The organism is Pseudoalteromonas sp. SG45-1, assembly GCF_014164135.1.
GTDB lineage: Bacteria > Pseudomonadota > Gammaproteobacteria > Enterobacterales > Alteromonadaceae > Pseudoalteromonas > Pseudoalteromonas distincta.
Map to the genome: position 1 here is coordinate 1 of NZ_JACJEP010000012.1, position 115343 is coordinate 115343.

General features: G+C 40.0%; 95 protein-coding genes and 1 pseudogene. 55 read left to right on the forward strand and 41 right to left on the reverse strand.

The features are described from left to right. Window positions 1-342: 342 nt before the first annotated feature. Together gppA and rhlB are read right to left on the reverse strand one after the other, a co-directional pair. On the reverse strand, window positions 343-1836 hold the full coding sequence (gppA, locus tag H5117_RS11555) for a guanosine-5'-triphosphate,3'-diphosphate diphosphatase (protein WP_182737939.1): 1494 nt from the start codon (window positions 1834-1836) through the stop codon (window positions 343-345). A 43-nt stretch (window positions 1837-1879) separates the two neighbouring features. Next, a complete protein-coding gene (rhlB, locus tag H5117_RS11560; RefSeq protein ID WP_002960940.1) occupies window positions 1880-3157 on the reverse strand; it encodes an ATP-dependent RNA helicase RhlB in 1278 nt (425 codons plus the stop codon). Window positions 3158-3248: 91 nt separating this feature from the next. Between rhlB and trxA the strand changes: the two genes are divergently transcribed. Together trxA and rho are read left to right on the forward strand one after the other, a co-directional pair. Continuing rightward, on the forward strand, window positions 3249-3575 hold the full coding sequence (gene trxA, locus H5117_RS11565; RefSeq protein ID WP_002960942.1) for a thioredoxin TrxA: 327 nt from the start codon (window positions 3249-3251) through the stop codon (window positions 3573-3575). A 185-nt stretch (window positions 3576-3760) separates the two neighbouring features. Beyond that, the gene (gene rho / locus H5117_RS11570) at window positions 3761-5020 is read left to right on the forward strand and encodes a transcription termination factor Rho (RefSeq protein WP_002960945.1); all 1260 of its coding nucleotides are present in this window, start codon (window positions 3761-3763) and stop codon (window positions 5018-5020) included. Window positions 5021-5083: 63 nt separating this feature from the next. Here the strand turns inward: rho and H5117_RS11575 are convergent, their stop codons facing one another. Further along, a complete protein-coding gene (locus H5117_RS11575; RefSeq protein ID WP_182737941.1) occupies window positions 5084-7903 on the reverse strand; it encodes an ATP-binding protein in 2820 nt (939 codons plus the stop codon). 76 nt (window positions 7904-7979) lie between these two features. Here H5117_RS11575 and H5117_RS11580 point away from each other — a divergent pair, with 76 nt between their 5' ends. After that, window positions 7980-8552: a DNA-J related domain-containing protein gene (locus H5117_RS11580; protein WP_002960947.1), complete on the forward strand. Its 573-nt coding sequence runs from the start codon at window positions 7980-7982 to the stop codon at window positions 8550-8552. Window positions 8553-8574: 22 nt separating this feature from the next. Here the strand turns inward: H5117_RS11580 and dbpA are convergent, their stop codons facing one another. Continuing rightward, window positions 8575-9963 (reverse strand): ATP-dependent RNA helicase DbpA, encoded by a 1389-nt coding sequence (gene dbpA, locus H5117_RS11585; RefSeq protein WP_002960948.1) that lies wholly within the window; start codon window positions 9961-9963, stop codon window positions 8575-8577. Between the two features lie 190 nt (window positions 9964-10153). On the opposite strand from dbpA, the gene H5117_RS11590 reads away from it, so the two are divergent. The 3 genes from H5117_RS11590 to H5117_RS11600 all read left to right on the forward strand — a co-directional run bounded on the left by H5117_RS11590 (window position 10154) and on the right by H5117_RS11600 (window position 14841). Next, entirely contained in the window at window positions 10154-12232 is a 2079-nt protein-coding gene (locus H5117_RS11590) for a TonB-dependent siderophore receptor (protein WP_182737943.1), read from the forward strand. Between the two features lie 180 nt (window positions 12233-12412). After that, the gene (locus H5117_RS11595; RefSeq protein ID WP_182737945.1) at window positions 12413-13813 is read left to right on the forward strand and encodes a M20/M25/M40 family metallo-hydrolase; all 1401 of its coding nucleotides are present in this window, start codon (window positions 12413-12415) and stop codon (window positions 13811-13813) included. 86 nt (window positions 13814-13899) lie between these two features. Next, a complete protein-coding gene (locus tag H5117_RS11600) occupies window positions 13900-14841 on the forward strand; it encodes a tetratricopeptide repeat protein (RefSeq protein ID WP_182737947.1) in 942 nt (313 codons plus the stop codon). A 44-nt stretch (window positions 14842-14885) separates the two neighbouring features. Here H5117_RS11600 and H5117_RS11605 read toward each other — a convergent pair whose 3' ends face one another. Further along, window positions 14886-15791: a DUF808 domain-containing protein gene (locus H5117_RS11605; RefSeq protein ID WP_182693858.1), complete on the reverse strand. Its 906-nt coding sequence runs from the start codon at window positions 15789-15791 to the stop codon at window positions 14886-14888. A 145-nt stretch (window positions 15792-15936) separates the two neighbouring features. Between H5117_RS11605 and H5117_RS11610 the strand changes: the two genes are divergently transcribed. The 5 genes from H5117_RS11610 to H5117_RS11630 all read left to right on the forward strand — a co-directional run bounded on the left by H5117_RS11610 (window position 15937) and on the right by H5117_RS11630 (window position 21254). Then, window positions 15937-16218 carry an MliC family protein gene (locus tag H5117_RS11610; protein ID WP_182737949.1) on the forward strand — a complete coding sequence of 94 codons (282 nt, stop codon included), beginning with the start codon at window positions 15937-15939 and terminating at the stop codon, window positions 16216-16218. 66 nt (window positions 16219-16284) lie between these two features. Next, a complete protein-coding gene (locus tag H5117_RS11615) occupies window positions 16285-18315 on the forward strand; it encodes a methyl-accepting chemotaxis protein (RefSeq protein WP_182737961.1) in 2031 nt (676 codons plus the stop codon). A gap of 71 nt (window positions 18316-18386) precedes the next feature. Further along, window positions 18387-19853: a 4-hydroxy-3-polyprenylbenzoate decarboxylase gene (ubiD, locus tag H5117_RS11620; RefSeq protein WP_002960958.1), complete on the forward strand. Its 1467-nt coding sequence runs from the start codon at window positions 18387-18389 to the stop codon at window positions 19851-19853. A gap of 109 nt (window positions 19854-19962) precedes the next feature. Then, window positions 19963-20676, forward strand: coding sequence for an NAD(P)H-flavin reductase (fre, locus tag H5117_RS11625; RefSeq protein WP_182694198.1), 714 nt, complete (start codon window positions 19963-19965; stop codon window positions 20674-20676). 167 nt (window positions 20677-20843) lie between these two features. After that, the gene (locus tag H5117_RS11630) at window positions 20844-21254 is read left to right on the forward strand and encodes a CBS domain-containing protein (protein WP_138489806.1); all 411 of its coding nucleotides are present in this window, start codon (window positions 20844-20846) and stop codon (window positions 21252-21254) included. A gap of 54 nt (window positions 21255-21308) precedes the next feature. Here H5117_RS11630 and add read toward each other — a convergent pair whose 3' ends face one another. The 8 genes from add to cyaY form a co-directional block, all read right to left on the reverse strand. Further along, window positions 21309-22310: an adenosine deaminase gene (gene add, locus H5117_RS11635; protein WP_024605929.1), complete on the reverse strand. Its 1002-nt coding sequence runs from the start codon at window positions 22308-22310 to the stop codon at window positions 21309-21311. A 127-nt stretch (window positions 22311-22437) separates the two neighbouring features. Next, window positions 22438-25125 (reverse strand): CHASE domain-containing protein, encoded by a 2688-nt coding sequence (locus H5117_RS11640; protein ID WP_182712539.1) that lies wholly within the window; start codon window positions 25123-25125, stop codon window positions 22438-22440. A gap of 51 nt (window positions 25126-25176) precedes the next feature. After that, window positions 25177-26286, reverse strand: a complete 1110-nt coding sequence (locus H5117_RS11645; RefSeq protein WP_182737965.1) for a heme biosynthesis HemY N-terminal domain-containing protein — start codon at window positions 26284-26286, stop codon at window positions 25177-25179. Further along, the gene (locus H5117_RS11650; protein WP_182737968.1) at window positions 26283-28124 is read right to left on the reverse strand and encodes a uroporphyrinogen-III synthase; all 1842 of its coding nucleotides are present in this window, start codon (window positions 28122-28124) and stop codon (window positions 26283-26285) included. Before H5117_RS11650 ends, H5117_RS11645 begins: the two co-directional genes overlap by 4 nt. Next, entirely contained in the window at window positions 28125-29063 is a 939-nt protein-coding gene (hemC, locus tag H5117_RS11655; protein ID WP_138489810.1) for a hydroxymethylbilane synthase, read from the reverse strand. Window positions 29064-29098: 35 nt separating this feature from the next. After that, a complete protein-coding gene (locus tag H5117_RS11660; protein WP_182737971.1) occupies window positions 29099-30076 on the reverse strand; it encodes a DUF2914 domain-containing protein in 978 nt (325 codons plus the stop codon). 22 nt (window positions 30077-30098) lie between these two features. Further along, entirely contained in the window at window positions 30099-30755 is a 657-nt protein-coding gene (locus H5117_RS11665; RefSeq protein WP_002960978.1) for an alpha/beta hydrolase, read from the reverse strand. Next, entirely contained in the window at window positions 30752-31075 is a 324-nt protein-coding gene (gene cyaY / locus H5117_RS11670) for an iron donor protein CyaY (RefSeq protein ID WP_002960979.1), read from the reverse strand. Before cyaY ends, H5117_RS11665 begins: the two co-directional genes overlap by 4 nt. Before the next feature lie 168 nt (window positions 31076-31243). Between cyaY and H5117_RS11675 the strand changes: the two genes are divergently transcribed. The 8 genes from H5117_RS11675 (at window position 31244) to H5117_RS11710 (ending at window position 37364) form a co-directional block, all read left to right on the forward strand. Next, window positions 31244-31438, forward strand: a complete 195-nt coding sequence (locus H5117_RS11675) for an LPS translocon maturation chaperone LptM (protein ID WP_024594615.1) — start codon at window positions 31244-31246, stop codon at window positions 31436-31438. Next, entirely contained in the window at window positions 31439-32692 is a 1254-nt protein-coding gene (lysA, locus tag H5117_RS11680; protein WP_002960983.1) for a diaminopimelate decarboxylase, read from the forward strand. 64 nt (window positions 32693-32756) lie between these two features. After that, on the forward strand, window positions 32757-33587 hold the full coding sequence (gene dapF / locus H5117_RS11685) for a diaminopimelate epimerase (RefSeq protein WP_002960987.1): 831 nt from the start codon (window positions 32757-32759) through the stop codon (window positions 33585-33587). Next, a complete protein-coding gene (locus H5117_RS11690) occupies window positions 33584-34195 on the forward strand; it encodes a DUF484 family protein (protein ID WP_182696170.1) in 612 nt (203 codons plus the stop codon). The genes dapF and H5117_RS11690 overlap by 4 nt, the downstream gene beginning before the upstream one ends. Next, window positions 34192-35136, forward strand: a complete 945-nt coding sequence (locus H5117_RS11695) for a tyrosine recombinase XerC (protein WP_182737973.1) — start codon at window positions 34192-34194, stop codon at window positions 35134-35136. The genes H5117_RS11690 and H5117_RS11695 overlap by 4 nt, the downstream gene beginning before the upstream one ends. A gap of 10 nt (window positions 35137-35146) precedes the next feature. Then, window positions 35147-35854 (forward strand): HAD-IA family hydrolase, encoded by a 708-nt coding sequence (locus tag H5117_RS11700; RefSeq protein ID WP_182737975.1) that lies wholly within the window; start codon window positions 35147-35149, stop codon window positions 35852-35854. Window positions 35855-35882: 28 nt separating this feature from the next. Further along, window positions 35883-36986, forward strand: a complete 1104-nt coding sequence (locus tag H5117_RS11705; protein ID WP_182737978.1) for a retroviral-like aspartic protease family protein — start codon at window positions 35883-35885, stop codon at window positions 36984-36986. 21 nt (window positions 36987-37007) lie between these two features. Then, entirely contained in the window at window positions 37008-37364 is a 357-nt protein-coding gene (locus H5117_RS11710; protein ID WP_002960998.1) for a HopJ type III effector protein, read from the forward strand. 10 nt (window positions 37365-37374) lie between these two features. Here the strand turns inward: H5117_RS11710 and H5117_RS11715 are convergent, their stop codons facing one another. Then, on the reverse strand, window positions 37375-37782 hold the full coding sequence (locus H5117_RS11715; protein WP_182696175.1) for a GNAT family N-acetyltransferase: 408 nt from the start codon (window positions 37780-37782) through the stop codon (window positions 37375-37377). A gap of 40 nt (window positions 37783-37822) precedes the next feature. Beyond that, window positions 37823-38128: a DUF6482 family protein gene (locus H5117_RS11720; protein ID WP_002961002.1), complete on the reverse strand. Its 306-nt coding sequence runs from the start codon at window positions 38126-38128 to the stop codon at window positions 37823-37825. A gap of 89 nt (window positions 38129-38217) precedes the next feature. On the opposite strand from H5117_RS11720, the gene H5117_RS11725 reads away from it, so the two are divergent. The 3 genes from H5117_RS11725 to H5117_RS11735 all read left to right on the forward strand — a co-directional run bounded on the left by H5117_RS11725 (window position 38218) and on the right by H5117_RS11735 (window position 40604). Continuing rightward, window positions 38218-38910 carry a pseudouridine synthase gene (locus tag H5117_RS11725; RefSeq protein ID WP_182737982.1) on the forward strand — a complete coding sequence of 231 codons (693 nt, stop codon included), beginning with the start codon at window positions 38218-38220 and terminating at the stop codon, window positions 38908-38910. A 101-nt stretch (window positions 38911-39011) separates the two neighbouring features. Continuing rightward, on the forward strand, window positions 39012-39386 hold the full coding sequence (locus tag H5117_RS11730; RefSeq protein ID WP_007377323.1) for a BlaI/MecI/CopY family transcriptional regulator: 375 nt from the start codon (window positions 39012-39014) through the stop codon (window positions 39384-39386). Window positions 39387-39395: 9 nt separating this feature from the next. Then, entirely contained in the window at window positions 39396-40604 is a 1209-nt protein-coding gene (locus tag H5117_RS11735) for a TonB family protein (RefSeq protein ID WP_182737985.1), read from the forward strand. A gap of 73 nt (window positions 40605-40677) precedes the next feature. Here the strand turns inward: H5117_RS11735 and H5117_RS11740 are convergent, their stop codons facing one another. Then, entirely contained in the window at window positions 40678-41061 is a 384-nt protein-coding gene (locus H5117_RS11740) for an MAPEG family protein (RefSeq protein ID WP_182692774.1), read from the reverse strand. A gap of 239 nt (window positions 41062-41300) precedes the next feature. Here H5117_RS11740 and H5117_RS11745 point away from each other — a divergent pair, with 239 nt between their 5' ends. Next, on the forward strand, window positions 41301-42179 hold the full coding sequence (locus tag H5117_RS11745) for a DMT family transporter (protein WP_182696179.1): 879 nt from the start codon (window positions 41301-41303) through the stop codon (window positions 42177-42179). Between the two features lie 66 nt (window positions 42180-42245). Here the strand turns inward: H5117_RS11745 and H5117_RS11750 are convergent, their stop codons facing one another. The 4 genes from H5117_RS11750 to H5117_RS11765 form a co-directional block, all read right to left on the reverse strand. Beyond that, entirely contained in the window at window positions 42246-42563 is a 318-nt protein-coding gene (locus H5117_RS11750) for a multidrug efflux SMR transporter (protein WP_002962354.1), read from the reverse strand. Further along, window positions 42563-44095 carry a bifunctional GNAT family N-acetyltransferase/carbon-nitrogen hydrolase family protein gene (locus H5117_RS11755; protein WP_024595458.1) on the reverse strand — a complete coding sequence of 511 codons (1533 nt, stop codon included), beginning with the start codon at window positions 44093-44095 and terminating at the stop codon, window positions 42563-42565. Before H5117_RS11755 ends, H5117_RS11750 begins: the two co-directional genes overlap by 1 nt. Before the next feature lie 88 nt (window positions 44096-44183). Beyond that, window positions 44184-45032: an MBL fold metallo-hydrolase gene (locus tag H5117_RS11760; protein WP_182737987.1), complete on the reverse strand. Its 849-nt coding sequence runs from the start codon at window positions 45030-45032 to the stop codon at window positions 44184-44186. Between the two features lie 58 nt (window positions 45033-45090). After that, window positions 45091-47376 carry a penicillin acylase family protein gene (locus tag H5117_RS11765; RefSeq protein ID WP_182737990.1) on the reverse strand — a complete coding sequence of 762 codons (2286 nt, stop codon included), beginning with the start codon at window positions 47374-47376 and terminating at the stop codon, window positions 45091-45093. 156 nt (window positions 47377-47532) lie between these two features. Here H5117_RS11765 and ycaO point away from each other — a divergent pair, with 156 nt between their 5' ends. The 7 genes from ycaO to folX all read left to right on the forward strand — a co-directional run bounded on the left by ycaO (window position 47533) and on the right by folX (window position 56224). Next, window positions 47533-49293, forward strand: a complete 1761-nt coding sequence (ycaO, locus tag H5117_RS11770) for a 30S ribosomal protein S12 methylthiotransferase accessory factor YcaO (RefSeq protein ID WP_024595461.1) — start codon at window positions 47533-47535, stop codon at window positions 49291-49293. 115 nt (window positions 49294-49408) lie between these two features. Beyond that, window positions 49409-52771, forward strand: coding sequence for an ATP-binding protein (locus H5117_RS11775; protein ID WP_182737992.1), 3363 nt, complete (start codon window positions 49409-49411; stop codon window positions 52769-52771). Between the two features lie 43 nt (window positions 52772-52814). Next, window positions 52815-53444, forward strand: coding sequence for a YceH family protein (locus H5117_RS11780; protein ID WP_182694489.1), 630 nt, complete (start codon window positions 52815-52817; stop codon window positions 53442-53444). A gap of 68 nt (window positions 53445-53512) precedes the next feature. Next, window positions 53513-54343, forward strand: a complete 831-nt coding sequence (gene nadE, locus H5117_RS11785) for an ammonia-dependent NAD(+) synthetase (protein ID WP_024589633.1) — start codon at window positions 53513-53515, stop codon at window positions 54341-54343. 223 nt (window positions 54344-54566) lie between these two features. Next, window positions 54567-55286, forward strand: a complete 720-nt coding sequence (folM, locus tag H5117_RS11790) for a dihydromonapterin reductase (protein ID WP_182737994.1) — start codon at window positions 54567-54569, stop codon at window positions 55284-55286. 22 nt (window positions 55287-55308) lie between these two features. After that, the gene (folE, locus tag H5117_RS11795; protein WP_182737996.1) at window positions 55309-55863 is read left to right on the forward strand and encodes a GTP cyclohydrolase I FolE; all 555 of its coding nucleotides are present in this window, start codon (window positions 55309-55311) and stop codon (window positions 55861-55863) included. Between the two features lie 4 nt (window positions 55864-55867). Beyond that, window positions 55868-56224, forward strand: a complete 357-nt coding sequence (gene folX / locus H5117_RS11800) for a dihydroneopterin triphosphate 2'-epimerase (protein WP_182737998.1) — start codon at window positions 55868-55870, stop codon at window positions 56222-56224. Window positions 56225-56240: 16 nt separating this feature from the next. Here folX and H5117_RS11805 read toward each other — a convergent pair whose 3' ends face one another. After that, window positions 56241-56675: a YqaA family protein gene (locus tag H5117_RS11805; protein ID WP_182195417.1), complete on the reverse strand. Its 435-nt coding sequence runs from the start codon at window positions 56673-56675 to the stop codon at window positions 56241-56243. A 228-nt stretch (window positions 56676-56903) separates the two neighbouring features. After that, window positions 56904-57269 (reverse strand): DUF4870 domain-containing protein, encoded by a 366-nt coding sequence (locus H5117_RS11810; protein ID WP_182696051.1) that lies wholly within the window; start codon window positions 57267-57269, stop codon window positions 56904-56906. A gap of 185 nt (window positions 57270-57454) precedes the next feature. On the opposite strand from H5117_RS11810, the gene H5117_RS11815 reads away from it, so the two are divergent. The 4 genes from H5117_RS11815 to H5117_RS11830 all read left to right on the forward strand — a co-directional run bounded on the left by H5117_RS11815 (window position 57455) and on the right by H5117_RS11830 (window position 61187). Continuing rightward, entirely contained in the window at window positions 57455-58156 is a 702-nt protein-coding gene (locus tag H5117_RS11815) for a spondin domain-containing protein (RefSeq protein ID WP_154903805.1), read from the forward strand. Between the two features lie 10 nt (window positions 58157-58166). Beyond that, a complete protein-coding gene (locus tag H5117_RS11820; RefSeq protein WP_182738000.1) occupies window positions 58167-58901 on the forward strand; it encodes a spondin domain-containing protein in 735 nt (244 codons plus the stop codon). A 62-nt stretch (window positions 58902-58963) separates the two neighbouring features. Continuing rightward, window positions 58964-59689: a response regulator transcription factor gene (locus H5117_RS11825; protein ID WP_166377902.1), complete on the forward strand. Its 726-nt coding sequence runs from the start codon at window positions 58964-58966 to the stop codon at window positions 59687-59689. 10 nt (window positions 59690-59699) lie between these two features. Next, complete coding sequence (locus H5117_RS11830) at window positions 59700-61187, forward strand: cell wall metabolism sensor histidine kinase WalK (protein WP_182738002.1); 1488 nt, start codon at window positions 59700-59702, stop codon at window positions 61185-61187. Between the two features lie 43 nt (window positions 61188-61230). On the opposite strand, the gene H5117_RS11835 is transcribed toward H5117_RS11830, so the two are convergent. Beyond that, window positions 61231-63405 (reverse strand): S9 family peptidase, encoded by a 2175-nt coding sequence (locus H5117_RS11835; RefSeq protein ID WP_182738004.1) that lies wholly within the window; start codon window positions 63403-63405, stop codon window positions 61231-61233. 191 nt (window positions 63406-63596) lie between these two features. On the opposite strand from H5117_RS11835, the gene H5117_RS11840 reads away from it, so the two are divergent. Then, the gene (locus H5117_RS11840) at window positions 63597-64067 is read left to right on the forward strand and encodes a DUF2721 domain-containing protein (RefSeq protein WP_007377300.1); all 471 of its coding nucleotides are present in this window, start codon (window positions 63597-63599) and stop codon (window positions 64065-64067) included. Window positions 64068-64159: 92 nt separating this feature from the next. Further along, window positions 64160-64612 (forward strand): cytochrome c, encoded by a 453-nt coding sequence (locus tag H5117_RS11845; protein ID WP_024595584.1) that lies wholly within the window; start codon window positions 64160-64162, stop codon window positions 64610-64612. Between the two features lie 89 nt (window positions 64613-64701). Here the strand turns inward: H5117_RS11845 and H5117_RS11850 are convergent. Further along, a pseudogene (locus H5117_RS11850) lies at window positions 64702-67823 on the reverse strand (efflux RND transporter permease subunit). Window positions 67824-67835: 12 nt separating this feature from the next. Continuing rightward, a complete protein-coding gene (locus H5117_RS11855; protein WP_182738007.1) occupies window positions 67836-69014 on the reverse strand; it encodes an efflux RND transporter periplasmic adaptor subunit in 1179 nt (392 codons plus the stop codon). Window positions 69015-69302: 288 nt separating this feature from the next. Here H5117_RS11855 and H5117_RS11860 point away from each other — a divergent pair, with 288 nt between their 5' ends. Next, window positions 69303-71810 carry a zinc-dependent metalloprotease gene (locus H5117_RS11860; RefSeq protein ID WP_182733892.1) on the forward strand — a complete coding sequence of 836 codons (2508 nt, stop codon included), beginning with the start codon at window positions 69303-69305 and terminating at the stop codon, window positions 71808-71810. Between the two features lie 67 nt (window positions 71811-71877). On the opposite strand, the gene H5117_RS11865 is transcribed toward H5117_RS11860, so the two are convergent. From H5117_RS11865 to H5117_RS11880, 4 genes are all read right to left on the reverse strand, one after another. Then, window positions 71878-72666 carry a PhzF family phenazine biosynthesis protein gene (locus tag H5117_RS11865; protein WP_182738009.1) on the reverse strand — a complete coding sequence of 263 codons (789 nt, stop codon included), beginning with the start codon at window positions 72664-72666 and terminating at the stop codon, window positions 71878-71880. Between the two features lie 19 nt (window positions 72667-72685). Then, complete coding sequence (locus H5117_RS11870; protein ID WP_182738011.1) at window positions 72686-73159, reverse strand: pilin; 474 nt, start codon at window positions 73157-73159, stop codon at window positions 72686-72688. After that, window positions 73156-73980 (reverse strand): hypothetical protein, encoded by an 825-nt coding sequence (locus tag H5117_RS11875; RefSeq protein WP_182738013.1) that lies wholly within the window; start codon window positions 73978-73980, stop codon window positions 73156-73158. The genes H5117_RS11870 and H5117_RS11875 overlap by 4 nt, the downstream gene beginning before the upstream one ends. Window positions 73981-74050: 70 nt before the next feature. Further along, on the reverse strand, window positions 74051-74665 hold the full coding sequence (locus H5117_RS11880) for a PQ-loop repeat-containing protein (protein ID WP_182738064.1): 615 nt from the start codon (window positions 74663-74665) through the stop codon (window positions 74051-74053). A 290-nt stretch (window positions 74666-74955) separates the two neighbouring features. On the opposite strand from H5117_RS11880, the gene H5117_RS11885 reads away from it, so the two are divergent. Further along, window positions 74956-76089, forward strand: coding sequence for a PepSY domain-containing protein (locus H5117_RS11885; protein ID WP_182738015.1), 1134 nt, complete (start codon window positions 74956-74958; stop codon window positions 76087-76089). 49 nt (window positions 76090-76138) lie between these two features. Further along, the gene (locus H5117_RS11890; protein WP_024596092.1) at window positions 76139-77299 is read left to right on the forward strand and encodes a lipopolysaccharide assembly protein LapB; all 1161 of its coding nucleotides are present in this window, start codon (window positions 76139-76141) and stop codon (window positions 77297-77299) included. A 16-nt stretch (window positions 77300-77315) separates the two neighbouring features. Here H5117_RS11890 and H5117_RS11895 read toward each other — a convergent pair whose 3' ends face one another. The 4 genes from H5117_RS11895 to H5117_RS11910 form a co-directional block, all read right to left on the reverse strand. Then, entirely contained in the window at window positions 77316-80132 is a 2817-nt protein-coding gene (locus H5117_RS11895; protein WP_182738017.1) for a PD40 domain-containing protein, read from the reverse strand. A 122-nt stretch (window positions 80133-80254) separates the two neighbouring features. Beyond that, the gene (locus H5117_RS11900) at window positions 80255-81802 is read right to left on the reverse strand and encodes a PH domain-containing protein (protein ID WP_182738025.1); all 1548 of its coding nucleotides are present in this window, start codon (window positions 81800-81802) and stop codon (window positions 80255-80257) included. Then, complete coding sequence (locus tag H5117_RS11905; RefSeq protein WP_182197757.1) at window positions 81795-82328, reverse strand: PH domain-containing protein; 534 nt, start codon at window positions 82326-82328, stop codon at window positions 81795-81797. The genes H5117_RS11900 and H5117_RS11905 overlap by 8 nt, the downstream gene beginning before the upstream one ends. Before the next feature lie 28 nt (window positions 82329-82356). Continuing rightward, window positions 82357-83205 carry a D-hexose-6-phosphate mutarotase gene (locus H5117_RS11910; protein WP_182738026.1) on the reverse strand — a complete coding sequence of 283 codons (849 nt, stop codon included), beginning with the start codon at window positions 83203-83205 and terminating at the stop codon, window positions 82357-82359. A 427-nt stretch (window positions 83206-83632) separates the two neighbouring features. On the opposite strand from H5117_RS11910, the gene H5117_RS11915 reads away from it, so the two are divergent. The 10 genes from H5117_RS11915 (at window position 83633) to H5117_RS11960 (ending at window position 97060) form a co-directional block, all read left to right on the forward strand. Then, window positions 83633-84115, forward strand: coding sequence for a MarR family winged helix-turn-helix transcriptional regulator (locus tag H5117_RS11915; protein ID WP_002960189.1), 483 nt, complete (start codon window positions 83633-83635; stop codon window positions 84113-84115). 100 nt (window positions 84116-84215) lie between these two features. Beyond that, window positions 84216-85538: a hypothetical protein gene (locus H5117_RS11920; protein WP_002960190.1), complete on the forward strand. Its 1323-nt coding sequence runs from the start codon at window positions 84216-84218 to the stop codon at window positions 85536-85538. Between the two features lie 129 nt (window positions 85539-85667). After that, window positions 85668-86063: a YbaN family protein gene (locus tag H5117_RS11925; RefSeq protein WP_024596096.1), complete on the forward strand. Its 396-nt coding sequence runs from the start codon at window positions 85668-85670 to the stop codon at window positions 86061-86063. A gap of 124 nt (window positions 86064-86187) precedes the next feature. Next, window positions 86188-86820 carry a PepSY-associated TM helix domain-containing protein gene (locus H5117_RS11930; protein ID WP_024596097.1) on the forward strand — a complete coding sequence of 211 codons (633 nt, stop codon included), beginning with the start codon at window positions 86188-86190 and terminating at the stop codon, window positions 86818-86820. Further along, on the forward strand, window positions 86820-87329 hold the full coding sequence (locus tag H5117_RS11935; RefSeq protein ID WP_024589611.1) for a DUF2271 domain-containing protein: 510 nt from the start codon (window positions 86820-86822) through the stop codon (window positions 87327-87329). The genes H5117_RS11930 and H5117_RS11935 overlap by 1 nt, the downstream gene beginning before the upstream one ends. Window positions 87330-87363: 34 nt before the next feature. Then, the gene (locus H5117_RS11940; RefSeq protein ID WP_024596099.1) at window positions 87364-88209 is read left to right on the forward strand and encodes a DUF4198 domain-containing protein; all 846 of its coding nucleotides are present in this window, start codon (window positions 87364-87366) and stop codon (window positions 88207-88209) included. Window positions 88210-88497: 288 nt separating this feature from the next. Beyond that, a complete protein-coding gene (locus tag H5117_RS11945) occupies window positions 88498-91026 on the forward strand; it encodes a TonB-dependent siderophore receptor (RefSeq protein WP_029753253.1) in 2529 nt (842 codons plus the stop codon). A gap of 470 nt (window positions 91027-91496) precedes the next feature. Continuing rightward, entirely contained in the window at window positions 91497-92390 is an 894-nt protein-coding gene (locus tag H5117_RS11950) for a hypothetical protein (protein WP_182738027.1), read from the forward strand. 220 nt (window positions 92391-92610) lie between these two features. Next, window positions 92611-95007 carry a PKD domain-containing protein gene (locus H5117_RS11955; protein WP_182738028.1) on the forward strand — a complete coding sequence of 799 codons (2397 nt, stop codon included), beginning with the start codon at window positions 92611-92613 and terminating at the stop codon, window positions 95005-95007. 163 nt (window positions 95008-95170) lie between these two features. Then, window positions 95171-97060 (forward strand): monovalent cation:proton antiporter-2 (CPA2) family protein, encoded by a 1890-nt coding sequence (locus tag H5117_RS11960; protein ID WP_182738030.1) that lies wholly within the window; start codon window positions 95171-95173, stop codon window positions 97058-97060. A gap of 126 nt (window positions 97061-97186) precedes the next feature. Here H5117_RS11960 and H5117_RS11965 read toward each other — a convergent pair whose 3' ends face one another. The 8 genes from H5117_RS11965 to H5117_RS12000 form a co-directional block, all read right to left on the reverse strand. Beyond that, window positions 97187-97774: a hypothetical protein gene (locus tag H5117_RS11965; protein WP_182738033.1), complete on the reverse strand. Its 588-nt coding sequence runs from the start codon at window positions 97772-97774 to the stop codon at window positions 97187-97189. A 478-nt stretch (window positions 97775-98252) separates the two neighbouring features. Beyond that, window positions 98253-98966 carry a hypothetical protein gene (locus H5117_RS11970; RefSeq protein WP_182738035.1) on the reverse strand — a complete coding sequence of 238 codons (714 nt, stop codon included), beginning with the start codon at window positions 98964-98966 and terminating at the stop codon, window positions 98253-98255. Window positions 98967-99104: 138 nt separating this feature from the next. After that, window positions 99105-100895 (reverse strand): alkaline phosphatase, encoded by a 1791-nt coding sequence (locus tag H5117_RS11975; protein ID WP_182738038.1) that lies wholly within the window; start codon window positions 100893-100895, stop codon window positions 99105-99107. Between the two features lie 11 nt (window positions 100896-100906). After that, window positions 100907-102496, reverse strand: a complete 1590-nt coding sequence (locus H5117_RS11980; RefSeq protein WP_182738040.1) for an alkaline phosphatase — start codon at window positions 102494-102496, stop codon at window positions 100907-100909. 209 nt (window positions 102497-102705) lie between these two features. Next, on the reverse strand, window positions 102706-105141 hold the full coding sequence (locus tag H5117_RS11985; RefSeq protein ID WP_182738042.1) for a TonB-dependent receptor: 2436 nt from the start codon (window positions 105139-105141) through the stop codon (window positions 102706-102708). Window positions 105142-105349: 208 nt separating this feature from the next. Continuing rightward, window positions 105350-107089 carry a solute:sodium symporter family transporter gene (locus tag H5117_RS11990; protein ID WP_182738043.1) on the reverse strand — a complete coding sequence of 580 codons (1740 nt, stop codon included), beginning with the start codon at window positions 107087-107089 and terminating at the stop codon, window positions 105350-105352. A gap of 101 nt (window positions 107090-107190) precedes the next feature. Then, window positions 107191-109251, reverse strand: a complete 2061-nt coding sequence (locus H5117_RS11995; protein WP_182738044.1) for an alpha-xylosidase — start codon at window positions 109249-109251, stop codon at window positions 107191-107193. A gap of 107 nt (window positions 109252-109358) precedes the next feature. After that, on the reverse strand, window positions 109359-110126 hold the full coding sequence (locus H5117_RS12000; RefSeq protein WP_024595864.1) for a sulfite exporter TauE/SafE family protein: 768 nt from the start codon (window positions 110124-110126) through the stop codon (window positions 109359-109361). A gap of 180 nt (window positions 110127-110306) precedes the next feature. Between H5117_RS12000 and H5117_RS12005 the strand changes: the two genes are divergently transcribed. The 6 genes from H5117_RS12005 (at window position 110307) to H5117_RS12030 (ending at window position 115274) form a co-directional block, all read left to right on the forward strand. Beyond that, window positions 110307-111056, forward strand: coding sequence for a GntR family transcriptional regulator (locus H5117_RS12005; protein WP_024595865.1), 750 nt, complete (start codon window positions 110307-110309; stop codon window positions 111054-111056). A gap of 215 nt (window positions 111057-111271) precedes the next feature. Beyond that, complete coding sequence (locus tag H5117_RS12010; RefSeq protein ID WP_182738045.1) at window positions 111272-112234, forward strand: aldo/keto reductase; 963 nt, start codon at window positions 111272-111274, stop codon at window positions 112232-112234. 9 nt (window positions 112235-112243) lie between these two features. Next, on the forward strand, window positions 112244-113239 hold the full coding sequence (locus tag H5117_RS12015; RefSeq protein ID WP_024595867.1) for a TauD/TfdA family dioxygenase: 996 nt from the start codon (window positions 112244-112246) through the stop codon (window positions 113237-113239). After that, window positions 113239-114243 carry a YeiH family protein gene (locus H5117_RS12020; RefSeq protein ID WP_182738046.1) on the forward strand — a complete coding sequence of 335 codons (1005 nt, stop codon included), beginning with the start codon at window positions 113239-113241 and terminating at the stop codon, window positions 114241-114243. Before H5117_RS12015 ends, H5117_RS12020 begins: the two co-directional genes overlap by 1 nt. 426 nt (window positions 114244-114669) lie before the next feature. Next, on the forward strand, window positions 114670-114879 hold the full coding sequence (locus tag H5117_RS12025) for a cold-shock protein (RefSeq protein ID WP_024595869.1): 210 nt from the start codon (window positions 114670-114672) through the stop codon (window positions 114877-114879). Between the two features lie 185 nt (window positions 114880-115064). Further along, window positions 115065-115274 carry a cold-shock protein gene (locus tag H5117_RS12030; protein ID WP_007580429.1) on the forward strand — a complete coding sequence of 70 codons (210 nt, stop codon included), beginning with the start codon at window positions 115065-115067 and terminating at the stop codon, window positions 115272-115274. Window positions 115275-115343: the final 69 nt, after the last annotated feature.

Consider the following 115343-nt stretch of genomic DNA (forward strand, 5'->3'; position numbering starts at 1 on the left):
CCCACACAGATGATTGCTTTATATTGTTAAAGAACGTTGCGATTATAAAGTTGAACTTTATCTCGCTAGGGCTGCGCATATTACGCTTTCCTATTTTTTTGTCAACACTTAAATTTAAACTTTCTTTTGGAAGATTTAAAACCGAAGTTTTATTTAACTCTGTGAGTAGTTCGTGCCTTGCTATGCTTCAGCGTTTCCCGTCTCAGTGGGGTCGCATTATAGGGAGATCCGAAAACAGATCAACCCTTTTTTGAAGAAAACTTGAAATAATATGCGGTTCGCACATATTTACATCGAAATGGTTACTTTAAACACTAAAAAGGCCCTGATGGGCCTTTTTAATTAGTTTACTATGAGCTTCCAGCCAAGTTTTCCTTGCTGTTTAGACTCTTGTTGCAGCTCGCTGGCCATTAATGGATGATTTTTTAACCAGTTACTTTCAAACTTAAGGTCTAACACTTCATTTTTAGCAGTTAACTTAAACTTAGGCAGTACATCATCTTGTCTGCGCATTGATAAAATGACTGCTATTCGTAGTAATCTCACTATATATTGTGCTAATAGACTATTTACGCCGAGTGAATTAAAACAACCTTTTGGAAAATCAGATCGATGTGCATCTGCTACCGCTACTATTAATTTATGCTCTGACTGTGAAAAACCAGGCATATCGGTATTTTCCAAAATATAAGCGGTATGTTTATGGTACTGCTTATACTCTATTAGTAATCCAATCTCATGAAGCTGCGCTACCGCTTTTAATAGTGGTAACCCATTTAAGCTTTCAATTGGCCAATCTTTATCAATACTCAGCGCTAACTGCATTGCCAAGCTTGAAACTCGACACGCTTGTTTTTGATCAACATGATAACGGCTCATAAACCCATCAACAGTGCGTTTGCGAATGTCGTTATTATGAAACTCCGGAACCATGCTATATAAAACACCTTCACGCAGTGCTCCACCCGCCAATCCCATTTTTTCTATTTCAAGAGATTCAAATAGTGCGATTAAGATTGCAAGTCCTGATACAAATACCAGTCGACGGTCTTCACTTAACCCAGGAAGGTCTAGCGCTGCAATAGTGCTAAATGCAATTGCTTGATCTTTTATGGTGTTGAGCTTTTCAAGTGTAAGTAAGTCGTCAAGATTTTGCGCGACCATAATTTCTTGAATTGCTTGTACTGTACCAGAAGCTCCAGATGCAATTTGCCATCCAGCTGCTTTATACTCTGGAGAAATTTCATCAATGACTGTACGAGCCGCTTTTATTGCTGCGTTAAAGTTACTCTTACTTAGTTGGCAATCTTTAAAATAGCGTTCAAGATAGGTAACACACCCCATATTGAGGCTTTTGTAATGTAGGGCATCAAATGCTTTACCAATTACAACTTCTGTGCTTGCACCACCAATATCAATAACAAGCTGTTTGCCAGTACAAGATGAAGTATGGGCAACACCTTTATAAATTGTGCGCGCTTCTAATTCTCCGCTAATAACATTAATGTTATGACCTAGAATTTTTTCGGCATGATTTTTAAATACTTCGGCGTTAGTTGCTAAGCGTAAGGTAGCTGTTGCTACTATGGTGATGTTTTTGTCTGGGATATCTTGTAGACGCTCAGCAAAAAGGGCAAGGCATTCCCAGCCTCGCTGCATTGCTTCAGTGCTTAATACGTTTCCTTTATCAAGCCCTGCGGCTAATCGGACTTTGCGTTTAACACGTCCAATTGTTTGTAGACCGCCAGCAATTGATTTGGCAATAAGCATATGAAAGCTATTTGAGCCCAAATCAATAACTGCGTACACATTTTTTTGCGGTTTAAGTTGCCCCACCGTTCAAAAACCTCTAGTTACTACTACTTATACAAACGGTCGCTTACGACCGTCCTTTTTGGTAACTATTATTTGGGCGACGTCCGCTATTATTACTACGGTTACGTGGACCTGTTGAATAGTTGCGCTTTCTTTGAATAATAGGCTGAGTTAAATCATCTAGCAATGCTGTTTTATCATAATGTGATAAAGGAATGCTGTGCTCTATATATTCTTCAATTTCATGCAGGTTGTATGCATATTGCTCACATGCAAAACTAATTGCGTGGCCTGATGCACCAGCGCGGCCAGTACGGCCAATACGGTGAACATAATCTTCACAATCGTCAGGTAAATCAAAGTTAAACACATGACTTACTTCTGGAATATGAAGACCACGCGCTGCAACATCGGTCGCAACTAAAAAGTCTAAATCACCTTTGCTAAATTGCGCTAATATAGTTTGGCGTTTTTTCTGGTTAACATCACCAGTAAGCATACCTACACGATGACCGTCTGATTTAAGCCAAGCATAAACCGTCTCACAACTATGCTTGGTATTTGCAAACACGATTGCCTTCTCTGGCCATTCTTCTTCAATTAAGGTTAACAACAGCTTAATTTTATCTTCTTGCGAAGGATGAAATAGCTCTTCTTGAATACGTTTACCCGTTTTAACGTCAGGTTCAATTTGAACATGCTCTGGGTTTGTCATGTGCTCAAAAGCTAATTCTTGTACGCGATACGACAATGTGGCAGAGAATAATAAGTTTAAACGCTTTGATGTATCTGGCATACGATCGAACATATAGCGAATATCTTTGATAAAACCTAAATCGAACATACGATCGGCTTCGTCCAGCACGACTACCTCAATTTCATTAAGGGTGTAACAGCCTTGCTTATACAGATCAATTAGGCGACCTGTAGTACCAATTAAAATATCAACGCCTTTTTCTAGTTGTGCACGTTGTTTTTCGTAATCTTCGCCACCATATACTAAACCTAAGTTAAGATTACAGTGCGGCGCTAAAATTTTAGCATCTTTGTGTATCTGAATCGCAAGCTCCCGAGTAGGGGCCATGATCAGGGCTCTTGGATGTTTACTAGGTGCTTTGCTAGATTGTAATAACCGATGGCACGTGGCGGTTAAAAACGCCAACGTTTTGCCTGTACCCGTTTGAGCTTGGCCCGCGATATCGCGTCCATCACAAATAAAAGGTAGGCATTTTGCTTGAATAGGTGTGCAATATTCAAACCCATTCTCGGTTAAACCGGCAACCACTTCCGGTGCGATAGCAAAGTCTGAAAACTTTTTATCGGTTAAATGTGTCTTAGTCATAGCGTTTAAGCATAACGTTTAAACTTGCAATAAGAAACAAGAGTGTTTAAATACGCACTAAATATTTCGCCTAACTAAATCGGAGAGCGCAATGAGCGAGAAAATAATCCAAATTACTGACGATAGCTTTGAAGCTGACGTATTACAATCAGACAAACCAGTACTAGTAGATTTCTGGGCTGAATGGTGTGGACCTTGTAAAATGATCGCCCCTATTCTTCACGAAGTTGCTGATGAATACGACAGCCGTGTGACTGTTGCTAAATTAAATATTGACCAAAATGCTGGCACACCGCCAAAGTTTGGTATTCGTGGTATCCCTACTTTACTTCTTTTTAAAGATGGCCAAGTAGCTGCAACGAAAGTAGGTGCTCTTTCAAAAACTCAACTTATCGAGTTTTTAGAAAACAACATCTAACGGTAAGCTAGAACAATAAAAGGGCTTTTTTGCCCTTTTTTAAATTTATTTTGTATAAAGACTGGACGCTTTGCCAGTGAACTGCTAGTTTATAAAGCCAACTAATCCTTAGTTATATTCAACAAACCTCACTCAACGATCAAAGCGATTTTGAGTATGACAACTGTAATAAAGAACCCACCAATATGCATTTACGCGAATTAAAAGACAAGTCGATTAAAGAGCTTGTAGACTTAGCTGAGTCCATGGGGCTCGAAAACGTAGCCCGCTTAAGAAAGCAAGATATCATTTTTGCCATTCTTAAATCCCATGCCAAAGGCGGAGAGAATATCTTCGGCGGCGGTGTATTAGAGATTTTACAAGATGGTTTCGGCTTCTTAAGATCATCAGAAGCCTCTTACTTAGCTGGGCCAGATGACATTTATGTTTCACCTAGCCAAATTCGCCGTTTCAGCATGCGTACTGGCGATTCAATTTCAGGCCTTATTCGTCCACCTAAAGACGGTGAACGTTACTTTGCTTTACTCAAAGTAAATGAAGTTAACTTTGATAAACCTGAAAACTCTCGAACTAAAATTCTTTTTGAAAACCTTACTCCACTACATGCAAACGAACGTTTTCGCATGGAACGTGGTAACGGCAGTAAAGAAGATATTACAGCCCGTGTACTTGATTTAGCATCTCCTATTGGCCGCGGCCAACGTGGCTTGTTAGTAGCTCCGCCAAAAGCGGGTAAAACAATGCTACTTCAAAACATTGCACAATCAATTACGCATAATCACCCTGATGTAACATTAATGGTTTTACTTATTGATGAACGTCCGGAAGAAGTAACTGAGATGCAACGCCTAGTTAAAGGTGAAGTTATTGCATCAACGTTCGATGAGCCAGCTTCTCGTCACGTACAAGTTGCCGAAATGGTTATCGAAAAAGCAAAACGCCTAGTTGAACATAAAAAAGATGTTGTTATCTTATTGGATTCAATCACTCGTTTAGCACGTGCTTATAACACCGTTATTCCTTCATCAGGTAAAGTACTTACTGGTGGTGTTGACGCTAACGCATTACATAAACCTAAGCGCTTCTTTGGTGCTGCACGTAACGTTGAGGAAGGTGGTAGCTTAACAATTATAGCTACAGCGCTTATCGATACCGGCTCTAAAATGGATGAAGTTATCTACGAAGAGTTTAAAGGTACTGGTAACATGGAACTTCACCTTAACCGTAAAATTGCGGAAAGACGTGTATTCCCTGCTATCGACTTTAATCGTTCAGGCACTCGTCGTGAAGAATTACTAACAAAACCAGATGAGCTTCAAAAGCTTTGGATTTTACGTAAAATTGTTCATGACATGTCAGAAATTGATGCAATGGAATTCTTAATCGATAAACTATCGATGAGCAAAACCAATGATGAATTTTTTGATTCGATGAGACGCCAATAAAGCGTTTTAGCTGAATAAAAAAAGCGCCTAAGGCGCTTTTTTTATGTCTGGATTAAACACAGTTTAACTTTCGTTATACTTTTTAAGTACACTTTGCAGCGTATCAACGAGCGCTTTAAAGTCATTCGCACTACTTTTTTGGGCCCTGCGTAAAAGGGCTCTATCTAAACTTTGAGCCGATTGCGCAATTTCATCTAAACCAAACATTTGCGCCGCTCCTAAAATGCGATGACTATCTTTTTGTAGCGCGGCTAAATCTTCACTTATAAAATGCTGAGTAATCGTTTCACTCTCCAAAGCAAAGCTTTGCTTAAAACTTATCACAAGATCGCTCATATCAACTTCATTTTGCTTTGTAGTTGGCTGATCTTCTGCACTATATAGGTGGCTGGAAAGCGCTTTATAAAATGACTCTTTATCTATCGGTTTACCTAAGTAACCACTAAACCCTAACTCTAAATAGCCATCCACTTCATGACTCATAGCATTTGCAGTTAAAGCAAAAATAGGCCGCTCAAAACCACACTGTTTTAATAGCTGAAAAGCAGAACGCCCATCCATCACAGGCATTTGAATATCGAGTAGCACTAAATCAGGATACTCTTTTAAGCATTGCTCTACCGCTTGCTCACCGTTTTCAACGGCAATAACCTCGAGCCCCATTGAACGTAAATAGCGGCTTATTAACCTTCGATTATCAGGGTGATCTTCTGCAAGTACAACACGCCCTGCCAATTGCTTATTTACCTTTGGAGCGCTTTGAGTTTCAATCAGGCTTTGCGATTTATTTACTTCTGCGCACGGTAAAAAGAACGAAAACTGACTGCCCTTTTTGTATTCGCTTTGTACACTGATATAACCGCCCATCATCGCGGCTAATTGTTGCGATAAGCTAAGGCCTAACCCTGTCCCCCCAAAGCGACGGCTAATACTGTTATCAGCTTGGCTAAAGCATTCAAAAATAAGCTTTAACTGTTTAGAGCTCATACCAATACCGGTATCTTTTACAATAATCACTAGCCCTTGTTCACTCTTATTTAAAGCAATAATGATTTGGCCAGCGTGAGTAAACTTAATAGCATTAGCACATAAATTTATAAGAATCTGTTTTACGCGTATTAAATCCAGCTTAGTGTAAAACTCATTACCCACTTGATTGTCTAAAATGAGGCGTAAATTTTTTGCTTTTGCTTGAGTGATAAACATTGCATGTACGTCATTTACAAGCTCTACAATATCAAAGCACGAAATATTTAACTCTAACCTATTAGCTTCAATTTTACTTAAATCGAGCACGTCGTTTATTAAGCTTTTTAAATGGTCGCTATGGCGCTGAATTACTCTTAATTCATCTTTAAGTGACTCAGGCTCATATAATTCATTAATTAAAGCATCTGTTTGCCCTAAAATAGCCGTTAGTGGAGTGCGGATTTCGTGGCTAATATTGGCCAAAAACTGGCTTTTAACATCGTTAGCTTGTCTTAGCTCCTGTGCTATTGCTTGTAACTCGGCAGTGCGCTGCGTAACTTGCTCTGTTAACTGCTGCTTAGCGCGTTTTTCTGCGCCACGGCGGTAAAGCGCAATACCAGTTACAACAACCAAAAGTAATAGTAAAAAAGAGAATAAAGTAAGCTGAGAACGCTGCGACATTTTTAGCTCTTGCACACGTCGATCTTGTTTAAGTTTTTCTATCTCTTGGTTTAATTGGGTTGCTTTAAATTGATGCTGAAGTACCGCTAATGCATTTATAATTGCTGTACTTCTGAGTTTTCGTAGCTCACTAATATATTCTTGTTGCAAGGCCATTGCGCTTGAATAATCGCCTTTACTGGCTTCAAGTAGTGCTTTAGTCCCTAAACCCTCCCTAATTATTCGCTCACTGCCATATTCGTGGGCAAGTGAAATAGCTCTATCTAAACTTATTTTCGCCTCTTCTAAGTTGCCTTTAACAAACTGAATTTTACCAAGCGCATGTAGCGCATTAAGCTCTAAATTATGGTTACCTATTTTAAGCGCATAGTACTCACCTAATTTAGCTTGCTCGTACGCTTCATCTACTTTTTTTAACACTAAATTAGTATTTGCCAAGTTGGTATATTGCGTAGATAACTTATTGTAATCATTGGCTGAAATATAATAACGCAGCGCTAGCTGGTAATAATGAAGTGCTAAGTCAAATTGATTACTCTCCATATGAGCAACACCCATATTGTTGTATACCTGCGCAATACCGCTTTTATCATCTAACCGCTGATAAACTTTAAGTACATCTTGATAAAGACTAAATGCACTATCGTAGCGTGATAAGCGTATATAAACGCCTGCTATATTAAGTAATATGTCGGTTTGATCTTGCTCACTACCGTGCGCTTCGTAAATAGCTTTTGCCTTTAAGTAAAACTCTAGGGTATCGCCTAGCTTATTCATATTAAAATAAGCCAAACCAATATTATTTAGTAAATTTGCTTGTTCAAGTAGTTGTTCATTTTTTTCAGCTAATACTAGGGTACGGGTATATTCACTTATGGCCTTTTGAAATAGGCCTTGATAAAAAAGTGCTACACCTTGCATTTTTATTGCACGAAAGTGCTCGTCAGGAAAGAAAGTATCTGAAGTGTTTTTTTCTAATAATTTAAAATAGTGTAAAGATTCTTTAAAATTATCAGCCGATAACGCACTATTACCTAATGCCGAATAAACAGCGACACGCTCTTTTTTAGAAACGTTTTGATTAGCAAGTAACGTATTTGCTAATTGTAATTTAGGCTCCCACTGCACTTCGTTTTTGAATTGCTCAAATAACGAATCACTATTTTGGGCATAGCTAGGAGCTATTAGTACACAGCATATAGTAAATAAGAGGCATTTAAACTTGCCCAGCATAATTTTAATCCTTCAAACCGTTACTTATATCAGTGTAATCTTTATTGAAGATACACTAACTACTAGGGCCTAAACAATGCTTAACCCACTGATTGATGAGATTTTTGAGCTGATATTAACAAGGCAGGTTTGGCAAGTTCATACTTTAGCAGCAGAACTGACAAACCGCAGCGCAATAACAACACTCGATAAAAGCCCTGAACGTGATTTATTTAAACGTAACTTTTTAATTATGAATGCATTGTACCAACTGCAGGCACAATTACGCCCTCAAAGTTTACTCATTTCAACTCTGCATATCGAGCTTTTAGAAAAAGAAGATAATAGTTTAGTAACAACGAACGAAAATTTGCGAGATTATTATTTAGATTGGCGTAATTACGATACCGGTGAAGAGAAAATTGATGAGCTTTTGAATAGTTTTTGGCGTCAGTTTAAAACGACATCACCACAACAAGTATTAAATGACAATGAATTTAAAGCGTTGGCTTTAGAGTGGAAGTTACCCGAAAATTTCACTCTTAAAAACGTTCAAAAGCGCTGGAGACAACTTGCATTACAGATGCACCCAGATAAACCAAATGGTTGTGAAGTTAAGTTTAAAAAAATAAAATTACAATACGAGCAGCTAAAGGTAGCTGCTCGCTAATTTGTTAATTTAGCGGTTTAAATTAACGAGTAAGGCGACGAGCGCGTATTTTACGCCCTTTAATGTTGCCTTCGGTTAGTTTGCGAAGTGCTGGTTTTGATGAGTTACGTTCAACAGCAACAAATGCTACGTTATCAAGTACGTTAATTTTACCTACTTGACGACCTGCAACCCCATCCTTACCTGTTAGAGCACCAAGAATATCGCCTGCACGTACTTTTTGCTTTTTACCTGAATCAATCATCAAAGTAACCATTTCAGGGCGGTACGGCGGTTTATCTAATAAATTAAACGGCGGCATTTGCTCTGGAGTAATATCACGCTCGTAATGATCGCCAATTTGTGCAATTTTAAACGCTTCAGCTTCACCATAAATAGAACAAGCAATGCCCTTTTTACCAGCACGACCAGTTCGGCCAACACGGTGAACATGTGTTTGCGTGTCATGTGCTAAATGGTAGTTAATAACCATATCCATGTCATCAATATCTAAACCTCGTGCAGCAACATCGGTTGCAACAAGTATTGAAGCACTTTTATTTGAAAAGTGAATTAGCGTACGTTCACGATCGCGTTGCTCTAAATCACCGTGCAATGCAACAGCGCTGAAGCCTTCGTCAGCTAAATCATCACACACTTGTTGAGTTTCTACTTTGGTATTACAAAATACAACACAGCTTTGTGGTGTAAATTTAAGAAGTAATAACTTAAGCGTTGGATAGCGCTGCTTATTGTTATCCATTTTGTAGAAGTACTGCTTAATTGTGCTTTTGGCTTGCTCTTCTTCTACTTTAACCATTTCTGGATTTTTAAGTACACGCTTAGCAATTGCTTCAATAGCTCTTGGGAAAGTAGCACTAAATAACAATGTTTGACGATTTTGTGGAATACGCTCAATAATTGCATCTAATGTGTCTTGAAAACCCATATCAAGCATTTGATCGGCTTCATCAAGCACCAATGTTTCCACATCATCTAAACGTAGAGTACCTTTACGAATATGGTCATCAACACGCCCTGGCGTGCCAACAATAATATGCGCACCATGTTCAAGTGAACCTATTTGCGGGCCAATTGAAACACCACCACATAACGTCAATATTTTAATGTTATGAATGCCGCGCGCTAATTTACGCATTTCAACTGCAACCTGCTCGGCAAGTTCACGAGTCGGACACAAGACTAAAGATTGAATACGAAAGCGTTTTACATTTAATTTAGCTAACACACCCAAGCTAAACGCAGCAGTTTTACCTGAACCGGTTTTTGCCTGAGCAATGATGTCTTTACCAGCAAGTACAGGCGGCAAACTTTGCGCTTGTACAGGTGTCATGTGGGCATAGCCAAGGGTTGATAAGTTATCAACGAGTCCAGCCGGTAAAGCCAAAGATGAAAAAGCAGTTGAAGTCACAGTAAGTTCCATAGCAATAAAATAACATGGGAGAAAGCCCCACTAATATGCAGCTTATAATAGCAGAATTCGTAATTGGCAACCATTAACAAACACATTATAAAACATGTTAATGAAAGGTGTTGAAAATGATAGTAGTTTGCATTAAGATCGCGATTGTTTTTTTACATACCTGCGCTGGAAGCAATTAATGAAACTGAATTCTATTTACATAGCTCTATTAGCAAGCATTACGACAAGCACATATGCAAACACTACCGACCTTGAACGCATAGAAGTAAAGGGTAGCTACTTTAACGATTACAAAGTAGATAACGCTAATGGCGCAATGAGAACATCAGCTTCATTACTTGAAACTGCACAATCTGTCACTGTAATAACCGACACTATTATTAGCGAACAGCTTGCCACTACACTTGGCGAAGTACTCACAAATGACGCAAGCTTAACTGCAGGCTCACAACAACGAAATCGTGAGGTATTTAACTTACGCGGCTTTGAGCTGAGCTCATCGACAGGTTATTTACGCGACGGTCATCAGCATTGGTCGCACTATCAGCAACCAATCGAAATTTTGCAGCAAGTTGAAGTAATTAAAGGCCCATCAAGTATTTTATATGGTCAGTCAGGCCCGGGTGGCTTGGTTAACATGGTAACTAAAAAACCTACAGCACAAACACTATTTAATGCCAGTGCCGATGTAGATCAGCATGGCTCAACCCGCTTTATGGTTGATGCTGCAGGTGCCTTGACTGAATCGGAAGATTTACGTGCTCGCGGGATTTTAGTAAAGCAAGACGTTGACTACTGGCGTGAGTACCAAAACGGTGAAAATCGTGAACGCGACCGCTTTTTAGGTGCTTTAATTGTAGATTACGATATTAGCGATAACGCATTAGTACGTGTGCATTACGACCGCACAGATGACGAAGCAGGTTTAGATACTGGCGCATGGATAGACGATAATGCTAATGTAATTGGTAGCGATAAAACAATCCGTGATATGTCTTGGGCGTTTACCGATATTACCGTAGAAAACCTAGGTGTAGACCTAGAAGTATTTTTAACCGATAACTGGCAAGTAAAACTTGGCTATAACGAACAAACGTTTGAACGTCAACGCTTTGAGTCAGCACCTCGCATGCCTAGTAGCTTTGCTGAAGGTGACAGCTATGAATCTCGTCCTTACGACCGTTTTGACGATTGGCAATTTAAAACTGCATTTATTGATTTTATTGGTGAATTTAAAACAGGTAGCTTACAGCACCAGTTTTTAATTGGCGCAAACTCGCTAGATTACTACTACGGGCAACGCCGTACTTCTGCTGACTACTTTGATTTTTCTGCAGGACAAGCAGAACCATCACGCCCATCTGTAAGTTATAAAACAGATGATACAGTAAGCGAAACTGAATACGACTATTACGGTATTTACGTTCAGGACTTAATTTCGTTCTCACCACAATGGCAATTATCGCTAGGTGGCCGTTACGACAAACAAACACGAGAAGGTGCAGATAACGAGTCATTTGTACCAAAGGTAGGTGTGCTTTATCATCCAAATACTTCGGCAACTATATATGCTAGTTACTCAGAAGGTTTTGAGCCTCAAGGTAGTGAAACTCTGATTGATGAAACCGATGTAAATAATGGCATGAAGCTAGATGCCATTACCTCAGAGCAAAGAGAGATTGGTATTAAATGGCAATTATTTGATGACCGTTTACTGCTTACAGGTGCAATTTTTGATATTAGTAAAGAAGGCACACTTGTTAGCGAACAGCTTGAGACGCCTATTGGCTCATTCACAAGTGAAACAAACCAAGTGGGTGAACAACGCCATAAAGGTGTTGAAGTAAGCGCACAAGGTGCTGCTACTGACCGCTTATTTGTTATGGCATCAACTATGTATCTAGATGCTAACTTTGAACGCGATGAAGTATTGGAAGGTAAACGCCCGACCGACGCACCAAAATGGTCGGCATCACTTTGGACTCGTTATGAATTAAACGACGCCATTGCCATTAACGCTGGTGCTTTTTATGAAGGCGAGCGCTTTGCAGATAGCGATAATACAATTACTAAAGATGCATATACACGTGTTGATGTAGGCGCCACTTATAAGTTTAACTTAAGTAATACCGATATTAACTTACGCCTTAACATCGAAAACTTATTTGATAAGAGCTATTTAGGTGGTGGCGGCACGAGTAATGTAACTGTTGGCGAGGGTACAAATCTTCGTTTAGCAGCGCAATTTAGCTTTTAAATAAATGCCTTAAATAACAGTGTTAAAATATAGCCCGCGTACATTTACGCGGGCTTTTTTATATCTAAACGTTTATACCTAACAGCATTAAACCTATTACAAAGCCTATTCATCTCATCTATTTTTTATCATGTTTGTTACATGTTCTAATAGCGCTAATTATTAAAAAGGCTTACCCAAATGAAAAAATTAATTACCGCACTGCTGCTTACTAGCAGTATGGCTGCAAACGCTAACAACGCCGAATTTACCCAAAAGCAATTACAACAAGTCAATGAAGTGCGCACCTCTGCACTAAATAGTGATCTAAGCTATAAATTACTAGAGTCATTAACAACTGAAGTAGGCCCTCGCTTACCTGGTACTGAAAATGATAAAAAAGCAGTGGCATGGGCTAAAGCTAAATTTAATGAGCTTGGTTTTGATAAAGTATGGCTTGAAGAAGCGACTTTTCCTGAATGGCGCCGTTATAGCGAAAGCGGAAAAATACTAACACCAAGCGAGCAACCTCTACATTTAACTGCATTAGGTAACAGTATAAGCACGCCTAAAGATGGGATCACAGCACCAGTAGTCTTGTTCGAAACACTTGATGAGTTAATTGCAGCACCAGAAAATAGCCTAAAAGGTAAAATTGCGTATATTAATTACCGCATGAACCGCGATATAGACGGGAATGGTTACGGACCTGCTGTAAAAGCACGTGGCACAGGCGCTATAGAGGCGTCTAAAAAAGGCGCTGTTGCCTACATGATGCGCTCGGTAAGTACTGGTCATCATCGTTTTGCACACACTGGCGGTAGTTACTACAAAGAAGGTGTTACAAAAATACCTAATGTAACCATTGCTAACCCAGATGCCGATCAGATTGCACGACTCATTGCTTTAGATAAAGACGTATCGGTAAATATTAATGTGCAAACCGAAAGCCTTGGTGAAGGCACTGGTTATAACGTTATTGGCCAATTTAATGGTACCGAAAACCCTGAGCAATATGTACTAATTGGCGGGCATTTAGATTCTTGGGACTTAGGGACTGGCGCACTAGATGACGGCGCAGGCGTTGCACTAACAATGGCAGCCGCTAAACATATTAGCGATGTAAAACGTCCTAAGCGAAGTATTCGTGTGGTACTTTTTGCAGCTGAAGAGCTAGGTCTTTGGGGTGCAAAAGCTTATTTTACAGAGCATAAAAACGAGCTAAGCAATATTGTTGCAGCAGCTGAGTCTGATTTTGGCGCCGATGTTGTATATGCTTTTGAATCGAACGTAAGCGCAGAGTCACTTCCTGTAGTGCGTGCTATTGCAAAAGAACTTGCGCCGTTAAATATTGAGCATATTGGTAAAAACCAAGCGAATGGTGGCCCTGATCTAATTCCACTTAAAGCAGCAACCTCAGCACCTATTTTTGAACTTGCTCAAGATGGAACAGATTACTTTGATTACCACCATACAGCTGACGATACGCTTGATAAAGTAACACCTGCTAAGCTTCGTCAAAATACCGCTGCATACGCTGTATTTGCTCTAATGGCTGCTGATGCAAAAACAACAATTAAGCCTAAAGCTCAAAATAAGTAATAACAGACATACTTACTTACAGTTTGTGGCTTTAACTAACACGCTTCTTGTTTTACCTTTAGGTAATTAAACAAGGAGCGTGCTTTATGTTACTTTTCAACACGAGTGAATCATTTCCACATTTTGCACAAACAACACGCTGCCCTCATTGTCAAAGCGACGCCTACCATTTAGTAAATAAAAGCCGCTATTTACGGTTTAGTATTTTACCTATGCTTGCCTTAAAATTAAGCTATAAACGTGAGTGCTATCACTGCGGAAAAAGCGAACCGGTTAAAATATCGCAACTACCGTTAATAGAAAAACTAAGCCTACCTAAATACTTTATTGGTGTATTTTTATTACTTTGGATTGTTTTATTTGTTTATCAACAGCACCTTAATAGCGAGACTCAAAAGACAAACTATTTAAATACGCCTAAAATATATGATACCTACTTAGTACACGCCGACAAATTTACACACGAGCCTTGGACCCTAACCAATTTAAGAATTGCTCAAGTTTTAAATTTTGACGAACAATTTATTACCTTTCAGATAAGCAACTACAGCTATAAACGTAATAATAGTATTACTTTGGCAATGCGTACTAGCCAGCTAATTCAAGACAATTACTTTTCCACTAAAACAATCACCCTCCCTCGTGATGAAGTAGCACGCCTTTACAACGACGAAGCTATTTACGACGTACTGCGCCCTTATGCCAACATCCTTTATGGTGGGTTTGTGATGCATCCTCCTAAACCTAAGCCACTATATAAAGGCTTAAAGCTCGATAAAAACAATCAACAAGGCATTATTTATTTTAAAGATGGTTTGTTTGTTGAAGCATTTAATAGCTTTAAACAAGCTGCTGAAGCGGGCTCTCAATGGGGGCAATTAAATTTAGCGCAAATGTATCGTGATGGTCAGGGAATAGATCAGGATCAACAGCAAGCTATTTATTGGTATAAAAAGGCCATTGAGCAAAAAAATACTAAAGCACAATTTGAATTGGAATCTCTTTGTAAAATAGCTAGCTGTGAATGAGTGAATTTCAATATAGCTGGCGCAACAAGTACGCCAGCTTGGAATTATTTTTTAAATAACTTTGTATAACCTACATGTATAAGCACGACAACTAAGCCAGCAATCACGCCTAGCAAACCATCAAACAATAGAGGAGCTAATACTTCTCCTGTACCGCCAGCAACAGATTGGGCATAGTTTGTTACATCGACTTGAGTATGATGCAGTAACTCAACACCATGTACTAAAATCCCGCCACCTACTAAAAACATCGCGATGGTGCCCGCAAATGCTAAAAACTGCATCAACCTAGGCGCTGCTGCGAGTAAGCCTTTCCCAAGTAATTCTTTAAATTTATTAGCTGTTACCTTTGATTGGTTGAGTAAATAAAGCCCGGCATCATCCAGCTTTACAATACCGGCCACTAAGCCATAAACGCCAATCGTCATTATAATTGCGATAACACAAAGCACTAAAGCTTGGTTAAGTAATGTAGCGCCTGCCACAGTGCCTAAAGTAATAACAATAATTTCGGCAGAAAGAATAAAGTCGGTTCTTATTGCCCCTTTTATTTTTTGTTTTTCATACTCAACTAAATCTAATTTTTCATCTTCATCTACCACTTCATTGTGATGAGGCAAAAACTTAGCAAATACTTTTTCAGCTCCCTCAAAACATAAAAACAAACCACCCATCATTAAAAGCGGTGTTATTAACCAAGGCAGCCATACGCTTATTAATAAAGCAGCGGGTACGAGTATCGCTTTATTTAAAAATGAGCCCTTTGCCACAGCCCAAACAACCGGTAATTCACGCTCTGCAGCTACACCTGTAACCTGCTGTGCATTGAGCGCTAAGTCATCGCCTAATACACCTGCTGTTTTTTTTGTTGCTACCTTACTCATTGTCGCAATGTCATCAAGTAAAGTGGTTATATCATCTAATAACGTTAAAAGGTTAGTGCCTGCCATAAAGCTTCCGAGCTCAAAAAATATTGCTATAAACATAACTTAAAGCGCTACTTTCACCAACGGTTAATTTTGCTTTGTTATTCTTACATTAGATTAAAATTTTGCCCTGTGTTTTAACTAACGTTTAAAGAAGATGGGAGGAAAAATGAAAGTATATTTAGCATTAATCGCTATTTTACTAAGCTTAACCGCATGTAGTGATTTAAAAACCAGTACTGCTTACCAATGCGATGATAAGAGCGTAAAACTCAATATTATTAATAATTCTGAAGCCGAACTTATCTTTAACAATAAAGTGCATGTACTTAATCACGAAAAAAGTGCATCAGGGAATAAATATATAAGTGAAGAGGTACTGTTTTGGGGTAAGGGTAATGAAGCCATGTTAATCATTGCTGGTAAAAAAAGACAGTGCACCAAGGCTTAACATAAAAACAACCAATAAATTACAATAATGCTACAATAATTAAAGACCCATTATTGTGATGAAGTTATGCGTTCAATTGCGATCAAACATAAAATAATTTTAGCCTTTACAGCCATTGGCATATTGGTGCTAACAAGTAGTGTATTTTTTTATTGGTCATTAAACAAAATTAGCGTTAACAATACCCGAACCGAAAAATTAGCGGTTCCGGTACAACAGTTCAGCAAAGATTTAAGGCTATCATTACTGTCTATTACCAAATTTAACGCCTTAGCTTACAGCCAAGCAAACCTTGATTTACTTCAACAAAATAAAAAACAGGCGCAAGTTGAGCAACAACAATTTAGCGATATGCTCAATTTGTTAAGCACTCAACTAAATCAACAAATAACAATGCAAAATTTACTCACCAGTACCAACACAGGTTTCGAGCAACTGACTGAAGTAAGTGTCGCAATGTTTAGCGCTAAAGAGCGTAAGTTTGTAGCGCAAAATTCCACCATAGAATTATCAGCAACGTTTAACGAGCAACTTTACAATTTAAGTTCTAACTTACTTGATATAGAACTTTTAGAAGTGCCTGTAAAACAGCAGGCGTTACTTAATGCTATGTTTGGAACAGCGACCCGTATAGACGATTTATTGTTTAACTTAAGCAATAATATAAAAAGCATTACTCAAACTACAAGTATCAATGATTTAAATAGCCATCAGCAAGATACTCTATTTCTACTAGATAACATCCAACCTAATTTCACCTATTTAGAGCAACAAGCGCTACCTTTTAATAATGCGTTTAATGCTAAAAATCTAACGACTAAGTTTAATCAATTAAGAGAGTTACTTAACAACGATACAGGAATTTATGCCCAACAAAATAAAGTACTCAAAAGTGCTATTGCTGCGGCTCAAAATTTTGAACACTTTCAACAGCAATTTATAACAACAGAAGGTCAGCTTATTGAACTTAATAAATTGGCTGATGAGCGCTTTAATGCCTTACAAACTAATGCAAAGGCCGCCATAAATACAGGGATTAGTTCTGTAGTAATTATTACGATTGTTTTAATTATATTGATTATCGCTATCTCTATTTTTACAACTCGCGCAATGCTAAAACCGCTTAAAAAAGTAAACCGCGATTTAGCCCGAATCGCCTCAGGTGATTTATCAAAGCGAAGCCACCCACGTAGTAAGGATGAATTTGGTACTTTGCTAAATAACATAAATAAACTCAGTGAAGACCTTACTAACCTAATTGGTGCGATTAGTAGTGACGCCCACGAGCTAGACCGCAGCGCTATTAAAACCAGTGAAAAAGGTCAGCAAATGACGGTTGTTGCACAACAGCAGTTAGAGCGAAGCGCGCAGGCAACATCGCTTGCACACAATATGCTAACCAACTCACAAGCGGTTTATGAGCAAGCAGATAAAACATCAAGTGAAATAACAAACGCATCGCAATTTGCAAATGATGTAAACGAGATTGCTAATCAAAATAGTCTAAGTATAGAAACTTTATTGCAGCGTCTTGATAAAGCAGTAGGCAGCACAGAAGAGCTCGCACAGTACACTCAGCTTATTGAAGCCATTGTTGAAACAATTAGTAGCATTGCCGAGCAGACTAACTTACTTGCACTTAATGCTGCAATTGAAGCAGCGCGAGCGGGTGAAAACGGACGCGGGTTTGCTGTAGTTGCTGATGAGGTTCGATCATTAGCTGCACGTACACAAACCTCGACTAGCGAAATAAACACCATGATCCAAACATTGCAACAACACACTAAAACAACTCAAGAACACATTACTGATGGCCAACACCAAGCCAAGCAATGTGTTAAAAACAGCACTGAACTAAATAAAGCCGTAGAGCGTATTAAAAGCACATTGTTGTCTGTTAATCAGATGAGTGAGCAAATTGCTCATGCATCACATGAGCAATTGACTAACAGTGGCGACATTCAACAAATAATGGCAAAGGTGACAGAGCAAGCAACCTTGAATGCCCAAAACGCGACAACCCTAGCAAGCGAAAGTGAAGACGTAAACCAACTTGCACACTCTTTAACGAGTGCCGTAGAGCGCTTTAAGTTTTAAGTGCAAGTAATGACTTGCCTTGCATGAAATGGGTATAATACTTTAACTCTTTTGCTTAATAGCGGCCCACAATGAAATATAAAGATCTACGTGATTTTATCGATTTGCTTGAAAAAAAAGGCGAACTTAAACGTATCACCCAAGAAATCGACCCGTATCTTGAAATGACCGAAATATCTGATCGCACATTGCGTGCAAAAGGCCCTGCGTTATTATTTGAAAACCCAAAAGGCTACGATATGCCGGTGCTTACCAACTTATTTGGTACACCAAAACGCGTAGCAATGGGCATGGGCCAAACAGATGTTAGCGAGCTTCGCGAAGTGGGCAAGCTACTCGCTTTTTTAAAAGAACCTGATCCACCAAAGGGTATTAAAGAAGCTCTAGGCGCTATACCTATTTTTAAGCAAGTGCTTAATATGCCTGCAAAAGAAGTTAAAAAAGCGCCTTGTCAACAAGTAGTTTTAGAAGGTGATGATGTAGATTTAACTAAATTACCTATTCAACATTGCTGGCCAGGTGATGCAGCACCATTAATTACTTGGGGCCTTACAGTTACCAAAGGGCCTTATAAAAAGCGCCAAAATTTAGGTATTTATCGCCAGCAATTATTAGGCAAAAATAAAATAATTATGCGCTGGTTGTCACATCGTGGTGGCGCGCTTGATTTTCAAGAATGGTGTAAAGAAAACCCAGGGCAACCCTACCCTGTATCGGTAGCATTAGGTGCCGATCCTGCCACTATATTAGGTGCCGTAACGCCTGTACCTGACACTCTAAGCGAATATGCATTCGCTGGCTTATTACGTGGCAGCAGAACCGAAGTTGTAAAATCTATTTCAAATGACCTACAAGTCCCTGCCAGTGCAGAAATAGTACTTGAAGGTTACATAATGCCTGGTGAAATGGCGCCAGAAGGCCCTTATGGTGACCATACCGGTTACTATAATGAAGTCGATGACTTTCCAGTAATGACGGTCACTCATTTAACGCATCGCAAAGATCCTATTTATCACAGCACATTTACCGGCCGTCCGCCTGATGAGCCTGCTATTTTAGGTGTGGCACTTAATGAAGTGTTTGTGCCGATACTACAAAAGCAATTCCCTGAAATTGTCGACTTTTACCTTCCGCCTGAAGGGTGCTCATATCGTATGGCGATTGTAACAATGAAAAAACAATATCCAGGCCATGCTAAGCGCGTGATGATGGGAGTTTGGTCGTTCTTACGTCAGTTTATGTACACCAAATTTGTAATCGTCTGCGATGACGATGTTAACGCCCGCGATTGGGAAGATGTTATTTGGGCTATAACAACCCGAATGGATCCAGCGCGTGATACAACATTAATAGAGAACACACCTATTGATTATCTCGATTTTGCATCACCAGTCTCAGGTCTTGGTTCAAAAATGGGAATGGATGCTACCAATAAATGGCCTGGCGAAACCACCCGCGAATGGGGCGAGCCTATTGTTATGGATAAAGACACCAAAGACCGTGTAGATGATATTTGGGAAAGCCTTAATATTGTTTAAGTGTTTATATGTAAGTACATATCAGGCTATAAAATAACCCTGCAGATATGCTAGAATCGAGCTATTCGATTGCGTATCTGCTGTTACAAGCGCTGCTAAAAGGTAAAAAATGCAAACATTAAAAGCTGAAGTTGTAGCTATCAGCCCACTTACAGAATTTGTTCATAAAGTAATTTTAAAGCCACAACAACCTGTGACCTTTGAAGCTGGCCAATACATGCAACTCGTATTAGGCGAAAAAGACAAACGTGCTTTTTCTATAGCTAGTCGCCCTTCACAGTGCGATGCAATAGAACTGCATATTGGCGCCTCAGGTGCCGATTCGTATGCAATGCAATCGTTAGAGCATTTACGAAACGCCCATACCACAGGGCAGTTAGTAGACATTGAAGCTGGCTTGGGTATTTCACAGTTGCGCCTGCAATGTGAGCGCCCTATTATTTTACTCGCCGGTGGTACTGGTTTTTCATACGCAAAATCAATGGCTGATCATTTAGCTGAAATAAAATGCGAGCGCCCTGTATTGTTTTACTGGGGCGTAAAAGAAGAATCTGCTTTATATGCACATACAGAAATGCAAACATGGGCAGATAGCCATGAGAACTTTAAGTTTATTCCTGTAGTAGAAAATCCATCTGCTAATTGGCAAGGACACACTGGCTACGTACACAAAGCAGTAATGCAAGATATTGTGTCACTAGAACCATACGATATTTATATGGCAGGTCGTTTTGACATGATAGGTATTGTCCGTGATGACTTTATTACTCATGGTGCAATTCGTGAAAACATGTACGCAGATGCATTCGCATTTATCAAATAATTGAAATTTACTTTCAGTTATAAATAAAGGCACCTAATCGGTGCCTTTATTTTTATAACAATAAATATTTAATAGTTAAAACCTATCAACTCCATCAATATAAACAATTTCCTAAATCCCTATCTATAAACCATACTTTGTATAGAACATCAGCGGGAGAGACCCAAATGCTAAATACAAAAGTAAAAGATTTTATGCAACGCAAGTTGCCAAATATCACACCAGATACAGAAATGACGACAGCCATAGCAGAACTACAAAAATTTAAACTACTTGGCGCACCAGTATTTGATAAAGATAAATGCTTAGTTGGATTTATATCAGAGCAAGAGCTGTTACAACCACTTACGCAAAGCAGTTATTTTTGTGATGGGATGGTTAAAGTATCGCAGCTTATGCAAACAGAGGTAGTGACCGTCAGCGGCGATACCAACATTATTGAGCTTGCACAGCAGATGCAGCCTGGTAAACCAAAAAACTACCCTGTTGTAGAGGGCATTAAAGTAATCGGTATGATCAGCCGAGCAGATGTACTTAAAGCACTTTACGATAATTACATAAGCTGCCAAACACACTAAATTGCAGATACAAAAATGCCGCTTATATAAAGCGGCATTTTTAATGCTCTTACATTAACGTGCGCTAACGAGTGATAAAAGTTCTTTTTTATCGCCATCGCTTAAAAATGCTATTTCTAACGCATTTTTTTGGGCTTTTTCCATATCAGCTTGAGATAAGCCTGCTTTAGGTGCAGCAACGGTATATTCATACTCAATTTCAATACCTTCAACCGCAGGATCATCAGTATTAATACACGCTAAAATACCATGATCTAAAAACTGTTTAAGTGGGTGCTTAGTTAAATCGTTTACTGTACTGGTTTGAATATTACTTGTTAAGCATGACTCAATACCAATACGGTTATCGCGTAAATAATCCATTAGTTTTGGATCTTCAATTGCTTTAACGCCATGCCCTATTCTGCTCGCACCCAACTCATTAATTGCTTGCCAAATACTTGGAGCGCCAAGTGCTTCTCCAGCATGGACAGTCGAAGCTAAATACGCATTTCGTACTTGTTTAAAGTGCTCTACAAACAACTCACCCGGGAAGCCAATTTCGTCACCGGCTAAATCAACAGCGACTAAATCATTTTTAAATGCGAGTAATGCATCAAGCTCTTTTTGACACGTTTTTACGCCATAAGTACGCGATAAAATACCAATCAAGTTAGCTTTTATATTTGCGCCCTTTGTTGCTGATTTAATACCATCAACAACTGCCTCTACAACGCCTTCTGGATGTAAACCTTGGCTTTGTGCCATGTAGTAAGGGCTAAATCGAAGCTCCACATAATCAAGACCTTGTGCTTGTGCATCTTCAATGTTTTCAATTGCGATACGTCTACACGCATCGTAGTCGCCAAGCACAGTAACTCCCCAATCTAACTTTTGTAAAAAAGCCATGAGGTTTGGTTCAGGATCAATAACTTGAACATGAGGGATTAATGCTTCAACGTTATCTGCAGGTAGCTCTATATTAAACTGTCGACCAAGTTCTAATATGGTTTGCGCACGTACATTACCGTCTAAATGGCGGTGAATATCTAGCAAAGGTAATTTTCTATTGATCATAATAGCAACCCAGTTTAGTTAAATTTGCGCGCATGATACGCAGATATAGTTATTTTTCAAGTCTATATGATTTGCGGTAAGTTTTAGCGGTCATATGTCTGCTTTTTGTGCAAAAAAATGATACAGCTTATTTTCCTGATAAGTGATGCCAAAGAGTTTTAAAAAGCGTATTTGCATCAATAGGTTTGGTAATATAACCATTCATTCCACAGGCTAGTGCCTTTTTAACGTCCTCGTCATGGGCGTTCGCCGATAGCCCTATTATGGGTAAATCAATTAACTCTAAATCACGGCGAATTACTTTTGTTGCTTTGAGTCCATCCATTTTTGGCATTTGAATATCCATAAGAACAATGTCGTAGCTATTTTCGGCTAGCTTTTCTATGGCCTCAAAACCATCGTTAGCAATGTCGGCAATACAGCCTTTCGTTTTTAAAATAGCATTAGCAACATGCTGATTAAGTGGATTATCTTCTACTAAAAGTAATTTATAGCCTGTAAATGATAATGTACTTACGTCTATTTCGTTGTATTGCTGCTGAATTTGCTCTGCCTTTGGTAAAGGCGATATTAGCGGCAAACTAAATGTAAATGTAGAGCCTTTACCTTCATAACTAACTAAATCAATTGCACCACCCATTAACTCAACCAGTTTTTTGCAAATACTTAATCCTAAGCCTGTACCACCATATTGGCGTGAGGTTGAGCTATCAGCTTGTGCAAACGGTTTAAACAATTGTTTTTGTGCTTCGCTACTAATACCAATACCCGTATCGTTAATACTAAAATAAGTCATTTTTTTCGATTGCCAAATTTTCAGAGTGATTTCACCTTCCCCTGTAAATTTAACCGCATTATTGAGCAGGTTCAGCAGCACTTGTTTTAAGCGGATTGGATCGGTATTAATGACCAAATTTGATGTTTTATCAAAATCGAGACTTAACTTTATTGATTTAATATCAGCCTCAAATTGAAGTAAATTAAGCATTTCATCAGCTAAACTCGCTACATTAATAGGCTCTTGCATTAAGTCTAGCTTGCCTGCTTCCATTTTTGAAAAGTCGAGCACATCGTTTAATACCCTCAGTAAAACACCAAGTGCCCCATCTGCTTGCTCTATGTAACTTCTAGCTTGTTGCCAATCGTTTTGCTGGAGCGCTAAATAATGCAGCCCTTTTATACCGTTAATAGGGGTGCGGACTTCGTGGCTCATGTTTGCTAAAAACTGCCCCTTTATATGACTCGCTTCATCTGCTTTTTGTTTTTCTTTGCGTAGTGTATGTGTTTGCTTGGCCACTTGTTCGCGAATTTGTATGTTTGTACCAGTAACTGAAATCAAAAATGTAATCAGTAACCACACAAACAACATACCTACTATTTGTGCAAGCCAATATACTAACCAAGACGTTCTAACTATTGGCTCATATAACTCAACCTGCCACATGCGTTTGCCAATTAACAATTGATATTCTTTAAATAGCGCTTGCGAATTAGCGGTATCTGCAATATAAATTGCCTGCTTTTTCCCTGATACCGTTGTATCAAAAAAACTAGCTGAAATTGAGTTGTTGTGATCAAATAATAGTGTTTGCGATAAGCGTTTCAGACTGACTATCGCTGCCACAAAGCCTTGAAAATCATCTTCGGTAGAGGACTCTCTAAAAACAGGATATAAAAAAAGCACACCGTGTTCGGCTGTATTTTGGACCAAGTTAATTGGCTCACTTAGTGCAAGTTCATTAAGCTCTTTCGCTTTGCTAAGCGCTGCACCTCTTACTTTACTAGAAGCTAAATCAAACCCTAAAACATCTTCATTACCTTTTAAGGGATATACGTACTTTACTGGAAAGTAATTACTACGCGTACCTGCTGGTTGCCAAGCTCCATCTAGTGACTTTTCTTTTATATATAGAGGTTTGCCTGTGGCTGGATTTTCATGTGTTTCAAAATCTGCGAGTTTATTTGCTGGTATATAAGGTATCCATTCAAAAGCCAGAATTTCTTGGCTGTAGCCCAACTGCTTTGAAGTAAATTGTTTAAACTCTTTAAAATCCACGTCACTACTACTAGCAAAATATGTAGCTAATAAGCCTAAATGAGCAGTAATACCATCGAGCTTTTGGCTTATAGCATTTTGCACAGAAAGTATTTTGGCTTCTTGCTTTTGAATATCTTTTTCTTTTTTAACACTAGCAGCGCCATAAAAACTAACGCTGATCAGTATGTAAATTAATAGCGAGGGTAAAATTACCAGCATACGGTGGCGTACTTGTGTGTAATTAAAAGCGGCGAGTACTAAAGGTGTAAATATAAGTACGCCAATACTGTCGCCAATCCACCATGCTATAAAGTTATCAAAAATAGCATTGGTCGGAATCACATTATTCAATGCTAATAAACTTGTTCCTACACCTGCAGCAATAACACAACATATTGGCCCCGCTACTATTAAGCTTTGAACACTGTGTTTTAAAGAAGATAAATCCAACGGCGCTTTTATAACATTCACTATAATTTGTCGGCCAATCCAAGCCTGTAAAACAGAGGCTAAAGTAATGCCTATAGCTTGTAAAAGCACAATAAAATGAAAAATATCTACGGTGCGTTCAAGATGAATTAAGTTAGTACAAAAAGCCCCAATAATAAGGCCAATAAATGACTTACGTCCCCAAATTAAAAAGCTCGCTAAAGCAATTCCTGAGGGCGGCCAGGAGGCGACCGCATAGCCATCTACAGAAAGAAGTGAGTTGCTAAAGTATCCTGTAAAGAAGTAAGCACAAGCCAAGCTAAGGGTTAATATTAAAAACTTTCTCAAAGCTTGTGCTCCTGAACTACAAAAAATGCTAAGTAGTTATAGTGTAGTCATTTATTGATATAAAACGAGCGCCTTTTCTGCCTGTGCACTATTTTTATAACTCAACACAGCTTGTTCAGAGAACTGTTTTTTATTTTCACTATTCAGTGCTTTATCAAATATTCTAGCTGCTAAGTCATAATCACCCTTAGCATTAGCAAGGCAAGCTAGCGCAAGTAATAGTGAATTATTTGAATCATCCTTCTTAAGCCGTTCTTGAATGCTTATTTGCAACTTAGCTGCATCGGCTGCTGTTGCTTTACTTAATATATTGGCAAGCTCTAAGTGTTGCTCATTGTGCTTAACCATTTTAATTAAGTCACTTTCAATAACAGCCAATTGACCTGCTTGCGCCATTTGCATTAAATATGCGGTGTGGGCATGAGCTTGCAGCTTTTTAGGCAGCTGTTTATATTTTTCACTCAGCTTGTCTGCATCTAACGCACTAAAATAAGCACTAAATAACTGCGTCCACTGTGCATCAGTAAGTGCTTTTTTGCGCAGTAAACGCGGCAAAAAGTCTTCCAGCGCACTAAAGTGTTGTTGCTGTACTAATATTTCTGCATAAAGTTTTAACTCAAGTGCGGTGGCTTTTTTAGCTTCTGCGCTAATACGCATTTGTGATTCAATTGCGCCACTATCGCCACTTGCCAACCATAGCTTTGCTACTTTTAATTGATGCTCTGGGCTTATTTCAAATAAACGCTCAAGTGCTTTATCTGTTTGATTATTAGCAAGCGCTGCTTTTGCAAGTAATGCTAAGCGAATATCTTCAAACTTATCTGGTACGCTATTACCCGATAAAGCCTGTTCTACGTGCTCGTAATCATCATTAATAGCACTCCAAAGAGCCTGCTCAATAGCTGCTTGTTTGCGCTCTTGGCTACGTGCAAAAAAGCCATGCTTAGTATTATGATAAATCGATAATAAATAACGAATTAACTTATATGTTAAATATAAAACAACAGCGGTAATGACTGCCATTATACAAAACGATACTATCGTGCCTTCTATCGTCGTATTGTTAAATGAAATAAGTACATAACCTTTTTCATCTAGAACGAATGGAGTAACCGCTAGTACAACAACAATAGCTACAATTAAAATAATTAGCCCTATCATTGCGCCCACTCCTTAACCTTTTGTGTACTGTTTAAGGTTACTTTTGGATTAAAGTTAAGCTGCTCTTTTTCAAGTTTAGACAACGCTTTAAGTACCGTTTTAGTTGTATCATCGTCTTGCTTAAAGTACTCACCAACTAAACGTTTTGCTTCACTTAAGGCGCTAAAGAAAATACTCGCCTGCTTACTCATAAGTGCATCTTGTGCCTGAGTTATATTAAGCTTGATTCGTTGATTTATTAAATGGCGCTCTCGATCCGTAAGTAATGGCTCAATGGAAACACCCTCGTGCTGACGAATAGTAATAAAGCTATCCACAATTTTATTCCAGCTATTACTCAAGTTTTGCTGCCAATCACTCACATCACCACTTAAAGCATTTTCATCTATTGTAGCTGCTTCTTCTGGTAAATTAACTGCATTAAAAACTAAGTCGTCAATACTGCTTAGTACACTGTTTAGCTGTAAATAAATAGCCTCTGTTGCAACAGGTTTAAGGCTATCAAGTGTTTGTATATCTTGCATAATCGCTTGGCGAACTTCAACTGTTCCTGGATGCTCACTAAGTAATCCATCTAAGCGCTTTAAAACAGCACTAGTGCCTTGGTAGTCTTTTTCAGCCCATAGTTTAAACTCAGCCATACGCTGTAAGCTGGTTACTTCTTGCGGGTTTAACGATGAGCCTTGTTGCTGCGCCTTTTGCAAAGCCGCTTTTAGTTCTTGCTGATTTTGAACTGCACTTTCATTTAGGGCTGCGGCAACTTTTTCTTCACTATTAAACAGCGCTTGTTGCAAATTAGATTGCGCCGATTTAAGTGCTTGCAGCTCCTGGGTGAGTAACTTATTTTGCTCGCTTAACTCATTAACGGCTAAGTTTTGCGCCTTACCAGCATTTAATTTTTGATAAAACTCGTATCCAACACCAGAGGCCACAATTAACGAAATAAGAAGCGCAAGTACTGCAACCTTACTTATTTTTTGTTTACTTTTGTCTGCCGTATTTTTTGTAGCTGTAGGCTCTTGCTTAGTTGATTTAGCAGAGGTCGTGTTAGCTATTGTTGGTGTGGCTTTTTCTACCGTTACTGGCTTTGACTGTTCGCTCATGTTGCTACCTTGCTGATTTATGCAGGTAAACATAGCATTATCGCTAGCCCCTGCTGCAATGTGTATATTAGCCGAACTTACCTGTTGCAGCTTTAAATAAGCGGCTATACGCTCGCTGGCAACATAAAATCGGCACTGTTGTAACCATTGTAGTTGGTGTGCAGTAAGGCTTTTAAATATAGCATCAACTGCTGCATTACTTGTTATGACTATACCGTGTACATTCTGGCTTTTCCAGTGGTCTGTCCAGTTAGAGGTGATACTCTCTGTCGGTTCACGTTTGTACACAACACAATTATTTAAAAAAGCACCGCGCTCTTTGAGCGTTTTAGCTAACTCAGGGCGGCCACCTTGGCCCTTAACTAATACTATATTACAGCCACCCACCTCGGCGAGTGATTTAAGCGCAAGTAACCCTTCTGAATCATACTGCTTTGGTACTGCTGCGCGCACACCAAATTGCTCATATATAACATCGGCTGTTTGTTGTCCAACCGCATAAAACTGCGCTTTGGTATTTATATCTGGTTTTAATTGCGAAAGTGCACTGACTGCATCTTGCGAGATAAATATTATTTTATCTGCATTTAATAGCGGACTAAGCTCAGTGCTGGAGGGTGTTAAATGCGTTATTTTTAATACCGGAAATAAAGACGCCTGATAACCCGCTTGCTCAAGTTGCTGTGCAAGGGCTGCGCCTTTTCCTTCGGGCCGAGTTATCAGAATATGTGTCATTTATGCGTCTCTATAAACTTCAGCTAATATTTTGTCTGCACCTTGAGCTAGTAATTTTTTAGCAAGCTCAATACCTAGTTTTTCTGCGTCATTTACATGGCCTGTTACTTCGTCACGTAAAATTTCGCTGCCATCAACAGCACCAACTAAACCACGTAAATGCACTTGTTCGCCATCAACCAATGCATAAGCACCAATAGGAACTTGGCAACCACCTTCTAAATAGCGATTCATCGAACGCTCTGCGTTTACGCGAATACGTGTTTGTGTATGCTCAAGTGGTGCAAGTAATGCTTTGGTTACTTCATCATCAATACGACATTCAATACCTACAGCGCCTTGACCATTTGCTGGTAATGACACTTCTGGCTCAATGTAGTCAGCAATACGCGACTCCATTTCTAAACGAATAAGCCCTGCAGCCGCTAAAATAATAGCATCATATTGGCCGTCATCTAATTTACCTAAACGCGTATTTACATTGCCGCGTAAATCACGAATATCTAAATCAGGGCGAAGTGCCTTAATTTGGCACTGGCGGCGCAGGCTCGAAGTACCAACAATAGCGCCTTGTGGTAGGGCACTTAAATTTGCAAAATTGTTTGATACAAACGCATCGCGTGGATCCTCACGCTCACAAATAGTATGCAGTGCTAGCCCTTGAGGAAACTCTACTGGCACATCTTTCATAGAATGTACGGCAATGTCAGCTCGGCCATCTAGCATGGCTTGCTCTAGCTCTTTAACAAATAAGCCTTTACCGCCAATTTTAGCCAATGGCGTATCTAAAATTATATCCCCTTGCGTCGACATTGGGACTAATTCTACGCGCACATCTGCATGAAAACGCTCAAGCTCTGCTTTTACAAATTCGGCCTGCCAAAGTGCTAGAGCGCTTTTGCGCGTTGCGATGCGTACTAATTTTGTTTTTTCTGTCATAGGGGTATCCAATTAATTACTGCGTTTAGCCAGTTTTAGTCAGCTAAAATTCTAAATTCTTTTTGGGCAATTAAATTACCTTGCTCATCAACTACATCAACACGCCAATGACCTGTTTGTGTGTTCATTATATTTTTTGTTGAGTACGTTCTGTAACGAGGCGAAGTAACATTAAGTGTAATTTCAGCCATCGTTTCACCTTCAAACGACCAAACATGCTTAACTTGCTGGCCTTGAAGGTTTTTAATCTCGCTAAAAAACGATAACCCTTCCTCAAACTGGCTTAACCTAATATCAGCAGCAAACACATTAGTAGGCTCACGCTTACTTACTTTACGAGTAAGTACCGCGCGACTAATTTTACCCGTGTCTATTTGCGCCCCCAATGCCACACTTGCCACATGTGCTGTAGAGGAAAAACCTTCAGTGCCACTCAATGCGCCATCATCACTTTCTAACTCTAAAAGTAAGTCACTTTGACTTGCAGGCTCAGTTACGTTTTGGGCTTCTGCGGTTTCTTCTTGCACATCATTATCAAGGTTTGAGTTTAACTCTGTATTAATACTTTCGCTTTGATCAGTAACAATATCGTTGTTAGCCAACAAAGCCGGGGGATTATTTACAAGGTCTACTTCGGCAGGTGTATTACTTGAAATGCTTAGTTGAGTCTCATTTTGCTCAGCTAACAAAGGTTCAATACTCGCTTGAGTTACCTCTGCAGACTCAGCTGGGGTATTGTTTACTGATGATTGAGGCTCAACATCCATTACCTCATCGCTTGTTTGGTTTTCAGCGTTACTGCTGAAACTTAAGAATTGTTCCTGCTCATTTGGGTGCTCACCTTGCTCTGCATTAACAGAGGTGGTTAAGCCATAAACAACTGCTGCAGAGGTCATTAATACCAACATAGCAATACTCACAATACGACGCCAATTCCACTCGTAGCTTACCGTTGGTACGCTCTGTTGTAATTCGCGTTTAACATTTGCTTTTATAACTATTTTTTGACTCATATTGACCTCAGCGGTTCCAAAATTAGCTTAAACGAGCAATTAACCATTGGCGAATAGCTTGCAATTCTTCTGCGCAAACTTGATGAGCCATTGGATATTCTTGCCAGCTTACATCCATGTTATGTGCTGTTAATACTTCAAACGCATTTCTACCCGCACTGTGCGGTACAACGTTATCTTGGCTACCATGAGCCATAAATACGTTTAAATCAGTATGTTTTGCTTCATCAGCAAATTTGTGTGGCACACACATATAAGTAGAAAGCGCCATAACACCCCCAAGCTTTTGCTCAAAGCGCGGCGCTAAATGCAAAGACACAACACCACCTTGAGAAAAACCAGCTAAAATTATTTTATTAGCAGGAATGCCATTAGCAATTTCTTTATTAATTAACTCTTCTACCTTTGCAGCAGAATCTCTTACGCCTTGTTCATCGGCACGCTTATCTAATTCTATAGACTTAATATCGTACCAAGAGCGCATTTCCATGCCACCATTTATGGTGACCGGTTGCACTGGCGCATGCGGAAAAATAAACCGTATACCAAGCTCGCTTGGTAAATTTAGCTGTGGGGCTACTGGCGCAAAACCATCCCCAGAGTCACCTAAACCATGTAACCAAATAACCGTTGCTTTGTGTTCACTTTGGGCTGCATATTCTACAAATTCTAAACTCATAGTGATGATTGCCACTTAACTTCTTGGCCTGCTTGGCGAGTTGAGGCTTCATTTATAAACGCCCAAAATTCAGCGCCAGAGCGGTTATCAATCCATAACCCATCACGCATTTCAAAATGATGTCCGTTAAACTTAGTCGCAACCCATACTTGATGAAGAGGTGCTTGCTTATTGATCACTATTTTACTTTTATCAGGAAAAATAATTTCTAAAATACCTTGTGCCGATTCATAATCTAAATCAGCTTCGCAATCATCAACCTGCTCTTCAATAGTGAACATAAGAGCTTCGGCTAATTGGTGATATTCGTGTTCAGTCATTGTTATTTCCTTTGCAGGCGAGCCGCCTAATATTGGGTACGTTTTAGCTTTAAATTAGCTTTAAAAATGTGCAGCTAGTGTAACAGGAATAAAATCATCCGCGAATAGCTGCATTTTTTAGATATTCTGTTACTCTGCGATTATAAAGCCAGCAACCGTATTAATCTAATGAAAGCGACACATACCTTACAATTAAAAAGACTATTAATAAGCACTGTACTGTTAAGCGCCTTAGCTGGCTGCGGACAAAGCGGTCCGTTATATTTACCAGAGCAACAAACAGAGCAAAACCAACCTCAAAATACAGCTAAACCAGCCACTACCGCTGAGCAAGCTAAAGCATCGCAAAGTCAGGAGCAATAAATGGATTATTTTAACTACAAAAACAACCAATTATTTGCCGAAGACGTCAGCGTAGCAAGCATAGCGCAGCAATACGGCACGCCGTGTTATGTATACTCGCGTGCTACATTTGAGCGCCATTACTTAGCATTTGCTAACGCCACTAAAAATCATAAAAGCTTGGTATGTTACGCTGTAAAAGCAAACTCAAATATTGCCGTACTTAATATATTAGCGCGCTTAGGATCGGGTTTCGATATTGTATCTAAAGGTGAACTAGCGCGTGTAATTAAAGCGGGAGGCGATGCTTCTAAAGTGGTTTTTTCAGGCGTGGCTAAAACGTCTGACGAAATAGCTTACGCATTAAAACTGGGCATTAAATGTTTTAATGTAGAGTCGGCGTCTGAGCTTGAGCGTATTTCTGAAGTGGCTTGCGAGCTTAACCTAGAAGCGCCTATTTCTATTCGCGTAAACCCAGACATAGATGCAAAAACACATCCGTATATTTCTACCGGTTTAAAAGAAAATAAATTTGGTATTGATATTCAAACAGCAGTGAGTGTTTATCAACAAGCAGCGGCTTTACCTGGTTTAAAAGTAATTGGTGTCGATTGCCATATTGGCTCTCAATTAACGCAAGTTAGACCTTTTTTAGAAGCCCTTGATAAATTAATGGCGCTTATTGATGAGCTAAAAACTAACGGTATTGAGCTAACTCATTTAGATATTGGCGGCGGTTTAGGTGTGCCATACGACAACGAGCAACCACCACACCCAAGTGAATATGCAGCGCAAGTTACCGAACGCTTAGCTAACTACAAACATCTTGAACTTATTTTTGAACCAGGGCGCGCTATTGCAGCTAACGCAGGTATTTTGGTCACTCAAGTTGAATTTATCAAACAAAACCAAGACAAGTTTTTTGCAATTGTAGATGCTGGTATGAACGATATGCTTCGCCCTGCGCTTTATCAAGCGTGGCAAAAAATTATTCCGGTATCCGTTCGCGACGACGAAACACCTACTCACAACTTTGATATTGTGGGTCCGGTGTGCGAAACCGGCGACTTTTTAGGAAAAGACCGCGAACTTGCACTCAAACAAGGCGATTTACTTGCACAACGAAGTGCGGGTGCATATGGCTTTACAATGAGCTCAAACTACAACTCGCGCCCGCGTGTTGCAGAAATTATGGTAGATGGTCAGCAGCATCACCTTATTCGTGAACGCGAAACTATTGAAAGCCTTTATCAAGGTGAGAAAGTTTTACCATAAACGTTTTTGTCTACTAGCTGCTCTGTGGCATGATTAGCACAGAGCAAAACCGAATTAGAGCGCTATGTTAGTTAATTTTTCCAAAATGCACGGCTTAGGTAACGACTTTGTTGTGATTGATAACATTACACAAAATGTTTTTTTGTCGCGAGACCAAATCAAAAAACTGGCAGATCGCCACTTTGGCATTGGCTTTGACCAATTGCTGATGGTTGAAGCACCATATTCACCTGATCTCGACTTTCATTATCGAATTTTTAATGCCGATGGTACCGAAGTAGAACAATGCGGTAACGGCGCACGCTGTTTTGCCCGCTTTGTACGCATGAAAGGCCTTACTAACAAGCACAAAATTAGTGTATCGACTAAGTCGGGCAACTTAACGCTCTACATAGAAAAAGACGGTCAAGTAACTGTTAACATGGGCCATCCTAATTTTGAGCCAAGTAAAATTCCGTTAAAAGCCAGCAAACGCGAGCTTACTTATATTATTAGAACGCAAGAACACACTGTATTTAGTGGCGCGGTATCTATGGGTAACCCGCATTGCGTGCTAGAGGTTGACGACGTAACCACCGCGCAAGTTGATATATTGGGTCCATTACTTGAAAACCATGAACGCTTTCCCCAAAAAGCGAACATTGGCTTTATGCAGGTTGTATCGCAAGAACACATTAAGCTAAGAGTGTGGGAGCGCGGCGTTAACGAAACCCTAGCCTGTGGCACAGGTGCATGTGCAGCGATGGTGATTGGTCATATGCAAAATAAATTATCAACAACCGTTCAAGTAGATTTGCCGGGCGGTACTTTGCAAGTGCGCTGGAGTGGTGAAGGTCACCCGGTACGCATGACTGGTCCCGCAGAGCATGTTTTCGACGGACAAGTAGCACTATGAGCGAGCTAAGTACAGAGCAGATTATTAATTACTTACAGCAACATCCTGACTTTTTAGTTCATCACCCCGAGCTACTCGCACAACTTGAGCTGCAACAGCAAGCTCAAGGTGCAACGTCACTAGTACATATTCAGCAACGTCAATTACGCGAGCACAACACGCTTTTAAAAAGCCAAATAGATGCTATGAGCAAGCATGCAACGCAAAACGAGCTCGTATATCGTTTGTTTAGCCAATGTCATCGCCAGCTTTGGAATCATGACGACTTTGACACTCTTGCAAATAATCTACGCAATATAATCTGCTCAAGTGAAGATGTTAACGACTGCAAATTAGTAAAATATAATCCCGAGTACGACGAGCTTATTGCGCATCGCCTTACCCATTCTGGGCATTATTTAGGGCGAATTAATAAACAAGAGCGCGAACAATTATTTAGTGAAGATACACAATCCGTCGCTATTTATTTAATTGGCGACACCAAGCACCCTATCGCTATTTTGGCGTTTGGTAGCAATAACGTAAACCATTTTGAGCCCGCGCAAGATAACCTGTTTGTGCTCGACTTTATAAACGCATTACACCTGCGGTTACAAAAACTAGCATGAGTGACGATGCGCCTAATATTACCGCGCTAAGCGACCACTGGCGTACACCAATAACGCTATTTAGCGATTATTTAAAGTTTGAAAAACAATATTCAGCGCACACAGTTAATCAATACGTAAGCCAACTTGGCTTTGCAGCCCTTTATTTTAGCAAACTATGTGATGACTGGTTTGGCGTACAAGGCGAACATATTCGCCGCTACAGCATGGCACTGCGATCAAAGCAATTAAGTGGCCGTACAATTAGCTTAAAGCTCAGTTGTATTCGCAGCTTATATAAGTTTTTAAAAGCAAAAAATATTGCCGAGCAATCGCATTACCATAATCCGGCAATAGGTATAAAAGGCCCTAAGTTTGCAAAGCCCCTACCTAAGAATCTCGATGTAGATCAAATGGCACGCTTGCTCGAAATACCCGACGACGAACCTCTCGCAATTAGAGATAAAGCAATGATGGAGTTAATGTATTCATCAGGGCTGCGTATAAGCGAGTTAGTTGGCGCTAACATGCAAGATATTAGCGCTGCCAATGGTGAAATTTTAGTGCGTGGTAAAGGTAATAAAGAGCGATTAATTCCGGTGGGCAAAAAAGCGTTAGACGCATTAAAAAAATGGCTCACAATACGCCCTCAGTTTGCAAAGCCCGATCAAATAGCAGTATTTTTAAGTAGCCAAAAAAACCGTATTTCGATTCGCCAAGTGCGCCTACGCATGCAAGAGTGGGGAATAAAACAAGGTATTAGCTCGCAGGTTCATCCGCATAAGCTGCGCCACTCGTTTGCGTCACATATTTTAGAATCATCTGGTGATTTACGCGCTGTGCAAGAATTACTAGGGCACAGCAGTTTGTCGGCTACACAAGTGTATACGCATTTAGATTTTCAACATTTAGCCAAGGTGTACGACAACACTCACCCTCGTGCAAAAAAACGAACTGATTAGGTAAATAAATATGATCCGATTTAATCGTGCTATTAAGCCATTTTCTGTCATGAGCTTTGATTTAGACGACACTCTTTACAACAATCACCCCATTATAAAAGCAGCGGTTAAAGCGCAGCAAGATTATTTAAACGCGCTCCCTAGCTACTTAGCCCAAGGCCAAAAATACTGGCAACAATGCCGCAATGAAGCCGTATTACAGTTACCTGAACTTGCTGATAACGTCACTAAATGGCGCCAACATACATTGCGCTTAGCCCTTGCTAAACTAGATTTGAACGAGCAAGAGGTAGAGTACCATGCCGATGCTGCCTACAACGCCTTTGCCGATGCGCGCAGTAAAATAGTGGTAACCGACGACGTACTAAAGCTGCTAGATAACTTAGCCCAGCACTTTACGCTGGTTGCTATAACTAATGGTAATGTTGAAATTGAACGCTTTAACTTACACAATAAATTTGAACTCGTGTTACAAGCCGGTATGCACGGTAAAGCAAAACCTCACAGCACCTTATTTGATAAAGCCGCCGAGCACTTAAACGTTGCTAAAAGTGAAATTTTACATATTGGCGATAGCCTAGATACCGACGTACAAGGCGCAAATAATGCCGGTTGCCAATCGGTATGGTTAAACGATCAAGGCGCCAATTATGCTTATAAAGGGCTGGCTGATATTGAAATAACCAATATTCATGCCTTAACGCACTTTATTAAATAATACCAATTGCATTAAATAAGAGGTCACAATGAGCCACTATACCAAGCTAATTACCTTGCTATTAATTGGCTCACTTAGCCTTAACGCTTATTTATTGTGGCCGCAGCCCGCGCCTACCAAAGTACAAAAAACGCAAGGTGCTGAAAAAAGCATATCGCCTAAACAACAAAATACGCTATTAAATACGGCAAAGCAGCAGTTTAAAAAACACCAATTTGAAGCCGCACTTAGTAGCTATCAACAACTCAAAAACAGCAATCCAGAAATCGCAAAAAACCTTTATTCATCGTGGCTAGTGCAGCTTAAAACATGGCTAAATAGTAATTTATTACTCAGCGAGTCATTTCTCAATGCGCTATTAAATAACAGCCCTTATAACGTAGAGTTACTTAATTTACAGGTTGAGTATTTAATAAATAGCGAGCAAACACAAAATGCCATTATTGCTTTATTTGAGCTTAATTCATTACTGCCTGCTGATCAGCAAAGTAATGTAAATACACGTTTAAATACGCTCACTCAAAACGAATTACACACATTAACTGAGCAACAAAATTGGCAAGCTATTATTGAGCAAACACAAATTTGGCTTGATTATAAAAGCGATAACGCGCAGTTTTTATATCCGCTTGCGTATGCCTACTATCAGCAAGGCGATTTAATTAGCGCACAAGCAACCCTTGATCGAATGCCAAACCAGCACAATCTAAAAAGCCAAGTGCAAACACTGCAAGCGATGATCAATAAAGCACAATCGCAAGACGACTTTGTTGCTTTAACGCCTTACGGCGCGCATTACTTAATAAACACCGAAATAAATAACAATCTATCGACCGAACTAATGATTGATACAGGCGCAAGCGTAACCTCACTACCTACAAATATTATTAAGCAAATTTCGCCAAGACCTTTGTATTTAGGCGATGTAACGGTAAATACAGCGAATGGTCAAATTGTTGTAAAGCGTTATCAAATTGAATCGTTTAAAGTGGGCTCGCAAATTATTTATGGTTTTGAAGTGCTAAGCATTGAAAACACCCGTGGGCAAGGTTTGCTAGGAATGAACTTTTTATCGCGATTTAAATTCAATATAAATCAGCAAACAGATGAGCTAGAGTTGAGCGCTAAATAATTAAAAACCCAAAGGTAACACATGACACTAAATAACTATTTAAAAGCACTTGCTGAAAACCCAAAAAGCATTCAATTTACCGATACAATGGCCGTGATAGAAGCAAATTACGACTTTACTGCATGTGGCTTTAATAACCATGGATTACTTAGCGCTGCGAGTGAGAACAACGGCTCGTGTAAAATTTTTGCATTTGCTAAATTAAACGATTTAAGTAAACAAAATACGTTGGATTGTTTTGGTAAGTTTTACCGAGAAGACGTGCTGCAAAACCCTAAAGGGGATGATCATATGAACATTCGCACGTTTATGTTAGCACCAGAGGCAACACCTTTTTTAGGTATTACCTTTGAAGGCGAGCCACTAAAAGCAAAATAGCCAGCAAAAATTAAAGTGGTTTTTCCATAAAGTAACGCGTACCTGAGCGTGGGTAATTATTAAGTTGATACTTAACACTATAACCGCGCTTTTCATAAAAGGGTTTTGCTTGAAAATCAAGTGTATCAAGCTGAGCAGTTGTAGCACCTAGCTCAATAGCTGCTTGTTCAAGTGCCGTTAGCAGTTTATCTGCAAGCCCTTTACCTCGCGCACTATCGCTACACCAAAGCCAACTAATCATCAGCCAGTTTCCAAACACACACCCACTAGTACCGGCAACAAGCTCGCCCTGCTCATCAGTAAATTTATAGCCTAATGGCACTCTTTGCGCATCAAAATGCTCGGCGTTAAATTCAACCATTTGTGCGCGAAGCGCTGAGTTTAACGCATCGGTATTATCTACTTTTAATTGATACATTTATCGCCCTTAAAAAGCAGATACTAGCAAATTAGCTCAATCAATAAAGATTATTTTTACCATAAGGTACTTCAAGCATATTGCTGCTGGTTTTATCCGGCTGGCCGCACATTTCGTCGTAAGCGCTTGTTTGCCTTAACATCATCTGTGCGTACGCTATTTTTTCAAAACGCTTTTGTACATGCAGTGGGCTGAGTGCTCTTAAAAACTCACCGCTGTCTTCTGTTACATAATATTCAACGTTATTAATCATCACTGATACTTGATAAAGCGCCATATCTAACGAGTGAACAATAACTTTTTGTAGCGGTTCGTGCTTTTTTAACTGTGAAAATTTAATACCCATCATGTTTACCTTTTTATATTTAGCATTATCGATACGCAGCTTTGCTATAATCGCGATCAAATTTTTATTAGCCGCTGGCGTCACACGTTATGATCACAAAAATTCGACTCGCTAAATATATTGCCCATGCAGGTATTTGCTCTCGTAAACAGGCATCGCGTTTAATTGATGAAGGTGTGGTGACTGTAAATAATCGCCCAGCAAATCATATAGATCACGTTGATGAGCAAGACACAATAATAGTGAACGAAAAAGAAATTAAAGGTGCTGCCGATTTAGTTTATTTTGCGTACCACAAACCAGTAGGTATTGACTGTAAATTAAATATTGATGACCCTGCCAGCCTTATTCACCATTTGCCCACACTCACCCGTGTTTACCCTATTGGTCGATTAGATAAAGACTCTCGCGGTTTGCTTATTTTGACCAACGATGGGGATTTTTGTAATCAACTAATACATCCTGACTTCCACCAGCCTAAACATTATTTAGTCACCGTAAATAAGCCTTTAGACGATGATTTTTGTAAAAAAATGGCAGCAGGCGTACCCGTTGATAAACACATAACCCTGCCTTGTGAGGTAAATAAAATAGCCAGTAATCAGTTTAGTATTGTTTTAAAACAAGGGCTAAACAGACAAATACGTAAAATGGCGCATTACTGCGGATACAAAGTAATTGACTTATTTAGAGTGCAATTTAGTGACCTCCCCCTTTTAAAGCTAAACCTACCTGAAAACCAATATATACAAATTAATAAAAACGATATTTCAAAAATCTAATACCAAGTCACTTAACTATATCTCAAAAAGTTAAAAATAAACTTGCAAAAATAGATTACAGGTGTAGTCTTAAATTAAAGATTACACTTGTAGGCGATAAAATGATTGAATTATCAAAAGCAGAGTTTGACGTGCTCGACGCACTTTGGATTAACTACCCCGCCACCGCGAGCCAAATAATTGAGCGCTTAAGCGACGATAAGCAATGGCACGAAAAAACCATTAAAACCCTGCTAGGTCGACTAGTAAAAAAAGGCGCACTTACATTTGAAAAAGAAGGTCGCCAATATATTTATACTCCCTGTATGGAGCGCGCCGACTACACCTTAAAAGAAAGCCAAAACTTTATTGAGCGATTTTTTAGTGGGCGTATTGCGCCACTTGTGAGTGGCTTTGCTAAATCGGAGCAGCTTTCTCAGCAAGATATAAACGAGCTTAAAAAAGTTATAGATGACTGGGAAAAAAACCAAAAGTAAGGGATTAACATGGTTATTCAAACTGGTTTTAATTGGTTAATTGAGCAGCAATTACTATTAAGCATTTTGTTTTGTGGTTTTATTTTACTCGAGCGATTTGCTTTAAAAGCCCTTGGCTCGCGGTTTGTATATAAATTAGCATGGCTATTACCTGCGGCATTGGTGATTGCTAATTTACCAAACGCAATTAAACCACTGCAAAACAGTAATATTAGTCACTACTTAATCACCCCCAACCAATCTTTTACAAACGAGGTAGGTATTAGCTGGGCGCTCATGTATGTACTTATTACCGCAGGGTTATTAATAGCTAGCTTTATTACGCACACCCGCTTTGTTAAAAGCCTGCAGTTAACTGAGTTAACACAATTTGAAGGCACTCTTACCGCTGATGTTAAAACTTATACCAGCCAACATGTAGCCACGCCAATGGTGGTCGGTATTTTAAACAGCAAGCTGGTGTTACCGAGTAACTACAATACCCAGTTTGATAAAGCCACATTAGCGCTTATTTTAGAGCACGAAAACGTACACATAAAACGCAAAGACAACCTAACAAACGCACTTATATTACTACCTACTATTTTACTTTGGTTTAACCCACTAGCTTGGTTTTGTTACGCAAGCATGCGCCGACTACAAGAGTTGACTTGTGATGAACGGGTACTTGCCAATAAAACCACACAACAACATATTTTATATAGCAAAGCCTTAATAAACTGCGCGGCAAATGCGCCCACAGGACTTATGGCTTATTCACACTACGGAGATAAAAAAACCATGTTACAACGACTAACTAATATAAAACACAGCGGGGAGCGTTCAAAGTTTGCTAAAGGTGGCTTATTACTTGTAGCCGCAAGCATGCTAAGCGGCTTAGCAATTGCAAAGCAACCAGAAGCAATGACTAAAGAGGATTACATTTCACCGACAATACGTATTGAACCTGCTTACCCAATACAAGCAGCTCAACAAGGGATCAGCGGCTCTGTTGTATTAAAATACGATATTGCAGCAAACGGTAAAACAAAAAACATTAGTGTTATTCAATCTAAACCTAAAGATATTTTTGATAAATCAGCGAAAGAGGCGCTAGCAAAATGGAAATATAAAGCATCTGATTCAGGTTTTGAAGATGTACTTGTACAACTAGATTTTGCGATTAATAGTGAAGTGGCGCCTACCGATTTAATTGAGCGAATTAAAGTATCGCATTAACGCCACGAGTTGTTCAAGACTACAAAGCAAGCGCCCTTTTAGGCTGCTTGCTTTGTGGTTTTAAAATATAAACCTACAAACTCACCACAATCATGGCAATGGCTGTACCCAAACCAATAAACCACACTAATGAGCGAATTATATCTAGGTTCATATAGTAAAATACGCAATACAAAATACGCGACACAATATGCGTAACCGCTAGCGATTCGGTCACTGCACCTACAGAGTTAGTGCCCAGCACAACTGCAATAGCGACAGCAAAAACAGCAAGCGATTCAAAACAGTTTTGATGAGCAGCGAGCGCCCGTGCACCAAAGCCGGTTAATTTTGTTTGTTGCGCCCTTGGGTGTTTATTGTCGTATCGACCCAATTTTGCCATTGCTATAGCAACCGGCACTTTTGCAAAGTAAGGCATTAATACCGCAAGTAATGCACATACAACTAATGTTGTCATAATTTATCCTTTTTATGTTTCGGATAATTTAGCATAAGCATAATAAAAAAGCCGCCAGATACGTTTTATGACAAACTCTGGCGGCTAACAATAACATCAGGCTTACTATAGCTAAATTTATCCTAAAACCCATGCGACATAATGTCGCAGATGATGAATATTCAACATCATAGTTAATGCATCGCTTTACTTCACAAAGCTTGTTAACTTTACTGCCTTACATTTTAACGATGACGACCATGACCTGGATATTTTTCACTTTTTTAGCCGCCTTCATGCAAGCATGGCGTAATGCCCTGCAAAGTAAATTAAGTAACGATGTGAGTGTGGCTGGCGTAACACTCTCTCGCTTTATTATCGCAGGCCCTATTGCTGGCGTGTATTTATATGGTTTGTATCAATATCAAGATACAGCCATGCCTACGTTTAATAATGCCTTTTGGGGATTTATTGTAGGCGCAAGTGTGATGCAAATACTTGCCACTGGTTTAATGGTTAAGTTATTTAAAATGAATAATTACGCCGTAGGTGCTGGTCTTGCCAAAAGCGAGGCGTTAGTAGCAGCCATTTTAGGTGTATTATTTTTTGGCTCGGCACTTTCTTTGCTCGGTTGGCTTGGTGTGTTTTTTGGCGCTATTGCCGTATTGCTACTCAGTGGCATAACAAGCGTTAAACACTTTAATGCTAAAACAGCATTACTAGGACTGGCTTGTGGTACTTGCTTTGCACTTACATCGCTGTGGGTACGAGAAGCGAGCTTAAATTCAGGATTATTATTTCCTCACTCAGCAGCTTGGGTTTTGCTGTTTGTAATTAGCTTACAAACACTAATACTACTGGGCTATTTATTATTAAAAGAGCCGCAAACACTTAGTAAACTGTGGCAATACAAAGGCACTACAGCCGCTATTAGTGTTTTTAGTTGTGTCGGTTCTATTGGCTGGTTTAGTGCAATGAGCTTACAGCACGTTGCTTACGTTAAAACACTTGGACAGGTTGAAGTGTTTTTTACCATGCTAATTGCCGTTCTTTGGTTAAAACAACCTCTTAAAAAACAAGATACTGCTGGCTTAATACTCATAGCCATTGCCGCTGTTTTGGTTATGTTGCCGAATTAAGGGCATAAAAAAGCGCAGGCTTTTATACCTGCGCTGTTATAATTTTTATAGCTTTAATAACTGATTCTAAGAGCTTATTTTAAGTGTTATCACACCGCTAATAATCATTAATACTCCCGCAATACGACCAAATGTAGCGGCATCGTTATAAAACAATATTCCCACTAAAAACGTACCGGCGGCGCCAATACCTGTCCATACGGCGTATGAGGTACCCATTGATATTTGCCTTTGTGCAAGCCACAACATAAAACCACTAGCGACTAAGAATACCACCGCTATTGCTATACCTTGCCAGCGAGTATCAGCGTTTTGCGAAATTTTTAAGCCAATCGGCCAGCCAATTTCAAGTAAACCGGCAATAATTAAGTACACCCACGCCATTAAACGTCTCTCTTTTTAACAATCACTTCGTATAAATCTTCGCGGCGATCTTTTAAATTACGCACTGTGCCTTCGCTGTGAAGTATTTTAAGCTTATCCATATCAAGGTCACTAAATAGCAGCATTTCGGTGTTTGGTGTGGCTTCGTTAAGTGTTGCATCGTGCGGGAACGAAAAGTCCGATGGCGTTAATACCGCCGATTGTGAGTACTGCACATCAAGACTTTCTACCTCTGGTAAATTACCCACCGAACCTGCAATTACCACATAACATTCGTTTTCTATTGCACGCGCTTGTGCACAGTGGCGCACACGTAAATAACTGTTTTTAGTATCAGTCCAAAATGGCACAAACAGAATATCTAACCCTTGTTTGGCCAATATGCGTGAAAGCTCTGGAAACTCTACATCGTAACAAATTTGAATACCTACACGGCCGGCATCGGTATCAAACACTGCAATTTTATCGCCGCCTTGAATAACCCAATCGTTTTGCTCATGCGGGGTTATGTGTATTTTACGTTGCTCGTCTATTTTACCGCTACGATGGCATAGGTAACTTACGTTATAAATTTTATCATCTTCGGCAAGTGGCATAGAGCCGGTAATAATATTAGCGTTGTATTCTATTGCCATACGCGACATGGCGTTTTTAAATGTTTCGGTGTATTCCGCTAAATAGCGAATCGCTTCTGTTTGATTACTTTGATTCCCTAGCCCCATTAGTGGCGCATTAAAAAACTCAGGGAATAGTATAAAGTCACTTTTGTAGTCAGATACGGTATCTACAAAGTATTCAACCTGCTTTAGCATTTCTTCAACCGATTCAACACAACGCATTTGCCATTGCACAGCACCTACACGCACGATTGATTTAGTTGACTCAAGTACCGTGTCGGTTGGCTCATACATGATGTTATTCCACTCAAGTAAAGTGGCGTAACCAACGGACTCTTGATCTTCCGGTAAATACTTTTTAAGTAAGCGTTTTACCTGAAAATCGTTAGATAACTGAAAGCTCAAAATAGGATCGTATAATTCTTTTTGATCTACTTTTGCAATGTATTCCATTGGCGTCATTTCACTGCTGTGATTGTAATAACGCGGGATACGCCCACCAGCTAAAATAGCGCGTAAGTTATATTGGCGGCACAATTCTTTACGGGCATCATAAAGGCGACGACCTAAACGCATGCCTCTGTGACTTTCGCTAATAGCAACATCTAAGCCGTATAGCGCATCGCCGTCGGTATCGCTAAATACACGGTCGTGACCGTCTGCAATATCTTCGTATGTATGCGGGTTTGAAAAGCGCGTGTAATCAACCTGCACGCTTAATGCTAAGCCCACCAGCACGCCGTCATCTACAATACCTATTTGCCCTTCAGGAAATTGGTCTATTAATCTAAAAATGGTATGACTTGGCCACGCACCGCCTAAGTCGGGATACGCTTGATCCATCAAGGTTTTAATTTGCGGATATTGCTCTCTGGTTAAGTTACAAATTTCAAGATGGGTTTTTTCTGCCGACATACACAACTCCTTTGGGCATAAGAAAATAAAAGCCGAATGTACGTTAAAGTACACTCAGCTTTGTATCATGTTTTTTACGTTACGCGTACTACTTTAAGCTACGATAAAAAAGTGTGGTTACTTTCTCTTTTGGTAACCAGCCTGCGTATTCAAGATTCAGCTCAGCCAATGGATCGGCTTTAAGTACTTGCTCTAAGCTTGCATTATTTTGCATTGCTTTTAGCATTACGTCTTTCGCGTTTTGAACTAGCTTACCATACGCTATCAGTCCTGAACGGTCACTTACCTTGCCGTGTCCTGGTATTACTTTAGTGTTGTCGTCAATTTGATTAACTACATCGTTTACTGCCGCTAAAATACCATCAACGCTGCCGCCGCTATCTACATCAACAAACGGTAAGCTGCCAAAATTAAAGTAAATGTCGCCCATGTGCACTATGTTGTCGTTACTAAAAAAGATAACCGAATCGCCATCGGTGTGTGCATGTTCGTAATGCACAACATGGGTGTGTTCGTTATTAAAATGTAGTTTTAAGTCGTGACCAAAACTAATGCGCGGTAAAAAGTCTGACCCTTCCCCGTGCTGCTCTTCTAAACGTTTGTGTACATTGTCGTGCGCTATAACGTGCGCACCCGCTTTAGCAAAGTTCTCGTTGCCACCGGTATGATCGCCATGATGGTGAGTATTGATAACAAACTCTGCACTGCCTGGTTTTAAATCGCTAATGGTTTTTTTAATATCATCTGAGAGTTTGGCAAACTGATCATCAATAATATAAATGCCATCATCACCTACACTTGCTGCAATATTGCCGCCTTGCCCAAATAGTACGTATACATGCTCACTTAGCTTTTGTGCTGTTACTGGGCCATCGTCTGCTTGCGCTGTAGTGCTTAGTAATAAACCTGTTATTAATGCGGGTAGTATTTTTTTCATTTTAGTTCTCTGTTGTTTTATTGGTAATTATATAGAACGTGTTTAGCTATACTTTAGTTCATCGTGTCGGCTTTATTACTATTTGATGTATTAACTCTTGAGGCAATAAAGGTGTATGCTTACCTTCTACGTAATCACTAAACCCCGCTCTGTAAAATTCAGAAAGAGGGTGCCCCGATTGCCCACCAGGAATAGCTAAAATTGCATGTTCTAAATGCCCTGGTTGAGCAATAAAACGCTGCGATGCGCCAAAACTACGCCCTTGTACGGCGGGCATATAACTATCACCAAAACCCGCTGCTGTGGGCATATTTAATAACTTAGCAAGTAACGGCATTTGCTTTGCAAACGGATGCTCTATCACTAACTCATTGACCTTGCCCCACTGCCAGCTTTGTACATTATTACCAAATTGTTCTGTAAGCTTAGTAATAGTTTGGCTAAATGCTCCTTGTAACTGCTCATCCCAGCTTTTAAATTGTGGGTTTATCCATGTGTCGGGTTTGTTGTTAACAAGCTGCCAAACAGCGGGCTCTAAATCTCGTTTTACATATTTAAGTGTGCCTTGTTGTTTATTTAATTCATCTTCCATACTGCTAAATAAAATATTAATCACTTCATCGCGGTAGCGCTTAACTAAGGTATACCCTGTGGAGGTTGAACACGCACATTGCTGCCAGTTTTCAAGCGCTGTTATATATTGCTGATTTTTAGTTATATCGGCTTTTAATTGCTTTAATAGCAGAGCATGCCAAGGCATTAAAAAGCGAGCTTGATTATCAAGTTGTAATGCGTAAAAGTCGCTCTCAGCAAATGTTTGTTTTTCAAATAATCTATCGCGAATTTGACTCGAACGTGCGCCGAGTGCATAGCCACCATTACCAAAACGTGCGTCATCCTCAGCCGATACCACGCGAGAATTACCAGTCCATAATCGACCGTTTTGCGGGTTTTTAATAAAAGGGCGTTGTAATTCATTTTGCTGCCAAAGCGCTGAGTAGTCATCGGCATTTACGCCAAGCTCACTTGGCGCTTTACGAGCCGGTATACCCCCCATGTTTTTCCACGCTGCGCTACCAAGGCTGTCTACCACCATAAGATTTTGTACCGGAATACCTACATCGCTTGCTACAGCAAGTGCATCATCTACCGTTTTGGCTTGCTCTAATTTTAATAACTCCATATTAACGGCATAAGGCTGATGGGCAGCCCAGCTCAACGCATAAGGTTTTTCGTTAATATATTTTACAGGTCCGTATTCACTGAGTATTAATGAATAGTTTTCAACCTCCCCATCGGGTAATGCAATAGGTTCATCTACTTGCCATGTTTTACTATCATCGTTTAATGCAATCCAATCGGCTGTATCTAAATAACCGTTAGTAAATCCCCATGCAACATTGTTGTTAGTGCCAACAACAATGGCAGGTGCGCCGGGCAACGATACACCGGTTACCTGAGTCTGCTCACCACTGTGCATGTAATTTAATTGTGCCCTGTACCAAATTACAGGTACTGCCATCGATAAATGCATATCATCCGACACCATACCACCCCCTGTTTTAGTAAGCGCCCCTGTAACAGCCCAGTTATTACTGCCGCGCTCTTGGTTGGCTTCAATACTTTTAACTATATGCTTTGTTTGAGTTGGAAAGGTAGGTATGCCGTCGCTATAAGGCGCTAATTTACTGCCATCAAGCGCGGCTTGGTACTTACTCGGTTGCGTTAAAAAATCAACCATTTGCTTTGTGTACGCTTGCTCAATTTGAATAAGTGCTTGGTCGCGCTCAAATGTGGCGCTTTGTAAATCAAGGTACATGCTAAATATCACAAGTAGGCTGTCTTCACTTAGCCATGGCTTTTGCGCTGCACCGGTTAGTAAATATTCAAAGCTTGAATACCCTACTTGCGCTAAGCCTTCGTTTACACCTTGAGCGTAACTTTTAAGTAATTGCTTATCGGTCTCAGGCAGGGTTTGTAAAATAATTTGGCTGCGTTTACGTAATTGATGAAAACGCATTTTTTTATCGAGCCCCAACGCTGCTTGGCCAAATAATTCACTTAACTCACCTGCGGCATTACGCCTTAGTAAATCCATTTGAAAAAATCGGTCTTGCCCATGCGCATAACCTAAACCGTAGGCGGCGTCGTTTCGGCTATTGGCGTTTATTACTGCTTGCCCTAATGCATCTCGCGAAATTTTTACAGGCTCTGCTACCGCGTTACTGCGTCCGTTTCCATCAAGGGCGGGTAAACTTAAACTAAGTACCCCATAAACAACAGCGGTACTTGCCAGCCCTAATATTACAATTAATAACAACAAGCGTTTGATTACTTTAAACATCACCGTTTCCTTTGCACGTTTTGACCAAGCGTTAAGCACATATAATAACCACAGTTTTATTAAATAATAATGTTCTTGCTCGCAAAGGGTGAAATAAACATCAAAATCCACGATAATGTCAGCTCCACACATCGTGCAGAACTAGTTGAGATCAATATGACTGAAAAAACATTTATCAAAGGTAAAGACCGCGACCTAGAATCGTCAATCTCTACCATGCAAAACAAGCTTAAAGCCCTAAACATTAATGTTGAAGAAGCGCTTTGGCTTAACCCTGTAGCTAACTGTTATTCGGTTCATATAAAAGACAGCGACTGCGGTGTTATGTTTACCAATGGTAAAGGCGCAACCGACAAAGCATCTATTGCTTCAGCACTCGGTGAATACTTTGAACGTTTAAGCTGTAACTACTTTTTTGCAGACTTTTATCTAGGTGAAGAATTTGCTAATGGCGAGTTTACTCATTACCCAAGCGAAAAATGGTTTAAAGTTGAAGGCGATGAAGTGCCAGAGGGCATTATGGATGAAAGCTTATGGGATTACTTTGACCCAGAGCGCGAACTAAACGCATCACACCTTTTTGATTTTAACTCAGGCAATATCGACCGTGGTATTTGTACCCTGCCATACACACGCCAACGCGATAACCAAGACGTATACATTCCGGTAAACGTTATCGGTAATATTTTTGTATCTAACGGTATGAGCGCAGGTAACACCAAGTTTGAAGCTCGTGTACAAGGTTTATCAGAAGTATTTGAGCGCGCAATTAAAAACCGCATCATCGCCGAAGGTATTTGTTTACCAATCGTGCCTGAAGATGTTGTTAAGCAATACCCTAAAATTCACGAAGCGTGTGAAGAACTTCGCAGCCATGGCTTTCATTTACGTATTGCCGATGCATCACTTGGGGGCAAATACCCTGTAATGAGCGTAACGCTTATTAACCCAACAGATGGCTCTGTATTTGCTTCTTTTGGTGCTCACCCATCATTTGAAGTTGCACTTGAGCGTACCGTGACTGAGTTACTACAAGGTCGACGTCTTGATCAGCTAGATGTATTCCAACCTGCAACATTTGATAACGATGAAGTAGCAACACCAGAGAACATTGAACTGCACTTTATTGATTCAAGCGGTTTGATTTCGCATGATTTTTTCCGTGCAAAACCTGATTTTGAATTTGTACACTGGGACTTTAGCGGAACAACTGAAGAAGAATATAACTTCTGTACTGACCTAATTCATAGCATGGATCATGATATCTACATCATGGATTACACACACCTAAACGTATACGCATGTCGTATTTTAGTACCTGGCATGTCTGACATTTACCCTGTTGATGAGCTTATTTGGCGTAACAACAACGAAGGCGCAAAATTTCGCGAAACATTCCTATCGCTTGATCAGTACGATGCAGAGCAATGGATGGAAATTTACGACAGCCTAGAAGAAGCAGGCCACAGCGATATTATCCGCGCCGCAGAATTTATTGGCCTTGCAACCGATGCCGACACACCATGGCACACACTGCGTATAGGTGAGCTTAAAGCACACCTATGTTTAGCTGCAGGCAGCGAAGAAGCCATTGATTGGGTTGACTGGATACTTCATACAGGCCAAGTAAACGAAGAGGCAATGCGCCACTTCCGCTGTTTAAAAGCAGTTCTTGAAATTAAATACGATGACGAGCGCGAATACGCAGATTACCAAGATGCACTAGGCTTAATGTTTGGTGCTAATAATGTAGCGCTGGCTATAGAAATTGCCGAAGGTAAAAAGCAGTTTAACGGTTTAACTTTCCCTGGTTTATCGCTTGAAGGCTTTAAAAAGCATGCGGCGCTACTTGATGGTTACCGCAAGCTACATGTAGCAAAGCAAAATCACTGGGCGCGTGAAGTTAGCGACTCGTAACTCGCTAAACTACTAATTATAAAAAATAAACGGCGCATTTGTTAATGCGCCGTTTTCATTTGTGTAATAAATTAGCTATAGTTAATTTGCCTAAATTAACGCCACGATGTAGCAAATGCCACCATCTACTAACAATAAAAAAACGAACGTTCATAACTTTAAGTTGACCTTTTGGTTATCGCTTACGCTAACTGTACTAGTTGGTATCGTACTTGATCGTATTAACTACAATCGTGTTAAAGATGCCCATCGCCTACAAATTCTTTCTGAAGTAAGTACATATCGAGCTCAATTAGAATCTATTTTAGTTTCTAATATCCAACTAGTTCGAGGCTTAGGTGTTGCCGTAGCAGCGCAGCCTGATTTACAGCAAACACAGTTTGAACAAATTGCCCAACCACTATTTAAAACCTCAAATGAGCTTCGCAATATTGGTGGCGCTCCCGATATGGTAATTCGTATGACTTACCCCTTAAAAGGTAATGAAAAAGCACTCGGTTTAAACTTTTTAGAAGAAAAAAACCAACGCGCTGATGCTATTAGAGCTCGCGATACAAATACCATTGTAATGGCTGGCCCATTAAAATTAATCCAAGGTGACATAGCACTTATAGCCCGCGTTCCTGTTTACATACCGCCAGAAAATCGCTTTTGGGGATTACTTTCAGTTGTTCTCAACATTGACAAAGTCTATGAAAATTCAGGTATTTATGAGCTAGAAAAAGAATACAACGTCGCTTTACAAGGCAGGCATGGACTTGGCAGCAAAGGGGAGTTTTTTTACGGTAATCAAAACATAATAGAGCAAGACCCCCTTGAGTTTACGTTAAGCTTTCAAGGTGGCAATTGGCAACTTTACGTAGCACCTAAAATAGGTTGGAGCCCACCAAATTCAGCTGTATGGCCACTTAGGCTATCAATTATAATTATTTGCGGGTTATTAATTTGGGCCTTTTTATTCTTTTTGAAAATGCTTAATCGCCAGCAACAAAACGAAAAAATGCTTGAGGCAATGAGTGATCTAGCCCAAATAGGCGCATGGTCATTTAACTTAGAAACGAAACAAGTGTATTGGTCTGATATGACCAAAAAACTATTTAAATACCCATTAAATAGCCAACCAGAATGGCCTAAAGATTTAAATTACTTTAAAAAAGGCACTAGCAGAGAAACAATTAAACCTTTAATTGAACGAGCCATTAAATATGGTGAAAGCTACGAAGTTGAATTAGAAGTAATGGATGAAGAAGGTGAATCTGTTTGGGTACTCGTACATGGTGAAGCAGAACGAAAAAATGGACGATGCACACGTATTTTTGGCTCATTACAGAATATTGATACCCGTAAAAAGATTGAATTAGAAAATAATAAAACAGCATTACACAACGAAATTTTAGCTTCCCTTACCGTTAATAAATTAATATTAACTGGGCAGCTGAGCCAATCGAAAGATATTATCACTGAAGCAATCTGCCAAGCATTTGATATTAAACGTGCCAGTATTTGGTTTTTTAATGAAGACAAATCCCAACTAAGCCCTTTTGCCATACATAGCAAACATTCGTCTAGTGATAAAATTGACTCTATTTGGCTAAGAAAAAAACTTCCCGGCTTTTTTAATGCAATAGATCACCAGCCTGTATTTAATGTGCCTGACGCCCAAGAACACCCAATACTCGAGCCAATTAAAGAACAGTATTTAATGACTCTCGAGATTAAATCAATGCTGTGCGTAATAATCCCTGCAGGAAGTGGCGCTATAGGAGTCGTCTGCGCAGAGCAATGTCAATCAAAACGCTACTGGTCTAAAAACGAAGAAAGCTTTTTAATTGCCGTTGCTGCGTTAATAGGCAGCTTGCACTCAAGCCAACAGCGAATTGAAACCGAACAAAAACTAGTTTCTGCCAAAGAAACCGCCGAACAAGCTGTTGAAGCTAAAAGTGAATTTTTAGCGAGTATGAGCCACGAAATTCGCACCCCAATGAACGGTGTTTTAGGGATGCTTAACATAATTAAGCAAACTCAATTGGACCTACAGCAAAAACATCATATAGAACTTGCTCAATCATCAGCTCAATCTTTGCTTAATATAATTAATGACATATTAGACTTTTCTAAAATTGAAGCCGGTAAGCTCGATATTGAAAACGTGCAATTTAATTTACCTCGGTTATTAGGCGAAGTGGTGGAATCCTTTGCTTTAAAGGTAGAACAAAACAATACAAAACTTATTCTAGATGCTACTCAAATAACTGTTAGCGAGATAATTAGTGACCCTAACCGCTTGCGCCAAATTTTAAATAACTTAATTGGCAACGCGGTTAAATTTACTATTGATGGCGAAGTAGTCATTACTGCCAGAATAGATGAAACAACGGATGGCTCGTTCCTTCAATGTTCGATTATTGATACTGGTATTGGTATTGACCCTAAAAAACAAGCGTCGTTATTTGACTCATTCACACAAGCCGATGCTTCAACAACACGCCAATTTGGGGGCACAGGGCTTGGCCTTGCCATAGTAAAACAATTGTGCGAACTGATGAACGGTGAAGTGAGTGTAAACAGTATGCAAGGTGAAGGAAGTACATTTTCTTTCACAGTACAAATACAACCGCGCTTAAGTAAAGAACAAGATTTACCGAGTCATTTAATTAAAAACAAACATATTTTAATTATTGATGAGTGCTCGTTAAATGCTAACACCGCTAATAAGCAGCTCACTGTTTGGGGTGCAAAAGTTAATTGTATACATAACTATCTTGAGGTTGATGATTACTTAAGTAATGTAACCACCCACCCTGGTGCTATTTTAGTTGATTACTACTTTTTTGAAAAAGCCCCACAAACGCATATCACCGCGCTTAAAAACTTTATAAATATGCATAGTTGCAAGTTAGTTATTATGGCGCCAATGAGTTATTCGTCTGAGGAGTCTAAAGTAGGTATGGAAGTCGACTGTATGATTTTCAAACCTCTCACACCGTCTGATTTGTTTGACTCACTCACAAACGATAAATACATTGAACAACAGCAGCAACAAGCACAGCTTCAAAATAAGCTAACTAAAGCGCCAGTACTCGATTCATCAGAACCACAACTATTGCTTGTTGAAGACAATAAAATAAACCAAGTGGTTGCCTCTGCGCTATTAAAGCAGGCGGGTGTTACTTTTGATATTGCCGAAAATGGCCTTGAGGCAATTGTAAAGCTCAATGCAAAACAAGGTAAACCATATAAGCTAGTTTTAATGGATTGCCAAATGCCCGAAATGGATGGCTACCAAGCCACTAAAGCCATTAGAGAAGGTGATGCAGGTAAAGATAATGAAAATATTACTATTATTGCGCTAACAGCCAATGCCATGCAGGGCGATAAAGAAAAATGTCTAGCCGCAGGCATGAACGACTATTTAAGTAAGCCTCTCGATTTAGCTGCATTACAACCAAAGCTTCAACAATGGCTTGGCATTCAATAAAGGTGTAAGCTAATAAAATACGCTTACTAATTTGAGATTATTTATGCAGTTATCAACAAATCAACAACGTATTCTTGGTTGCCTATTAGAAAAACAAAGCACGACGCCAGAGCATTATCCGCTATCGTTAAACGCTCTCGTGAACGCATGTAACCAAAAGTCTAATCGCGATCCTGTGTTAAGTCTTACAGATGAAGACGTGCAAAACGCACTTGATGAACTAATAGAAATGCGTTTGGTTACAATAGATGAAGGTCTTTCGGGTCGCGTAAATAAATACGATCACCGCTTTTGCAACACTGAATTTAGTAATCTGCAATTTTCTGCTCAGCAGCGTGCCATTGTTTGTTTATTACTTTTGCGTGGTGCTCAAACCCCTGGTGAATTAAGAACCCGCAGTGCTAGACTTGCTGATTTTAATAACGTAAATGAAGTAGAGACAGCGCTCAATAAACTGATTGAAAGCGAGTACGTCACAAAGCTAGAGCGTGAAGCTGGTAAACGTGACAGCCGATATATTCATTTATTTGGCGAACAACAAAATAATCCTGCCGATGCCTTTGTTGCGCTACCAAGCGAAGTAATTAAAGACAAAGAATTAAGCGATTTACTTGAAGAAGTAGAAAAATTAAAAGCAGAGCTTCGCCAAATAAAAGCTCATTTAAAACTTTAATTAACTAAAACTAAATCACATAATAAGTTTATTGCGTATCACATATTAAATTTTATAAGGAGCTGGCAATGCGCGCCGAAATTATGGCTGAAATGAAGGTTCAGCCAACGATTGATGTAAATGCTGAGATAACTCGCCGAGTTAATTTTATTAAAACACGTTTGGTAGCAGCTCATTCACGCTCGTTAGTACTGGGTATTAGCGGTGGTGTTGACTCATCAACCTGCGGCCGCTTATGTCAACTTGCTGTAAACGAGCTAAATAAAGAACACGATACTGACAAGTATCAGTTTATTGCAGTGCGCCTACCTTATGGTGTACAAGCTGACGAAGATGAAGCACAAATGGCGGTTGATTTTATTCAGCCAAGTAAACGTATGACCGTAAACGTACAACCTGCGGCTGATGCATTGCATGAGCAAGCGATAGCTGCCGTAGTTGGCTGTGGTGAAGCACTGCCTGAGCAAGCTCAAATAGATTTTATTAAAGGTAATGTTAAAGCGCGTCAACGTATGGTTGCTCAGTACGAAATTGCAGGTTTTTGCCAAGGCCTAGTAGTGGGTACCGATCATAGTGCTGAAAACATTACTGGTTTTTATACTAAATTTGGTGACGGCGCGTGCGATTTAGCCCCTCTGTTTGGTTTATCAAAACGCCAAGTTCGTGCACTTGCTACTGCACTAGGTGCGCCAGCTTTATTGGTAGATAAAGCACCTACAGCTGATTTAGAAAGTGACCGCCCAGGTTTAACAGACGAAGAAGCACTTGGTTTGAGCTATGAGCAAATTGATGACTTTTTAGAAGGTAAACCTGTGTCTAATGATGTTGAACAAAAGCTTGTAAGCATTTACACGCGTACACAACATAAGCGTCAACCAATTCCGACAATTTACGATTAAGGTTTAGTAGCTAAAATAAAGCAATTAATGCCTTTGAGGATTAATTGCTTTTTTGATCGACAGATTAAGAAGCTGCGTATATTTTAATAAATTAACGCTTTGAATTTTATAATACCAATTGCATTAAATTAGTGAGCTATTATAGCCCTATGAAATAGCGATAAAATGATGATATTTTTAATTATATTGGTATAACTACCCGCCAAAGAGAACACTGCCTTATATGACATCGCCCATTTTAATTACCGGCGCAGGCCAACGTATTGGTTTAGCACTCGCTCAGCATTATATAACCCAAGGGCAGAGTATTATTATCACGTATCGTACTCGTCACGCCGCTGTTGATAAATTAGAGCAACAAGGCGCTGTATGTATTTATGCCGATTTTAGTACCGATGAAGGTATTAGTACATTTATAAATACGCTTAAAGAGCATACAACATCGCTGCGCGCTATTGTTCATAACGCATCAAGCTGGGACTGCGAAGCTAACAACCCTGACTTTGCAGCACTGTTTGATAATATGATGCGGATACATGCCAAAACACCGTATTTAATTAATTTAATGTGCGCAGAGCTGCTTTTAAACTATCAGCAAAAGGAAAAAGTACCTGCCGATATAATACATCTTACTGATTATGTAGTTGAAACAGGCAGCCCTAAACACTTAGCTTATGCAGCAAGTAAAGCAGCACTCGACAACCTAACCAAATCGTTTAGCGCTAAATATGCGCCAAATATAAAAGTGAACTCGGTTGCTCCATCGCTCATTATTTTTAATGAACATGACGATGAGCAATATCGAGCTAAGACCCTTAAAAAATCATTAATGGGCATTGAACCCGGATGCCAAGAAATTATCAATAGCATTGATTTACTATTACAAAGCCACTACATCACAGGGCGCTCTTTGCCTATTGATGGCGGTCGTCATTTAAAGTAAATATAAATAAACTGAGATATTTATGCACAATGAATTAAAACAAAGTTATGAAAAAATCATCACCGCTGTAGGCGAAGATGCTAACCGCGAAGGCTTACTTGATACGCCAAAACGTGCTGCAAAAGCAATGGAATATTTAACGCAAGGGTATCGTCAAACGCTTGATGAAATAACTAATAAAGCAGTATTTACATCTGACGCTGACGACATGGTGTTAGTACAAGACATAGAACTCTACTCTATGTGTGAGCATCATTTACTGCCTTTTATTGGCCGTTGCCATATTGCTTATATACCAAACGGTAAAGTATTAGGCTTATCTAAATTTGCACGTATTGTTGATATGTTTTCACGCCGTTTTCAAATTCAAGAACAGTTAACGCATCAAATCGCTAAAGCAGTTGAAGAAGTTACTGGCGCTAAAGGCGTAGGCGTTATTGTTGAGGCAAAACACATGTGTATGATGATGCGTGGTGTAGAAAAGCAAAATTCAAGCATGCGTACATCAGTAATGTTAGGTAACTTTAGAAGCGATCCTAAAACACGTAACGAATTTTTGCAGCTTATAAAAGGTTAACCCTATGGCTAATGCAATTATTAACGTTACTAATTTACGCCTGCGTACGTTTATTGGCTTTAACCCCGATGAGCGTGAAAAAAAGCAAGATGTAGTGATCAATCTAGAGATTCACTACCCTGCTGATGATGCGTGTAAAACGGATGAAGTTGACCAAGCACTTAATTACAAAGTGATCACCAAAGAAGTTATTAGCTTAGTAGAGCAAGGGCACTTTTTACTGCTCGAAAAATTAGTTGCTGAAATTCTTGCCGTTTGTCACGCGCACCCAAACGTTCATTACGCTAAAGCACGTGTTGATAAACCACATGCACTGCGTTTTGCCGACTCAGTGTCGTTAACGCTTGATTGGGCTAAATAAGCACTTAAAAACTTATTTAAAAAAGCTTTTCGAATCCTACGGCAAGGGCGATAACCGCTAAATAGCGAGCGCCTTTGCCTAGTGTTACTAACAGTAAAAAGGTACTAAATCGTACTTTAAATATGCCTCCAATCACCGTTAATGGATCTCCCACAACCGGCAACCAAGCAAATAACAAACTATACACTCCATATTTGTTAAATTGCTTTTGTGCGCTATCAAGCCCTTTTTGCGATACAGGAAACCATTTTTTATCTTTAAAACGCAGTACCTGCGTGCCTAACCAGTAATTAACACAGCTCCCTAACACATTTCCAAGTGTTGCTACGCACCACATAAGCCATAAATTAACTTTATCTTGAGTAATCATTCCCACCATTATCACCTCAGAAGAGCTAGGCAGTAATGTCGCAGATATAAATGCGCTAATAAATAACGTGAGATAAAGCATAATGCCCTTATGGCTAAACGTAAAAACCCAGCCTATAGCTGGGTTTATAATACCAATTTTATTAAAAACATGATCATTCTAGCGTATTAAATAACTCACTAACTACGTTAAAAATTATTTATATAGAACAACTATGTATCATAATTTTAGCCTTGTTATTGAGCTATTTTCTTATCGCTATAATAGGTCACTAATTTAATGCAATTGGTATAAAAATAAACTGTGTGTTTATTTTATCAAATTTAAACTAAACGGGTAATTAAACTCTTTACCTTCATTAGCTTTAATACTTGCCATTACAACCATTACAAACCCAAAAATTGCCACTATAGGTAGTAATATTAAGCCGATTGCTACAAACATCAGTACAAAACAAACTACATATGCAATTGCCATCGTTATTTGAAAGTTAAGCGCCTTTTTACCGTGCACGTCAACAATTGGCATTTCATCTCTTTTAATTAACCACACAATTAATGGCCCAATTATTGAGCCAAACGGCACAACAAACCCAGCAAGCGCACTTAAATGGCATAACATAGCCCACGTACGGTCATCTTTATTAACTGGTTCAACCTGTTGATTTTCTTCCATAACACTCTCCTTTTTGTTTTATGTATGTTGCCTCTTAACTAAACAAATGTCTACAAATCAACCAACGTATTTATGCTTAAAAATCACAGCGTGAAATCTTGTGATAAAAAAGTGATAAGTTTGTGAGAGTTTCTGGAGACGATTATTTAATACTCAACTCGAATCATCACTTACAGGAAATAATAATGAAAACTTCTACATTAACAATCGCAATTCTTTTAGCGGCAGCTAGCCAATCGACTATGGCCGCAGAATTAGACCTAAAAGTAACTAACCTAACCAAAGGTATTCACTTTACTCCACTGTTAATTACAGCACACAACAGCGAAGACACACTGTTTGAAGTAGCAACGCAAGCATCTACAGCACTACAAACAATGGCTGAAGGCGGCAATATTGAAGAGTTAGTTGCACAAGCAACTGCTGCGGGTAGTGATATGGCTGCAAACCCAGCTGAAGGTTTACTTGCACCAGCCGCATCTACAACGGCAACACTGAGCACGACTGACGGTAATGAGTACCTATCTTTAACTGCAATGATGCTACCAACTAATGATGGCTTTGTAGGCTTAAACAGCTGGAAAATCCCAACAGAAGCGGGTACTTACACAATTAATTTAAATGCTTACGATGCAGGCACAGAACAAAACAATGAGCTTGTAGTTGAAGGCTCTGGCGCACCAGGTACTCCGGGTATTCCTGCTGCTCCAGGTGGCGACGCTGGCACTGGCGGTACAGGTGTATTAAGTGGTGATACAAATACTAACATTCATATTCACCCGGGTAGCTTAGGTGATGACGATTTAGAAGCGGGTAATAGCGATTTAAGTAATACAGTACACAGATGGTTAAACCCAGTAGCACAATTAACCGTTACAGTTAAGTAGGAGCATGATTATGTCATCTGCTAACAACCTTAAAAAAAGTCTACTAGTTCTTGCACTTGCAACCACACTTGCAGCGTGTAGCGATAATGATAACGACCCAGTTATTGAAGAACCGGTCGTTGTTGAGCCAATTGTTGTAGAACCTGTGATAAGTGAGTTTACTATTACTTTTAGTAACTTAACTGCAGGACAGCCTTTATCACCACTCTCTGTCATTGCTTTTGAAGATGAAGCACCTTGGACATTCGGTACAACCGCTTCTGTTGGCTTAGAAATGCTTGCAGAAAGCGGCGCAAATGAAGAATACCTCAGCTACGAAAATGCACTTGCTGCAGTTTCAGCTGAAGGCGCTATTGCCCCTGGCGAAACCACCACAGTAATCATTACTGTTGAAGAGCAAGAAACGCTTAATTTGTCATTTGCTGCCATGCTTGGGAATACAAATGATGCTTTTACCGGTCTTAGTTCTTTAGATGTATCAACATTAGAAGTTGGCGGTTCGTTATCACGCACAACGACTGCTTATGATGCGGGTACGGAAGCAAATACAGAAACAGCTGAAACTGTGCCAGGTCCTGCCGCTAGCGGTGAAGGGTTTAACGAAATACGTGACGATACAGCCGATATAATAACGATGCATCCAGGCATTGTTTCAAATCAAGATGGATTATCTACATCAGCACTTGGTGTTGAACATAAGTTTGATAACCCAGTATCGAAAATAGTAATTACGCGCACGCAGTAACGTTCCAGCTTGTAATGGGGAAGTAAGGGAGCACGGATGCCCCCCTTTTTACGAGGTTATACATGCGTCACGAAAAAATATTAGTAGTAGAAGATGACAGAGAAATAGGTAAGTTAATTACCACGCAGCTAACGTCGCTTAACTTACATGTTGATCATGTTGTAAGCGCAGAACTAGCCTTAAAAAAAATAGCTAAGCATCCCTACGGACTTATTTTACTCGATATAAACTTACCCCAAATGGATGGTTTGAGCTTATGCCGAAAAATAAAAGAGCATTACCCTACTACCTCCGTTATTTTACTCACCGCGCTGAGTAGCGATATGGACAGAGTTATTGGCCTTGAAATGGGCGCCGATGATTATATTTGTAAACCCTTTTTTGCACGCGAATTACAAGCCAGAGTCAAAACCCAATTACGGCACAGAGCACAACTACTCGCAGGCCAAAACAACGACAACTCCCCCGTTGATAGCGAACAAACACTAAATGTAGGCTCACTCAATATAGAATTTAGTTCGCACCAAGTGTATTTAGGCAAGCAAGCCCTTAACCTTACCGCCACCGAATTTGATTTACTCGTTTACTTTGCACGCCATCCTAATCATGTTTTTAGCCGTCAGCAGTTACTCGATAAAGTATGGGGTTACCAACACAGTGGTTACGAGCACACGGTTAATTCACATATAAACCGCTTACGTGCCAAGCTAGAAGAACACCAACAAGCGCCTATCATCGAAACAGTTTGGGGGGTTGGTTACAAACTAAACCCTAGCCAACTCAATTAAGGCACCTATTATGAAATTATCTTTGTATCAAAAATTAGCTATATCGCTAGTTGTCATTTTTTGTTTTATTTGCGCCCTAGTTTACGGCTGGAGCAAGCAATTAGAACTCACCTCAAAACATCATGCTGAGCAAAAATTACATTTGGCGCTTGCCGAACATTTAGTACAAGATAACCCATTAATAAAAGAAGGTGTTTACGACTATAAAGCGCTTGAAAACCTCTTTCATACCTTGATGTTATTAGGCCCTGCGTTTGAATTTTATTTTGTAGACGAAACCGGAAAAATTCTTACTTACTCAGCAAAGCCGGGTAAAGTTAAACGCACGCATATTAGTTTAACGCCTTTAAAAAGGCTGATTAACGACCCAAGCGCTGCACCTATCTATGGTGATAATCCTCGTAATAAAGAGCAACAAAAAATATTTTCAGCCGCGCCAGTATTTAATCAAGATAAGCTACAAGGCTATTTATATGTAATTATTGGTGGTGAGGCTTACGACACCTCACTAAGTACTGTAAAAAATAATGATAAGTTATGGCTAGCCGCTTTATGGCTTGGCTCTGCACTCGCATTTTTATTTATTGCGATGCTAATTTTGCTACGCTTTTTTACCAACCCAATTCAGCGCTTAGCCCGCGATGTTAGTAATATTGAAGCCGCTAACTACAGCCTTACCGACACCAAGCTAAGTAACTACTCAACGCAAAAAAGTAACGAAGTGCATAGTTTAGAGCGAAGTATTCAAGCCATGCTTACCCGTATTAACGAGCAGTTTAAAGCACTTGAGCAAGGCGATAAGCAACGCAAAGAGTTACTGACTCACTTATCGCACGACCTACGCACCCCACTTGCTTCACTGCAGGGGTTTTTAGAAGTTTTAAATCAGTCAGGTGAGCAATTAAGTCAAAAAGAACAACAAGAATACTTACAGGTATCGCTTAATAATTGTGGGCAATTAAAGCTACTCATAGAGCAAATATTTGAACTTGCTCACTTAGAAAATGGCGAAATAAGTATAAATAAAGAAACCTTTAATTTAGGTGAACTCATTTACGATTGCATGGCAAAATTTAGTTTAGCCGTTGATAAAAAAGGCATTAGTTTGTCGGTAGAACCTGCGATTTGTGACTTTCCTGTGGTTGCCGATATAGCTAAATTAGAGCGCGTGTTAAGTAACTTAATTGACAATGCAATTAGGCACACCCCTCGCGGTGGCAGCATTGCAGTACATGTAAAGCGCAGTGACGATAATCAACTATTTGTGCATGTATCAGACACAGGCGTAGGTATAAAAGAAGATGAGCTGAATGCTATTTTTGACCCGCACTACCAAGCAAGTAATTCTAATAAAGAAGGGCGCCAGCAAGGTGGTTTAGGATTGGCCATTTGCAGAGGGTTATTAAAACTAATGGATAGTGAAATTTACGTACAAAGTGAAATTGGTAAAGGCACTATGTTTAGCTTTAATTTACCACAAAAAAAGGTGCTTTCTTAAAAAGCACCTTATTGAGTTAAATCTATTTAAATATAAAGAGTAACTACTTTTTAATACCCGCTAAATCAAGCATAAATGCATAGTTTAGCGCGGTATCTTCTAGGCGCTTAAAGCGACCCGATGCACCACCGTGCCCTGCTTCCATATCTATTTTAAACAGTAACTTATTGTCATCAGTTTTATAGTCACGCAGCTTAGCAACCCATTTTGCAGGCTCAAAGTATTGAACTTGTGAATCGTGCAAGCCAGTCGTTACTAACATATTAGGATATGCTTGCTTAGATACTTGGTCGTATGGCGAGTAAGATAGCATGTAATCGTAATACGCTTTTTCGTTCGGATTACCCCACTCACCGTATTCATTTGTTGTAAGCGGAATGCTCGCATCAAGCATAGTGGTTACTACGTCAACAAATGGTACCGCAGCAACCATGCCTTTATAAAGCTCAGGCGCTTGGTTTGCTACTGCGCCCATTAATAAGCCACCAGCACTGCCACCTAACGCAAATATTTCATCTTTTGCGCCATACTTTTGAGAAACCAATGCTTTAGTTACATCAACAAAGTCATTAAACGTATTCTTTTTAGTGAGTAGCTTGCCGTCTTCGTACCAAGGACGACCTAGCATTTGCGAGCCACGTACATGGGCAATTGCAAATACAAAGCCACGGTCAAGTAAACTCAAACGCGTGCTTGAAAAAGTAGGATCCATGGTTGCGCCATAAGAGCCGTAACCGTATTGCAGTAGCGGGTTAGTACCATCTTTTTTAAACGCGTCTTTACGGTAAACTAAGCTTACCGGTACTTTTATGCCATCACGTGCTGTTACAAAAATACGCTCTGAGGCGTAATTATCAGCATCAAAATCACCTAATACAGCTTGCTGTTTAAGTAGTTTTTTATCGCCAGTCGCTAAATCTACATCGTACGATGAGCTTGGTGTAGTCATGCTTGTGTAATAAACACGTAACGTGCTGCTATCTATATCGTTATTACCATAAGTACCAATTGTATAAGCGCTATCGTTAAAGCTCAGTGGTAACTCTTTACCTGTTTTTAAATCACGCGCAATCAACTTTGATTGGCCCATTTCACGCTCTTGGTAAACTAAGTAGTCATTAAATAAATCAATGCCTTCGAGTTTAATATCATCGCGCGCAGGGATCACACTTTGCCAATTTGCTTTGTCACCTGCTTTATCAATATCCACTTTCATCAGCTGAAAATTTACAGCATCTAAGTTAGTTACAATGTAGTAAGTATTCCCTAGTTTAGATATTTCATATTCAAGCCCTGCTTCGCGCTCAATTAAGCGTTTAGGCATTGCCTTAGCATCATCAGCACTTAGTACCGATACGCCTGATGCTGCTGTGCTGCTGTGCCAAATATAAATTTCTGACTCATCTTTGCTTTTACTCATACCCATGTAGTAACTGGTATCAGTTTCTTCGTAAATTAGCTCATCATCAGCTTGTGGTGTACCTAATGTATGACGATAAACTTGATAACCTAATAAAGTTTGTAAATCTTTTTTAATGTAATAAACCGTTTTATTATCGTTTGCCCAAACTATACCGCCGTTGGTGCCCTCAAGTGTATCTTCGAGTAATTTACCGGTTGTTAAATCTTTTATTTTTATACTATAAATACGACGGCTAACAGTATCTTCCCCATAAGCCATTAAATTGCCATTCGGGCTTACATTTAAGCCACTTACTGCATAATAATCATGGCCTTTCGCAAGCTCATTTACTTCTAAAATAACTTGCTGATCCGTACCTGCAAAATCGCTGCTGCGTAAGTAAGTAGTGTACTCGTTATCGCCACGTGTTTGCGTTGAGTAAAAATAATCACCGTTTTTAACTGGGACTGAATCATCGTCTTTTTGGATACGCCCTTTTAGCTCTTCAAACAATTCACTTTGCAGCGTTTTGGTATGTGCAAGCATTGCATCTGTGTATGTATTTTCAGCTTCTAAATAGTTAATCACCTCTGGCGCTTTACGTTCGTCATCACGTAACCAATAGTAATTATCTACACGTGTGTCACCATGAATAGTCATCTCATGAGGCACTTTTTTAGCAACTGGGGCAATAGCTTGGGCTACTTGAACCGTTTTAACTTGTGTATTATTTTTTTTGGTTTCTTCAGGGGCTTGATTACAGCCACTTAAAATAGCTAGCGATAATGCAGCAAGTGCGAATGGAGTACGTTTCATCAGTCAAAGTCCTTGTTGGTTTTTATTTTTTTATTAAGTAATTAAATATACCTAAAAATAACCTGTGTTGTGATTTACTTTGTGAAGCTATGTAAAGTAAATCAACGTAATTCCTCTTTTCTTAATAAGCCTACATCAGGTACTCTGTAGATATATAAGTCATTTTCAAGCTCAACTGATTAAGGGTAGGAATGAATAACGAAGTAATAAATATTTTAACTATGGCTAAAGTAATTCAAACAGCTGTTGCCCCAGTATTCTTGATCACGGGTATTGCCGCTACTTTAGGTGTTTTATCTAATCGTTTGGCACGTATTACCGATAGGGCACGTCAGTTAGAACGCAGATTAAAAGTAAGTACTGACGAGGACTTTAATAAATCACTCGCTACAGAGCTGCGCGCTCTTTTAAAGCGTTCTCGATGTATTCATATTGCTTTTAGTTTAAGTGTATTAAGCGCATTACTTGTATGCGCTGTGGTTATGTTGTTATTTTTATCGCACATTCAATCTATAAACTTAGGCGTGACTATTGCTTGTTGTTTTGTAGCAGCAATGGCATTACTCATATGTGCATTTATGTCGTTACTTGGTGAGGTATTCTTAGCAACTAGAAGCATGCGTCGCGGGATGATATTTGCAGATATTGATATAAACGATTAAGTTTTAGTTAAATCTATCGTATTCACTTGAATAAATACGATGTTAGATACAAGATACCGAATTAAGAATTACAATTTTCAACAGGGGCAAACATGAAATTAAAAAAAGTATTAGCAACAATAGCGCTGGCAACGTGTGCATTTAGCGTATCTGCAAATTCTGCATTTAAAGAGCCAAGTGACGCGATTGAATACCGCCAAGCAGCGTTTTCAATGATCTCAGTACAAATTGGTGACATGGGCGCAATGCTAAAAGGTAAAGTACCTTTTGACGCAGAGCAATTTAAAAAGCGTGCTAACAACGCAGCTGCACTTTCAAAAATGCCATGGGAAGCGTTTTACGAAGGAACAGATAAAGGCGACACAGCTGCACTTGCTGCTGTTTGGTCTGAAAACGATACTTTTATGAAAAAAGCAACTGCATTCCAACAATACGCAGATGAGTTAGCAGTAGCGGCTCAATCAGGCGATAAGGCCGTAATTGGTAAAGCTTTTGGTGCATGGGCTAAAGGCTGTAAAGATTGCCATAAGCAATTTAAAGATTAATTATTGTTGTAGCCAGTTTAACAACAATAAATAGATAATAAAAAGCACTGAGCGTTAATAACGGTCAGTGCTTTTTTTATGCTTTTTATCTACGAGACTTTCACAGCTCGGCTTTTAAATGGGCGTTTAAATACGGCACCAATATCACCTAGAATAATATATAAACACGGTACTAATATAAGCGTTATTAACGTTGCAAACATCACTGCAAAGCCAAGTGCTACTGCCATAGGTATTACAAACTTAGCCTGCAGGCTTGTTTCAAACATAATGGGCAATACACCAGCAAAGGTAGTGATTGATGTTAATAAGATTGCTCTAAAGCGGGCACAACCTGCTTCTATTACTGCATTTTTAACGCTAACACCCTCGCGGCGAACTTGGTTTACGTAATCGGTCATTACTAGGGAGTCGTTTATAACAACGCCTGCAGCAGCAATTAAGCCAAAGCCCGACATTAAGCTCATATCTAAATCAAACCAGTAATGACCCCAAATAGCGCCAGTTAAGCTAAACGGAATAACCGACATTACAATAAGCGGTTGTGAATAGCTTTTAAGCGGAACAGCTAGCAGTATGTATACTAAAATCATTCCGCCAATAAAAAACATTATTTGCTCATTAGCTTGAGCTTGCTGCTCTTCAATGGCGCCACCAAGCTCTGATTTAACACTTGGGAATTCTTCAATTAGCTGTGGCAGTAAGTTTTCTTTTACTTGCTTAACCACTTCGCCTGGCTCAATTTGCTCTTCATCAATATTGCCATAAACATACACGGTACGGTAGCCACCTTCGCGGCGTATATAGCTAATACCTGGCGTTTCTGTTAGTTCTACTACATCACCAAGAAGCACTTCTCGACCTTGCGGGGTAGTAACAATGGTGTGTTTAAGCGATGAAAATGCCTCTCGAGTCAGTTTAGGATAACGTACCATTACGCGTACTTCTTCGCCGTTTCGGATTACGCGCTGTGCTTCGCCACCATAAAAACTAGCACCCACTTGATTTGCAATACCTGCCAAATCTAAGCCTAAATCGTATGCAACTGGTTTAAGGCTCATTTGCACTTCTTTGCTTGCAGGATCTATGGTTGAACTTATATCAAACAACCCTTTTTGCTGTTGAAGTAATTGAATAAAACGACGACCCGCTTGATTTAAAGTATCTATGTCTGAACCATACAATAAATAGCCAAACTCGCCGCCACCATTACCACCGCCGCCACCAACATCGTCTTGAATAGTTAACGACTTAATACCAGCAATAGTCGGCATAGCCTCACGCCACCGTCGCGAAAGCTCAAATGCATTGTATGGACGTGAGTCTTCGTCAACCAATGGCGCAAGTAACTGCGACTCGGTTCTGCCTTGATTAAATACCAATACATCACGAATAATTTTTTGACCAAACTCACGTTCTGTTTCTTCATCGACTCTAAGTACCATAGCCTCTATTTCACGAATAGCGGCAATGGTTTGTAAGTCAGAAACGTTGTCGTTCATTTCAACTTGTATTTGTGGAAAGTCGTGCGGCACTTTAGGAGTTGGAACTGTACGTACTTTATTAGACGTAATAAGTGCAATACTGATTATAAACATTGCAATAAAAGCAAACAAAACAGTCCAGCGCCAATCAACACACTTAGCAATAAAACGTTTGTATGGGCCATTTACGAAACCAAAAAAGCGTGTATTGAAGCGATCGCGCCAGCCACCTTTTTTAATCGGCGAAAAGTGCGTATGAGCAATGTGAGCTGGCAGTATCAGCTTTGATTCAATCAAACTAAATACTAAACACAGCATTACTACAACGGCTATACCATAAAAGAAGGCACTTTCTGGCCCGCTCGACATTGTGAATGGTGCAAATACAGCAATCGTTGTTAACACACCAAAGGTTGCAGGGGTCGCGACTCGGTTAGCGCCACGCACAACATTTTCTACACCACCGCCGCTTTTTTCAACTTCGGTGTAGGCAGCCTCCCCTATCACTATGGCATCATCCACCACTATGCCGAGCACCATTATAAAAGCGAATAACGAAATAATATTAATGCTAATGCCAAATAGCGGCATCATCATCATGGCCCCTAAAAAACATACAGGTAAGCCAATCATTACCCAAAGCGCTAGTTTAAATCGCAAGAATAACGACAACATAATTGCCACCAAAATGGCACCTTGAAACAGGTTAGCTTTCATCATATCAAGGCGAGCATTCAGGTAGTAGGTCATATCCATTAATGGCTCTAATCGAATACCTGGCGGTAGCTGCTTATTTTTTTGATCAATATATGCTTTAACCGAATCCGCAACGGGAATCATGTTTTGCTCTTGTGTTGCTTTAACCGATAAATACACCGCGTTTTCGCCATTAAACTTAAAGTAGCGCTCACCTTCGATAAATTGATCTTTAATAACTGCAATATCTTGCAGTAAAACTTTAGCGCCATACTCGCCAATTTTTACCGGAATTTGCCTAAACTCTTCACCTGAGTAAAACTGATTCTCGACGCGAACAGAAATAACACCTGCGTCTGTTTTTAGCTGCCCCGCCGAAAAGTTAGCTGAGTAACGACGCACTGCATTCATTACATCACTAAGGGTTAGATTATATTGGCGCAGCGTATCAGGCTCTATTTCAATTGCTATTTCATCAAGAGGAACATCGTTTACCACTAACGACACGTTAGATAGCTGTAGTAACTCATCCTCTATTTGGTTTGCTATAGGCTTAAGCTCAGTAAGCGGCAAGTCAGCAACGAGCGTCATACCTATTACGTCTTGCCTAAACTCAACTTGACTTATGGTGACCGGTTCCATACCCGCCGGAAAAGTCGCAATACCATCAACACGCAACTTTACTTTATCAAGCACATCGGTAAGTTTTGCATCGGTGTTTATTTCCAGGCTGGCTGTACCGCCATTTCTAAATGCCCTGTACACACCTTTTTTAATTTCAGTCACATCTTTTAGCGACTCTTCAATTTTTATAAGTATGCTTTCTTCTATTTCCTGAGGAGAGGCACCGGGGTAATTAGCCTCAATATTAATGTAGTTAATCTCTACATTAGGAAACATTTGACGCTGAATCGTAAAGTAACTTATAGCCCCCATAATAATGATAAAAACATCATTAAATTAGCGGCTACTGAATTATTAGCAAAGTAGGCAATTAGCCCTGTTTGTTTTTGTTGTATTGACTCGCTCATAACTATTACACCCTACAGCTGTTGCGTGTTTGAAGTGCTCGTTTCTGAGCTTTCAGGTTTTGTAGCTACACCTGCAATTTTAACCTGCATTCCTTTTTGCGGGTATTCAGGTAGAGTAATAACAAGTTTATCATCGGCATTTAAACCACTGCTAATGTAAAAATACTCACCCTCTTCACGAATAACCGTTACTTTGCGAGGCTCTAGTTCTTGGTTTTCGTTTACTACCCACACAGTTTGGTTGTTAACTAAAGCTTGTGGTAAACGGTAAATATTATTAAGCATTGCACCTGCAAAATTTACCTGTACGTAGCTACCAAACTTAATGGCTGGTTGTATATTCTTAAGACCGTATGGGTCTTCTATACGCACTACTAAACTGCTCATACGCGTAGCGTTATCAACAATCCCTAGGTCGCGGTCAATTACACCTTCACGGGTGAAGCTGTTTAGGCCTTTTTGAATAATCGTTGCGGTAATACCTTTAATACGCTCTGGCAAAAAAACGCTATCGAACCCTGCTATAGGAATAATCACTTCAGCGGTCTCAATATTATTGAGTTCAGCAACTTGCGAACCCATAGTGACAAATTGTCCAACACCTATATTTCGACTAATAACCAATGCGTCGTAAGGGGCTGTAACATCACAATTACCCAAATCACGTTGCGCGCGCTTTAATGCTGCTTGCGCCGACTTTACAGATGCCTGCGCACTGAGCACTTGAGGTTTACGCAAAAATAAATCTGTGCGCGCTTTACTTGGAAAGCGCTTGGCTTCGTCTTCGGCTACTCGAGCTTGAGCTTGCTCCTCTATCAAACCCGCTTGCGCGCGAGCAAGCTCGGCCTCTGCAACAAGTACTGCTGCTTCATAATTATCTTTTTCGATAGTGAATAACGTTTCACCGCGAGCAACTATGCCACCGGCTACAAAATTAGGATGCCAACTTAACACCTCGCCCGACACCTGCGCCGAGAGCAGTGTATTTTCAAGAGGCTTTACTTCACCGTAGCTATTAATAATAACTTGGTGATCGTTTGCAATCACTAGCTCAACTTGCACTGTTGGACGAGTATCAATTACTTCTTTTTTTTCTGGACCTTTTGCAATGGCATTGATTCCCATAAAGCCAACAACACCAACAATGAGCGCTACAAATGGAAAAACCCATCTAAGTGAATTTGTTTGCATATCCTATTATCCCCAAAATTCTATTAACGCCATAATACCAGAGCCATATGAAACATTAAGGTGACATTTGTAAGCAACTGTTACAAATGGATATAGGCCACTGCTATTTAGGGCTATAGAATATAACTTCACACGCAGTCCATCTCATTCGTTATATTTTGTTACAAACTTTTATTCATTAATATCAGTTTATTAGCGTTAAACACTTAAATTTCATCGCGAAGATGTGCGAAACTAAATTAATTTACGTACAGTCCAATTAAATTAACAAATATTAAAAGCCTCAAAATGAAATTAACGACCATCACCCTTGCGCTTAGCTTAGCGTTTGGCAGCCATGCATTTGCAGCCGATAAAAAAGACGAAAAAGAGTCAAAAACACTTAGCGAAATGATCAAAGGACAAACCGAATTTGCCGGTATATTTAGCCTTTATCAAGACGAAAAAACCGGTAAGCACCTTATGGTGATTAACGAATCCCAACTCAATACGCCGTTTGTGTATTTTGCGCACACTGTCGATGGCGTTACAGATGCTGGCCATTATCGTGGTTCGTACCGCGAAACTAAGTTAATTGAATTTAGAAAATACTTTGACCGTATCGATATTATTAGCAAAACACCTCGCTACAAATTTGACGAAAGTAGTGCAATTTCAAAAGCGAGTGATGCCAATATTAGTGAAGCGGTACTTGCGAGCATTAAAATAGAAAAAGAAGAAGACGGTAAAATAGCATTTAATGTAAATAAGTTATTTTTAAGCGAAGCACTTCATAAAGTATCACCTACGCCAAATCCAGCAGATAAAAACGCTAAAAAACGCTTTAAAGTAGGTAAACTAGACGATAAAAAATCACGCATTATTAAACAGCGTCCATATCCTAATAACTTAGACGTGGTTGTTGATTACGTATTTACTAACCCAAGCCCAACGGTACGTGGCTCAAATGCAGTAAGCGACCCGCGTAGCGTATCGGTAAAAGTTCAGCACTCGTTTGTCGCTCTACCTAGCAATAACTACGCACCACGTATGGATGATGCGCGCATTGGTTATTTTACAAATCAATTTGATCAAATGACATCTACCGATTGGGCACCTTATCAAGATGTTATAAAACGCTGGGACTTACAAAAGAAAGACTCAAGTGCAGCGCTTTCAGAGCCAGTAAAACCAATTACTTGGTGGATAGAAAACACCACACCCATTGAATGGCGCGATACTATTCGTGACGCTGTTTTAACGTGGAATACCTCTTTTGAAAAAGCCGGCTTTAAAAATGCCTTAGAGGTAAAAGTACAACCAGATGATGCAGACTGGGATGCGGGCGATATCAATTACAACGTACTGCGTTGGACTTCGTCACCTAAGCCTCCATTTGGCGGATACGGGCCAGCACTTGCTAACCCATTAACAGGCGAAATACTGGGCTCAGACATTATGCTTGAGTTTGTATTTATGAAAAACCGCTGGATTTACGACACACTTTTCACACAAGGAACAATGAGCCACGGTGAAACAACAAATACCGGCGAGCTAAATTGCTCTCTTGGGCATGAGATTCAACAAAATCTAATGCTTGCCAAAGGCCTTGCTAGCGGCGACAAAATTGAAGATAAAGAAATGCTTCGCCAAGGTCTAACGCAATTGGTACTTCACGAAGTTGGCCATACTTTAGGTCTTAACCATAATATGAAATCATCAATTTTGTGGGATGAAAAAGAAGTACACGATAAAAACAAAACACAAGGCATAGTAACCGGTTCTGTTATGGATTATGCACCCGCTAACATTGCCCCAATTGGTATGCAGCAAGGTGATATTTTTCAAACAAAACCTGGTCCTTACGATGATTGGGCAATTAACTATGGGTACAGCGTAGCGCTTGCAGATGAAGCTGCTGAGCAAGCTCGACTTGAAAAAATACTTGCTCGTTCAAGTGAACATGCCCTTGCCTTTGGTAACGATGCAGACGATATGCGCGCACCAGGTCGCCATATCGATCCACGTGTAATGATTGGTGATTTGTCGTCCAACCCTGCTGCCTATGGCGCAGATCGTATGGCACTAATTAATAAACTATTTACTGAGCTAAAAGATAAAGCAACGGTTAAAGGTGAGTCTTACCAACAGCTTGTTACCTCTGCTAATAGCTTATTTGGTCAGTACCGAGCTCAAGCAGGTGTGGTTTCTCGCCAGATTGGTGGCGTATACGTTGAGCGCGCTGTAGTGGGTGATACAAATGCAGATAAACCATTTACACCGGTATCGCTTGAGCGTCAAACACAAGCAATGGATATACTAGCCAAGTTTGTATTTGCACCAGATGTACTACAAAACATGCAACCTCTTTATAGCTACTTACAGCTGCAACGTCGTGGCTTTAATCACTATGGCAAAAATGAAGACCCTAAAGCACACCAAATGATTTTAGGAATGCAAAAGTCTGTACTTGCACAGCTATTACACCCAGCGGTATTACTGCGTATTTCTGATACTGCTTTGTACGGTAACGAATATAGCCTAACTCAGTTTATGGAAGATTTAACCGCCAGCATTTTCGTGAAAAACAAAGACGCAAACTCTATTAGTCACAATTTACAAATTGAGTATGTTAACCAGTTAATTGCAATTGCAGGTCTTGGCAAAGCAAGCAAATACGATAACTTAGCTAAAACAGCAGCGTTATATCAGCTAACTCAAATAGCCGATACCAGTGTTGCTTGGGGTGCAGATACAGCAACTAAAGCGCATAAGAAATATATTGATCGCTTAATTGCAAAAGCGCTAGAAGCATAAAACCTCTATTAATTGAGTAAACCAAGGCCACAATTTACGTGGCCTTTTTTATAACTTAATTCACAGTTTAAATATAAATAGTGCCTTTTAAATACCTTACAGCATGCCCGGTCAAAGTGACGGTTGTATCATCCACTTTGCAAATTAAATGCCCGCCTCTGCTTGAAGCCTGATAAGCACTTAACGTAGTTTTATCCAATTGCTGCGCCCAGTAAGGTGCCAAGCCAGTATGAATTGAGCCCGTTACATAATCTTCATCGCCACCGCTTGCAGGCCAAAAATAACGAGATATAAAATCGTAATCATCACTAGGTGCTGTAGCCAATACATCTAGTGGATAAAGCGCTTTTAAAAGCTCGGAGTTAGTTTTTAATTCAAGTATTTGATCGGCATTTTCATAAATAGCAAAGTAAGCTTGGCGATTTTTAAGCACTTTAATCGGTTGTATAGACAAGCCATCAAGCAATTGCTGCGGTACATTTTGTACCTCAATCGGTGCTTGTTTAGGAAAGGTCATTGCAAAGCTGCCATCAGCGTTTCTATTAACGATTAGCTCGCCCACCGCATCAGCAACAAAGCGAATTTTCGATATATTATGCTCTTCACATAAAACATAGGCAGCCGCAAGTGTGGCGTGACCACAAAAGTTGATTTCCATCAACGGCGAAAACCAGCGAATAACAAAGCTTCCATCGTCTTGCAGGCAGGTAAAAGCAGTTTCAGATACGTTATTCTCAGCGCCAATCTTTAGCATTAAATCGTCACTTAACCACGATTCTAGTGGGATCACTGCCGCATAGTTACCTTTAAATAACTCATTCGTAAACGCATCAATTTGATGAATAGCTAATTGCACTTTAATCCCCTAAATTATTTTATATACATGCTGAAGGTAAAATTTCTTTTGGTACTGTTGTCTTATTTTCACCAATAGCTTGCATGCCAGTTACCGGTTCATCAAACCCACATAACCATGCAATTGGGCTTGTAGGGCTTCCTGTTACAACGGCGGGTCTGAATGTTAAAACTGTATTTTGCAAAAGCTGTGAGGCTTTATTACCCAAGCTAATATGAATAGCACCATTATCGACTGTGATGCCCGTCACTCGATTACCAATCAAAAATTTACTTGCAGGCACACCCGCTTGCTCATTACTTGCTGGAAAGCGCCTGTTTTCAAGATAATAAACCGTAACGTCTTCTCTAATGGCAGCAGCCATTGCAAGTGGGTCAACAAGTTCTGCTCGTTGTATATACTTACTGTACTGAGGTAGTGCAACCGCAGCTAAAATACCAATAATAGACACCACCACCATCAACTCTATTAACGTAAATCCTTTTGTCCTCATAGTACTTCTCCTAGCATAAATAGTGGTTGATAAGCCGCTTTCACAAATAAGCAAATAGACACAACAATGACCAAACCATAAACAATAACGAGCTTACTTATAAAGCTTTTAATATGTGTATTAAGTAGCTTTAGCTGATGCTTTAATAACGCTTTAAATTCTTCTTGGGTTTCTAAACCTAGCAGCTCGCATTGAGCTAAGTGCTGGGTTTGAGGTGTAGAGGCTTTAACACCCTTTTTATGATTACTTGGAAATAATAGCGTGGTAATTAAAGAGTTATGCTCATTAATTAATTGACGAGGAATAAGAAATTTAAATAAACCCGAAAAAGGCTTTAGCTCTGTGAGAGCACTTACATTTTTTAGCTTTAAAATAACGGTAAAAATAACACTCAGCAATAAAACGAGTAAAATAATTGGCACATACCAGTACGCAAAATAATCATCAAATACATGATTTAAAGAAATAGTATGCTTGCTATATATCTCTACAAAAGTAGGCACAACAAAAGACTGATACAACAAAGAGGATAAAACATAAATAACAAATACAATGGTTAAGTAACTAAGCCAGCCCTTGTGCTCAAACTTAAATTCGTTAACTAATTCCGGTAAACATTGATAATACGCAGCTTGCTTTTGCGATGTTGCTTCATCTTGAGATGCAATTTGCGTCACCAGATTATGCGCTAATTTACTATGCGACCCGCTATTGGCATACATATTTAAATGGGACTGTGTACTTAGCTCATCTTTTTGCTCTGTACTTAGTGTTTTAGAGCTATTAACACGGCAAATATAGCCAAACTGATTCCAATTCATACTTTATCCTTTTGTTAGATAAAGTAATTTGCCATAAATTAGGTTAAATAGGAACTTAAGTAGCTTGTTTTTAAGCCATTACAGGTCGCATTCTATAATATTGCATACAACCAAATTGCACAGCATTGGTAAGCAATAGCATAATAAACATAAGTAAGTGCGCCGTGCTTGGAGCAACTGTCGTAAGCTCAACAACTAAGCCGCAAATACCAGCAATAAACTGCAAGCTAAAGTAGCGCGCGCTTAAATTACTCACATTACCCGTACGCAATGTTTTATAAGTTTGCGGCATAACACGTACCGAACTCATCACAAGACCAACATACGTTAAAGCGCTTAATACCGTTGCATTATCAAGGCTTGAATTTAAAAGCAGTGAAAAAGGCAGTAACGAAAAACCTAGCATACTAACCAGCTGTACACGTTCTCGTTTAGCTGCATTGAAACGTGCAAAAAAATATAAAATAAGCCCGCTTAACGCACCGGTTACAATAAATGGTAACGCAATATAATAGCGCTCAAAGAAAATATTGTAGGTTATAAAATAAAGGCTTTGTGCTAATCCAAATGTCATCATTAATAGTGACAAACCAGAGACACTACGATTTTTTCGAATTTTGTTTAGTAATGGTAAAAAACTAAAAACCAAAATAAAAGAAGACAATATAGGCAAATAATGCACCAAAGCAACCTCGCTCGTTACATAAATGTTAATTAAAAACAGAAATAAAAACATTTAATAAACATCTGTTTTTAAAAGGCTTTTACTGTGAGCGCGGCATTGTAGAGCCGCGTAAATTTAACTCAACTAAATAAGACATTCTTATTTTAGGTACTGGCAAGCTAGGTATACAAAAACCGTAGAATTAAGTTCACGGTTTACTTATTTAATAGGAAACCTACTCACAAGCTATCAAATGAAAATGATAGTTGTTATCATGCGCAAGTCATTAACTGCAATATATAAAACTATCTATGAGAAAAACTCTTTTTAAAATTCACAGTTGGATCGCTCTTATAGCTCTCATTCCCTTGATTGTTATTAGTATTACAGGGAGCGTATTAGTTTTTAAAAGTGAAATAGATGGCTTACTTATGCCAAGCAGTCACTATGTTGTAAAAGCACTGCCAGAGCGCATGCCAATCGACAAATTAATCGCAAAAACAGAGCTTGCTTACCCTGAGTATGTAGTAGGTAGTTGGGAGATATTTAACGATGATACTGCTGATCGGGTTTACTTAGTTAAACGCGGGACAGAGCAATGGTATAAGTTTCATTTAAACCAGTATACGGGTGACATTTTGTCAGAGCCTGTTGGTACCAGCCATTATTTTACTGATTGGTTTTTAGAGCTGCATTACACCTTTTTACTTAACGACTTTAAAAACCTGCCAGGTCAAACAGGCACAGTACTAGGCTTCTTTTTTGCTCTGTTTTTATTGGTATTAGGTATTACAGGACTTATTATTTATCGTAAATTTTGGCAGCGCCTATTTAGTGTGCGCTGGCGTGCAACACTGCAAATTGTACTTAGCGACATTCATAAAATGACGGGGGTGATAGGGTCGCCCATCATTATTATTTTAGCTATCACAGGTGGCTACTTTAACTGGGCGGTGTGGTATCACGAAGTTATTGAACACGCTGAGGAAGAGCACTTTGTACTAACCAAAAACTTGCACAATAGCGATATTTCGTTTCAACACATACTCGATGACAGTAAAAAGCAAATACCCACTTTTAATGGTACGTTTTTAGTTATGCCACTCGAGCCTGACGAAAATATCACCTTATTCGGCGAAGTCGATACAAATAACCCACTTGCGAGCGAATATGCCAATACGGTTAGCTACGATAAGCAAACAGGCGAACATTTAACTAACTGGGATATTCGCGAAGTTGGCGTTGGCTGGCAAGTAATTGATAGCTTTAGAAAACTTCATTTTGGCTACTTTGCAGGGCTAATAAGTAAAATACTGTGGTGCGTAATTGGTTTGAGCCCAGTGTGGCTAGCAGGTACTGGTTTTTACTTGTGGTTTACCCGCCGTAAACGTAAAAAACAATCACAAAAAAATCGCTCAAGTAAACGCAGTACAGCAAGTGCTTGATTAAAAACCCACCACATTGTAATGTAAAATTTAACAATGGAGTGGGTTTATGATGTTTTATAAAATAGCAGTCTGTATTACTTTTTTATATTTAGTTGGATGTAACACAACCAAGGTTCACCAAGTAGAACAACAAATAGAGCTTGAACAACTATTAAACCATTCTTTGTTTAATAAACTCGACACTCCTTCTGAGTACAGTATTTTCGAGCTGCCAAATGCTGAAAAAGAAAAATTTTTAGCCTATGCCGAAAAACAAAAACAGTCTGAAATCCGTCATGACCGCATTATTTACAACTACCTCGAAAGCAACTTAGCTAACTTTAAATACCACGGCGATACACTTACTTCAGCCCAAGCCTTAAAACTTTCGCAAGGCAACTGCATTAGCTTAGCTGTTTTAACACAAAGCTATGCACAAGCTCTCGGATTAGAAACGAGCTTTCAAGAAGTAACAAGTCAGCCTGTATACGCAAAAGAAAATAATGTTGTTTATGTAGCAAGCCACTTTAGAACAAGAGTATACGCCCCAAAAGTAGAGAAAAAAGATGATAATATTGTTGAATTTTTCAGAGCGGGCACCTTAATCGACTACTTTCCTACCCGTCGCAGCTTTTATTCAAGCAGTGCAGATTATAACGATTTAGTTTCTAAGTTTTACAGTAATTTAGCCGCAACAGCGCTAGCAGACAAACAGCTGGATATTGCTTACTCACTTATTTTACAAGCAAACAAATACACTCCCAATGATCCTGAATTATTTAATATAGCGGGCGTTTTGCATCGTCGGGCAGGTGATTTACAAAGCGCTAAAAATATCTATCAAACAGCACTTAGTAATAATGAAATAAGCATTAATTTAATCAGCAACTATCAGCTTTTAGCTAAAAAATTAGGCGACAAAGAGCTTGTTAAAGAGCTCACGTCACAATTAGTTAATAAAGAAAAAGACCCATATGAATTACTAGTAATCGCTAAAAACAACTTACAAGCTGGCCATGCTCATCAGGCTAAAGCACACCTTGAGCAAGCTATTACTAAAGCGCCTTACATTGCTGAGTTATACTTGGAACTCGCAAAAGTTCGCTATCAACAAGGTAATATTAAACAAACACAAACCTTGCTTGAGAAAGCTATCGAACTAGAACGTGATAACCAAAAAATCGATGTATATCAAGCTAAGTTACTATCCTTGCAGATGGATAAGTAACTTAGCCAATTAATATTTATAGCGAATAATAAAAGCTCAGCCACGCTCGCATTTCATCCTCAAAACTGTCGCCTTCTACTCGCGACAGTCCCATATTAAATATTAAGTCATTTATACCAGCAGGCCCCATTCCAAAACTAAAATCACCTTGGTGTTTTATCCCGTAACTTTGTGCATATACGGTGCCGTCGAGTTGATGCTGCTTGTAATAAAGCCACGGCATGCCTTCTTTAAAGCTAAAGCCGCCACCGTAACCTTGATAGCGCTTTGCAGCTGCGCTATAAAAAGGCAGCTCAGATGAAAGTACATATTCACTATTTTGATGCTGATTAATAAGATTTGAGCTAAAGCCACCTAATGCAAGGCTGCTGTCATCACGTTGCTTTTGAGAAAAGTTTGCATAAAGAGGAATACCAAACGCTTTACCAAAAATTTTGGCGACTAAATCGTAACCTTGCCAACTATTACTTTTACTACTGCCATCGTACCAACTAGCATAAAGGCTTTGGCCTATTACAAAGTCTTGACGATCATATTGCCAATTTTGGGCAACGCCTAAACGCGTCCAATTTTTATGGCTTTGTTTATAATCAGTGTAATTGTAGGCAAGCTCTGGCGTTAAACTTAGCTGCCCAAATTTAACAGGGTAACTTATTGCAGCAAAACCACCACGGGCATCCATATCTGCATTTAGCCTTTGTTGATACTGGCGCGATGTATTTAAATTATAGTCAAACAGTGCAAGTTTCAGTTTTACATCAAGCGCATTATATTTTGCCTGCACATAACCACCGTGCAGTGCTCCATCGTGTAAATCAGTGCTATATCCCGCTTGCAAGTCGAGCTGTTTTAATAAATCGCTACTTTTAATGCTTAAATCTAACAAACTGGTAGAAGCCGAATAATACTGCGTCCCTAGTGCAAAAGTAGCGTGCTGCTCGAGCACGTTGTAATTTGTTTGCTGCGTTGTTTGATGCGTATATATTTTAGCTTTTGGAAGCGTATGTTCGTTTACAATGAGCAGCGGTGCTTTTTTATTAGCCGAAAATTCAGTAACTACAGTGCTGTTTATAGCTTTTGGCAATGTTTTTACATTTGGCCCATCTGCGGTTATCGAAAAATAGAGTAACGAGCCATCGGCCATTTCAATCGGGTGGGCAACGGCTTCCTGCCCTTGGGTTAACTTGGTGAGTTTTTTACTCTCTATGTTGTAGTTATAAATATCAGTAGCGCTATTTAAGCCTGCAACAAAGTAAAGTGACTCGCCATTATGGCTAAAGCTAGGCTGACTTAAATATTGATACCCGTTTGGCATAGGTACTAATTGCTGCTTATTACCACCTACGTCTTGTATATACAATTGCCAGTTTTCATTTAATGACGTTGACAAATAAGCTAATTTAGTTTCATCAGGACTGAGTATTGGGTAATCGTAAGTTGTCTCAAGGCTTTTTGTAAATAATGGTGTGGTGGTTTGCGTATTGAGATCAACCTTTACTAATTCAGAGTAGCCATCTCTTATTTGCTCGCCATACAAGGTTTCACCGTTACTGGTTACGCTAAATCGTCGTATACCAGCAAGTTTGGTAAGCTGTGTGATATATCCAGTGTCAGTGTTATAGCTAAATATATCAGACACTTTGTTATAAATACCCGACTCTTCATTGCTGTACGCATTAAAATACAACGTTGTGTTATTTACCCATTGCGGGTTTGCAATACCGGCTCGATTAATTTGATTAAGCACTTGTTTTTGTTCGCGCTTAAACACACTTGGCGCTGTATCGGGGATGTCTTGTGCATCGTTTTCGAGTAGCTCTTTTTGCGCTTTAGTAAACTCTTCTTGCGCCTTTATGTTGTCGTCCGTGCTATAAATTACAAGCTTGGTATTACTCTCTTTATCTCGCTCAACAATCGCAATCTTACTACCATCTTTTGAAAGTGCTGGGTTACTTGCATATAAGTTAAGCTCAAGCCAAAGTTCACTATTAAGTAACACCTCCCCTTGCTCTATTTGCATTGCTTTATAGGTATATTCAGCTATAAATCGGCGATATAGCTTGGCTGCACTTTGCCCAAACACACCGCTAAATGCCTCATCAAAATCACGCGTTTTTACGCCTTGCATTCGCGTCCAAACACTATCGAGTGTTTGCTCTGAATAGTTTTGCTCTAGCCAATTTAAAAAGCGACTACCCATTAAATACGCCATTGAGCCGCCCATAAAGCCCTGCTCGCCATTTAATTGCCCATAGGTTGGCAAAGCACCTTGCTGAGCAAATTCTCGCAGTATTGACTCTGAGTAGTTATCAAACAAACGTCCACGCCCCGTCATTTTAGACTCAATCAATGTGGCATAACCTTCGGCTACCCAGCGCGGCGTATCACTGTAGGTTAAGTCGTATAAATCCCATATGCCACGTACTTTTTGCTGCCAGTGATTGCGTGTAGGCTGTGCTAAGTGCACTAAGTGAATATATTCATGCAACACAAGCAACTGCTGCCAGCCAGCGCTGTTTGATATAACGGTGTCGGATTGTGGTGGGGTTGTAAAAAGCGCCATTACAGGGTTATTTGAGGTAGGTAGCGCAAAGCCATTTGCCGCATTTAGGGGATCAAACACCACTACATCAACTGTTTTATCAAGTGCTCGGTTTTGCTGTTCAAGCACTTTGGTGCGTACTATTTCAAGCTCTTCTGCAGTTGATTTAGCAAAATCAGCATGCTCAACACTGTAGTGAATGTTGAAATGTTCGGTATGAATAGTTTGCCAATCGGCTGCAAAGCTCGGTGCTGCTAGTAATAAAGCTGATGCGATAAGTGTTTTTTTCATGAGCGTCCCTAAAAGAATTCCTTAATACCATCTAGGGTATTATTAAATGTCTTTCATGGGCAGTAAGAAAGTGTAATAAAACATGTGAAAATGGGTATTTACACATGTTTTATTAGGGTAATTTACATCCAGCTGCGAGTATCTGACTCAATCTGCTTAATTGTAAAATCAATAATAAAGTCAGCATCTTGCTGCTTTATATAGGGCATAAACGCAAAGCCTGAAGCAAGTTGTATATACAGGCTTTTTAAGCCTGACTTTCTCATTAAGTACGTACTTATACTGCGCGCACTTTGCGCTTTATAAAGTTCAAAAACACGGTAATGAACGCCAATCATACCTTTGCGTACAACCATGTAAAATCGGCCATTATCCTCATGCATGTAATAACCATAACGCTGATACGACAAAGTCACCAAGCCAGAAAACACCACCAAAACACCAAGGCTTATCAAAGTATTAATATCAGCAATAAAACAAAAGCCAAACACTAATACACTGGGTAACAGTGAATAAAAGCCTAAATTTTTATACAAAAGCGCTCGCTCTGCGCGCTTAAAAGCGAGTTTTTTACTATTAAACCACGGGTAAATCCATTGGCATACACTATCAACTTGTTCGCTATTTAATACAGGTAATACTAACGTTTGTTTATTTTTTTTAGCCGCCACACCGGCTGCTATTCCGCCGCTACTTGCTTGTAAACACTCAACGGTAAATCGCTTTAGTAATCGCCCCATTAGGTTTTGTTTAATAATAATAGATTGCACCTTGTCCATGCTCATTGAAAGCTGATGGCGCTCTAACAAGCCAGCAATGCGTTTAAACTTTTGACCTTTAAAATAAAGCTCAAAATTATAAAAACGAATAAGCGACATAGTCACCGATAGCATTACAGCCACCAAAACTAACAAACCAATTAAGGTGATCATCGCAAAAGTAGCAGCGCTGGCCAGCATACCAAGCTCTTGTTGGTAAAAGCCTTCTACTTTCGCAATAATTTGCTTCTCTAAAAAATCAACAATTAGGTTTATAAAAGGGGCAAAAGCAGCGATTGCTAAAATAGCCATATTCGACATTAAACCAAATTTGGCTATTTCTTTATTGCTAATGCTTAGGCTGTTTTCGATAGTGTCTGTTTCGCTTTGTTCAGTATTTGGTGCTTCTTGCTGTTGCTGCGCTTTAAAATCAAATATTTGTTTACGCATTTGCTGTGCATAATCTTTAGTGACACCTGGTAAAACAACTTCTTGCGACACACTGCCAGCGGCATCAAAAATACAATTAACTAAGTTTACGGGGGTAAAATAAAACGGCTCGGCAATATTAACGTTTTGCACACGGCCAAATTTAAGCGTAAGTCGCTCTTTTTTAAATACACCTTTGTTAAGCAATATTTCGTTGTCGCTACTAATACTAAACTTAAAATTTAAATAATATAAAAATGAGTAAACAAGTAGCAAAATTAGTGCAATACCGCCTGCAACCTGCGCCCAAAACAATTTATTTTCTACTTGAGTAACAAATACGACTAGCATGGGCAGTAAGTTTAAAAGGCCATCTTTTACAAAGCGCACACTAAAGTGCACAACAAAATATAAAAGTGCCCAGGGCGATACTTTTTGCCAGTAAATAGGGCTGGCTTTATCTTCGATAGTTGTATTACTCATCGACTAAAGCTGCCTGAGTAGTTGCGTCGTCTTGGCGGTAGTTTTGTACAAATTGGCGCATATTTTTACAATCATCATGGGTTAGCCCACTAATTTGTAAATCGGCACTTACACCGCCAGCGCTAAATAATTTAATGCTCGCAAGACTAAGTTTTCGCTCTATTGGCCCTTGGTGTATTTCCATATGCTGTACACGCGCTAAAGGTAATACCGTCACTTGTTGCCAAATAACGCCTTTTTTAAAAGCAATGTCATGATCTCGCACTGCAAAACCTCGCAACCTCACACTTATCATGTTGTACGCCATAGATACGGCCACCAAAATTGGCATGCCAATTAGCAAATATGTTTGTGCGTTATTAGCAAAGGCTTCATTAAAATAACAAACAGCAATAAGCGCTCCAATTAGCGGTACATAAAACAGAAGCGAGCTAAGCTGTGTATGTAATAAGGCTTTATCAGCCAATGGCTTAAAGCTAATATCACTATGCTTTGGTAAATCCATTATTTGTTGATTGTTAAACACTATTTATCCCTATTACTGCTTTAATTACTTACCAACTAATGGTGGTTATTAAGGTGTGGCTTTGTTTTGGCTCAAGCGTTACTTCATCTGTCAGTACATTAGCGGCCTCTAGACAGAGCATTGTTTTATATTCATCGTCAGCAAAGTTAGATAAGCGTTTTGATTTTTCTATCCATGGGTTCCACAGCACACACGAACTTGAGTTTTCGCGGCTCACATTAATAACACCCTCTGGCGTATTAATGCTTTGCATTGTACTTGCTTGTGTATAAACCATATCGGTTTCGCGATTAAAGCTTACAACATCATTTTGTACAAATGGCCCTTCACTAAACTCAATATATTGCGCGCCTTGCAAACCATCTACATGGGTGTTTGTAATATCTGAGGTTGGAAAATAGGTATGCAGTGCTTGAGTAAAGCTAAATGGCACACTACCTAAGTTAGTGGTCGTTAAGCGAACCTGTAATTTATCACTTAATACAAACTCAACTTTTAATGCGCACTGATGCGGCCAATACGTTGTATTAACAAGTTTCATGGGGAGCTTTAAACTAACTGTAATTTGCTCATCAGATTCGTGTACTTCATCGGCTTGCCATACGCTTGTGCGCGCAAAACCGTGGGCAGGCCACCCATCATTAGCGTGTGTACCAAACCACGGCCAACAAATAGGAATACCGCCTCGAATACTCGCCCCTTCTTGATAGGTTTCCTCTTGTGAAACCCAAATAAGTGGCTTGTTATTTTTAGGGATAAACTCGGTAATTTGCCCACCTTGCAAAAATATTTTTGCGTCGCACTTTTCACTAGCTACTTTAATAAACTCAAGTCCGGATTCACTTTGCTCAATGCTAACTGATGGCGATAATTTCATACCTTCCCCTATAATACTGATACTAAAGATTTTTAATGTTTACATCTAAACAATAATGCATGCTTAAAGTATACGCTATTGATATTAAATATTGATTGCTGAATTTGTTCATTGCCGATTAATACATATACAGTAAACTCACAAACAATTACTTTGTACTAACAGCTGTAAATGAATAATACTAAAGTCTATACAATAAGACTTGCCAATTATTCACAACATACGTACTGTGCGCAACTTAATGCACACAAGGTGCTAAGAAAATTTACCAATATTTAAACAATATAATTTTACATTAGTTACTGCTCTAACTATTAAAAACCAATAAAAGCGGGCTAAAGTACAATATATTATTTGAATTCAATTTATTTGATGTGTAACATTTCGCGATTACGGCAAACTACCGCCCCATCGACGAGATAAGCAAATGCAAAAATATGACGAGTTATTGGTTTCTTTACGTAAAGTTATCCGCGCGATTGACTTACATTCTAAGCAGCTAAATAAAACTTCGGGTTTAACTGGCCCACAATTGCTTATAATGCAAGAAGTGCAAAAAACCGATGGAATAACGGCGAGCCGTATTGCTCAAAATGTAAATTTAAGCCCAGCAACGGTCACCAATATTCTCGACAGAATAGAAAGCAGAAACTTAGTAACACGCGTACGCAGTCAAATGGATAAACGCAGAGTGAGCTTATACCTCACCGATAAAGGAAAAGAGTTACTTGATAAAGCACCTCAGCCATTGCAAGAACACTTTATTGAAAAGTTTTCTGCACTTGCTGAATGGGAACAGAGCCTTTTACTCTCATCAATGCAGCGTGTAGCCGCAATGATGGATGCAGATAAATTAGATGCATCGCCCCTTCTAGAAGTTGGTGCGCTTACTCAAGCTCCTAAAGAATAAATAATAAAAAAAATACATAGTTTTTGTACTTACCCTAAACGTAAGGCGTTTTTTTACGTCTTGAATTTTTTATTTTTTAATCAAAATCTGAGCGGCAATTATGACTAAACTCTCAAAATTAACACTAGCACTAGTTCTAGGTGGTGTTACAAGTACTTCTTATGCGTCTGATGATCTAGACACGTTACAAAGCCAACTTAAGCAGTTAAAGCAACAAATGCAACTGCTTGAAAATAAGTTAGCTGATGAAAAAACAAAACAGCAAAAAATTAATGAGCAACACAAGCAAGAAGTTGCAAAAATTAGTAAAAAAGCTGATAACAAAGAAGTTGTTGTTGCTGCCGCCGAATCTGAGAAAAAAGACGAAGGCGTTAAAATTGGTGGCGCAGTGCGTTTTAATTACAGCACTAATTCATACGATGAAGACACTCAAGATCGTAGCGGCGACTTAGACTTTGAAGTATTTCGCATTAACTTATCTGGCGAAATAAACGATATTTCTGTTAATGGTGATTTTCGCTTTTACGATTACATGACCATTGTTAAGTATGCATACTTAGGTTACGAATTTACTGATGGCTGGGAAGCACAAGCTGGTATTGCACCTGTCCCTTTTGGTAATGGCCCATACAACTCACACAGCTACTTTTTTAGCACTAACTACTATGTTGGCCTAGAAGACGACTTTGACTTGGGTGTAACAGTAAACCGTAAACTAAAAGATAACTGGAAACTAGACCTAGGCTTTTTCAAAAATGATGAAGTAGGCGGCGTTGATGGCAGCTCTGAAGTTAACGAGCGTTACTCTTTTGATATAGTTGGTAGCCGTGCAACAACCGAAGGCACATACGATGCACCTGGCTCTCGCCTTGGTGAATACAACACATTTGCAGCTCGTACAGTGTACCAAATTGAGCATGGCGAAAACGCTAAAACCGATGTGGGTGTATCACTATTAAGCGGTGGCTTACATGATGGTAACGACCGTGCAGGTAACTACGGCGCATGGGCGTTCCACGTAAACAGCCAAATAAATAACTGGAATATTCAATTTCAGCACGGTGAGTACGACTACGACCTAGACGACAACAGCAACCGCTTTGTTGTAGGTGCGTTTGACTACTACGACACCGTATCAAGCGAAGCTACCATGACTAACTTTAACGTAGCTTACGACCTATCGGTTGATTTAGGCCCTATAACAGGCGTACAGTTTTACAACGATTACGGGATCATTTATGACAAATCTGACGACAGTGCAGATACATGGATGAACGTAACAGGTATGAGCGTATCAGCAGGCCCGTTATTTACGTACTTTGACTTTATTCAAGCACGTAACCAGCCATTTATTGGCGGAACAATTATTGGTGATGGCGATACAGAGCGTCGCTTTAACATCAACGTAGGTTACTACTTCTAGATAAGTAAAACCTATTTTATAAATTTAAAAGGGCAAACTTAGTTTGCCCTTTTTTATGTTTTTACACTTCGATTTTATAACTATTTGGCCTACAATCGAAAGTATCAGCCATTACTAAAAAGAGCCTAAGTGAATATAAAAGCAGTGTTTATTTGTTATAAAAACTTATGGTTTAAAGCACTTGGCTTAATACTTGTAGCCTTGGGTATTATTGGCATTGTGCTGCCGGTCATGCCTACCACTATATTTTTTATTTTAGCGCTCACCTGCTTTACTCGCTCATCACCCGCGCTTGAACAATGGCTGTTAAACCACCCTCGTTACGGTGTAACTTTGCAGCAATGGCAAGCCCATAAAGTAGTGCCTGTAAAAGCCAAATGCTACGCCGCCATTGGCATGTTAATTGGATTTACATTTTTACTGTATTCAGCCGCCCCTATTTGGGTTATTTATCTCGTTGCAGTAATAGAAGTATTGGTGATGATTTACCTTATTTTAAGACCTTCCAGCCCTCCTAAGCGTTAAATATTCATTTTTTACCTGCTTACCGCCTTTGTTTTAAAGTTTTTATGTAAAGATAAGTAAGTAAATTTGTAATAGCTAATGCAAATCATTATCATGCTGTAAATTTAATTTATTTACTGTTTTTATGTCGTTTATTAACAAGCGGGCTTTGTATAGCACAAGCCGTGCTCTACATATTTATATTTCTACAGCTTTGTTTTTTTTGCTTATCTTATTTTGCGTTAGCGGCATTGTGCTCAACCATATTGATTGGCTTAAAAACGATAAAAATAATGGCCAAGTAACGGCGGTAATTCCAGCAGAGCTAGTTACCAAAGCGAATGAGCAGCTAAATACGCTGCCAACGCTTTACCCTGAAATAGAAGCTTACCTAGCCGAGCAATATGCACTTACAAAAGTAAAAAGCATTGAGTGGGAAAAAGAAGACGCGCTTGTCATGCTCGACTACCCACTGCCTGCTGGGTTTGCCTACGCAGAGCTTGATTTTACAACTGGCGAGCTAAATCTTGATTACCAAACAGGTGGCTTTTTAAGCCTTATTGGCGACTTACATAAAGGCCGCCACAGCGGTGAAGTATGGAGTTGGGTAATTGATATATCTGCCGTACTAATGATTTTATTTGCCATCACCGGCATGATTATTTTGTTTCAAAATAGAAAAAAACGCTTAGCAGGAATATGGATAACCGTACTCGGAGTGGCAACTCCACTGGTTATTTATTTATGTTGGGTTCCACAAATAAAAGGAGTGTCTTAATGGTTAAATTTAAATTATTTATAAGCGCCGCATTACTGCTCGTAGCTGCGTTTTTTCAAACAACGGCGCATGCGCAAACACCACAGCTAGAGGTTGAATTAACGCTTCCTGACTTAGAAGTACAACCGTATCACCGCCCATACGTTGCAGTTTGGCTTGAAACACCAGAGCGCAAACACGTTACAACGCTTGCACTTTGGGTGCAAAAAGCAGAATGGTTTAAAGACTTACGCCAATGGTGGCGTAAAGCCGGTAAAAGCGATGCCAACTTTGACGGCATTAGCGGCGCAACAAAACGCGCAGGTACTTACACCATAAATTGGCAAGGTAATGATTTAGACGGTAACCCAGTAAAACCAGGTAAATACTTACTAAATATTGAAGTTGTACGCGAAGAAGGCGGCAGAGACTACACCCGCGTTGAGCTCGATTTAACTAAATCAGGCAAACTAACAATTGATGGTAAAAACGAGTTTTCTAAAAGCTTCGTCACTGTAAGCACTAAGTAGCTGCTACTTAATCATTTGAATTTAAGGAAATACAATGAAAATTAATTTATTAAAAACGGCATTAATCGGCGCATTGAGCTTATCTGCTTTAGTGTCAACTTCAGCAAGTGCACACGGACGTTGGTTACTACCTTCGCATACATCTTTATCAGGCGATAAAGCGCATTACGTAATGATTGACGCTAGTATCTCTAACGAAATGTTTGCACCAGACAAAGCCTTTAAACCTAAAGAAAAAGGCGCCGAGTACGACGACACATTATTAATGGCACTTGCACCTAATGGTGAGCCAGTATCTGAAACCATTCGTGCTTATTACTTAAAGCGTAAAAGCTCAGCTGCGGTAAGCTTAACAGAGCAAGGCACTTACCACATTGCAATGACCCAAAAGCCAATGTACATGACCTTCTATAAAAACGAAGAAGGTAAGCGCAAGCGCGTATTTGGTAAAAAAACAGAAGCCGAGTTACCTAGCAATGCAAAAGATGTAACGACAACAAAGGTTGTTTCAACAGTAGATACATTTGTAAGCCGAAATGGCACCTCAAAACCTGCACAGCTAGGTTTAGGCTTAGAGCTTAGCGGTCCAACGCATCCAAACGATTTATTTGTAGGTGAACAAGCACGTTTTCAGTTACTACAAGATGGTAAATCTGCTGGTGAAGGCGTTGAAGTAAGTATTTTAAAAGGCGACACACGCTACCGTAACGAGCGTGGCGAAGTAAAAGTAACGACCGATAAAGACGGTATGTTTACAATTACGTGGAAAGAGCCAGGCCTATACCTAATCGAAACCTCTAACAAGGTTACCGTAAATGAAGAAGGCGTAGATGCAGGACGTTATGCATTATTTACAACGCTTGAAGTTGCCCCTGAATAATTTAAATTACTAAATTACTAAATTTAAAAAATTGAAAGGCCAAGCATTTGCTTGGCCTTTTTACGTCTTACTAACTTTTATCTAAAATCCCCTTGAATTCGCAACCATTCGACACAAGATTGCAACTACAACGATCCAAACGCCTATATCACGCGTAGACAGTGACCTTACTTGTTAACAACTTAGAATATCTTAGATAGTTTTTATCTTTGCACTAGGGTAGTCGCTTCTATATGATGCGCTCCTTTTTAAAATCAATAGTCAGCAGCCCTCAAGGGAATCAACATCATGTTAAAGCCATTATCAGCCAAAAAAGTAGCACTTAGCCTGGCCGTTTCTTCTGCACTTAGTGCACCCTATTCTTCTGTATTTGCTGCAGAACAAGATGTTCAAGCCGAAAAAAGCATTGAAGTGATTTCAGTAACAGGTACTCGCCGTAGCTTACGCAGTATTGCCGAAAGCTCAGTACCTGTAGATATTATTACCAGCGGTGATATGCAAAGTACGGGTCAGCTAGAAATAAGCCAAATACTAGCAAACCAAGTACCTAGCTTTAACTACCCAAGTGCCACTATGGGTGATGGTACTGACCATGCAAAACCAGCTGTTTTACGTGGATTAGCACCCGATCACACATTAGTACTTATAAACGGTAAGCGCCGCCATGCCGGTGCGCTATTAAACTTAGCAGGTGTTGTTGGTCGAGGCTCTACCGCTGTTGATTTGAACATGATCCCAACCTCTGCAATTAAACGTGTTGAAGTACTTCGTGATGGCGCAGCCGCACAGTACGGTTCTGATGCAATTGCTGGGGTAATTAACATTGTACTTAAAGATGCCTCAGAAGGCGGCAGCGTTAGCGTAACGTACGGTAAATACGATACTCAAATGGCTGGCGTACCTCAGCTAGAAAGCACCTACGCAGATGCAAACGGCGACTTAGCCTTTAATACCGGTGGCGACCGCGAAGTAAACGACGGTGCAACACGCACTGTTAGCGCAAACTCTGGTTTTGCGTTATCTGATAACGGCTTTGTAAACGTATCAATTGAATACCGCGATAACGACTCAACGCAGCGCTCAGGCTTTGACCCACGCGAACAATACAGCCGTCTTGATGATGGCAGCCTAGACCCACGCGAATTTACTATCGATCGTTACAACCACCGTTTTGGTAAAGCAGACCTTGAAGATTACGCGTTGTTTTACAACATGGGTTACGACTTTGATAACGGCTTAAACCTTTATTCATTTGGTAGCTACTCAAAGCGTGAAGGTAATTCAGGTGGTTTTTACCGCCGTGCAAAAGACAGCCGTAACGTTTTAGAAGTGTACCCAGATGGATTTTTGCCGCAGATTGAAACAGACGTACAAGACTACTCATTTGCACTGGGCTTAAAAGGCGAAACTAACGACTGGACATGGGATGTAAGTACCAACTACGGCCGCAACGACTTTGGTTTTGGTGTTGTAAATAGTATAAACACATCACTAGGTGCCGACAGCCCAACTGAATTTGATAACGGTGCACTGGTTTACGATCAGTTTTTAGTAAACGCAACGGCCAACACCACACTCGATTTAGGCTTACCTGATGACGTATTTTTTACCGTAGGTACTGAATACCGCCACGAAAGCTACAAAATAGAAGAAGGCGAAGAAGCGTCTTACATCACCGCACTTGATAGCGACGGCAACCCAATTGCAGCCGGTGGCGCGCAAGTACTTGCTGGTTTTGGACCAGAAAGTGCGACTGACGAAAGCCGTCATAACATCGCTTTATTTGTTGAGTTTGATACCTACTTAACAGAAAAATGGAACGTAGTTTTAGCGGGTCGTTATGAAGATTACAGCGACTTTGGTGACACATTTACTTCTAAGCTTGCTTCGCGTTACAGCATTACTGAAAACCTATCGCTGCGCGGTGCAATTAGCACCGGTTTCCGTGCGCCATCTTTAGCGCAAAGCTCGTACCGCCAAATCTCTACTGTACTTGAGAACAACCAACCATTTGAAGTTGGTTTATTCCCAACCGATTCTGCAGCAGCGCAAGCGCTAGGCGCACAGCCGTTAGATGCAGAAGAGTCAGTAAACGTTACTGCGGGCTTTATGTACACGCAAGGCAGCTTTAGCTTAACCGTTGATGCGTACCGTATTGATATTGATGACCGTATTGTATTGTCTGAAAACTTAGAGGGCGATGCAGTTGTTGAAATACTACAAAATGCCGGTGAGCTAAATACCGAAAGCGTACGTTACTTTACCAACGCTATCGATTCACGCACGCAAGGTGTAGATATAGTTGCCACTTATAACCTAGATTTAGACAACTTAGGTGATTTACGCCTAAACGTAGCAGCTAATTTTAACGACACCGAAGTAACACACGTAAACGACAACCCAAGCGAACTTAACTCACTAGGTGACGACTACGTAGTGTTTGCGCGTCGTGAAGTAGGTCGCTTTGAAGAGGGCACGCCAGATAGCAAATGGAACCTATCAGCAGTGTGGAACTTTAACGAATGGCAAACAACGCTTCGTGCCACACGTTATGGTGAAGTCGCTGATATATCAACTACAGCTGATCGCGATGAATACCTAGACCCTAAGTGGATCACCGACCTAGAAGTGGCATACCGTCCAGACGAATATTGGAAATTTGCCGTTGGCGCAAACAACTTGTTCGATCAGTACCCACAAGCCACCGTGGATAACATTGGTTACTCTGACTTTGGCCAAATATTCCCGTACACACCGTATGCACCTTACGGATTAGACGGACGCTTTTTATACGGTAATATTACTTACAGCTTTTAATTAGTTTACTAGGGCGTGTTGATCTTTGGTGGGTGAATTTGCAGCAGTATGTTTGGTTTTTAGGCAAGGCAGAGCCTATGTAGTGTGGTTATTCCCCATAAATAGGCGATAACGCAGCATAAATACCAAACATGCGCTGCCCTTTGGGTTCTTTCTAGGGACGATTAACTCTTTGTTGCTCGGTTTTTACTTAGTCCACTAGGTTACAAACCTCGCGCCGCGATTTAATCGCCCCTAGATTGAACAAATTTCAATCCACAAAGCTCAACACGACCTAATAAAAGCAGAGCAATTATAAAAGGATGCATCACGCATCCTTTTATATTAATAATTAGTTATTTTAACCACTTATTAGTATTTCAACTTTCATAAAAAACCACCACCCTATATAAAACAACAGCTTACATTTCGGCCTCATTTTTGCTCTATATTGTTTATATAAATACAAACAAAAATACAAAGGACTAAACATGAGCTCATCAACTGTATCTAACATTACAAAACCACTTTCACTTATTGGCGGCATTTTATTATTAAGTGGCTGTGTATTTCACATATCGCCAAGCGTTGCGTCGGTAAAGCAAACTCAACAGCTATCACTGCCAAGCAATAATCTTGAATATTTAAATGTGTTAAGCGGCGCAGGTAGCCTTGAAATAAAAGGCTCAAAAACGGCCACCAGCATCAGTGTTGATGCCACTATTTACACAGCCGACATTGAAGACGAATACGAGCTAACGCTGGAGCAAGACGGTAAACAGGCAAAGCTTGTTGCCCAAAATAAAAGTCGTAATGGTATTAGCTTTTACAGTGGTCAATCTCCAAGTATTAATTTAGTGGTTACTGTGCCAAGTAATCTAAATTTAGATATTGATGATGGCTCTGGCGACATTTTTATAAGTGCTATGCAAAGCAATATTGATGTAAAAGACGGCTCAGGAAATTTAACAATAAGCGGCGCTAAAAACCTAACTGTTGACGATGGATCTGGTGAAGTAAACCTTGAAAACATCGCAGGTAATTTAGAATTAACCGACGGCTCTGGCAGTATTCATATAAACAACGTAAGCGGTAATGCAACTATTGACGATGGGTCTGGCGAAATGCACGTGAGCAACATAACCGGTTTGCTAAACGTTGAAGATGGATCGGGTGATTTAGTGATAAGCCATATAAGCGGTGCAGTTAATGTTGATGATAACTCTGGTGACCTGCTTATTGAGCATATTGGTTCAAGCGTAACAATTGAAGACGGTTCGGGTGATATTCGCGTTAACCATGCAAAGGGGCTGACTATTACTGAGTCGGGCTCGGGCGATGTAAGTATCGATAATATTAGCGGTTCAGTAAAAGTAGCTGACTAACTTTATTTAAGCGTTATTCAACTGCCATTTAATACACTTTATGCCCTATAAATCTGGGCATAAAGCACTCCCCTCAAAGTATAAATTATTTAAAATCAGCACTGTTTCGCGTTAACTACTTCCTAAAATAATGAAAATTTATTTATTTGATTTATTTTTTTGCTTTATAGCTAATTTGGGTACATATTAATATTCAACTAATTAAAAGGATATTAATATTATGAAATGGAAGTTATTAATTTTAATTACTGCTTTGTTCACCCTCGTAGCTTGTGGCTCTGGAGGTTCAGACTCCAAAACAGTAACTAAACCGCTCAGCACTAATACAAAGCCTATTGCGGTTATTACCACCGAGCAATCGGAGTTTAAAGTAAATACTACCCTCGTGTTTAGCGCAGCACAAAGTAGCGACCCCGATGGCGATGCACTCACCTATCAATGGCAATTAGTCAGCAAAAACGAACAAGTAGAAATACCGATTACGGTTAATAACGAAAGTACCGTTGAGTTTTCAGTATCTGAAGCACAAGAGTACCAATTAGTATTAACCGTGAGTGACGGTAAGCTTTCAAGCACACCGGCACAAAAACAACTCACCGTTACTGAAAATACCCAATTAATTGCTAACGCAGGTAGCACACAAACCGTTAAGCAAGGTGATGTTGTGCTTTTAAATGGCGCGCAAAGTAGCACAACCAGCGGCGCCATTAATCAATACAAATGGCAATTTATTACCAAGCCCGTAGCAAGTAATACAACGCTTGAAAATGCGACTCAAGTTAAAAGCCAGTTTGTTGCCGACGAAATAGGCGATTTTAAAGTTGAGCTTACCGTTACTGATTCACAAGGTGATACAGCAAGCACTGTTGTACTCATAAAAAGTGAATCGCTTAATTCTAACTCATCGCCACAAGCGGTTATAAACGTAGAAAATAAAACAATTGCCCCAAATGAAGTTGTTACACTTTATGGTAACCAAAGCACTGATCCCGATAAAAACGATACGCTTAGTTATGCGTGGGCAATTACAGAAAAACCCCAGGGCAGCACGCCGGCTATTTCAAACATGCAAAATCATACCGCTGGGTTTTCAGCGTCAACAGCTGGAGATTACTCGCTTTCACTCACTGTTACCGACCAACAAAACAAAAGCGATACCGCATCAGTTACTTTAACTGTTACCACAAGTAATAAAGCCCCCGTTGCAACACTTGAATCCGAACGTGATATTACGTTAAACGAATCTACCACTTTGCAGTGCCAACAATGTAGCGACCCTGACGGAGATACACTGAGCTATAACTGGCAGTTACAAGCTAAGCCTGTAAATAGTGCATCACAACTGACTAACAGCACATCAGCAACACCCTCTATTGTTGCCGATAAAGAAGGCGACTACGTTGTAGTACTTACAGTGTCTGATGGCCAATTAAGCTCAAACCAAGCAACCTCAGCACTGCATGCCAGTAGCAATAAAAAGCCTATCACTTTGGTAACTTATGAAACCTCTATAACGGTTGATGAACAAGTTTTACTTGATGCTTCCAATAGTTACGATCCAGAAGGCCAGCCACTAAGTTACCAATGGGAAATCATTTCGTCGCAAGGCCAAGCAACGCTTAGCAGTAATACAATATCAAAACCAACGTTTAGCGCATCAGTAGAGGGACAAGTAGTTATTTCGTTACGCACTAACGATGGCGTGCAGTTCTCTGACACAAAAACCCTAACAATTGATGTAATACAAAACGCATTGCCAGTAATTAGCTTCACGGGGGAGCAATCACGCTACGATTTAGTGGGCAATGCAGTTAAATTTGATATAAGCCAAAGTTACGACCCAGAGGGAACCACTCTCGATTACGCATGGACACTATCAGCCCCATCAGGCTCGAGTACCAGCTTAAGCAATACAAACCAAAATATTACCGAATTTATCGCCGATATGACAGGTAGTTACACGCTAACCGTTGTAGCAACTGATGCAGATGGCTTTTCAAAAAGTGTGCAATTTTCAATTACAGTAACTAACTCTGCACAACTTACCGGTCGTATTAAAGGGCAACTCACTAATGTGCAAAAAGCGGCTATAAGTAATGCACAGCTAACAATTAATGGACAGCAATACAGCACCAACACAAATGGCTTTTTTGATGAAGAGGTTAATTTAGCGCAAGGTGAAAAAATAACGATAAAAACAGCAGATCAAAGGATTGCAGCAGGGGAATACAACTCTGTAGCTATTACGCAAAGCAACTTTACTGTGGATATAGGCCAAAATAGCATGCCCGTTTTACAAGCTGTTGAGGTTTCGGTATTTGTGTGTGCTGAGTTTTCAGGCCCCGACACCGTTAATTTACGCTTTAACATGGTAGATACACTTTTAGCGTCAGATAGCTTTCAATTTAGCTTTGATCAAACAAAACCACTTACTTTACAAAAAAGCGGAAGTACTTACTTCGATAGCGAATTAGATATCGACCTACCTGCATCTGCCGAATTTGAAGTAACAGTAATTGAAACAAGCGTTGAAAATACAATCAGCTCAAACATTACTATTTACCATTCTGATTCAGGCCAACCAAGCTCAGCAATTATAAGTATTTGTAATATTTAGCCCCCAAATAAGTCCTTCAACATAAAGTGCTATTTTTAGCCCAGTAGTTATAACCATTAGTGTTATAACTACTGATAAATAAGCAACTTTGAGCCATATAATCCATTGTATTTTATAAGCAGCTAAGCCATTCTAAAAGCCTTGATGTTATTAGGATAAACGCGTGTTAGAAATTGCTTTAATTTACTTAGCAGCAGCCATTGTAGCTGTCCCTATTGCAAAACGAGTCGGACTTGGCTCTGTGTTAGGTTATTTAATTGCCGGAATACTCATTGGCCCTTATGCGCTGGGTGTTGTGGGCGATCAAACCGATGTAATGCACTTCGCTGAATTTGGCGTAGTAATGATGCTGTTTTTAGTGGGCCTTGAGCTACAACCTTCGCGTTTATGGACATTACGCCACTCTATTTTAGGGCTTGGCGGCTTGCAAGTTGTGTTAACGGCAGCGGCAATTTTTGCATTTTGTTATTGGTTTTTTGCCATGCATTGGCAAACCGCACTCGCCATTGGTTTAATGCTGGCGCTCTCCTCTACTGCTATTGTGCTGCAGAGCCTTGAAGAAAAAGGCTGGCTAAAGCAAGAAGCCGGACAAAACGCGTTTTCGGTATTGCTGTTTCAAGACATCGCAATTATTCCTATTTTAGCCCTATTGCCACTGCTTGCATTTGCCCCGCAAACTAGCACAAAAGAAATCAGCGACTCGATTATTGCAAGCTGGCCTGTATGGCAACAAGTATGTGTATCGGTTGCGGTTATTGCCGCTATTATTGCCGGCGGTAAATATGTATCGGCGCCGTTATTTAGATACATTGCCCAAACACACATGCGTGAAATATTTACTATTTTTGCACTGTTTTTAGTGGTCGCTATTGCACTGGTTATGCAAAGTATTGGTTTATCGCCAGCTTTGGGGACTTTTTTAGCCGGCGTTGTACTTGCCGAAAGTGAATTTAGACACGAATTAGAAGCCGATATAGAACCCTTTAAAGGCTTACTTTTAGGATTATTTTTTATAACTGTTGGCGCATCAATTAACTTTGAACTGCTATTTAACGAGTTTAGTACCGTTATAGGCTTAGTAGTTTTACTTATTGTAGTTAAAGCCTGCATTTTATTTGCCCTTGCCGTTACCTTTAAAATTAACAGCAAACAGCAGTTATTATTTGCCTTAGCGCTTGCCCAAGGGGGTGAGTTTGCCTTTGTATTGTTAAGCGTAACCACTACGCTCAGTATTTTAACGCCCGAGCAAACCAGCCTTGTTACCTTAGTTGTGGCGGTATCAATGCTAATAGCGCCGTTATTACTTATGGTTTATGAGCAAATACAAAAACGCAGCAGCAGTGCTCTGCCTGAGTTTGATAAGCCAGAGCAAATTAGCACCGCTAAGCACGTAATTATTGCGGGCTACGGACGTTTTGGCCAAATTATGGGGCGTTTACTGCACGCGCAAGGCTACGAAATAACCGTACTTGATCACAGCCCTAGCCAAATAGAATTACTACGCCGTTTTGGCAATACCGTATTTTATGGCGATGCCGCACGCCAAGAACTCCTTGAAGCCGCAGGCGCGCACACTGCGCAAATGCTGGTAATTGCAATTGATAACCCCGATAAAACTATTGAGATAATTAAGCTCGCGCATAAAAACTACCCGCAGCTTAAAATAGTTGCTCGCGCAATCGACCGCCGCCATGCGTATCAGTTACTTAATTTAAAAGTAGATGCGTTTAACCGCGAAACAGTCGACTCAGCTATTAACCTTGCCGTAGAAGCACTCGAGTTACTAGGTAACACTAAGCAAGATGCAGAGCGTGCTGGTAAGCTATTTAGAGACCACGACCGCGCTGCAGTACTGCAACTTGCTGCATTATGGGGCGACGACGCCAGCTACGGCGTAGCAGTGCGCCAACGCATGGAAGATTTAAAACAAGTGCTGCAACAAGATAAACAAGCACAAAGCGATTTAAATACCTGCGATAGCGGTGATTGTGAAGATGGCCTAACAGAGCTAGCTGATAGACCCAAAAAGCCTGATGATGCTCATCTTGAGTAGTGTTAAGGCTTTTATATTTGTGCTGTTGGCAATAGCTGGCAGCACATAAACTTGGGATATGATTGTTAAACGCTCTATTAAGCCTGTAGCTATCACTGCGACGAACATTCAATCCCTAAATAATTTTTAATAATATTTTTGTTTTGTTAAATCCTTTTTCCAACGACGATAACCTCTTAAGAAGCTTTCAACATCAGTATTTTCGCCGAATGTGTTATTATTTTTTTCTGAGCATTCTAGTAAGTATTTTTCCGCAACGGCCTGCAATGATTCCTTTTTATCTATAACCCATTTAAATTCAAAATCCGTGTACTTAGTAATCTTAGACACGTTTATACAATGATCGAACTGCTTATCTTTTCCGAAGAAATCTTCAGATAAATTAGTTTTTCCTCCGCTAATCATATGAGCTCTAAAACAACTCGCGACAACAATTAATAACTCAGGAGGGGGGTAGAACCCTGACTCTATAAGATGTAAAAAACTATTTAACGGGTTACTATCTATTTGTTCACGCTCAATTACATTATGTGATGAGTTTTCCCTAAGCATATTCCAGCTATGTTCAAACTCTGAATAGTATGGAAACTCATTATGTTTATAGGAAGCTTTTAAAATTTCTCTCACTTCCACTACATCTTCAAGTGTATTTTTATAAGCGCCTGCAAAAAAACATTTCCCTTGAACTAACTCAGTCAACTCATCAATATCCATTTTTTCACCCTAATTTAAACACTAATAAAACAAGACAAATACAAACAGTAACTGTTGAAACATTCTCAACTCTCACTACGCTTAATAGTTTCATAATCAACTTTTCCATAACTAATTAGCCTCTTTATATTGGATTAGTTTCCATTATGATGCTTGACTAAATATAGTCACGGACAGGATACTGAATGATTGTCCGTTTAAAGAAGCAAAAAGCCATTAACTCAATTAATGAATGAGTCTCTAGCTTTATTTTTTATTATAAAGATGCTTTAAGTCTTGGTCGCGTACCGATATTAAGTAACGTATGTTTTATCAAAAAAGAACCTCCGGCAATATGTTAACTTTGAAAATACGAAAAAAGGTATTTGATTAGGTTATATCTTTGGCAGGAAATTAGGGAAGCTCTTTCAGTGTTACTTGTAGCTCATAGCCTGTCATTCTTTCAGCTATGAGCTACTATATTTAAAAACGCTAAAACCTAGTGGTGATGCCCGCCTTGAATAGCCTCGCCCTGCTGGTTATAAAAACCTGTGGCGCTGTGTTCAATAAAACCTAGATTTATCATTTTAGCCAAAAATGGGTCACCTTCGTTATCGCCAATATCGGCGTAATCGGTGGTTTGAAAACGATCCCACTGTGCAAATTGAGCACTAATTAATGGCTTATCAGTGTTTACATTATTAAGGCTTAGCAATGTAGTTGTTTGGCTTTTTTTATTACTAATACTAAATGTTTTAACTAATTTTGAATGCGTAAAAAAGGCAAGGTTAAAGTCGTTGCCATTTTCGCTCAGTGTATAGTTTTTTACTTCATCGCAGCCTTTGCCTTGTGTGCTTACTAAGGTCATTTTTTCGATTAAGTGGTTATCCACCAGCTGACTTTTAGCACTCCAATTTTGTACGCCGCGTACCTCAGATGGTTGATATTCAATACCGCGTTGCTGGGCATTAAAATAACGTATTGGTCGTATTTGATTATTGGCTAAGTGCTGCCAAAGCTCGGTTATTACTTCACTTTGATGCGCTACTTGCTGATTGTTTCGCCAAAGGGTAAGTGACTCGCTACTTTGCTGCGCTTTATGGCTGTTGGTAATTTTATAATCCGCTTTTAATTGCTTGGCATCAATATCACATTGCGAGGCAAAGCTACTTGTACTTACAAGCGTGGCAATTATTAATAACGCTTTTTTCATTTAGCTATCTCTTATTTATATTTCAAGTTTATGGCAATAACATAACGATTATAAATGTCAGTTTAATGACAAAAACCCCGCACAGTATGCGGGGTTTTTATTTAGATATATTTAACTAAATTTATAACTAGGCGGTATTTATTGCGCTAGCTTTTCGTCTGCTGTTTTTACAAAGTCAGCGGCAAAGTCCATTACATGGAATAAAAAGCTTTGCTCGTTTGTGCCTGTTACCAAGTGTGCACCTGGTCCCATTGCATAAACGCCTACGTCTTCACCGGCATGTGTTTCTGAGTCCATTGGTACCAGTGCTTCTTGATGAAAACCAGGTGTTGTTGTATCAATATCTGTTAAATCAACACGCCCTGTAACCGGTGCAAACGCATAACCTGCATCGGCATCAGTCTCGCTGCCTAGGTTTCTAAAGCCACCACCATTGGTGTAACCAACCGTTGTATAAGGCATATCGTCGGCAGCTAAGCTTGGCTCAGTAGCGCCTACTGCAACCACTTTACCTAAAATTGGGTTACCGCGTTTAGGGTAACCAGCAATGGTAAATACATGGCTGTGATCGGCAGTTACAACTATTAATGTTTCTTCTGGGTTGGTGTTTTCCATTGCCACTTTAACGGCTTTGGCAAGCTCAATTGTGTCGTTTAACGCGTTATAAGCATTACCCGCATGATGCGCGTGGTCAATTCGACCCGACTCAACCGTTAAGAAAAAACCTTGCTCGTTGTTATCAAGCACGCTTATTGCTTTTTCAGTCATTTGTGAAAGCGAAGGCTCGCCTGCTACATCGTTTGCTCGATCAGCTTCGTACTGCATGTGGGATTCGTTAAATAAGCCAAACACTTTAGTGGCGTCGTCACTTATTGCATCAAAACCGGTTTGATCCATTACGTACGTGCCATTTGGATATTGCGTTTTCCACTCTGCGGTTAAGTCGCGGTTATCTGTACGATCCCCTTCAACAGCACTTACTGCATCGGTTGAATTAAACGCAGCATCTTTTGGTAAAAAGTGACGACGACCGCCGCCCATTACTACGTCAATACCGTCTACATCAACACCACTAAAGCGTGCTTCTAGATTGGCTTCAAAGTTAACCAGTTGCGATGCAATGTCTTCACACGTTGCAGCACTTTCTGGCATATCGGAGATATCTTCCCAGTTACGCTCTGCCGACTTAGCATACGTTGCAGCTGGTGTTGCGTGAGTAATACGCGCTGTAGAAATAATCCCTGTTGCTTTACCTGCAATTTCAGCAAGCTCTAACGAGGTAACAAGTTCGTGCCCTTTGCCTGATGCACAATTACCACGCTCAACCGCTTCATCAATACCAATAACGCCTGCGTCGGTTTTAACGCCCGATGCCATTGCGGTCATAGTGCCTGCCGAATCTGGCGTTTGCGCATCTACGTTGTATGTTTTTACAAAGCCCGAAAAAGGCATAGTTTCAAAGCTTAACTGGTGATCTTCACCCATTTCGCCCTCTAACTGACCCGCTAAAATACGTGCTGCGGTTATGGTAGAAATACCCATACCATCGCCCACAAATAAAATAACGTTTTTAGCTTTGCCTGATTCAGTAACAATGTTGCTACTTGCTGTTTGTGCAGCACCTAATTTTGTTTGTGCTTCACTAAACCATGCATTACTAGTAAGCGAGGCTAATTGCTCGTTTGTGAGCGACGTTGCAGGTGCATTACACACTAAATTAGTTGAGTTAACTTCGTCGCTGTCTAGCACGTCGTTATTATTGGTATCTGCGCCTACTTGAGTCTCTACACCGCCATTAATGCACTGCTCAGAGCCCACTGCAATAGCGTTATCTACTGCAATAATATTATTTTCATTTTTGTTATCGTCACTCGAGCAACCTGCTAGCGCGACCATTACTGCCAAAGAAAGTACCGTTAATTTGTTCATGTTAGCCGCCATTATTGCTGAGTTAGTTCAAGAGCTTGATTAATTAGATGAAACACTACGTTTTGTTCAATTACGCCTTGTGCTAGCTGAGCACCGGGGCCTTTTGCATGCAGTGAAATATCTTCACCCGCGTGTGTTTCTGAGCCCATTGGTACAGTTGCTTCTTGGTGAAAACCTGGGGTCGTTGTATCAACGCCATTTAGCTCAACACGCCCTGCAACAGCAGCACTTGTGTAACTTGCATCCGCATCAGTCTCACTGCCCAAGTTTCTAAAACCTAAACCATTTGCGTAACCTACTGTGGTGTACGGCATATCGTCGGCAGCTAGGCTTGGTGTAGTTTCGCCTACTGCAACTACTTGACCCAAAATTGGATTGCCACGCTTAGGGTAGCCTGCAATAGTAAATACATGGCTATGATCGGCGGTTACTAAAATAAGGGTTTCTTCTGGATTGGTGTTATCTACCGCTGCTTGCACGGCTTTAGCAAACTCAATGGTGTCGTTAAGTGCGTTGTATGCATTACCCGCATGGTGCGCGTGGTCAATTCGACCCGACTCAACCGTTAAGAAAAATCCGTTATCGTTTTTACCAAGCACTTCAATTGCTTTAGTAGTCATATCGGTAAGCGAAGGCTCGCCCGCTACATCGTTTGCGCGGTCAGCTTCGTATTGCATGTGGGATTCGTTAAATAAACCAAATACTTTAGTAGCGTCATCTGCAATTGAATCAAAGCCTGTTTGATCCATTACGTACGTAGCATCTGGGTATTGTGTTTGCCACTCAGTTACTAGGTTGCGCTCGTCAGTACGGTCGCCTTCTATAGCGCTTACTGCGTCTGTTGAGTTAGCTGTTTCATCTTTTGGTAAAAAGTGACGACGACCGCCACCCATTACAAAATCAAGACCGTCTACGTCGGTCCCTACAAATCGTGCTTCTAGGTTTTTTTCAAAGTTAACCAGTTGCGATGCAATGTCTTCACAGCCACCCGTTACGGCATCTTCTGGCATATCTGATACGTCTTCCCAGTTACGGTCAGCCGATTTAGCATACGTTGCAGCAGGAGTCGCATGAGTAATACGTGCTGTAGAAATAATACCGGTAGATAGCCCTTTAATTTCAGCTAATTCGGTCGCGGTAATTAGCTCATTACCTGCTACTGTTGAACACACGCCGCGCTCAATATCTTCATCTACACCAATAACGCCCACATCGGTTTTTACACCCGAAATAATAGCCGTCATCGTGCCTGCTGAATCAGGAGTTTGAGCATCTACGTTATACGTTTTAACTTGTGCAGAGTATGGGAACTCTTCAAAGCTTAAATAACCTTCTTCGCCAGATTGGTTATTACGCTGCCCTTGCAAAATACGCGCGGCGGTAAGAGTAGATATACCCATGCCATCGCCTACAAATAAAATAACGTTTTTAGCTTTAGTGGCTTGTGTAGCCTGCGCTTGTGCTGTTTTTGTTGTTAGTTTAGTTTGCGCAGCGCTATACCAGCTGCTGTCTTTTTGGCTTTGCGGTAGTACATCAGCATGGCTAACTGCGCTAAACGCAAATGTTAGCGCGATTGCCGCAGCGACTTTTTTAATTTTCATCCGTAATTCCCATTGTTTAGTGGTTATTTTTTGAAATGTGTAAACACAAAAAAGATCAACCGCTGCACTATAGAAAACAGATGTGACTGATAAAGGTAATTTTAATGAAAGTAAGATGACCAAACTATTACAAAAATAAGTCACAAAAAAAGCGCAACGTGTTAAACGTTGCGCTTTTAAGGGAAATTATTGAGGGAGTTATTTAAATATTAAAAACGTGCTTTAAACGATACCCCAAAGTAGCGCTCTGCATCGCGCGGAATTTGATAACGGAAGTTATCGCCACTGTAGGTTGTTGCGTAACTTTCGTCGGTTAAGTTTTTAGCAATAAGTGATACTCTAAACGCGTCATCTTTAAACGATAAACCCACACTTGCGTTTAAAATACCGTAATCTGGTAATAAAGCAGCTGGATTAAATTCGCCTACGTTGTCTGGTAGGTCTGAGTATTGCTCGTCGGTGTAAATGTAAGAGCCGTTAATATGTACGTTAAAGCCATGGTCGGTTTCAATAAAGTAGTCAGCCGTTAGTGAGTATTTTAAATCTGGCGAAAATGGTACATCTAAACCTGAGCGGTCAGTACACGAACCAGCGGCTACCTCTGCCGGACAATTAAACTCGTCAATTTCAGCTTTAATGTAAGCAACACCACCAGTAAGGGTTAGCGACTCTGTTGCAGCCCACATAAAGTCAACTTCAACACCTTGCGTACTTACATCACCCGCATTGGTTAAGCGCGTAATACAAGTGCCGTCTGAACAGTCAAAGTTGTTAGCTTGAAAGCCTTCAATTTCGGTTCTGAAAAGCGCCATGTTAAATACAAATTCGCGGCTTGCGTATTTGTAGCCTATTTCATAAGCGTCAGACTCTTCAGGTGCTATTTCGCGACTATCGGTGTCTGGGTTAAAGTTATAATAAATATTAAAACCAGGGCCTTTGTAACCTTGCGAGTAAGTACCGTATACCATTTGGCCATCGCCTAAATCGTATTGCATACCTAAACGACCCGATACGTTGGTTTCTTCGGCTTTGCCTTCATCATCTGTATTAAGTGTTGCTGGGCGCACACCTACACCGGTGCGGCCATACACATCATTACTTACACGGCGATGCGTGTACGACACTTCATCGTCGGTGTAACGAATACCAAATAATACGCGTAAATCTTCAGATAAATCGTAAGTACCGTCGGCAAAAGCGGCCCAGTTGTTAAATTCTGTGCTCATAAAAGCAGTGGCCGATACAATATCGTTTGCGTTACAGCTAACACCTAGACCTTGTGTGTAACCATCTAGGTCGTTAAGTGCTGCATCAAGTTCAGCGCCCGATAAGTTATTTTGCGCGTAAAAAGCCATTGCGCTATCAAGCTGGCCACCATTATTTTGACAACTAGCATCGCGAGTAAAGTTACGTTGTGAATTCATGTTCCAATAAAATAAGCCAGCAACATAGTTAAATGGCCCAGCTAGGTTTGATGTAACTCTAAATTCTTGCGAAAACTGATCCCATTGCTGTGCACCTAAATCGTGTAATTGAAACGGCGCGTCAAATACCGGCTCGCTGCTGTCGCCAGCAATAGAGGTAAAGTCGCCTTCACGGTACTCTGTGTTATCCCACGAACGCTGCGCTGTAATTGAAGTATATGTATAGTCGCCAATTGTTTTATCAACCTGTACCGAAAACGCGCTATGTTCGTCAATTGTGCGCGACTCGTAATCGTGATCAACGCTGCGTTGGTCTAAATCAATATCGGCTACGCCATCAACAATACCGTTACTATTTGGTACTGATTTTGAATCTGGATTACGGCCACTTGGTAGTGCTTCTAAGTCGGCACAACAATCATCGTCAGCGTTATAAAATTCAGCAATAAATTTTACGCTTAAGTCATCCTCTGGCTCGTATTTAAATACAGCACGTGCACCTTCACGGTCGTAACCGTTTACTTTTTCGTTGTTGTAAACGTTATCAATGTAACCGTCAAATTTACCTTTAAATACCGTTAGGCTTGCCGCTAGGTCGTCGGTTAAACCGCCGCTTATAACGCCTTTAAAACGGTATTCGTTATCTTGATAAAACGAGGTTTCTACGCTGCCTGTTGTGTCGTACGAGGGATCTTTTGTTGTTATGTTTACCACACCTGCTGAGGCGTTTTTACCAAACAATGTACCTTGTGGCCCGCGTAATACTTCAATGCGGTCTACGTCGTATAAATCGGCAAATGCTTGACCCGAGCGCCCAAGCACCACGCCATCAACAACAGTTGCTACACTTGGCTCGGCAGCAATACTAAATGAAATAGTACCAATACCGCGCACTGTTAGTGCTGAGTTACGGGTTGTGGTACCTTTTCTAAAGCTAACTGAAGGGACAAGTGACTGTAAGCCTTCCATGTTATTAGCAAAAGCTGAATTAATTTGATCGCTATTAAGTACCGATACCGCAACAGGTACTTCGTTTAAACTTTGCGTTCTTTTTTGTGAAGTAACGACTATTTTTTCAAATGTATCATTTTTAGCTGTTTCTGTTTTTTGTTGTTCTTGTTCGGTTTGCTCTTGCTGTGCATATACCTGCGCGCTAAGCGCTAAACCGGTTGTCATTGCTAACGTGACTGCCAAGCTTAAGACGGACTTTTTAGCTCTCATGTCATTCTCCATATTGTGCGTGTGTGCTGTGTGGTACCGCGCTAGCAATTGTGTGGGTTGCTAAAAAGCGGTGTCAGTGTGTGATATTTCCCTTAAAGCTCTTGTATCTTATATAAGAGCTTTAAATTTAAACAAACTATCTTACTAATGCAATCATTATGTGAATAAAATGTAATTTTAAATTAAGTAATGAGGAGTCAGCCGTATGTTATACGGCCTTTGGAATCCCAATATGCGCTAAACTATTTTCGTAACTAACCTGCCAACGACGTACACTCCACCAGCTAAGCACTAAAACAGTAGACCAAACAGCAACTAAACTTGGTACAAAGTACACACTGGTTCCACCAACCAATCCGAGCGGCGAAAACAATATATACAAGCTAACAATCAAGCCTACTAATACAATTGCGCAAGGTAGTGCGTATTTCCAAGGATTAAGGTCTACCTCTGCTTTGCGTGTAAATTGCCATGGTGTTTTAAGTGGTTTGTAGTAACCAATACCCAACATTATTGCCAATTCAATTAAGAACAAAATGGCGTAAATATGAATAAAGTTAATGTCTATATCCCATACAAATTTAAGCAAGGTATAGGCAATAATATGGAATATAATCGCGACTTTAGCGCCCAGTGCAGGCACTTTTCGAGTAAACAAACCAACCAATACAATTGTGATGACCGGAATGTTGTAAAAACCTGTAAACACACGAATAATGTGCCATAAACCTTCAGGCGCAAACATCAATAATGGCGCAGTTATAAACGACAATATGGCAATAACAATACTGGTAATTTTGGCTACTTTTATAAGTTGGCTGTCTGTTACCTTATTTTTTTTCATTGGCTTATAAACATCTAAGCAAAATAAGGTCGCCGCGCTGTTGAGCAATGAATTAAATGAGCTAAATACAGCACCTAGCAATACGGCCAAAAAGAAGCCAGATAAATACTGTGGAAGCACTTCTTTTACCAAATGTGGGTAAGCTAAATCGATAGTTGGCAGGCTTTCGTGTTTATAAAGATGGTAAGCAATAACGCCAGGAATCATCATCATAAACGGTACTAGCACTTTAAAGTACCCTGAAAACAACACCCCTTTTTGACCTTCAACTAAGTTTTTAGCGCCCAATGTACGCTGGATCACATACTGATTAGTGCCCCAATAAAACAAATTAGCTAAGATCATCCCTGTAAAAATAGTGCCAAATGGCACGGGATCATCGCTACTACCAATAGCATTGAGCTTTTCTGTGTCGGTGTTTACTAGGGTGCTTAACCCTTCTGAAAAACTACCATCACCCAATGCAATTAAGCCCAGTGTTGGTACTAAAATACCAATGATAAGTAACCCAACACCATTAATGGTATCTGAGACCGCAACCGCCTTTAAACCACCAAATACAGCATAAATAGCCCCAACTGAGCCCACTGTAATAATGGTCACAATTAGGCTTGATTGGTAGCTCATATTTAATAAGGTGGGTACATCAAAAAGTCTAAGTACGGCAATTGATCCTGAGTACAAAACAGAAGGGATCGTTATAAAACAATACCCTACCATAAATAAGATCACCGTCATGCGTCGTACGGTATCGTCAAAACGATCCCGTAAAAATTCAGGTAAGGTAGAAAACGCGCCCGCTAGATAACGAGGCAAAAAGATCAACGCCATAATAATGGTTGAGATCCCTGCGGTTACTTCCCACGCCATTGAGCTTAGGTTGTAACCATAGGCTGAGCCATTAAGGCCAATTAGTTGCTCGGCCGATAAGTTAGTGAGGATCATTGACCCTGCTATAAATGTACCTGTTAACCCACGACCCGCTAAAAAGTAGCCATCTTGCGTGTTGACTTCCCCTTTGGTTTTTTGGTACGAGATATATCCTACCAGCGCCATAAACGCCAAGCACGATAGCAGTGTCATGGTAATGTTCATACCTTCCATCTTGCGCCCCTTTTAGCTTACTTTACTCGGTAAAAAGTAAGCTAATATCTTTATTATTGTGTGTTGTATGTGTGTAGTGTGTGTTTTTATTAAGCCGAGATTTATTTAGGCCATGCTGTTAATTGGCTCATGTCTTGTTCTGTGTGTTGAACCTCTGGGCCAAGCATTAGGCTGTCGCCTTCGCGTACAAATACTGCCATTTCTTCAAGTGCGAGTGTGTGCTCGTAGTACTTACCACCTTCGTAAGATTGTTTATCAGGAAAGCGAATCCAGTTGCCTTGTGGTAAATAAAACTTCACTTTACCGTTTGGTACGACACACGGCACTACTAACAATTTTTCACCGCACATAAATTGCTGATCAAAACTATGCGCTAGCACATCATCAGGAAATGCTAAAACCATTGCACGCTGAATTGGCAAGCCAGTTTGCTGTGCTTGTATGGCACTTTGCTCTAAATAAGGAATAAGTTGGTAGCGCAATTTAAGTGCTGCAAATACCGCATCACTTGCTTGCTCTGTGTAAGACCAAGGTTCGCGAGGACCAATACCATGTAAGCGCATATGTGCGCTAAATACCGACGCTTGTGCCCAGCGCACGTAAAGTTCTGCGTCGCGGGTGTCTTTGTAAAAACCACCAATGTCGGTTGCAAAAAATGGCCCGCCCGACATGCCCCACGCTAAACTGCCACGAATGCTTGCCGCTAAACCCTGCCAATCGGCCTGTGGGTCGCCGCCCCATTGTGCAGGAAAACGTTGACTGCCCGTCCATGCTGAACGGCTAAACAAAAATGGCCCTGTTTTACAGTATTTTTCGGCGGCCTCAAAAACGCAGCGGTTATACAACATGCTGTAAACGTTGTGTAATCTTATGCCGCTGTCGCCACTGTGCGATACCATATTGTCGTCTTCTAGCTGTTCGCCAAAGTCTGCTTTTATCATATCTACGCCAAGCTCAAACAATGGCTTGTGCGATTCGAGCCAGTATTCGTAAGCGTCGGGGTGAGTAAAATCTAAAATACCCGACTCTGGTAGTGGTGTAAGTACTTCGCCAAATGGGCTTAAATCCCACTCGTATTGATACGCTTTACCGGTGCGTTTGTCTTTTATTAGCCAGCCATTTTCGGCCGCTTTAGCAAATAATGGGTTATTTACCGAGATCATCGGGTATTCCCATACGCAAATTTTAAAATCCATCGCTTTTAGTTCATCAAGCACTGGTTTTGGGTCGGCGTAGCGTGTTGGATCCCATTCAAATGCAAAGCGGGTGTCGGTGTCTTGCCATGCGCGGCCATCAAGAGTAATTACGTCGCACGGCATATTTTTAGCACGCACTTCGCGGGCAACACTCAGTAATTCGTCAGCATCTTTGTAATACGCTTTTGATAAAATAACACCAAAGCTCCACTGCGGTGGCACCGGTGCAAAACCTGTTAGCTCACAGTAACGGTTAATGCTTTGGGCAGGTGTTTGTTCTTGATATAAAAATACATCTAGCGCGTCATCTTCAACTAAACATACATATGCGCGTTGCGACCACAGTGCGTAACCTACGCCATGAGTTACCGGCGCAGGTGTATGTACAAATAAGTTCCAGCCTTCTGGGCTCCATGCATACGGTGTGTTTTTATAAGACTTTTCGGCGTTAACGCCTAGCGCATCGTGGTTGTATGAACGAATAAGTTGGCCGCGTTTATCAAGCTTTCCCCATTTTTCGCCAAGACCATACACGGCCTCATCGTAGTTAAGCTCTAAGCTTAATATCCAGCCGTTATCAGTTTTAGCCAGTGGCGGTAAACGATGCTGGCGTACAAAGTGGCCATCGGTTGCTGATTGCTGCACTAGCTCATCGTTTTTATAAAGTTTGAAATGAAAAGGGTCGCAGTAAAACTCTAGCCGGTATTCGCCACCACTTACACTGTAATCATTATTGTTTTTGCTAAGTGTGAGGGGGTATTCTGATGGGGTTGTGGTTAATATTTTAAACTGCTCGTCATGCGTGGTGCCTGCATTTAAACGTAAACCAAACTGGCTTATCGTTACGCTAATATCACCAAACTGAGTGGGCAAAACCAACACATTACCTTGTAACTTTGGCTGTGCGGTTAAGCGTGCTGGTTCTATTGCGTTCCAGTCTGGCTCACGTAATTCAAATGCATTCATGGGAGTTCCTTAACCAATTATTAGTCTTGTATAAGACACAAGTTAAATAATTGTAATCCCCATGTCAACGTAAATAAACTCAAGATGAATTATTTACATCGCATTTTTTAAAAAATGCCAGGTGCCGATGTAGCAACCAGCGATACGCCGCTCAGTCCTAGTAACGTAATAGCTATAATGCGTATCCATTTAGCGTCAACGTAAGGCGTTAATTTACGAGCAAAATGCGTAACTAACAACACTAAGGGAATAGCCGCTGCAATTAAAAACATAATGTCGAGCCCCGGCAAAGTACCAAATAAGGCGATACCTACACGTACTAACCCGCCAATAGTAAATACCGCTAATAACGTACTGCGAATAGCTTCAATAGACCAACTTTGTTTATAACACTGAAACACAAGCGGCGGCCCTGAGGTTGAAAACAACCCACCAAGTAATCCACTCACCCCTCCAGCTATTAAAAACGAACGAGGGCGGCTTTGTTTATTAGCACGATCGCGGCCAATCAGCATTAAAGCGCAGCACAGCAGAATACTTACACCTAAAATAAAGTTTAAATAGTGCGTTAAATGCGACGACATAAACTCAAGTAGCACAAAACCTATCAGCATTAACGGTATACCGGTATACAACATAAGTTTTAGCTCGGGTACTTTTACCGAACTGCGGTTTTTAACGACCACGGTTGTTGAATTAACTAACCCTAGCAAACTCACTAAAAATGTAGTTGCCGTAAGTGGCAATACATCAAGCAACGTAAAGCTTGCAACCACCAGCAACCCAAAGCCAAACCCGCTAAGAGTTTGCATTACAGTGGCAAGGCTTAGGCACAACGCCATAAGCAAAATGAGTTCAAAAGAAATACTGAGCACTTTTAATTTCCTAAGGGTGAGCTATTGTAGTGTAACGATTTGTTTTTAGGCATAATGTATATTTTGCGCCTATTAAACATTACAGCAGTAGTTCACGTTTAATTGAGCTAGCGCAAATATGCGTAAAAGGTTTCACCTATGCTATAACTACAGGTGGATTAAATTTAATGGTAAATAATAATGAGTAACTCTATGTTTGATCACAAATTAAGTGGCCCAAGCTTGGCTTTTCAACCACTTTACTTACAAGTGGCTGATTATATTAAACAGCTCATTGTTGAAAGACGTTGGGTACCTGGCGAAGCACTACCAAGCGAATTTCGCCTTGCTGAAGAATTTAACGTAAGCCAAGGTACAGTTCGTAAAGCACTAAACTTATTAACCGACAATAAAATAGTAACTCGTCGCCAAGGCGTTGGTACGTTTGTATCAGAGCATACTGCGCAAGATGCCTTATTTAGGTTTTTTCCGTTACAAGCAGACGGTAAAGGTGCCGATTTGCCAAAGGCTGAACTGCTATCGGTTGAGCTTTGTGCAGCGCCAGTTGAAGTAATAGAAGCGTTACAACTCAATAAAAAAGACAAAGTTACCAAGCTTGTTCGTAGGCGCATTCTTAATAACGAATTTTGCATGAGCGAAACTATATACCTACCACAAAGCTACTTTCCTGATATACATCAAAGTAGTGATATTCCGCATACATTGTACCATTACTATCAAACCAAATTTAACCAAACTGTACACAAAACCCAAGACAGTATTAAAGCTGTACTTGCTACAGCTGATGATGCCAAAATGCTTGCTATTAAAGCTGGCGACCCACTGCTGTTGGTATCACGAATTACCGAATCAATCGAAGGTAAGCTAATTGAATACCGCCAAAGCAAATGCCGTAGCGATCATTACCACTATCAAATTGAACTTGATTAATTAAAAGCGTGTTTAGTGCTAAAAACTCACTTTAGCGCATAATAATTAAATATTTTTTAAAGGCAGCAAACGCTGCCTTTTTGCTGCCTGTAGGTTTTTTAACCCACCCATTTACTACTTTGCTGTTAACACAGTATTGACACTGTTTGATTCGTATAATAACTTATGTCTTATACAAGACCCAAGTCATTATGCATTTTTAACAGGAATTCCCAATGAGTTCATTAAATAATATCCCTCCAGTAGGGTTCGGTTTATGGAAAGTAGCACAAGAAGATTGTGCGCAAACGGTATACCAAGCCATTAAGGCAGGTTACCGCCATCTTGATTGCGCATCAGACTACGGTAACGAAGAACAAGTAGGCGATGGCATAGCCCAAGCAATAAACGATGGTTTATGTACTCGCGAAGAATTATGGGTAACATCAAAACTGTGGAATACCTTTCATGCACCAGAGCATGTTGGCCTCGCGATTGATAAAACACTGAGTGATTTAAAGCTAGATTACCTAGACTTATACCTAATTCATTTTCCGATTGCGCAAACATTTGTGCCAATAGAAACCCGCTATCCACCAGAGTGGTTTGTTGACCCAGACGCGCAAAATCCACAAATGGAGCTGGCAAAAGTGCCGCTATATTTAACGTGGCAAGCAATGGAAGAGCAAGTACATAACAACAAAGCTAAACGCATTGGAGTATGTAATTACTCAAGCGCGCTGCTTCACGATTTAATGACCTACGCAAATATCAAACCCGCTACGTTGCAAATTGAGTCGCACCCTTATTTAACGCAAGAGCGATTAGTAAGATTAGCTAAGCAGTACGATATTCCGGTTACTGCGTTTTCACCACTGGGTGCGCTTTCATACCTTGAGCTAGAAATGGCTGATAAAACTGAATCAGTTCTTGAGCAAAGCGTTGTTAAAGCGGCTGCACGCAATCATGGCAAAACGCCAGCACAAGTAGTTCTTCGCTGGGGCGTGCAACGCGGCACAGCCATTATTCCAAAAACTTCAAAACTTGCACGCATGAAAGAAAACCTCGCACTGTTTGATTTTGAATTAACAGAGCAAGAAATGGCGCAAATTTCTGCGCTTAACAGTAATCGCCGATTTAACGACCCTGGGCACTTTTGTGAAGCTGCCTTTAACCGTTTTCACCCAATTTACGATTAGGAACATACAATGTCAGCTACCGAAATTAACTACGCCTCAGTGCCAACTCAATTAACATTCGATGATTCGGTTTTTCCGTGCATTGTGGTTAATAACAATAACGCCAGCACCGTTGAAGAAGCGGTAGCTTTCATTCGCGCGAATAAAAGTGAACTGGCTACAAAGCTTCGCAGCTCAGGTGCTGTGCTGTTTCGTGGCTTCCCGGTAAATAGCGCCGAAACCTTTGATACTTTTTCAGCAGGGTTTGATTACGACAATTTTACTTATAAAGAGTCACTGTCTAACGCGGTACGTATTAATTTTACCGAGCGTGTATTTACAGCCAACGAAGCGCCAAAAGATGTAGAAATATACTTACATCACGAAATGGCGCAAACGCCTATTTCGCCAAGTAAGTTATTCTTCTTTTGTAAATCGGCCGCAGAAGAAGGTGGTGCAACACCTCTTTGCCGATCAGATAAGTTATTTAGCGCATTAAAAGAATACGACAGTAAACTTGCCCATGATTTTGAACACAAAGGCCTAAAATATACCACCTATATGCCAGCCGCTGACGACGCAACATCAGGCCAAGGCCGAAGCTGGAAAAGTACGCTAAGTGTAGAAACCAAAGACGAAGCACATAATAAATTAACCGAACTTGGTTACGAGTGGGAATGGCTTGAAGACGGCTCACTAAAAGCCGTTACACCGGTACTGCCTGCGGTAGTAACTCTTGAAAATAACGTACAGGTTTTTTATAACCAACTGATTGCCGCTTACATGGGCTGGAAAGGTGTACGCGAAAACCCATCAATCGCCATTACTTTTGGCGATGGTAGTGCAATACCCAAAGCAGGACTTGATAAAATTGTTGAGCTTTCTAAAGTATTTACCTTTGATCTTGCATGGCAAGACGGTGACGTTGCTTTAGTTGATAACGAAATGGCTATGCATGGTCGTCGCCCTTTTACAGGTGAACGTAAGCGCCAAGTATTAGTAGCACTTACCGCAGCTAAAGCGTAATGCAGCGCTTAAGCTGTAAATTAAGCTGTAAAATATCACCTTTATGGCAAGGTGCCAGCATTGCTGCAATGACTGGCCTTGCCGCCTTATTTTTGAGTGAGCATTACGGCGCGCCAGCCATGTTGTTTGCTTTGTTACTGGGTATGGCAGTCTCATTTTTGTATCAAAGCGATAGCCCTTGCGCCAAAGGTATCGATTTTACCGGCACCACGGTTTTGCGTGTAGGTATAGTACTGCTAGGCACACGCATAGCGCTGGGAGATTTAGTAACACTGGGTTGGCAAACAGCACTTATGTTAGCGGGCGCCATATTTACCACTATTATTTTAGGTGTAGTGCTAGCGCGCGTATTTGGCTTACAAAAACGCTTTGGTGCACTAACAGGTGGCTCGGTTGCTATTTGTGGAGCGTCTGCTGCGCTGGCTATCTCGTCTATTATGCCAAACAGCGAGCATAAAGAACGCGATACCCTATTAACCGTTATTGGCGTAACAGCTATGTCGACTATCGCTATGATCCTCTACCCTATCGTGGTTAATTATCTTGAGTTTGACGCCCATAATGCAGGCGTATTTTTAGGTGGCACAATACATGATGTAGCCCAGGTAGTGGGTGCAGGTTATTCGGTATCACCCGAGACAGGCGATATAGCAACTCTAACTAAGCTAGTACGTGTTGCAATGCTACTACCCGTTGTACTTATTATGATGGTTGTTATTAATCACTCAAATAAAGAAAAACACGGAGAGTTACCTAAAGTACCTGGGTTTTTAATTGGCTTTGTAATACTTATGGTAATAAATAGCTGCTTTTCAGTTCCTACAATAGTACTTGAAACCGCTAACGAACTTTCGCAGTTCTTTTTAATTGCTGCTATTTCAGCCATAGGTATGAAAACTAATTTAGGAAAACTAACCGAAGTAGGTATGAAACCCATTATTTTAATTGTGGCTGAAACACTTTGGATTGCGTTATTAATACTTGGATTTGTAATTTGGAGCTAAAGAATTACATTATTTAGGGTATATCTCAAAAAAAATTAGTAGGTAATTAGGTCATGTTTTAACCAATTAAAAGCTGTATTTTGCCTACTTTAAAACTACGCACAAAAACAGGCTTAACGTATTGATTAAACAAAGCTTACCTTTATTTTAAAAGTATAAAATATCATCTTAATCATAACTAATTAGTTAAAAAAACAACAAACAAATAAAGTACTTACTCTAAAATAAATTTACAATAGGGCTTGGTATATACTTTAATTTACTGTTATCCTGCCTCGCATCGGGTTGACAGAAAACCCTATTTATTTGTAAGTACCACGTTGTTTTAGTAATAATCCTTCGCGTTATCCTCAGTTAAATGTATGTTTTCTTCCTGTTAAATTGCCTAATTTAAGGCGCACTTTTATTAATCCTTAGGATACTATTATGTCTACAACTACAACTGGTACAGTTAAATTTTTCAACGAAGCAAAAGGTTTTGGTTTCATCGAGCAAGAATCTGGTCCTGATGTTTTCGCACATTTCAGCGCAATCTCTGGCGACGGTTTCAAAACTTTAGCTGAAGGCCAACGTGTACAGTTTACTGTTACTCAAGGTCAAAAAGGCCCACAAGCTGAAAACATCGTTAGCATCTAATTGCTTTCGTTAAATGGGTTAGCAATAGCCCATTTTGAATACTAGTTTGAAAGAAGTTTTGTTTTATTTGTTAGTACCGAGTTGTTTTAGTAATAATCCTGCACGATATCCTCAAGTTAACTATTTTTTCCGGCTCAATCGCCTCTTTTCAGGCACACTTATATTAATTTTTTAGGATACATATTATGTCTAATACAACTACTGGTTCAGTAAAATGGTTTAACGAAGCAAAAGGTTTTGGTTTTATCGAGCAAGAATCTGGCGCAGACGTGTTCGCACATTTCAGCGCGATCTCTGGCGACGGTTTTAAAACTTTAGCTGAAGGCCAACGTGTACAGTTTACTGTTACTCAAGGTCAAAAAGGCCCACAAGCCGAGAACATTGTTAGCATCTAATTGCTAAACAATTTAATGGGTTAGAGATAACCCATTAATATATTTACCTTTATAATTATTTAGTCGAAT

Coding starts and splice junctions, on each gene's coding strand:
- H5117_RS11830 (WP_182738002.1), top strand. CDS start 59,700: ATGAAATTATCTTTGTATCAAAAATTAGCTATATCGCTAGTTGTCATT.
- rhlB (WP_002960940.1), bottom strand. CDS start 3,157: ATGACTAAGACACATTTAACCGATAAAAAGTTTTCAGACTTTGCTATC.
- H5117_RS11950 (WP_182738027.1), top strand. CDS start 91,497: ATGAGCTCATCAACTGTATCTAACATTACAAAACCACTTTCACTTATT.
- H5117_RS11995 (WP_182738044.1), bottom strand. CDS start 109,251: ATGAATGCATTTGAATTACGTGAGCCAGACTGGAACGCAATAGAACCA.
- H5117_RS11810 (WP_182696051.1), bottom strand. CDS start 57,269: ATGGAAGAAAATCAACAGGTTGAACCAGTTAATAAAGATGACCGTACG.
- H5117_RS11825 (WP_166377902.1), top strand. CDS start 58,964: ATGCGTCACGAAAAAATATTAGTAGTAGAAGATGACAGAGAAATAGGT.
- H5117_RS12005 (WP_024595865.1), top strand. CDS start 110,307: ATGAGTAACTCTATGTTTGATCACAAATTAAGTGGCCCAAGCTTGGCT.
- H5117_RS11675 (WP_024594615.1), top strand. CDS start 31,244: ATGAAAGCGACACATACCTTACAATTAAAAAGACTATTAATAAGCACT.
- H5117_RS11935 (WP_024589611.1), top strand. CDS start 86,820: ATGGTTAAATTTAAATTATTTATAAGCGCCGCATTACTGCTCGTAGCT.
- H5117_RS12025 (WP_024595869.1), top strand. CDS start 114,670: ATGTCTACAACTACAACTGGTACAGTTAAATTTTTCAACGAAGCAAAA.
- H5117_RS11610 (WP_182737949.1), top strand. CDS start 15,937: ATGAAAGTATATTTAGCATTAATCGCTATTTTACTAAGCTTAACCGCA.
- H5117_RS11900 (WP_182738025.1), bottom strand. CDS start 81,802: ATGAGTAATACAACTATCGAAGATAAAGCCAGCCCTATTTACTGGCAA.
- H5117_RS11615 (WP_182737961.1), top strand. CDS start 16,285: ATGCGTTCAATTGCGATCAAACATAAAATAATTTTAGCCTTTACAGCC.
- H5117_RS11645 (WP_182737965.1), bottom strand. CDS start 26,286: ATGATAGGGCTAATTATTTTAATTGTAGCTATTGTTGTTGTACTAGCG.
- H5117_RS11940 (WP_024596099.1), top strand. CDS start 87,364: ATGAAAATTAATTTATTAAAAACGGCATTAATCGGCGCATTGAGCTTA.
- H5117_RS11895 (WP_182738017.1), bottom strand. CDS start 80,132: ATGAAAAAAACACTTATCGCATCAGCTTTATTACTAGCAGCACCGAGC.
- H5117_RS12015 (WP_024595867.1), top strand. CDS start 112,244: ATGTCAGCTACCGAAATTAACTACGCCTCAGTGCCAACTCAATTAACA.
- H5117_RS11705 (WP_182737978.1), top strand. CDS start 35,883: ATGAGCCACTATACCAAGCTAATTACCTTGCTATTAATTGGCTCACTT.
- H5117_RS11860 (WP_182733892.1), top strand. CDS start 69,303: ATGAAATTAACGACCATCACCCTTGCGCTTAGCTTAGCGTTTGGCAGC.
- H5117_RS11915 (WP_002960189.1), top strand. CDS start 83,633: ATGCAAAAATATGACGAGTTATTGGTTTCTTTACGTAAAGTTATCCGC.
- H5117_RS11740 (WP_182692774.1), bottom strand. CDS start 41,061: ATGACAACATTAGTTGTATGTGCATTACTTGCGGTATTAATGCCTTAC.
- H5117_RS11840 (WP_007377300.1), top strand. CDS start 63,597: ATGAATAACGAAGTAATAAATATTTTAACTATGGCTAAAGTAATTCAA.
- dapF (WP_002960987.1), top strand. CDS start 32,757: ATGTTAGTTAATTTTTCCAAAATGCACGGCTTAGGTAACGACTTTGTT.
- lysA (WP_002960983.1), top strand. CDS start 31,439: ATGGATTATTTTAACTACAAAAACAACCAATTATTTGCCGAAGACGTC.
- trxA (WP_002960942.1), top strand. CDS start 3,249: ATGAGCGAGAAAATAATCCAAATTACTGACGATAGCTTTGAAGCTGAC.
- H5117_RS11730 (WP_007377323.1), top strand. CDS start 39,012: ATGATTGAATTATCAAAAGCAGAGTTTGACGTGCTCGACGCACTTTGG.
- H5117_RS11875 (WP_182738013.1), bottom strand. CDS start 73,980: ATGAATTGGAATCAGTTTGGCTATATTTGCCGTGTTAATAGCTCTAAA.
- H5117_RS11775 (WP_182737992.1), top strand. CDS start 49,409: ATGCCACCATCTACTAACAATAAAAAAACGAACGTTCATAACTTTAAG.
- H5117_RS11845 (WP_024595584.1), top strand. CDS start 64,160: ATGAAATTAAAAAAAGTATTAGCAACAATAGCGCTGGCAACGTGTGCA.
- H5117_RS11575 (WP_182737941.1), bottom strand. CDS start 7,903: ATGCTGGGCAAGTTTAAATGCCTCTTATTTACTATATGCTGTGTACTA.
- H5117_RS11930 (WP_024596097.1), top strand. CDS start 86,188: ATGTCGTTTATTAACAAGCGGGCTTTGTATAGCACAAGCCGTGCTCTA.
- H5117_RS11890 (WP_024596092.1), top strand. CDS start 76,139: ATGATGTTTTATAAAATAGCAGTCTGTATTACTTTTTTATATTTAGTT.
- fre (WP_182694198.1), top strand. CDS start 19,963: ATGCAAACATTAAAAGCTGAAGTTGTAGCTATCAGCCCACTTACAGAA.
- H5117_RS11820 (WP_182738000.1), top strand. CDS start 58,167: ATGTCATCTGCTAACAACCTTAAAAAAAGTCTACTAGTTCTTGCACTT.
- hemC (WP_138489810.1), bottom strand. CDS start 29,063: ATGACAGAAAAAACAAAATTAGTACGCATCGCAACGCGCAAAAGCGCT.
- H5117_RS11605 (WP_182693858.1), bottom strand. CDS start 15,791: ATGGCAGGCACTAACCTTTTAACGTTATTAGATGATATAACCACTTTA.
- folE (WP_182737996.1), top strand. CDS start 55,309: ATGCACAATGAATTAAAACAAAGTTATGAAAAAATCATCACCGCTGTA.
- H5117_RS11975 (WP_182738038.1), bottom strand. CDS start 100,895: ATGAACAAATTAACGGTACTTTCTTTGGCAGTAATGGTCGCGCTAGCA.
- H5117_RS11580 (WP_002960947.1), top strand. CDS start 7,980: ATGCTTAACCCACTGATTGATGAGATTTTTGAGCTGATATTAACAAGG.
- H5117_RS11815 (WP_154903805.1), top strand. CDS start 57,455: ATGAAAACTTCTACATTAACAATCGCAATTCTTTTAGCGGCAGCTAGC.
- H5117_RS11660 (WP_182737971.1), bottom strand. CDS start 30,076: ATGAGTCAAAAAATAGTTATAAAAGCAAATGTTAAACGCGAATTACAA.
- H5117_RS11990 (WP_182738043.1), bottom strand. CDS start 107,089: ATGGAAGGTATGAACATTACCATGACACTGCTATCGTGCTTGGCGTTT.
- H5117_RS11690 (WP_182696170.1), top strand. CDS start 33,584: ATGAGCGAGCTAAGTACAGAGCAGATTATTAATTACTTACAGCAACAT.
- ubiD (WP_002960958.1), top strand. CDS start 18,387: ATGAAATATAAAGATCTACGTGATTTTATCGATTTGCTTGAAAAAAAA.
- H5117_RS11910 (WP_182738026.1), bottom strand. CDS start 83,205: ATGAAATTATCGCCATCAGTTAGCATTGAGCAAAGTGAATCCGGACTT.
- H5117_RS11985 (WP_182738042.1), bottom strand. CDS start 105,141: ATGAGAGCTAAAAAGTCCGTCTTAAGCTTGGCAGTCACGTTAGCAATG.
- H5117_RS12030 (WP_007580429.1), top strand. CDS start 115,065: ATGTCTAATACAACTACTGGTTCAGTAAAATGGTTTAACGAAGCAAAA.
- H5117_RS11715 (WP_182696175.1), bottom strand. CDS start 37,782: ATGTATCAATTAAAAGTAGATAATACCGATGCGTTAAACTCAGCGCTT.
- H5117_RS11945 (WP_029753253.1), top strand. CDS start 88,498: ATGTTAAAGCCATTATCAGCCAAAAAAGTAGCACTTAGCCTGGCCGTT.
- H5117_RS11955 (WP_182738028.1), top strand. CDS start 92,611: ATGAAATGGAAGTTATTAATTTTAATTACTGCTTTGTTCACCCTCGTA.
- H5117_RS11710 (WP_002960998.1), top strand. CDS start 37,008: ATGACACTAAATAACTATTTAAAAGCACTTGCTGAAAACCCAAAAAGC.
- H5117_RS11750 (WP_002962354.1), bottom strand. CDS start 42,563: ATGGCGTGGGTGTACTTAATTATTGCCGGTTTACTTGAAATTGGCTGG.
- H5117_RS11595 (WP_182737945.1), top strand. CDS start 12,413: ATGAAAAAATTAATTACCGCACTGCTGCTTACTAGCAGTATGGCTGCA.
- H5117_RS11725 (WP_182737982.1), top strand. CDS start 38,218: ATGATCACAAAAATTCGACTCGCTAAATATATTGCCCATGCAGGTATT.
- H5117_RS11665 (WP_002960978.1), bottom strand. CDS start 30,755: ATGAGTTTAGAATTTGTAGAATATGCAGCCCAAAGTGAACACAAAGCA.
- H5117_RS11885 (WP_182738015.1), top strand. CDS start 74,956: ATGAGAAAAACTCTTTTTAAAATTCACAGTTGGATCGCTCTTATAGCT.
- H5117_RS11855 (WP_182738007.1), bottom strand. CDS start 69,014: ATGCAAACAAATTCACTTAGATGGGTTTTTCCATTTGTAGCGCTCATT.
- H5117_RS11590 (WP_182737943.1), top strand. CDS start 10,154: ATGAAACTGAATTCTATTTACATAGCTCTATTAGCAAGCATTACGACA.
- H5117_RS11970 (WP_182738035.1), bottom strand. CDS start 98,966: ATGAAAAAAGCGTTATTAATAATTGCCACGCTTGTAAGTACAAGTAGC.
- cyaY (WP_002960979.1), bottom strand. CDS start 31,075: ATGACTGAACACGAATATCACCAATTAGCCGAAGCTCTTATGTTCACT.
- H5117_RS11630 (WP_138489806.1), top strand. CDS start 20,844: ATGCTAAATACAAAAGTAAAAGATTTTATGCAACGCAAGTTGCCAAAT.
- H5117_RS11980 (WP_182738040.1), bottom strand. CDS start 102,496: ATGAAAATTAAAAAAGTCGCTGCGGCAATCGCGCTAACATTTGCGTTT.
- H5117_RS11780 (WP_182694489.1), top strand. CDS start 52,815: ATGCAGTTATCAACAAATCAACAACGTATTCTTGGTTGCCTATTAGAA.
- H5117_RS12010 (WP_182738045.1), top strand. CDS start 111,272: ATGAGTTCATTAAATAATATCCCTCCAGTAGGGTTCGGTTTATGGAAA.
- H5117_RS11920 (WP_002960190.1), top strand. CDS start 84,216: ATGACTAAACTCTCAAAATTAACACTAGCACTAGTTCTAGGTGGTGTT.
- H5117_RS11600 (WP_182737947.1), top strand. CDS start 13,900: ATGTTACTTTTCAACACGAGTGAATCATTTCCACATTTTGCACAAACA.
- H5117_RS11650 (WP_182737968.1), bottom strand. CDS start 28,124: ATGACACATATTCTGATAACTCGGCCCGAAGGAAAAGGCGCAGCCCTT.
- folM (WP_182737994.1), top strand. CDS start 54,567: ATGACATCGCCCATTTTAATTACCGGCGCAGGCCAACGTATTGGTTTA.
- H5117_RS11720 (WP_002961002.1), bottom strand. CDS start 38,128: ATGGGTATTAAATTTTCACAGTTAAAAAAGCACGAACCGCTACAAAAA.
- folX (WP_182737998.1), top strand. CDS start 55,868: ATGGCTAATGCAATTATTAACGTTACTAATTTACGCCTGCGTACGTTT.
- H5117_RS11735 (WP_182737985.1), top strand. CDS start 39,396: ATGGTTATTCAAACTGGTTTTAATTGGTTAATTGAGCAGCAATTACTA.
- add (WP_024605929.1), bottom strand. CDS start 22,310: ATGATCAATAGAAAATTACCTTTGCTAGATATTCACCGCCATTTAGAC.
- nadE (WP_024589633.1), top strand. CDS start 53,513: ATGCGCGCCGAAATTATGGCTGAAATGAAGGTTCAGCCAACGATTGAT.
- H5117_RS11745 (WP_182696179.1), top strand. CDS start 41,301: ATGACCTGGATATTTTTCACTTTTTTAGCCGCCTTCATGCAAGCATGG.
- ycaO (WP_024595461.1), top strand. CDS start 47,533: ATGACTGAAAAAACATTTATCAAAGGTAAAGACCGCGACCTAGAATCG.
- H5117_RS11755 (WP_024595458.1), bottom strand. CDS start 44,095: ATGTCGGCAGAAAAAACCCATCTTGAAATTTGTAACTTAACCAGAGAG.
- H5117_RS12020 (WP_182738046.1), top strand. CDS start 113,239: ATGCAGCGCTTAAGCTGTAAATTAAGCTGTAAAATATCACCTTTATGG.
- H5117_RS11870 (WP_182738011.1), bottom strand. CDS start 73,159: ATGAGGACAAAAGGATTTACGTTAATAGAGTTGATGGTGGTGGTGTCT.
- H5117_RS11765 (WP_182737990.1), bottom strand. CDS start 47,376: ATGTTTAAAGTAATCAAACGCTTGTTGTTATTAATTGTAATATTAGGG.
- H5117_RS11760 (WP_182737987.1), bottom strand. CDS start 45,032: ATGAAAAAAATACTACCCGCATTAATAACAGGTTTATTACTAAGCACT.
- H5117_RS11805 (WP_182195417.1), bottom strand. CDS start 56,675: ATGCTTTATCTCACGTTATTTATTAGCGCATTTATATCTGCGACATTA.
- rho (WP_002960945.1), top strand. CDS start 3,761: ATGCATTTACGCGAATTAAAAGACAAGTCGATTAAAGAGCTTGTAGAC.
- H5117_RS11695 (WP_182737973.1), top strand. CDS start 34,192: ATGAGTGACGATGCGCCTAATATTACCGCGCTAAGCGACCACTGGCGT.
- H5117_RS11700 (WP_182737975.1), top strand. CDS start 35,147: ATGATCCGATTTAATCGTGCTATTAAGCCATTTTCTGTCATGAGCTTT.
- H5117_RS11835 (WP_182738004.1), bottom strand. CDS start 63,405: ATGAAACGTACTCCATTCGCACTTGCTGCATTATCGCTAGCTATTTTA.
- H5117_RS11965 (WP_182738033.1), bottom strand. CDS start 97,774: ATGGATATTGATGAGTTGACTGAGTTAGTTCAAGGGAAATGTTTTTTT.